General features: G+C 65.5%; 106 protein-coding genes and 1 tRNA gene (2 of these 107 only partly in view). 40 read left to right on the top strand and 67 right to left on the bottom strand.

What is annotated here, in order from left to right; translation table 11 throughout:
* The 5 genes from AC1D14_RS01810 to AC1D14_RS01790 all read left to right on the top strand — a co-directional run.
* A protein-coding gene (locus AC1D14_RS01810) for an ABC transporter substrate-binding protein (protein ID WP_230116858.1) crosses the window boundary here: on the top strand, positions 1-1,041 show its 3' portion. The gene continues 621 nt to the left of window position 1, outside the view; 1,041 of the gene's 1,662 nt are visible here — the last part of the coding sequence; its start codon lies off the left edge, out of view; it ends in the stop codon at positions 1,039-1,041.
* 79 nt (positions 1,042-1,120) lie between these two features.
* Entirely contained in the window at positions 1,121-2,626 is a 1,506-nt protein-coding gene (locus tag AC1D14_RS01805) for a malate:quinone oxidoreductase (RefSeq protein ID WP_476880827.1), read from the top strand.
* Positions 2,627-2,695: 69 nt separating this feature from the next.
* Positions 2,696-5,917, top strand: coding sequence for an efflux RND transporter permease subunit (locus tag AC1D14_RS01800; protein WP_476967975.1), 3,222 nt, complete (start codon positions 2,696-2,698; stop codon positions 5,915-5,917).
* Positions 5,918-6,103: 186 nt separating this feature from the next.
* On the top strand, positions 6,104-7,252 hold the full coding sequence (locus AC1D14_RS01795; RefSeq protein WP_230116861.1) for an LLM class flavin-dependent oxidoreductase: 1,149 nt from the start codon (positions 6,104-6,106) through the stop codon (positions 7,250-7,252).
* Complete coding sequence (locus AC1D14_RS01790) at positions 7,252-7,716, top strand: MarR family winged helix-turn-helix transcriptional regulator (RefSeq protein WP_230116862.1); 465 nt, start codon at positions 7,252-7,254, stop codon at positions 7,714-7,716. Before AC1D14_RS01795 ends, AC1D14_RS01790 begins: the two co-directional genes overlap by 1 nt.
* A gap of 63 nt (positions 7,717-7,779) precedes the next feature.
* On the opposite strand, the gene AC1D14_RS01785 is transcribed toward AC1D14_RS01790, so the two are convergent.
* Positions 7,780-8,586, bottom strand: coding sequence for a transglutaminase-like domain-containing protein (locus AC1D14_RS01785; protein ID WP_230116863.1), 807 nt, complete (start codon positions 8,584-8,586; stop codon positions 7,780-7,782).
* 74 nt (positions 8,587-8,660) lie between these two features.
* Positions 8,661-9,452, bottom strand: a complete 792-nt coding sequence (locus tag AC1D14_RS01780; protein ID WP_230116864.1) for a hypothetical protein — start codon at positions 9,450-9,452, stop codon at positions 8,661-8,663.
* A 107-nt stretch (positions 9,453-9,559) separates the two neighbouring features.
* Between AC1D14_RS01780 and AC1D14_RS01775 the strand changes: the two genes are divergently transcribed.
* The 3 genes from AC1D14_RS01775 to AC1D14_RS01765 are packed head-to-tail and all read left to right on the top strand — an operon-like array spanning position 9,560 to position 11,644.
* Entirely contained in the window at positions 9,560-10,222 is a 663-nt protein-coding gene (locus tag AC1D14_RS01775) for a DUF1684 domain-containing protein (protein ID WP_230116865.1), read from the top strand.
* An 18-nt stretch (positions 10,223-10,240) separates the two neighbouring features.
* A complete protein-coding gene (locus AC1D14_RS01770; RefSeq protein WP_476967974.1) occupies positions 10,241-11,098 on the top strand; it encodes a fumarylacetoacetate hydrolase family protein in 858 nt (285 codons plus the stop codon).
* Positions 11,099-11,134: 36 nt separating this feature from the next.
* Positions 11,135-11,644: a GtrA family protein gene (locus AC1D14_RS01765; protein WP_476967973.1), complete on the top strand. Its 510-nt coding sequence runs from the start codon at positions 11,135-11,137 to the stop codon at positions 11,642-11,644.
* Between the two features lie 23 nt (positions 11,645-11,667).
* Here AC1D14_RS01765 and AC1D14_RS01760 read toward each other — a convergent pair whose 3' ends face one another.
* The 6 genes from AC1D14_RS01760 to AC1D14_RS01735 all read right to left on the bottom strand — a co-directional run bounded on the left by AC1D14_RS01760 (position 11,668) and on the right by AC1D14_RS01735 (position 18,045).
* Positions 11,668-12,831 (bottom strand): cysteine desulfurase family protein, encoded by a 1,164-nt coding sequence (locus tag AC1D14_RS01760; RefSeq protein WP_476967972.1) that lies wholly within the window; start codon positions 12,829-12,831, stop codon positions 11,668-11,670.
* Between the two features lie 7 nt (positions 12,832-12,838).
* A complete protein-coding gene (gene nadC / locus AC1D14_RS01755) occupies positions 12,839-13,711 on the bottom strand; it encodes a carboxylating nicotinate-nucleotide diphosphorylase (protein ID WP_230116869.1) in 873 nt (290 codons plus the stop codon).
* Entirely contained in the window at positions 13,704-15,380 is a 1,677-nt protein-coding gene (gene nadB, locus AC1D14_RS01750) for an L-aspartate oxidase (protein ID WP_476967971.1), read from the bottom strand. Before nadB ends, nadC begins: the two co-directional genes overlap by 8 nt.
* Before the next feature lie 18 nt (positions 15,381-15,398).
* A complete protein-coding gene (gene nadA, locus AC1D14_RS01745) occupies positions 15,399-16,709 on the bottom strand; it encodes a quinolinate synthase NadA (protein WP_230116871.1) in 1,311 nt (436 codons plus the stop codon).
* Positions 16,706-17,416: an NUDIX hydrolase gene (locus AC1D14_RS01740; protein WP_476874727.1), complete on the bottom strand. Its 711-nt coding sequence runs from the start codon at positions 17,414-17,416 to the stop codon at positions 16,706-16,708. Before AC1D14_RS01740 ends, nadA begins: the two co-directional genes overlap by 4 nt.
* Before the next feature lie 143 nt (positions 17,417-17,559).
* Positions 17,560-18,045: an Lrp/AsnC family transcriptional regulator gene (locus tag AC1D14_RS01735; RefSeq protein ID WP_230116872.1), complete on the bottom strand. Its 486-nt coding sequence runs from the start codon at positions 18,043-18,045 to the stop codon at positions 17,560-17,562.
* Between the two features lie 175 nt (positions 18,046-18,220).
* Between AC1D14_RS01735 and AC1D14_RS01730 the strand changes: the two genes are divergently transcribed.
* The 6 genes from AC1D14_RS01730 to AC1D14_RS01705 all read left to right on the top strand — a co-directional run bounded on the left by AC1D14_RS01730 (position 18,221) and on the right by AC1D14_RS01705 (position 23,952).
* Positions 18,221-19,639, top strand: a complete 1,419-nt coding sequence (locus AC1D14_RS01730) for an amino acid permease (RefSeq protein ID WP_476967970.1) — start codon at positions 18,221-18,223, stop codon at positions 19,637-19,639.
* Positions 19,640-19,830: 191 nt separating this feature from the next.
* Entirely contained in the window at positions 19,831-20,868 is a 1,038-nt protein-coding gene (locus AC1D14_RS01725; protein WP_476967969.1) for a thiamine pyrophosphate-dependent enzyme, read from the top strand.
* Complete coding sequence (locus AC1D14_RS01720) at positions 20,861-21,910, top strand: alpha-ketoacid dehydrogenase subunit beta (RefSeq protein WP_476967968.1); 1,050 nt, start codon at positions 20,861-20,863, stop codon at positions 21,908-21,910. Before AC1D14_RS01725 ends, AC1D14_RS01720 begins: the two co-directional genes overlap by 8 nt.
* On the top strand, positions 21,903-22,232 hold the full coding sequence (locus tag AC1D14_RS01715; RefSeq protein ID WP_011692407.1) for a biotin/lipoyl-containing protein: 330 nt from the start codon (positions 21,903-21,905) through the stop codon (positions 22,230-22,232). Before AC1D14_RS01720 ends, AC1D14_RS01715 begins: the two co-directional genes overlap by 8 nt.
* Before the next feature lie 4 nt (positions 22,233-22,236).
* Positions 22,237-23,064, top strand: coding sequence for an alpha/beta fold hydrolase (locus AC1D14_RS01710; RefSeq protein WP_230117044.1), 828 nt, complete (start codon positions 22,237-22,239; stop codon positions 23,062-23,064).
* Positions 23,065-23,205: 141 nt separating this feature from the next.
* Positions 23,206-23,952, top strand: a complete 747-nt coding sequence (locus tag AC1D14_RS01705) for a phosphoribosyltransferase (RefSeq protein WP_476967967.1) — start codon at positions 23,206-23,208, stop codon at positions 23,950-23,952.
* 79 nt (positions 23,953-24,031) lie between these two features.
* Here AC1D14_RS01705 and AC1D14_RS01700 read toward each other — a convergent pair whose 3' ends face one another.
* The 3 genes from AC1D14_RS01700 to AC1D14_RS01690 form a co-directional block, all read right to left on the bottom strand.
* The gene (locus tag AC1D14_RS01700) at positions 24,032-25,363 is read right to left on the bottom strand and encodes an MFS transporter (protein WP_230116876.1); all 1,332 of its coding nucleotides are present in this window, start codon (positions 25,361-25,363) and stop codon (positions 24,032-24,034) included.
* Positions 25,364-25,544: 181 nt separating this feature from the next.
* Entirely contained in the window at positions 25,545-26,999 is a 1,455-nt protein-coding gene (gene hpaB, locus AC1D14_RS01695; RefSeq protein WP_230116877.1) for a 4-hydroxyphenylacetate 3-monooxygenase, oxygenase component, read from the bottom strand.
* A 53-nt stretch (positions 27,000-27,052) separates the two neighbouring features.
* Complete coding sequence (locus tag AC1D14_RS01690) at positions 27,053-27,583, bottom strand: flavin reductase family protein (RefSeq protein ID WP_230116878.1); 531 nt, start codon at positions 27,581-27,583, stop codon at positions 27,053-27,055.
* Positions 27,584-27,757: 174 nt separating this feature from the next.
* Here AC1D14_RS01690 and AC1D14_RS01685 point away from each other — a divergent pair, with 174 nt between their 5' ends.
* On the top strand, positions 27,758-28,492 hold the full coding sequence (locus AC1D14_RS01685; protein WP_230116879.1) for an IclR family transcriptional regulator: 735 nt from the start codon (positions 27,758-27,760) through the stop codon (positions 28,490-28,492).
* A gap of 32 nt (positions 28,493-28,524) precedes the next feature.
* On the opposite strand, the gene AC1D14_RS01680 is transcribed toward AC1D14_RS01685, so the two are convergent.
* From AC1D14_RS01680 to AC1D14_RS01665, 4 genes are all read right to left on the bottom strand, one after another.
* Positions 28,525-29,919 (bottom strand): MFS transporter, encoded by a 1,395-nt coding sequence (locus AC1D14_RS01680; RefSeq protein WP_476967966.1) that lies wholly within the window; start codon positions 29,917-29,919, stop codon positions 28,525-28,527.
* Between the two features lie 304 nt (positions 29,920-30,223).
* Complete coding sequence (locus tag AC1D14_RS01675) at positions 30,224-33,253, bottom strand: AAA family ATPase (RefSeq protein ID WP_476967965.1); 3,030 nt, start codon at positions 33,251-33,253, stop codon at positions 30,224-30,226.
* On the bottom strand, positions 33,250-34,446 hold the full coding sequence (locus tag AC1D14_RS01670) for an exonuclease SbcCD subunit D (RefSeq protein WP_476967964.1): 1,197 nt from the start codon (positions 34,444-34,446) through the stop codon (positions 33,250-33,252). Before AC1D14_RS01670 ends, AC1D14_RS01675 begins: the two co-directional genes overlap by 4 nt.
* A gap of 79 nt (positions 34,447-34,525) precedes the next feature.
* A complete protein-coding gene (locus AC1D14_RS01665; RefSeq protein WP_476880815.1) occupies positions 34,526-35,449 on the bottom strand; it encodes an aquaporin in 924 nt (307 codons plus the stop codon).
* A gap of 222 nt (positions 35,450-35,671) precedes the next feature.
* Between AC1D14_RS01665 and AC1D14_RS01660 the strand changes: the two genes are divergently transcribed.
* Complete coding sequence (locus AC1D14_RS01660) at positions 35,672-36,841, top strand: ADP-ribosylglycohydrolase family protein (protein ID WP_476880814.1); 1,170 nt, start codon at positions 35,672-35,674, stop codon at positions 36,839-36,841.
* Here AC1D14_RS01660 and AC1D14_RS01655 read toward each other — a convergent pair.
* A complete protein-coding gene (locus tag AC1D14_RS01655; protein ID WP_476880813.1) occupies positions 36,828-37,364 on the bottom strand; it encodes a DUF4395 domain-containing protein in 537 nt (178 codons plus the stop codon). The two genes, AC1D14_RS01660 and AC1D14_RS01655, sit on opposite strands and share 14 nt — an antisense overlap.
* A gap of 9 nt (positions 37,365-37,373) precedes the next feature.
* Positions 37,374-38,417, bottom strand: a complete 1,044-nt coding sequence (locus tag AC1D14_RS01650) for a 3'-5' exonuclease (RefSeq protein WP_230116886.1) — start codon at positions 38,415-38,417, stop codon at positions 37,374-37,376.
* Between the two features lie 68 nt (positions 38,418-38,485).
* On the opposite strand from AC1D14_RS01650, the gene AC1D14_RS01645 reads away from it, so the two are divergent.
* Positions 38,486-39,253: a DedA family protein gene (locus AC1D14_RS01645; RefSeq protein ID WP_476874783.1), complete on the top strand. Its 768-nt coding sequence runs from the start codon at positions 38,486-38,488 to the stop codon at positions 39,251-39,253.
* A 94-nt stretch (positions 39,254-39,347) separates the two neighbouring features.
* Here the strand turns inward: AC1D14_RS01645 and rdgB are convergent, their stop codons facing one another.
* The 6 genes from rdgB to clpS form a co-directional block, all read right to left on the bottom strand.
* Positions 39,348-39,986 carry an RdgB/HAM1 family non-canonical purine NTP pyrophosphatase gene (gene rdgB / locus AC1D14_RS01640; protein WP_230117046.1) on the bottom strand — a complete coding sequence of 213 codons (639 nt, stop codon included), beginning with the start codon at positions 39,984-39,986 and terminating at the stop codon, positions 39,348-39,350.
* A 74-nt stretch (positions 39,987-40,060) separates the two neighbouring features.
* Entirely contained in the window at positions 40,061-40,819 is a 759-nt protein-coding gene (gene rph, locus AC1D14_RS01635; RefSeq protein WP_476874710.1) for a ribonuclease PH, read from the bottom strand.
* 84 nt (positions 40,820-40,903) lie between these two features.
* Entirely contained in the window at positions 40,904-41,701 is a 798-nt protein-coding gene (locus AC1D14_RS01630; protein WP_230116887.1) for an MBL fold metallo-hydrolase, read from the bottom strand.
* On the bottom strand, positions 41,698-42,723 hold the full coding sequence (gene murI / locus AC1D14_RS01625) for a glutamate racemase (RefSeq protein ID WP_476874708.1): 1,026 nt from the start codon (positions 42,721-42,723) through the stop codon (positions 41,698-41,700). Before murI ends, AC1D14_RS01630 begins: the two co-directional genes overlap by 4 nt.
* A gap of 130 nt (positions 42,724-42,853) precedes the next feature.
* Positions 42,854-43,420: a DUF2017 domain-containing protein gene (locus tag AC1D14_RS01620; RefSeq protein WP_230116888.1), complete on the bottom strand. Its 567-nt coding sequence runs from the start codon at positions 43,418-43,420 to the stop codon at positions 42,854-42,856.
* Entirely contained in the window at positions 43,413-43,793 is a 381-nt protein-coding gene (gene clpS / locus AC1D14_RS01615) for an ATP-dependent Clp protease adapter ClpS (RefSeq protein ID WP_230116889.1), read from the bottom strand. The genes AC1D14_RS01620 and clpS overlap by 8 nt, the downstream gene beginning before the upstream one ends.
* Before the next feature lie 37 nt (positions 43,794-43,830).
* On the opposite strand from clpS, the gene AC1D14_RS01610 reads away from it, so the two are divergent.
* Complete coding sequence (locus AC1D14_RS01610; protein WP_230116890.1) at positions 43,831-45,159, top strand: nicotinate phosphoribosyltransferase; 1,329 nt, start codon at positions 43,831-43,833, stop codon at positions 45,157-45,159.
* Complete coding sequence (locus AC1D14_RS01605) at positions 45,159-45,794, top strand: isochorismatase family protein (protein WP_230116891.1); 636 nt, start codon at positions 45,159-45,161, stop codon at positions 45,792-45,794. The genes AC1D14_RS01610 and AC1D14_RS01605 overlap by 1 nt, the downstream gene beginning before the upstream one ends.
* Positions 45,795-45,851: 57 nt before the next feature.
* Here the strand turns inward: AC1D14_RS01605 and AC1D14_RS01600 are convergent, their stop codons facing one another.
* The 8 genes from AC1D14_RS01600 to AC1D14_RS01565 form a co-directional block, all read right to left on the bottom strand.
* Positions 45,852-47,630, bottom strand: a complete 1,779-nt coding sequence (locus AC1D14_RS01600; protein WP_476880812.1) for a DEAD/DEAH box helicase — start codon at positions 47,628-47,630, stop codon at positions 45,852-45,854.
* Positions 47,630-47,962: a DUF3039 domain-containing protein gene (locus AC1D14_RS01595; RefSeq protein ID WP_476874705.1), complete on the bottom strand. Its 333-nt coding sequence runs from the start codon at positions 47,960-47,962 to the stop codon at positions 47,630-47,632. The genes AC1D14_RS01600 and AC1D14_RS01595 overlap by 1 nt, the downstream gene beginning before the upstream one ends.
* An 86-nt stretch (positions 47,963-48,048) precedes the next feature.
* On the bottom strand, positions 48,049-48,831 hold the full coding sequence (gene nagB, locus AC1D14_RS01590; protein ID WP_230116894.1) for a glucosamine-6-phosphate deaminase: 783 nt from the start codon (positions 48,829-48,831) through the stop codon (positions 48,049-48,051).
* Positions 48,832-48,947: 116 nt separating this feature from the next.
* Entirely contained in the window at positions 48,948-50,519 is a 1,572-nt protein-coding gene (locus AC1D14_RS01585; RefSeq protein WP_476967963.1) for a transporter, read from the bottom strand.
* Positions 50,501-51,265, bottom strand: coding sequence for an ABC transporter ATP-binding protein (locus tag AC1D14_RS01580; RefSeq protein ID WP_230116896.1), 765 nt, complete (start codon positions 51,263-51,265; stop codon positions 50,501-50,503). The genes AC1D14_RS01585 and AC1D14_RS01580 overlap by 19 nt, the downstream gene beginning before the upstream one ends.
* Before the next feature lie 161 nt (positions 51,266-51,426).
* Positions 51,427-52,527, bottom strand: coding sequence for an NADH:flavin oxidoreductase/NADH oxidase (locus AC1D14_RS01575; protein WP_230117049.1), 1,101 nt, complete (start codon positions 52,525-52,527; stop codon positions 51,427-51,429).
* Between the two features lie 2 nt (positions 52,528-52,529).
* Positions 52,530-53,546 (bottom strand): tetratricopeptide repeat protein, encoded by a 1,017-nt coding sequence (locus AC1D14_RS01570; protein WP_230116897.1) that lies wholly within the window; start codon positions 53,544-53,546, stop codon positions 52,530-52,532.
* A gap of 59 nt (positions 53,547-53,605) precedes the next feature.
* Positions 53,606-55,345, bottom strand: coding sequence for a hypothetical protein (locus AC1D14_RS01565; RefSeq protein WP_230116898.1), 1,740 nt, complete (start codon positions 55,343-55,345; stop codon positions 53,606-53,608).
* 190 nt (positions 55,346-55,535) lie between these two features.
* On the opposite strand from AC1D14_RS01565, the gene AC1D14_RS01560 reads away from it, so the two are divergent.
* The gene (locus AC1D14_RS01560; protein ID WP_230116899.1) at positions 55,536-56,852 is read left to right on the top strand and encodes an AI-2E family transporter; all 1,317 of its coding nucleotides are present in this window, start codon (positions 55,536-55,538) and stop codon (positions 56,850-56,852) included.
* 37 nt (positions 56,853-56,889) lie between these two features.
* Here the strand turns inward: AC1D14_RS01560 and AC1D14_RS01555 are convergent, their stop codons facing one another.
* Both AC1D14_RS01555 and AC1D14_RS01550 read right to left on the bottom strand, forming a co-directional pair.
* Positions 56,890-57,690: an alpha/beta hydrolase gene (locus tag AC1D14_RS01555; RefSeq protein ID WP_230116900.1), complete on the bottom strand. Its 801-nt coding sequence runs from the start codon at positions 57,688-57,690 to the stop codon at positions 56,890-56,892.
* A gap of 90 nt (positions 57,691-57,780) precedes the next feature.
* Positions 57,781-58,137 carry an ATP/GTP-binding protein gene (locus AC1D14_RS01550; protein WP_230116901.1) on the bottom strand — a complete coding sequence of 119 codons (357 nt, stop codon included), beginning with the start codon at positions 58,135-58,137 and terminating at the stop codon, positions 57,781-57,783.
* A 94-nt stretch (positions 58,138-58,231) separates the two neighbouring features.
* Here AC1D14_RS01550 and nucS point away from each other — a divergent pair, with 94 nt between their 5' ends.
* Both nucS and AC1D14_RS01540 read left to right on the top strand, forming a co-directional pair.
* On the top strand, positions 58,232-58,927 hold the full coding sequence (gene nucS / locus AC1D14_RS01545) for an endonuclease NucS (RefSeq protein ID WP_230116902.1): 696 nt from the start codon (positions 58,232-58,234) through the stop codon (positions 58,925-58,927).
* 288 nt (positions 58,928-59,215) lie between these two features.
* The gene (locus tag AC1D14_RS01540; RefSeq protein ID WP_011692441.1) at positions 59,216-59,419 is read left to right on the top strand and encodes a cold-shock protein; all 204 of its coding nucleotides are present in this window, start codon (positions 59,216-59,218) and stop codon (positions 59,417-59,419) included.
* Between the two features lie 119 nt (positions 59,420-59,538).
* Here AC1D14_RS01540 and AC1D14_RS01535 read toward each other — a convergent pair whose 3' ends face one another.
* From AC1D14_RS01535 to AC1D14_RS01480, 12 genes are all read right to left on the bottom strand, one after another.
* Entirely contained in the window at positions 59,539-59,970 is a 432-nt protein-coding gene (locus tag AC1D14_RS01535) for a DUF2550 domain-containing protein (protein ID WP_230117050.1), read from the bottom strand.
* A 10-nt stretch (positions 59,971-59,980) separates the two neighbouring features.
* Complete coding sequence (locus tag AC1D14_RS01530) at positions 59,981-60,265, bottom strand: F0F1 ATP synthase subunit epsilon (protein WP_205653639.1); 285 nt, start codon at positions 60,263-60,265, stop codon at positions 59,981-59,983.
* Position 60,266: 1 nt separating this feature from the next.
* Complete coding sequence (gene atpD, locus AC1D14_RS01525; RefSeq protein ID WP_209743680.1) at positions 60,267-61,721, bottom strand: F0F1 ATP synthase subunit beta; 1,455 nt, start codon at positions 61,719-61,721, stop codon at positions 60,267-60,269.
* Between the two features lie 81 nt (positions 61,722-61,802).
* On the bottom strand, positions 61,803-62,696 hold the full coding sequence (locus AC1D14_RS01520; RefSeq protein WP_230116903.1) for a F0F1 ATP synthase subunit gamma: 894 nt from the start codon (positions 62,694-62,696) through the stop codon (positions 61,803-61,805).
* Positions 62,697-62,772: 76 nt separating this feature from the next.
* Complete coding sequence (gene atpA, locus AC1D14_RS01515; protein ID WP_230117051.1) at positions 62,773-64,410, bottom strand: F0F1 ATP synthase subunit alpha; 1,638 nt, start codon at positions 64,408-64,410, stop codon at positions 62,773-62,775.
* An 83-nt stretch (positions 64,411-64,493) separates the two neighbouring features.
* Positions 64,494-65,321 carry a F0F1 ATP synthase subunit delta gene (locus AC1D14_RS01510; protein WP_230116904.1) on the bottom strand — a complete coding sequence of 276 codons (828 nt, stop codon included), beginning with the start codon at positions 65,319-65,321 and terminating at the stop codon, positions 64,494-64,496.
* Positions 65,321-65,872 carry a F0F1 ATP synthase subunit B gene (locus AC1D14_RS01505; RefSeq protein WP_230116905.1) on the bottom strand — a complete coding sequence of 184 codons (552 nt, stop codon included), beginning with the start codon at positions 65,870-65,872 and terminating at the stop codon, positions 65,321-65,323. Before AC1D14_RS01505 ends, AC1D14_RS01510 begins: the two co-directional genes overlap by 1 nt.
* Before the next feature lie 53 nt (positions 65,873-65,925).
* The gene (gene atpE, locus AC1D14_RS01500; RefSeq protein ID WP_003804776.1) at positions 65,926-66,144 is read right to left on the bottom strand and encodes an ATP synthase F0 subunit C; all 219 of its coding nucleotides are present in this window, start codon (positions 66,142-66,144) and stop codon (positions 65,926-65,928) included.
* 79 nt (positions 66,145-66,223) lie between these two features.
* A complete protein-coding gene (atpB, locus tag AC1D14_RS01495) occupies positions 66,224-67,024 on the bottom strand; it encodes a F0F1 ATP synthase subunit A (RefSeq protein ID WP_230116906.1) in 801 nt (266 codons plus the stop codon).
* A gap of 81 nt (positions 67,025-67,105) precedes the next feature.
* Positions 67,106-67,444, bottom strand: a complete 339-nt coding sequence (locus tag AC1D14_RS01490) for an AtpZ/AtpI family protein (protein WP_230116907.1) — start codon at positions 67,442-67,444, stop codon at positions 67,106-67,108.
* The gene (locus tag AC1D14_RS01485; protein ID WP_230116908.1) at positions 67,437-67,922 is read right to left on the bottom strand and encodes a Cg1360 family ATP-synthase-associated protein; all 486 of its coding nucleotides are present in this window, start codon (positions 67,920-67,922) and stop codon (positions 67,437-67,439) included. Before AC1D14_RS01485 ends, AC1D14_RS01490 begins: the two co-directional genes overlap by 8 nt.
* Positions 67,923-68,018: 96 nt before the next feature.
* A complete protein-coding gene (locus tag AC1D14_RS01480) occupies positions 68,019-69,131 on the bottom strand; it encodes an MraY family glycosyltransferase (RefSeq protein WP_230116909.1) in 1,113 nt (370 codons plus the stop codon).
* Positions 69,132-69,460: 329 nt separating this feature from the next.
* On the opposite strand from AC1D14_RS01480, the gene AC1D14_RS01475 reads away from it, so the two are divergent.
* The gene (locus AC1D14_RS01475; protein ID WP_230116910.1) at positions 69,461-70,357 is read left to right on the top strand and encodes a glycosyltransferase; all 897 of its coding nucleotides are present in this window, start codon (positions 69,461-69,463) and stop codon (positions 70,355-70,357) included.
* A 13-nt stretch (positions 70,358-70,370) separates the two neighbouring features.
* Here the strand turns inward: AC1D14_RS01475 and AC1D14_RS01470 are convergent, their stop codons facing one another.
* From AC1D14_RS01470 to argS, 10 genes are all read right to left on the bottom strand, one after another.
* Positions 70,371-71,141, bottom strand: a complete 771-nt coding sequence (locus tag AC1D14_RS01470) for a WecB/TagA/CpsF family glycosyltransferase (RefSeq protein WP_230116911.1) — start codon at positions 71,139-71,141, stop codon at positions 70,371-70,373.
* A complete protein-coding gene (locus tag AC1D14_RS01465; protein WP_230116912.1) occupies positions 71,138-71,983 on the bottom strand; it encodes an L-threonylcarbamoyladenylate synthase in 846 nt (281 codons plus the stop codon). Before AC1D14_RS01465 ends, AC1D14_RS01470 begins: the two co-directional genes overlap by 4 nt.
* Before the next feature lie 34 nt (positions 71,984-72,017).
* Complete coding sequence (prmC, locus tag AC1D14_RS01460) at positions 72,018-72,917, bottom strand: peptide chain release factor N(5)-glutamine methyltransferase (protein ID WP_230116913.1); 900 nt, start codon at positions 72,915-72,917, stop codon at positions 72,018-72,020.
* Positions 72,918-72,935: 18 nt separating this feature from the next.
* Positions 72,936-74,009 (bottom strand): peptide chain release factor 1, encoded by a 1,074-nt coding sequence (gene prfA, locus AC1D14_RS01455; protein WP_230116914.1) that lies wholly within the window; start codon positions 74,007-74,009, stop codon positions 72,936-72,938.
* 193 nt (positions 74,010-74,202) lie between these two features.
* A complete protein-coding gene (gene rho / locus AC1D14_RS01450) occupies positions 74,203-76,422 on the bottom strand; it encodes a transcription termination factor Rho (protein ID WP_230116915.1) in 2,220 nt (739 codons plus the stop codon).
* Positions 76,423-76,828: 406 nt separating this feature from the next.
* Positions 76,829-77,794 carry a homoserine kinase gene (gene thrB / locus AC1D14_RS01445; RefSeq protein ID WP_230116916.1) on the bottom strand — a complete coding sequence of 322 codons (966 nt, stop codon included), beginning with the start codon at positions 77,792-77,794 and terminating at the stop codon, positions 76,829-76,831.
* Between the two features lie 11 nt (positions 77,795-77,805).
* Positions 77,806-78,912, bottom strand: coding sequence for a threonine synthase (gene thrC, locus AC1D14_RS01440; protein WP_476967962.1), 1,107 nt, complete (start codon positions 78,910-78,912; stop codon positions 77,806-77,808).
* Positions 78,913-80,229 (bottom strand): homoserine dehydrogenase, encoded by a 1,317-nt coding sequence (locus AC1D14_RS01435; protein WP_230116918.1) that lies wholly within the window; start codon positions 80,227-80,229, stop codon positions 78,913-78,915.
* Entirely contained in the window at positions 80,230-81,705 is a 1,476-nt protein-coding gene (gene lysA / locus AC1D14_RS01430; protein WP_230116919.1) for a diaminopimelate decarboxylase, read from the bottom strand. It lies immediately after the preceding gene.
* A 5-nt stretch (positions 81,706-81,710) separates the two neighbouring features.
* Entirely contained in the window at positions 81,711-83,360 is a 1,650-nt protein-coding gene (gene argS, locus AC1D14_RS01425; RefSeq protein ID WP_230116920.1) for an arginine--tRNA ligase, read from the bottom strand.
* Between the two features lie 160 nt (positions 83,361-83,520).
* On the opposite strand from argS, the gene AC1D14_RS01420 reads away from it, so the two are divergent.
* The 6 genes from AC1D14_RS01420 (at position 83,521) to AC1D14_RS01395 (ending at position 88,215) form a co-directional block, all read left to right on the top strand.
* A complete protein-coding gene (locus tag AC1D14_RS01420) occupies positions 83,521-83,994 on the top strand; it encodes an FMN-binding protein (RefSeq protein WP_230116921.1) in 474 nt (157 codons plus the stop codon).
* A gap of 51 nt (positions 83,995-84,045) precedes the next feature.
* The gene (locus AC1D14_RS01415) at positions 84,046-84,918 is read left to right on the top strand and encodes an FAD:protein FMN transferase (RefSeq protein ID WP_230116922.1); all 873 of its coding nucleotides are present in this window, start codon (positions 84,046-84,048) and stop codon (positions 84,916-84,918) included.
* Positions 84,915-86,528, top strand: coding sequence for a ferredoxin--NADP reductase (locus AC1D14_RS01410; protein WP_476967961.1), 1,614 nt, complete (start codon positions 84,915-84,917; stop codon positions 86,526-86,528). The genes AC1D14_RS01415 and AC1D14_RS01410 overlap by 4 nt, the downstream gene beginning before the upstream one ends.
* A 93-nt stretch (positions 86,529-86,621) precedes the next feature.
* A tRNA-Arg gene (locus tag AC1D14_RS01405) sits at positions 86,622-86,694 on the top strand.
* A 96-nt stretch (positions 86,695-86,790) separates the two neighbouring features.
* Positions 86,791-87,837 (top strand): M4 family metallopeptidase, encoded by a 1,047-nt coding sequence (locus AC1D14_RS01400; protein WP_230116924.1) that lies wholly within the window; start codon positions 86,791-86,793, stop codon positions 87,835-87,837.
* A 63-nt stretch (positions 87,838-87,900) separates the two neighbouring features.
* Entirely contained in the window at positions 87,901-88,215 is a 315-nt protein-coding gene (locus tag AC1D14_RS01395) for a protealysin inhibitor emfourin (RefSeq protein ID WP_230116925.1), read from the top strand.
* On the opposite strand, the gene AC1D14_RS01390 is transcribed toward AC1D14_RS01395, so the two are convergent.
* Complete coding sequence (locus AC1D14_RS01390; RefSeq protein ID WP_230116926.1) at positions 88,212-89,180, bottom strand: GlxA family transcriptional regulator; 969 nt, start codon at positions 89,178-89,180, stop codon at positions 88,212-88,214. The genes AC1D14_RS01395 and AC1D14_RS01390 overlap by 4 nt on opposite strands.
* Positions 89,181-89,261: 81 nt before the next feature.
* On the opposite strand from AC1D14_RS01390, the gene AC1D14_RS01385 reads away from it, so the two are divergent.
* Both AC1D14_RS01385 and hrpA read left to right on the top strand, forming a co-directional pair.
* Positions 89,262-89,429, top strand: a complete 168-nt coding sequence (locus AC1D14_RS01385) for a hypothetical protein (protein ID WP_230116927.1) — start codon at positions 89,262-89,264, stop codon at positions 89,427-89,429.
* A 180-nt stretch (positions 89,430-89,609) separates the two neighbouring features.
* Positions 89,610-93,611: an ATP-dependent RNA helicase HrpA gene (gene hrpA, locus AC1D14_RS01380; RefSeq protein WP_476880806.1), complete on the top strand. Its 4,002-nt coding sequence runs from the start codon at positions 89,610-89,612 to the stop codon at positions 93,609-93,611.
* A 3-nt stretch (positions 93,612-93,614) separates the two neighbouring features.
* On the opposite strand, the gene AC1D14_RS01375 is transcribed toward hrpA, so the two are convergent.
* The 3 genes from AC1D14_RS01375 to AC1D14_RS01365 form a co-directional block, all read right to left on the bottom strand.
* On the bottom strand, positions 93,615-94,043 hold the full coding sequence (locus AC1D14_RS01375) for an HIT family protein (RefSeq protein WP_230116929.1): 429 nt from the start codon (positions 94,041-94,043) through the stop codon (positions 93,615-93,617).
* Positions 94,040-95,200: an NAD(P)-dependent alcohol dehydrogenase gene (locus AC1D14_RS01370; RefSeq protein ID WP_230116930.1), complete on the bottom strand. Its 1,161-nt coding sequence runs from the start codon at positions 95,198-95,200 to the stop codon at positions 94,040-94,042. The genes AC1D14_RS01375 and AC1D14_RS01370 overlap by 4 nt, the downstream gene beginning before the upstream one ends.
* A 131-nt stretch (positions 95,201-95,331) precedes the next feature.
* Entirely contained in the window at positions 95,332-96,186 is an 855-nt protein-coding gene (locus tag AC1D14_RS01365; RefSeq protein WP_230116931.1) for a sulfurtransferase, read from the bottom strand.
* 127 nt (positions 96,187-96,313) lie between these two features.
* On the opposite strand from AC1D14_RS01365, the gene AC1D14_RS01360 reads away from it, so the two are divergent.
* Positions 96,314-97,396 (top strand): PLP-dependent cysteine synthase family protein, encoded by a 1,083-nt coding sequence (locus AC1D14_RS01360; protein ID WP_230116932.1) that lies wholly within the window; start codon positions 96,314-96,316, stop codon positions 97,394-97,396.
* A 40-nt stretch (positions 97,397-97,436) separates the two neighbouring features.
* Here AC1D14_RS01360 and AC1D14_RS01355 read toward each other — a convergent pair whose 3' ends face one another.
* Complete coding sequence (locus AC1D14_RS01355) at positions 97,437-98,093, bottom strand: MBL fold metallo-hydrolase (RefSeq protein ID WP_230116933.1); 657 nt, start codon at positions 98,091-98,093, stop codon at positions 97,437-97,439.
* A 96-nt stretch (positions 98,094-98,189) separates the two neighbouring features.
* On the opposite strand from AC1D14_RS01355, the gene AC1D14_RS01350 reads away from it, so the two are divergent.
* Positions 98,190-98,654, top strand: coding sequence for a Fur family transcriptional regulator (locus AC1D14_RS01350; RefSeq protein WP_290369697.1), 465 nt, complete (start codon positions 98,190-98,192; stop codon positions 98,652-98,654).
* Positions 98,655-98,711: 57 nt separating this feature from the next.
* Here AC1D14_RS01350 and AC1D14_RS01345 read toward each other — a convergent pair whose 3' ends face one another.
* From AC1D14_RS01345 to AC1D14_RS01325, 5 genes are all read right to left on the bottom strand, one after another.
* The gene (locus AC1D14_RS01345) at positions 98,712-99,602 is read right to left on the bottom strand and encodes a metal ABC transporter permease (RefSeq protein WP_230116934.1); all 891 of its coding nucleotides are present in this window, start codon (positions 99,600-99,602) and stop codon (positions 98,712-98,714) included.
* Positions 99,602-100,417 (bottom strand): metal ABC transporter ATP-binding protein, encoded by an 816-nt coding sequence (locus AC1D14_RS01340; protein ID WP_476967960.1) that lies wholly within the window; start codon positions 100,415-100,417, stop codon positions 99,602-99,604. The genes AC1D14_RS01345 and AC1D14_RS01340 overlap by 1 nt, the downstream gene beginning before the upstream one ends.
* Positions 100,414-101,382, bottom strand: coding sequence for a metal ABC transporter solute-binding protein, Zn/Mn family (locus AC1D14_RS01335; protein WP_230116936.1), 969 nt, complete (start codon positions 101,380-101,382; stop codon positions 100,414-100,416). The genes AC1D14_RS01340 and AC1D14_RS01335 overlap by 4 nt, the downstream gene beginning before the upstream one ends.
* 158 nt (positions 101,383-101,540) lie before the next feature.
* On the bottom strand, positions 101,541-102,611 hold the full coding sequence (locus AC1D14_RS01330; RefSeq protein ID WP_230116937.1) for a hemolysin family protein: 1,071 nt from the start codon (positions 102,609-102,611) through the stop codon (positions 101,541-101,543).
* On the bottom strand, positions 102,608-104,017 hold the full coding sequence (locus tag AC1D14_RS01325; protein WP_230116938.1) for a hemolysin family protein: 1,410 nt from the start codon (positions 104,015-104,017) through the stop codon (positions 102,608-102,610). The genes AC1D14_RS01330 and AC1D14_RS01325 overlap by 4 nt, the downstream gene beginning before the upstream one ends.
* Before the next feature lie 549 nt (positions 104,018-104,566).
* On the opposite strand from AC1D14_RS01325, the gene AC1D14_RS01320 reads away from it, so the two are divergent.
* The 5 genes from AC1D14_RS01320 (at position 104,567) to AC1D14_RS01300 (ending at position 110,870) form a co-directional block, all read left to right on the top strand.
* Positions 104,567-108,382 (top strand): multifunctional oxoglutarate decarboxylase/oxoglutarate dehydrogenase thiamine pyrophosphate-binding subunit/dihydrolipoyllysine-residue succinyltransferase subunit, encoded by a 3,816-nt coding sequence (locus AC1D14_RS01320; RefSeq protein WP_230116939.1) that lies wholly within the window; start codon positions 104,567-104,569, stop codon positions 108,380-108,382.
* Between the two features lie 173 nt (positions 108,383-108,555).
* Positions 108,556-109,155: a GDSL-type esterase/lipase family protein gene (locus tag AC1D14_RS01315; RefSeq protein WP_230116940.1), complete on the top strand. Its 600-nt coding sequence runs from the start codon at positions 108,556-108,558 to the stop codon at positions 109,153-109,155.
* Between the two features lie 88 nt (positions 109,156-109,243).
* A complete protein-coding gene (locus tag AC1D14_RS01310) occupies positions 109,244-110,071 on the top strand; it encodes a DUF4097 family beta strand repeat-containing protein (RefSeq protein WP_476967959.1) in 828 nt (275 codons plus the stop codon).
* Positions 110,071-110,685 carry a PadR family transcriptional regulator gene (locus tag AC1D14_RS01305; RefSeq protein WP_230116942.1) on the top strand — a complete coding sequence of 205 codons (615 nt, stop codon included), beginning with the start codon at positions 110,071-110,073 and terminating at the stop codon, positions 110,683-110,685. Before AC1D14_RS01310 ends, AC1D14_RS01305 begins: the two co-directional genes overlap by 1 nt.
* A 110-nt stretch (positions 110,686-110,795) precedes the next feature.
* Positions 110,796-110,870 (top strand): 50S ribosomal protein bL37, encoded by a 75-nt coding sequence (locus tag AC1D14_RS01300; RefSeq protein WP_369299106.1) that lies wholly within the window; start codon positions 110,796-110,798, stop codon positions 110,868-110,870.
* Between the two features lie 78 nt (positions 110,871-110,948).
* On the opposite strand, the gene rsrA is transcribed toward AC1D14_RS01300, so the two are convergent.
* Both rsrA and AC1D14_RS01290 read right to left on the bottom strand, forming a co-directional pair.
* Positions 110,949-111,209: a mycothiol system anti-sigma-R factor gene (gene rsrA, locus AC1D14_RS01295; RefSeq protein ID WP_230116943.1), complete on the bottom strand. Its 261-nt coding sequence runs from the start codon at positions 111,207-111,209 to the stop codon at positions 110,949-110,951.
* Entirely contained in the window at positions 111,206-112,093 is an 888-nt protein-coding gene (locus AC1D14_RS01290) for a sigma-70 family RNA polymerase sigma factor (protein WP_476874661.1), read from the bottom strand. Before AC1D14_RS01290 ends, rsrA begins: the two co-directional genes overlap by 4 nt.
* Before the next feature lie 317 nt (positions 112,094-112,410).
* On the opposite strand from AC1D14_RS01290, the gene AC1D14_RS01285 reads away from it, so the two are divergent.
* The gene (locus AC1D14_RS01285; protein WP_230116945.1) at positions 112,411-112,959 is read left to right on the top strand and encodes a DoxX family protein; all 549 of its coding nucleotides are present in this window, start codon (positions 112,411-112,413) and stop codon (positions 112,957-112,959) included.
* Between the two features lie 6 nt (positions 112,960-112,965).
* Positions 112,966-113,051, top strand: the 5' portion of a protein-coding gene (aroA, locus tag AC1D14_RS01280) for a 3-phosphoshikimate 1-carboxyvinyltransferase (protein WP_476967958.1). Its footprint extends 1,309 nt past the window's final position; only the first 86 of its 1,395 coding nucleotides appear in the window; its start codon is at positions 112,966-112,968; the stop codon falls past the right edge of the window.

The raw sequence follows: 113,051 nt of genomic DNA, 5'->3' as shown, positions 1-113,051 counted from the left end.
GGACGGGCCGACGTCCTCAGCCAGAAGCGCGGCAGCCAGGCAATATCGGCCTACGCCACCCGTCCGGTGGGCACGGGACCATACCGTTTCTCCGCCTGGGACAGCACGAGTGTCACGCTCGTGAGCAACAAGCACTACTGGGGCGACCGCGGGCAGATCGCCACCATTCATTTCATCACCTACGACCATCCGCAGACGCGGCTCCAGGCACTGCTCGACGGCAAGATCGACGGCTACGATGCCGTGACGGTTGGAAACTTCGACCAGCTCGTCAAACGCGGAAAGCAAATCATCCAGCGTGACCCCTTCTCGGTGATGTACCTCGGCATGAACCAGGAAGTGGCCGTGCTTCAGGACCTCAAAGTCCGGCAGGCCATTGAACTGGCAATCGACAAGGACACCCTCATCCGGCGGTTCTTCATCGACAACACGGCGCAGGCTTCCCAGTTCGTCCCGCCGAAGCTCAGCGGCTTCAACAACAACGCGCCGGCCCTCGGCCATGACCCGGCTAAGGCCAAAGAGCTGCTGGCCGAGGCAGGTTATAAGGGCCAGCCGCTCAAGTTCTATTACCCCATGAACGTCACCCGGCCCTACCTTCCCACTCCGGAGAAGATCTATGCCGAGATCAGCCGTCAGCTCACGGAAGTGGGCCTCAACGTCCGGCCGGTTCCCGTTGACTGGACTGACGGATACCTTCAGAAGGTCCAGTCCCCGGGAGACCACGCCCTCCACCTGCTCGGCTGGAACGGCTCCTACTCCGATGCGGACAACTTCCTGGGCCCGCTGTTCGGCGAGAAGAACGGCGAGTTCGGATACCAGGACCCGCAGGTCTTCTCCAAGATCAACCGCGCCCGCGGCCTGCCTGACGGCAAGGAGCGGACGGAGCAGTACCAGACGATCAACGCCCAGATCGCCGAGACCGTGCCTGCAGTCCCGATCGCGTTCCCCATTTCGGCGCTGGCGCTCTCGGACCGCGTCATCAGCTACCCCGCGTCGCCGGTATTAAATGAAGTTTTCACCAAGGTCCAACTGAGGCCTTGACGGAAGGGGCCAATTTCAGTTAGTGGGCGGTGCGGGGATATTCTGTGACAGCCAGAGCCGCTGCTATCGGAGACTGATTGTGACCTTCATTTCCAAGACCCAACATGCCGACGTCGTCCTGATTGGCGGCGGCGTCATGAGCGCCACGCTGGGTGCCTTCATCAAGCAGCTAGAACCCAACTGGACCATTTCCCTGTTCGAGCGCCTCGACGAAGCCGGCCTCGAAAGCTCGGGACCCTGGAACAACGCCGGCACCGGACATGCCGCCCTGTGTGAGCTTAATTACTCGCCCGCAGCCAAAGACGGCTCGGTCGACCCCTCCAAGGCGCTGCACATCAACGAGCAGTTCCAGCTGTCCCGCCAGTTCTGGTCCCACCTTGTGACGAACTCGCTGATCGGATCCCCCAAGGGGTTCATCAACACGGTCCCGCACATGAGCTTCGTGATCGGCGAGGACAACTCCAGCTTCCTCAAGGCCCGCTACGACGCGCTCAAGCAGCACCCGCTGTTCCGCAGCATGGAGTACTCCGAGGACTTCGCCCAGATCGGCAAATGGGCTCCGCTCATCGTCGAGGGCAGGGATCCCCAGCAGCGCATTGCGGCGACGCGCGCCGCGGAGGGCACCGACGTCGACTTCGGTGCGCTGACCCGGGAGCTGACCACCTACCTGGGCAACAACGGCGTTGAGATCAATTACGGCCACGATGTCTCCGACATCAAAAAAGCGGCCGACGGCGGTTGGGACCTTTCGCTCAAGCACCCCGCGTCCGGGGAGCGCGGCAACATCCACGCCAAGTTCGTGTTTGTCGGGGCGGGCGGCGGGGCGCTCCACCTGCTGCAGGCCTCCGGCATCCCGGAAAGCAAGGGCTACGGCGGGTTCCCCGTGTCCGGCCAGTTCTTCCGCTGCACTGACGAGTCCCTCGCCTCCCAGCACAACGCGAAGGTGTACGGCCAGGCATCCGTCGGAGCCCCGCCCATGTCCGTTCCGCACCTTGACACCCGCTATGTCGGCGGCAAACGCTCACTCCTGTTCGGCCCGTACGCCGGCTTCTCCACGAACTTCCTGAAGAACAGCACCTGGCTTGACCTCCCGCTGTCCATCCGCCCCGGCAACATCATCCCGATGCTCGCCGTGGCCAAGGACAACATGGACCTCACGGCCTACCTGGTGAAGGAAGTGGCCAAGCGCCATGGGGCCAAGGTTGAGGCCCTCCGCGAGTACTACCCCGAAGCCAAGGACGGCGACTGGGAACTTATTACCGCCGGCCAGCGTGTGCAGATCATCAAGAAGGATCCGAAGAAGGGCGGCGTCCTCCAGTTCGGCACCGAGGTGATTGCTGCCCGTGACGGTTCCATCGGCGCTCTGCTCGGCGCATCGCCGGGCGCCTCCACCGCCGTGCCGATCATGATTGAGCTCCTGCAGAAGTCCTTCCCCAAGAACTTCAAGGGTTGGCAGTCCAAGCTGAAGGAAATGATGCCGGGCTACGGCGTCAAGCTCAACGACAACCCGGAGCTGGCAGCGGAGCTCGAAAAGGCCACGGCCAAGGCCCTCCAGTTGGAAGCGACACCCGCAGTCAATCGCTAAGACCCTGGCCGGGTTGCGGCAGGCTCCACCACAGGCAACAGTCCGTCAACCCCTTCAGGAGACCAAGCAATGTTCCGGCTGGCCAGTCTTTCCCTCGGGAACCGCGCGCTGATTGCGCTGATCACCATTTTCGCGGCGGTGTTCGGCGTGATCACCATGTCCTCGCTGAAGCAGGAACTCATTCCGTCCATCGAGTTCCCGCGGATCACGGTGATCACGTCGATGCCCGGAGCCTCGCCGGAGGTTGTGGACAAGCAGGTCAGCCGTCCGCTCGAAACGGCGCTGAACAGCGTCGAGGGCCTGGAATCGACGTCGTCGACTTCACGGAACGGCGTTTCGCAGATCAGCATGGTGTTCACCTACGGATCCAACCTGGACCGCGCCCGGAACCAGATCGACCGTGCCATTTCCAATGCCAAGCGCACGCTTCCAGAGGACGTCCAGCCGCAGGCCATCGCGGGCAGCCTGAGCGACTTCCCTATTGTTTTCCTGGCCGTCTCCTCCAACAAGCCCCTGAGTGAGCTGAATACCGATCTCCAGCGGCTGACCGTCCCGCGACTGCAAAAGCTCGACGGCGTCCGCGGCGCCGATGTGACCGGCGGAGCAAGCCAGCACATCCTGATCCTGCCGAGGACGGCCAGCATGGCATCCAGCGGCGCGACGGTCCAGTCGATCCGCAACGCACTGACCAACAACGGGGACCTCGTCCCGGCCGGAACGATCGAGGACAAGGGCCAGAGCCTGTCGCTGCAGATCGGCAGCCCGGTGGACTCCGTCGCCGCCGTCAAGGCGCTGCCGCTCAGCGGCGCGAAGGACGGTGCCACGATCGGTACCGTGGCGGACGTCAGCATCAAGGATGACGTCCGGACCTCCATCACCCGGACCAACGGCAAGGAAACTCTCGCCGTCTCCGTCACGAAGAAGCCCGAGGGCGACACCGTGGCGATCTCCCACGCAGTCAAGGACGCCCTGCCCCAACTGGAGGCCGAGCTCGGCTCGAACGCCAAGTTCACGCCGGTGTTCGACCAGGCGCCGTTCATCGAGAAGTCCATCAAGGACCTCACCACGGAGGGCCTGCTGGGACTGGGCTTCGCCGTGGCAGTCATCCTTGGGTTCCTCATGTCGGTCCGGTCCACGCTCGTCACGGCCGTGTCCATCCCGCTGTCGCTCCTGATCACTTTCATCGGACTCTCGGGCACCGGCTATTCGCTGAACATCCTCACCCTCGGCGCGCTCACCATCGCCATCGGCCGGGTGGTGGATGACTCGATTGTGGTGATCGAAAACATCAAACGCCACCTCAGCTACGGCGAACCCAAGCTCACGGCCATTCTGACGTCCATCCGCGAGGTGGCGGGGGCGATCACCGCATCGACGCTCACCACGGTGGCCGTCTTCCTGCCCATCGCTTTTGTGGGTGACCTTGCCGGCGAGCTGTTCCGTCCCTTCGCGCTGACGGTCACCATTGCCCTCCTGTCCTCGCTGCTGGTTTCGCTGACGATCGTTCCGGTCCTCGCATACTGGTTCCTTAGGTCGCCGGCGGACGCTCGGACCGCCGGGGCAGCACCGCAGTCCGCCCGCGACATTGAGGCCCGGGCCCACGAGGCGGAACAGCGCAGCCTCCTGCAGCGCGGGTACCTGCCCATCCTGACCACAACGCAGAGACACCCGGTGCTGACGCTGATCGCCGCCGTCCTGGTACTGGGCGGAACCGCGGCCATGACTCCCCTGCTGGCCACGGACCTGCTGGGACGCTCCGGCGAGAACAGCATGACGGTGAAGCAGGAGCTTCCCGCCGGCACCAGCCTCCAGGACACCAGCACGGCGGCGCAGAAACTGGAGGACGTACTGCTCGGCATCGACGGCATTAAGGACGTCCAGGTGACGTCCGGCAATGCGCAGGCCGGCTTTACCGCACTGACTTCGTCGGGAGCCTCCAACTCCACGTTTACCGTCGTCACGGCAGAGAAGGCCAACCAGGCACAGCTTCAGGAGACGGTCCGCACCGAACTGGCAAAGGTCAGCGGATCCGGCAAGATCTCCGTGGGCTCCCAGCAGGGCGGCTTCGGTACGTCGTCCACCGTGGACATCACCCTTCGGGCCGCCACCTCGGCGGACCTCAAAAAAGCCAGCGACTCCTTGGTCCGGGCAATGGACGGTGTCCCCGGCAGTAACGAGGTCACCACCAACCTGGCCGCCAGCCAGCCCGTGGTCCAGGTCAAAGTGGACCGGGCCAAGGCGGTGGCTGCGGGCCTGAACGAAGAGCAGGTGGCCGGCGTCCTGGCGTCGACCATCAGCCCCGTCCCGGCGGGCACCGTGCGCATCGAAGCCGACGACTTCCCGGTCCGCATCGGCGAAGGCACACGTTTTACCAGCATCGCTGCCATCCGTGCCATCCCGCTTCCGACCGCCCGAGGGCCCGTGCCGCTGAGCAGCATTGCCGCCGTCAACGCGGTGGACGTGCCGGTCTCCATCACCTCAAGCAACGGCCAGCGGACAGCGCAAGTCTCGGTCACGCCGTCGGGCGCCAACCTTGGTGCGGTGAGCGCCGAAGTCCAGAACCGGCTCAAGTCCGTGGGCCTTCCGGCCGGCGTCACCGCCGAAATCGGCGGCGCCACCACCCAGCAGGCCGACTCCTTCCGCCAGCTCGGGCTCGCCCTGCTCGCAGCCGTCGCCATTGTCTACGTGATCATGGTGGCCGCGTTCAAGTCCCTCATCCAGCCGCTGATTCTCCTCGTCTCCGTTCCGTTTGCGGCCACGGGCGCCGTTGCCCTGCTCCTCATCTCCAAGGTTCCGCTGGGGCTGCCGTCGCTGATCGGCATGCTGATGCTGGTGGGGATTGTGGTGACCAACGCGATTGTGCTGATCGACCTGATCAACCAGTACCGGAAACCACAGGCGGGCAACCCGGGCATGAACGTCGCCGATGCCATCACCCACGGTGCCCGGCGGCGTCTCCGCCCCATCCTCATGACTGCGCTGGCCACCGTGTTTGCGCTGACCCCCATGGCCCTCGGCATCACGGGCGGCGGCGGGTTCATCTCGCAGCCGCTGGCCATCGTGGTGATCGGCGGCCTGGTCTCCTCGACGGCGCTGACCCTGGTGCTGGTCCCGGTGCTGTACCGGCTGGTGGAGGGGCGCCGGGAGAAGAAGGCGCTCCTGCGCGAGCTGAAGCAGCGCCCCGGCTTCGTCGCGGCGGACGACGTCGACGCCGAGTTTGCCGACTGGACGACGGGCATGATCCCGAAGGTCAGCGGACGGCGGGCAGCACCCGGAGCCCTGGAAGAGTAAGAACCGGCCCGTCCAAACCGTAAACCGTGAAGCCGTCCTGAGCGATCAGGGCGGCTTCACTGTTGCCCGGGACCTGCCGGGAATAACTTGCCGTGCTGAACGTTACATCAAGCGATAGATGCAAATGCATGTAAATCGGTTACAGTTGAAGTAAGCCAGGACAGTTCGGACAACGGAAGGCACATCATGCAGATCGGCGTATTCAGCGTCAGCGACATCACCCAGGACCCCACCACGGGCCGTACCCCCACCGAGAATGAGCGCATCAAGGCGTCGGTGGCGATCGCCCGGAAGGTCGAAGAAATCGGTATGGACGTCTACGCCATCGGCGAGCACCACAACCGGCCGTTTTTCTCCTCCTCACCCACCACCACGCTGGCGTACATCGCCGCGCAGACCGAGCGCATCACGCTCTCCACGGCCACGACGCTGATCACCACGAACGATCCGGTCAAGATCGCCGAGGACTTCGCGATGCTGCAGCACCTCGCCGACGGCCGCGTGGACCTGGTGCTGGGACGGGGCAACACCGCGCCTGTCTACCCCTGGTTCGGCAAGAACATCCAGGACGGCGTCGAACTCGCGATCGAGAACTACAGCCTGCTGCGCCGGCTCTGGGACGAGGACACCGTCAACTGGTCAGGCAAGTTCCGCACGCCGCTGCAGAACTTCACCTCGACGCCGCGCCCGCTCGACGGCGTAGCCCCCTTTGTGTGGCACGGCTCCATCCGCACGCCCCAGATCGCGGAGGTGGCGGCCTACTACGGAGACGGCTTCTTCGCTAACAACATCTTCTGGCCCAAGGAGCACTACCAGCAACTGATCGGCCTGTACCGCGAACGCTACGAGCACTACGGGCACGGCAAGGCGGACCAGGCGATCGTAGGCCTCGGCGGCCAGTTCTTCATGCGGAAGAACTCGCAGGACGCCGTCAAGGAGTTCCGGCCGTACTTCGACAACGCCCCGGTCTACGGCCACGGCCCGTCCCTTGAGGACTTCACCTCGCAGACCCCGCTGACCGTGGGCAGCCCGCAGGAAGTCATCGAGAAGACCCTCACCTTCCGTGAGTTCTTCGGCGACTACCAGCGCCAGCTGTTCCTGATCGACCACGCCGGCCTGCCGCTCAAGACGGTCCTCGAGCAGCTCGACCTGTTCGGCGAAGAAGTCCTGCCCGTGCTGCGCAAGGAGTACGCCGCCCTGACGCCGGCCCATGTTCCGGATCCGCCCACGCATGCCGGACGGGTCGCTGCACGGATGGCAGCCCAGGACGCGGCCTCGCACTCCGAAGCCGGCCAGGCTGCAGCTTCCTCCGCGTCCTCCGCGCTGGAGGCGTGATGCCCGCCCGGACTGCCCCGGCCGCCTCGCCGGTCAGGCTGGCTGCCGAGACCTGGGAATCCCTGTTCCGTGCCCAGGTTGCCGTGATGCGCCGGCTGCAGTCCGGGCCTGCGTTCAAGGACTTGGCCGTGAATGAATACGACGTCCTGTTCACGCTGTCGCGGTGCCCCTCCGGGTGGCTTCGCCTGAACGAGCTCAACGACAACGTGCTGCTGAGCCAGTCGAGCCTCAGCCGGCTGGTTGAGCGGCTGGAAAAGCGCGGCCTGGTGGAGCGGATGCCGGCTCCCAGCGACGGCCGCGGTGTCCTGGTGAAACTCACGGACCAGGGGGCGCAGTTGCAAAAGCAGATCGGCCGCGAGCACGTCCGGGAAATCGCTGAGCTGGTCTCGCCGGCGCTGACGGCTGCGGAGCAGCGGGAACTGCTGAGGCTGACCGAGAAGCTGCGCACCTCGTTGCCGCGCTAGGGCCGCCGCCGGCAGGTGCCAGCGGGCCGCGGGCGCTGTACTTCCCGGTGGGCCGTACAGTCCCTAGCGGATGACGGCGAGCTTGTCCGGGTCGTCGACCGGCAGTTCGCCGTTCACCACAGCGGTGACCCGCATCTCCCGCAGCGCCAGGCTGCCGCCCACGGTGGAGAGGAAGGCCGTGTCTGAGGAATCTCGGCCGGCGGTGATGCGCAGCATCGCTTCCCTGGGCGCAAGGCCGGTGGGATCGATCACCTGCCAGGCGCCGTTGATGTGCGCCTCCGCCACGGCGTGGAAATCCATCGGGGAAAGACCCGGGGCGTACACCGCGGCAAGCCGCGCGGGAACATTCTTGGCGCGGAGCAGCGAGATGGCCAGATGGGCATAGTCCCTGCACACTCCGCGGCGGTTCAGGAGGGTTTCCACGGCACCGTCGGTTCCGCGGGACGAGCCGCTGACGTACCGGAGTTCACTGAATACCCAGTTGCGCACGGCGTGGAGGAGTTCTTCTCCCTGAAGACCGCCGAACTCGGCATAGGACGTGGGGAGGAGCCGGTCCGATTCCGCGTAGCGGCTGGGGCGGACGTAGCGGATGAGCTCCATGAGGGAGGCCTCTTCCGGCTCGGCGAACCCCACGACCGTGGCCGAGTATTCCACGGTTACTTCCGTGGGATCGGCAAACTCCATGTAGTGGAACCTGCCGCCGTGGTGGTCCGACAGCTCCGTCAGGGGAACGGGCCCGTCCCCGGCTGTCACCGAAAGAGTCTCGTCGAGGGAGCTGTAGCCCGGATTCCTGGCCACGGAAATGGCCAGCGCCACTTTGGTATCGGCCACGGTCTTGAAGACCAGTCGGGCAGCCACAGTGCGTTCCATGTTTCTCCGGGGGTGTGAGGACAGCGGACGTCAGTCGCGGCTGCGAACCCGGTGGGTGTGCCGGAGGCAGCGGACTAGTTCTTGATCTCCAGAGACATTAGCATCCGCTGGACATTGGCGAATTCCGAGCCCCCGTTCACGTAGTCGGCAGCCTGGTCCAGGGTGTCGAAGGCCTTGGCCGGCGCCACCGTCTCGTCCGGTGCGAACGACTTCAGCGAGCCCACATCGCTGAAGGAGTAGTTGCCCTTGCCTTCCAGTCCGCGGACCACGTTCTGCAGCTGGCAGGTCTTGGAGTCGGCTCCACCCACCAGGTTGGTGATCCCGTACGAGCCGAAGAACCGGTAGCCCTGAAGCACCCTGAACACCACATGCGGGGAAATCGTGCCCTCTCCCCCGCTGTGGGGCAGCTCCACCGGGACGCTGCTGACAACAACGTAGGACTTCCGGGCGGCCGGGGCGCACGTGGCCGGAGCGGCATCCGGCAGTCCGGTCCGGAGCGTGGCGAGATAGGTCCCCGCCGCGTCCTTGACCTCAACCTTCACCGCGCCGGGCAGCGTTCCCTTGTCCGCCTCCACCGACTGGGCGATCCATTCTTGGGGAAGTTCGAAGCTGATCTTCTTGGCGGGGTCGGTGAAGACCTTCCACGCCGACGCCGTCGCCCCGGGTTTCGCTGACGGGCCGCCCGAAGCGGTGGCAGAGGAAGTGGCTGTTCCCGGCGTTGCTCCGGGAGCCGCGCTGCCGCCGCCGGGCTCCACGGTCCAGACCGGTGCGCCTTTGCCTGCGGAGCTGCAACCTGCCAGCAGCGCCGCAGCAAGCACCGCGACGGCGGCCACGCGGTTCCCGCGGGAGACTGTCATCCCTGTCATGCCTCCAGCCTAGCCGCGGCAGGGCTCCGCCCGGGGTCTTCGATCCCCGTGTTTCGCAGGCTGACCCCGGGCTTTCCGGGTCCGTAAAGAGGACTAGGCTGGGGGGCATGGCGGAACACGAGCTGGACGCGGCAGAGAAGACCCTGGCGGGCATGTCCGCCGTCGACATCGCTGACTGGCGGCTGCGCACGTTTGCCTTATACGACACTGTCCGCAGAATCGCGTCGGACAACCCTGCGGAAGCGCATGCGTACTGGCGGCAGGAGCGGGACCGGATGTTCGGCACGCACCCCGCGTCCGCCCTCACAGCGGAGGCCAAGGCGAGTTTCGGCGGCCTCAAGACAGCCGACTACGATCCCATCTACCGTTTCCACGTGCCCCTGACCAAGGAGGGCGCCGGCCGGGAAATGAACGTCGAGACCGGCACCGACGGTCTGGTTAGATTCGTCAGGCTGGGAACGTTCGACCTCCCGGAGATGGGACAGCTGGCGGTCTGGAAGCTCATTGGCTACGGCGGGGGCATATTCGTTCCCTTCCGCGATGCCACGGCAGGCCAGCCCGGCGGCAGCTACGGCGCAGGCAGGTACCTTCTGGACACGATCAAGGGCGCCTTCCACGGCGTGCGCGGTTCAGGCCCTGATGCGCCCTTCGTGCTGGACTTCAACTTCGCCTACAACCCGTCGTGCGCCTACAACGAGGCCTGGGCCTGCCCGCTCGCCGGCCCCTCGAACCGCCTGGCGGTCGACATCCCGGTGGGCGAACTGTACTAGGTTCACTACGATGGCTGGATGACTCCAGCTCCCACGCGGCGGATTGCACGCGTCCGCCCGCTCTCCACTGCGACCGACAGCCCGGCCCACTCCGCCGGCGAGCAGTTCTTCGTTGCCAACTCTGCCGCCGACTTCGCCAGCGACGCCGGCAGGCAGTGGACGGTCATCGATACCCCCTTCACGGGCTCGCCCGCCAACGCGAGCAGCACTCCGCGGACGGGCTGGGAGCCGGGGGCCACCGTGCCGCAGGAGGAGTTCGAGTTCCTGGCCCCCAGCGTGCCGGCCAACGTGCTGGGCATGGCCCACAACACCGGCAGGGCCGGCCGGGACCTGCCCGCCCAGGCTTTCCACAAGGCCGCCACCAGCGTCATCGGCCCCGGCGACGCAATTGAGCTGACCGCCGGCGTCGGGCTGGTGGAGCCGGAAGCGGAACTGACGGTCGTCGTCGGCCGCACGGCCAAAGGCCTGACGCTCGAAAACGCCCGGACCGCCATCCTGGGATTCACGATCGGCAACGATGTCACTGCCCGGGACCTGCAGAAGTCTGACGACCTCTGGCTGAGCGCGAAGAGCCAGGACACCTTCACGCCGGCCGGCCCCTGGATCGTGACAGGGCTCGATGACGCGGACCTGCCCATCGGCATTGTCCACAACGGCGCGGAACTGACACCGGCAAGCACCGCGGACCTCGGCTGGAAGGTGGACGAAATTCTGGTCTACCTGAGTTCATTCATGACCCTGCATCCCGGCGACCTGGTCCTCACCGGTTTCCCGGCAGCTACCGCCCGCCTGGAGCCGGGCGACGCCGTCACGTGCAGGGTCGGCGGCATCGGCGAACTTACCAACCCGGTCAGAGCGGCGCATTCGCCCGCCTGATGTGGCAGGCTCGAGCTGATGTGGCAGGCTGGAGCGATGGAATCGTCCGCTCCGCCCGTTGCCGAGCCGCAGACGCGACCGACCCGGCGGACGGAATCGGCACGGCAGTTCCCGGCCACCAGGCACTACCGGGGAATTCTGCGGTACCCCGTCATCCGCCAGCTCATCCGTTTCACGGGCGTGGGCATCGTATGCACTGCGACGTCCCTTGCCCTGTACGCGCTGCTCCGGCCGTGGATCGGTCCGCAGCCCGCCAACGCCGCCGCGCTGATCATCACGTCAGTCATGAACACGGCGCTCAACCGCAGGCTGACGTTCAAAATCACGGACCAGCGCAGGAAGGCCCACGACCACCTCAACGGCCTGGTCCTGATCGTCGTGGCCCTGGTTATCACCGGTGGCAGCCTCGGCGTTCTCCACTGGCTCCGGCCTGACGCCACGGTGGCCGATGAATTGTGGACCACCACGCTTTCCGGTTTCCTGGCCACCGCCGTCAGGTTCACCATGCTCAGGCACTGGATCTTCCGCCGCGCCCGCCACCGCTAGCCATGCACGGCGTCAGCTGTTACTTACTGGGGAACGCGGCCCAGGGTGCGGACGCTTCCGACGGCGGTCCGCACCGCGACGGCGGCAGCCTCAAGATCCGCTTGGGTCACGGAGGACGCAAAGCTGAACCGGACCGCAGTCTGGGCAACCTCGGCTCCGACGCCGAGGGCGAGCAACACGGGAGACGGTGCGTCGGATCCCGCAGCGCAGGCCGAGCCGCTGGAGCACAGCACACCCTGGCGCTCCAGCTCCAGGAGCACGGATTCGCCGCTGGTTCCCGGGAAGCAAAAGGATGCCACAGACGGCAACCTCTCCACAGGATGACCTGTCAGCACAGCGCCGGGAACACCGTCCAGCACCGCAGCGATGAACGCGTCCCGGAGCAGGGCCACCCGTTCCGCGAGCGCCCCCTGTTCGGCGTGGGCCAGGGTGAGCGCGGTGGCCAGGCCAACAGCCCCGGCCACGTTTTCCGTGCCGGATCGCCGTCCGCGTTCCTGGCCGCCACCGTGGACCAGGGGCTCGGTCCGGGTCCGGCCCCGCACGAAAAGGACCCCGCAGCCTTTCGGTGCACCGAGTTTGTGCCCCGAAATGGTCAGGGCGTCCACGCCGAGGGTCTTCACGTCCACGGGCAGCCACCCTGCAGCCTGTACCGCGTCCGTGTGGAACGGAATCCCGCGCTCCCGGGCCAACGCCGCGAGGGCGGCCACGGGCTGAACCGTGCCCACCTCGTTGTTGGCGTACATGACGCTGATAAGGGCAGTTTCGGGCCGAAGGACGGCAGCCAGCGCTTCAGGACTCACCGTTCCATAACGGTCCACGGGCACCACGTCGACGCTGAAGCCGTGGAAGCGCTCCAGGTACCGTGCGGATTCCTCAACGGCAGGATGCTCGACGGCGCTGATCACCACCCGGTTCAGGGCCGGGTCCGCGGCCTGCCGGGCCAGGGCTATCCCCTTGACCGCCAGGTTGTCCGCCTCCGTGCCGCCAGAGGTGAAAGTCACTTCCCCGGGCCGGCAGCCCAGCACCGTCGCCACTGCCTTGCGGGCCTCGTCGAGGGCCCGCGTGGCGGCGTCACCCAGCGAATGGTGGCTCGACGGATTGCCGAACTCGCCGGTTAGGAAAGGCCACATGGCGTCCAGCGCTTCGCGCCGGACGGGCGTGGTGGCTGCTGCGTCGAGGAAGATCATGGCCGGATCAGCTGACTGTCAGCTCAACGTCCAGGCCGAGATCCAGCGCAGTGACGCTGTGGGTCAGGGCACCAACGGAGATGACGTCCACCCCGGCCGCCGCAATATCGGCGACGGTTCCAAGGTTGACGTTGCCGCTTGCTTCCACCACGGCGCGGCCCCCTACCTGCTGCACGCCGGCCCGCAGGTCCTCAAGGGAAAAGTTGTCCAGCATGATGGTGTCCACGCCCGCGGCCAGGACAGATTCGATCTGTTCTGCGCTGTCCACCTCCACCTCGAAATGCGTGGTGTGGCCCAGCTGGGCTTTGGCGGCCGCCAGGAGGCTGGTGAGCTTTTCCGGATCGCCGCCGGTCATCACGGCCAGATGGTTGTCCTTGGCAAGGACGGCGTCTGAGAGGCTGTAGCGGTGGTTCGCCCCGCCGCCGCACCGCACCGCGTAACGTTCGAGGACCCGCAGGCCCGGGGTGGTCTTGCGGGTATCGGTGATCCGCGCCTTCGTGCCGTCCACCAGCCTGACGAACTCGGCCGTCCGGGTAGCGATGGCACTCATCCGCTGGGCGAGGTTCAGCCCCACTCGCTCCGCAAGCAGCACGCTGCGCGCAAGTCCGCTGACCCGTGCAAGGTGGGTCCCGGCGTCGAACGCCTGGCCGTCCGCTACGAGCAGTTCCACCTCAGTGTCGGGGTCGATGAGCAGCATCGCGTCGCGGAACACGGTTCCGCCGCTGAAGACGCCCGGAACGCGGGCATTCAGCACGGCGGTTGCGCGGGCTTCCGCCGGAATCAGCAGCTGCGAGGTGATATCGCCGTTGGGTGCGTCTTCCGAGAAGGCCCGCGCCAGGATCTCCCGGACAGGTGTTGCTGGGAGGGTCAGGCTAGTCATGGACGAGGCTCGCTTTCGGGGTCATTCTGTATCGGTTGTCAATATCTTCCGCCGGGGCTTCATCAGGCATGCTGTCATCGCGGTAGTGCGCCCCCAGCGAGGTGCGCCGTTCCCGCGCGGCAAGGACCAGTAACTGGGCGGCAAGCAGCAGGTTGGCGTCCTCATGCTCGCGGGGATCCTCCGCTTCGGTCACCTTTTCAGGACGCACGACGGCGGCCCACGCCGCAAGGGCGGCACCCGCCTCCCGCAGCTGCCCACCGGTGCGCAACACCCCGGCGTTCGCCGTCATCAGCCGCCGCAGGGCACCACGCGAGAACGGCCCCGGGTCCGGCGTAGCTTCGAACTCCCACGCGTGCGACTCAGGGGAAGAGTTGGTGGGCCGGCCTGGGTCCGATTCGACGTCGCCGCCCAGGAACGCTTCGACAGCCCGCCGTCCGAAGACCAGCCCTTCGAGGAGCGAGTTGCTGGCCAGCCTGTTGGCGCCCTGGACCCCGGTGCATGCAACTTCGCCGGCCGCGTAGAGTCCCGGGACGGTGGTCCGGCCGTGCAGGTCGGTGGACACGCCGCCCATCCAGTAGTGCGCGGCGGGCGCCACGGGGACCAGTTCCCGCGTCCAGTCAATGCCCGCTTCCCGCGTGCGCTTCGAGATCGTCGGGAAGCGCTTCTCCAGGAAGCCTGCTCCCCGGGCGTCCTCGATCACGCGGGCGTCGAGGTACACGTGGCCGTTCGGGTCCTCGAGCGCTGCAAGGTGCAGGGCGACACTGCGGGAGACGACGTCCCGGGGAGCCAGCTCTGCATCGACGTGGTACGCCGGCATGAAGCGGCTGCCGTCGGCGTCCACGAGGATGGCGCCCTCGCCCCTGACAGCCTCGGAGATCAGCAGCGGGTCCTGGTTGCCTTCCGACTCCGCCGCCTGGGCGGTGCGGACCATGCAGGTGGGATGGAACTGGAAGAACTCGAGATCGGCCACGGCGGCTCCGGCGCGCCACGCCAGGGCCAGTCCGTCCGCGGTGGCAACGGAGGGGTTGGTGGTCTGGGCGAAGAGCTGTCCGGCGCCGCCGGTTGCGAGCAGCACGGCGTCGCCCCTGACGGTCTTCAGTTGCCCGTCGTGCAGGTACTCCACGCCCGTCACCCGCCGGCCGGACTGGACCAGGGCAGTGGTGCGGGCATGGCCCAGCAGGCGGATCCTTCCGGTGGCCTGGGCCGCCAGCACAGCGCAGATCAGTGCGTTGGCTATCCCGGCACCTGTGGCGTCACCGCCCGCATGCAGGATGCGCGGCGCAGAGTGGGCGGCTTCGAGGCCCAAGGCGGGATCGCCGTCGTCGTCCATGTCAAAGCGCACGCCGAAGCGTTCCAGGCCGGCGATATCCCTGCGCGCCTCGGTGCAGAGCACCCGCACAGCGTTCGGGTTGCAGTGGCCGGCGCCAGCCTTCAGCGTGTCGGCGATGTGTGCCGCCACGGTGTCCCCCGGTGACGGTTCATCGAGAACGGCCGAAATGCCGCCCTGGGCGTAGTACGTGTTGCTGTCCGCGAGCGCGCCCTTGGTCAGCAGCACGACGTCGACTCCCGCGTCTGCCGCAAGCAGCGAGGCGTAGAGGCCGGCGATGCCGCTGCCGACGACGATCAGCCGGTGGCGGCCCGATGCCGCTGTTGCGCTGGGCTTAGTCATGCTTGGCTCACCTCGGTGTCATTGGGGTTTGGCGGCCAGCATGCGCTCGAGGGCGATTCTGGCATTTTCCTGCACCGCGTCATCCACGGTGATGCGGTTGACCACTCGGCCTTCGACGAGCTCCTCCAGCACCCAGGCCAGGTAGCCCGGGTGGATGCGGTACATGGTGGAGCAAGGGCAGATCACCGGGTCGAGGCAGAAGATCGTGTGCTGCGGGTACTGGGCCGCCAGGCGGTTCACCATATTGATCTCGGTGCCGATGGCGAACACCGTGGGCTCCTCCGCTGCGGCGATGGCCTTCTGGATGAAGTCCGTGGAGCCGGCCGAGTCGGCGGCGTCCACCACTTCCATGGGGCATTCCGGGTGCACGATCACCTGAACGCCGGGGAAGTCAACGCGGGCCTTTTCGATCTGGGCCACGTTGAAACGCTTGTGCACCGAGCAGAACCCGTGCCAGAGGATCACACGGGAGTCCAGCAGGGCCTGTTCGTCGTTGCCGCCGAGCTCTTTGCGCGGATTCCACATGGGCATCTGTTCCACCGGCACTCCGAGGGCCTTGGCGGTGTTGCGGCCCAAGTGCTGGTCCGGAAAGAACAGGACCCGCTGGCCGCGCTCGAAGGCCCATTCGAGGACCGTTTTGGCGTTGGATGAGGTGCAGACGATGCCGCCGTGCTTGCCGCAGAAGGCTTTGAGCGCGGCGGACGAGTTCATGTAGGTGACGGGGATGACCGGAACCCGGCCCGCGGCGTCGGGCTCGGTGCCGAAGATCTCCTCCAGCTGCTCCCAGCACTCCTCCACGGAATCGGCGTCCGCCATGTCCGCCATGGAACAGCCGGCGGCGAGGTTGGGCAGGATGACCGCCTGTTCAGGCTTCGACAGCGTGTCGGCAGTCTCGGCCATAAAGTGCACACCGCAGAAAACGATGGCCTCGGCGTCGGGCCTCGTGAGAGCGGCGTTGGCCAGCTGGAAGGAATCGCCAACGAAATCGGCGTACTGCACCACTTCGTCTCGCTGGTAGAAATGCCCCAGGATCACGGCGCGGTCGCCGAGGGTGGCCTTGGCTGCGCGGATGCGGGCGTCGAGTTCGGCATCGCCCGCGAGCTTGTATTCCTCTGGGAGCTGGCCCTGCCGGGGGGTGGACGGTGGGGCGACATCGGCGCTGGAGGCTCCGGGACCGTAGGCGGGGGTTCCGGCCAGGGCTTCCGCGAGGTCATAGTCCCAGGGGCCCTTGGCAAGTGCCGGGCTGCAGGTGCTGCCGGCGGCCGCTGCGGCGCCTTTCTCGGCCTGTTGACGCGTGATCAGCTGGACGGCTGTGTTGACGCTGCTCATGGGGTACTCCTGTTATCTGGGTCAAGGCCTGGACGGCCGGTAAATCGGTAGAGGCGTGGCGGGCGGTGTTTGCCGCCCTGGAGATATTCACCGGTTTCTTCGATTTCCGGCGTCGCTTTGATCTGGCGGCGGAAGTTGGCCGGGTCCAGCCGGGTGTCCAGGACGGCTTCGTAGACCTCCCGGACCTGGGCGAGGGTGAAGTACCCGCCAAGGAAGTGGTAGGCGATCGAGCCGTAGGCCAGCTTGTTCCGCAGCCGCCAGAGCGCGTAATCGACAATCGCGTTGTGGTCGAAGGCGAGGTCCCCCAGCTTGTCTGCCCGGAACCACCTGACATTTTCGGATTCGTCGGCCAGCGCGGCCTCGGTGGGCTGGACGAGGGCCCAGTAGACAATCGACACCACGCGCTGGGTCGGCGAGCGGTGGAGACCGCCGAAGGCGTAGAGCTGCTCGAGGTAGCTGGGCGTCAGGCCGGTGGTTTCGCGGAGATTCCGTGAGGCTGCGTCCTGCAGGGAATCGGCGTGCGTGAGCGGGCCGCCTGGAAGTGCCCAGAGGCCCTTGAACGGTTCGCGGATGCGCCGCACCAGCGGGAGCCAAAGGGTGGGACGTCCGGAGGCCTCGCTGGGGCGGAGTGCGAAGATCACCGTGGAAATGGCCAGCGACGGCGGAGCGGTCTGGCGCTCGGCCACATTGGCTGCGGTGGTGTACACGGTATTCTTCACCCGCTTCGCTGCGTTCCCGGGGGTCCTGCTGACCGTCCCGGTTAGTTATAGTCACAATGACTAAAACTGATTCTACGGCCCGCCCGACTCCAGACAAAATGTTTCGGCCGGCGCCGGTGGCTGTTCGGCCGTCAGCTATTTCCGCTTCCGGAGGCGACGGCCTCCAGCAATGGAAGCGTCCTGCCCTGGAAATGCGTGTTGAGGACAATCACCGAGGAGGACCGGAGCACGGTCTTTGTGGCGATCATGGCATCGATCACGCGCTGCAGGTCCGGGTTCGAGCGCGCGGCAATGCGGGCCATCAGGTCAGAACTGCCGGAGACGGTATGGATTTCGATCAGCTCCGGGATCCCGGCGAGCGCCTCCACCACGGCATCGTGGCCCAGGTCCTGGTTGATGGTCAGCGAGCAGAAGGCAACCACGGGAAACCCGAAATGGGAAGGGTCCGGGTGCGGAACCCACGATCCGATCACACCATTTGCCGCCATCCGGTCCAGTCTCGACTGGACAGTGGCCCGGGCGATCCTGAGCATCCGCGACGCCTCCAGCACGGAAGCCCGGGGCGCATCGGTGAAGAATCGCACAATTTTGGCGTCCAGTGCATCCACGTTCGCCATGTCGTCTCCGTTCGGGGCATCCGACAGCGCAAAGCGCCGCATTTGATTCAACTCACTGCACAAACTGCACCCATGGTCTCACGCGCCAAGACTGCGAGGCCTCCCGTGAGGCGGTAAATTCAAAAGGTCCCACGAGGACCCCTTTATCCAAACGACCCCAAGAAGGTACGCAGGCATGACGATGAAGTCCACGGCAGAGCGTCCGGCAGTACACCTCGGCCACAGCATGAAACCCCGGCAGCTGACCATGATGGGCCTGGGCAGCGCCATCGGCGCCGGGCTCTTCCTTGGCTCAGGGGCCGGCATCAAGGCCGCCGGCCCGGCCGTCCTGATCTCCTATCTCGTGGCGGGCACCCTGATCATCCTGGTCATGTGGGCGCTCGGCGAAATGGCTGCTGCCAACCCGAACAGCGGGGCCTTCTCCGTCTACGCGGAGAAAGCCCTGGGCAAGACCGCCGGGGCCACGGTGGGCTGGCTCTGGTGGCTGCAGTTGGTGGTGGTCATTGCCGCGGAAGCACTCGGGGCCGCCGGGCTGCTGTTCTCCGTCTGGCCCGTCATTCCGGTCTGGGCCCTGGCGCTCGCGTTCATGGTGGCGTTTACGGCCATCAACCTGGCGGGGGTCAAGAACTTCGGCGAGTTCGAGTTCTGGTTCGCCATCCTCAAGGTCGCGGCCATTGTGCTGTTCCTGGCCATCGGGGGCGCGCTGCTCTCCGGAATCCTGCCCGATGTAGCCTCCCCCGGCCTGGTCAACATCACCTCCGACTTCGCTCCGGCCGGCCTCGGCGGCATCGCGACGGCCCTGTTCGTGGTGATTTTCGCCTTTGGCGGAACGGAAATCGTCAGCGTTGCCGCGGCCGAGACAGAGAATCCGGAGCGCAGCGTCACCACGGCCATCAGGACCGTGGTGTGGCGCATCCTCGTCTTCTACATCGGCTCCGTGTTCGTTATTGCAGCAGTACTTCCGGCCACCTCTGAAGCACTCGCATCGCCGTTTGCCGGCGTTCTGGACGCTGCCCGCATCCCCGGCGCCGGGACAGCGATAACCCTGGTGGCCGTCGTCGCCCTTCTTTCAGCACTCAACGCCAACCTGTACGGCGCCTCCCGCATGGTGTACTCGCTATCCCTGCGCGGCGAGGCACCCCGCTTCCTGTCGGGGCTTAGCGGCGCCAAGGTGCCGATGGTTGCCGTGGGCGTCTCGGTGGCGTTCGGCTTCATTGCCACCGTGCTTGAGCTGCTGTTCCCGGAACGGATCCTGCCGGCACTGTTCCAGCTGGTGGGGTCCACGTGCCTCGTCGTGTGGGGCACGGCCCTGGTGTCCCAGCTGATCCTGCGCCGGCGGGCCGACCGCGACGGCACGCCTCTGCCCCTGCGGATGAAGGGCTTTCCGGGCCTGACGATATTCGGACTCGTGCTCCTGGGCCTGATCTTCGCCGTGGGCTTCAGCGCCGAGAGCAGCCGGATCCAGCTGATCAGCACGATTCTCCTGATCGGCGCCATCGCTGCCGCCTGCCGGTTGGGAGCGCGGTTCGCTGCGAAGCCTGAAACGGAGTCGGACCCCTCCCGCGACGCGTCGACCGCCAATCTCCCCAAGTAAGCAGCAACACGCACCGTTCCGAGCGGGGCCGCCACGTGGATACCGGGCCGGTGGATGCCGGGCCTATAGATGCCGGCCTGGCTGCACAGTTTGTGCAGCCAGGCCGGCATCCTGCTGTGCAGTATTGACACTCTGGTCAGCGCCTGGCGCGCTGATTGCCGGGCCAGTCCGGGGTGACTAGGGTCACAGCTATGGACACCCTGCCTCTGCCGGATGACAGCACCGCCGCTGCCCCGCCCACTCCCGACCAGCTGCGCGAGCTGTACTCGCTCATGACCGCAGTCCGCCACCTCGATATCTCGGCTGTCGCATGGCAGCGGCAGGGCATCATCCCCGGCTATGCGCCCGAACTCGGCCAGGAAGCCGCCCAGGTGGGCAGCGGGTACGCCGTGGACACCTCCCGGGACTTTGTTTTCCCCACCTACCGCGAGATGGGGGTCGCCCGCGCCATGGGCGTCAACATGGTGGAGTACATGTCCACCCACAAGGCAACTTGGCACGGCGGGCTCTACGATCCGATGAAATCCCGCCTTGCCCCCATCCAGGCCGTGGTGGCCGGCTCCGTGCTTCATGCTGTTGGCTGGGCCCACGGCCAGACACTGGACGGCAGCGACGGCGTCGCAATGACGTACTTCGGTGACGGCGCCTCGTCGCAGGGTGACGTCCATGAGGCGATGAACTTTGCGGCCGTGATGAAGGCCCCCGTGGTGTTCTTCATCCAAAACAACGGCTGGGCCATTTCCGTGCCCACTGAACGCCAGGTTGCGGGCGGCTCCGTTGCCGGCCGGGCCGCCGGTTACGGCATGCCGGCCCTTCAGGTGGACGGAAACGACGTCGTTGCCGTCCTTGACGCTACCCGGCGGGCGTTTGCACACTGCCGCGCCTTCAACGGCCCGGTGGTCATCGAGGCCATGACCTACCGCCGCGGCCCGCACTCCACGTCGGACGATCCCGGACGCTACCGCTCGCTCGACGAGGAGCGCGACGGCGCCGGCGAGGACCCGCTGCGCCGCTTCCGGGCGCGGCTGCTTTCCGAAGGCCTGGCGGACGAACCGTTCTTCGCCCAGGCGCAGGCCTCCGCGGCCGCCCAAGCTGAAGACATCCGCGCAGGCCTCGAAGCGCTCGGTCCGCGGCCGGGGAGTGAAATGTTTGACCTGGTCTTCCAGGAAACCACCCCCGTACTGCAGTCCCAGGCCGCCAGCTGGCGCGAGGAGTCAGAACATGTCTAACTCGATTCTCGAAGGCGAAACCGCCGGATTCCGGCAGACTGAATCAGCTACCGGCAACGTAACAGTCGTGATGTCCATGCAGCAGGCGCTGAACCGCGCCCTCGACGAGGTCCTCGCCGAGAACCCCAAGGCGGTAATTTTCGGCGAGGACTGCGGCCGGCTGGGCGGGGTCTTCCGCATCACGGACGGGCTGCAGTCAAAGCATGGTGAAAACCGGGTTTTCGACACCCCGCTGGCCGAATCAGGCATCCTGGGTATGTCAGTGGGTCTCGCGATGGCCGGCTTCCACCCCATCCCCGAGGTCCAGTTCGACGGCTTCGCCTACCCTGCCATCAACCAGATCGTCTGCCAAATCGCGCGGATGAACTACCGCAGCCGGGGCACCCTGCCGATGCCCATCACGCTGAGGGTCCCGAGTTTCGGTGGCATTCGCGCCCCGGAACACCACGGCGAAAGCCTCGAGGCGCTCTTCGCGCACGTCCCGGGCCTCAAGGTGGTCTCGCCGTCGAACCCGCACGAGGCGTACCACCTGCTCAAGTACGCCGCCACGCGGCCGGATCCGGTGATCTTCATGGAACCCAAATCCCGCTATTGGCAGAAGGGCGACGTCGATACAGCCGACGGCGGCTCCCCCACAGGTGCCAAGGTTCAGCGGGAAGGCCGTCACCTGACTCTCGTGGCCTGGGGTGCCATGGTGGCCCGCTGCCTGCAGGTCGCCGAGCTCGCTGCCGAGGACGGGATCGACATTGAGGTCCTGGACCTGCGCTGGCTCAAACCGATCGACGCCGACGCCCTGGTGGCATCCGTGCGGAAGACGCGGCGCGCCGTCGTCGTCCATGAAGCGCCGCTGACCTCCGGCCTGGGGGCCGAAGTGGCCCAACTGATCACCCAGGGTTGCTTCGACACCCTCAAGGCCCCCGTGGAGCGGGTCACCGGATTCGACGTTCCGTACCCATCCGGGGACCTCGAAGACGAATACATTCCCAACATTGACCGGATTCTTTTCGGCATCCAGCGAGTATTGGAGTACCGACGTGGCTGAAATTTCCTTCCCGCTGCCGGATCTGGGCGAAGGCCTGATCGAAGCAACCGTCCTGGAATGGCTGGTCTCCCCCGGCGACCAGGTGGAGCGCAACCAGCCGCTCGTCGAGGTGGAAACCACCAAATCAGCAGTTGAATTGCCCAGTCCGCAGGCAGGTAAAGTGGTGCGTATCCACGGCGGGCCCGGCGACAGGATCAATGTCGGCGAGCCCCTGATTGTGTTTGAGGTGCCGGACAACACCGCCGGCATCGTGGGCACGGTCCCGAAGGAAGAGGCACCGAAGCGCCGGGTCCGCCTGAGCGCCGTACTTGATGAGGACTGACATGATGAGCGGCAGACACACCGGCGAACAGCACTCCCACACCGTGGAGGGCACCGATCCCCAGTTGTATGTCGCTGTGCATGAGCCCAAGACCGACGCCGGCCTCCGCCCCATCCTGCTGATCCACGGCTTCTCGTCCTCCAGCAAGCTGAACTGGGAGGACAGCGGCTGGCTCGCCGCCCTCCTGGACGCCGGCCGGCGTGTCATCACGGTGGACCTGCCCGGTCACGGCCGCAGCGGCGCCCCGGAAGACATGGACTCCTACTCGCCGAGCCGGATCCGCGCGGATCTCCTGCAGATTGCGTTCGACGCCGGTGTTCGGCCTGTGCAGGCAGGTGACCCTGCCAGCGGCCTCGACCTGATCGGCTACTCGCTCGGTTCCCGGCTCGCCTGGGAATTCGGCGCCACGCAGCCGGAGATCGTGCACCGGCTGGTCCTTGGCGGACCTAATATGGCTGACCCGCTGGCGGAATTCGACCTCGTTGCAGCCCAGCATTACCTGGCGGACGGTACACCCATCGGCGACGGGTCCACGGCCGGGCTCCTCAAAATGGCCCAGGCACTGCCGAGCAACAACATCTTCGCGCTGCTGTCTTTGGTGGAGGCCATCAAGGGTGAACCCTATGACCCCGCTGAGGCCGTGCCGCACATGCCCATGCTGCTGGTGGCCGGCGAAAATGACGACCGCGCCGCTTCCATGCCGCAGCTTGCGGAACTGGCCGCCAAAGTGGGTTCCATGGCCGAGCAGCTCGTGCTGCCGGGCCGGAACCATACCAATGCCGTGACCAGCAGAGTCTTCAAACAGGCAGCCATCGGATTCCTCGGCAGCTAGCTGTGCCGGCTGGCTGTCCCGGAACGGACGGCCGGCGTGCGGCAGCTTTATGTCTCCTAACCTCCCCTCTTTTTGACCTCCTTGGGCCGTCAACCGGGCGGTAGGCTGGAATCGAGGGCGGAGACACCGTAAGAGGAATCCATGGGCATGGTTTTTGAAGACCGGGAGGAAGCTGGCGAGCGGCTGGCCGCCGCACTCCCGCAGTTCCGCGGGCAACCGGACACCGTGCTGCTCGGGCTCGCGCGCGGCGGCATTCCCGTGGCCGCCGCAGCAGCCAAAGTCCTCCGCCTTCCGTACGGCGCTGTCCTGGTCCGCAAGCTCGGCATCCCCGGCCACGAGGAGACTGCCTTCGGCGCCCTGGCGTTCACGGCCGCCGTCGCGGCCGGCGGCGGTGCCGATTCCGGGCCGTTGGAACCAGGGGCTGGAGCGGCCGGCAGCGGAGCTGACGCCGGAGCGGCCGAAGCTGCCAGGATTGTCCGGCTTCTCAACAGGCCCCTCGTGGAGCGTGTCCTGGAGAACGGCGTCCGGCAGGAATGGCTGGACAGGGTTGAGAGCCGTGAACGCGATGAGTTGCTCCGCCGCGTCGACGCCTACCCCGGTGCCAAGCTGGAACTCCGCGGCAAGACGGTCCTGCTGGTCGATGACGGCCTCGCCACCGGAGCCACCATGCGGGCGGCGGTCGAGGCAGTCCGCGCGGCCGGCGCCTCTCGTGTGGTCGCGGCCGCGCCGGTGGGTTCAATCGAGGCCGAAAAGTCCCTGTCGCGGGTCTGCGACGTCCTGTGCCTCCACCTCCCGGGAAAGTTCCGGGCAGTGGGAAGTTTCTACCGGCATTTTGAACAGTTGACCGACGACGACGCCATTAGCCTGCTGCAGGGCGCGAACGCCTGAGCGGACAACCGAATCAAGTGCAGGCCCGGACCGCCGGCCCGGGCCCGCATATGCGAACTGACTGTTTAGGAAAAGCCCGTCAGTGCCGGCTGACGCCCAGCGGACGGCCCTTGGTTTCCTTGGCCAGCAGCACACCCGCTGCGGAAATCACGCAGAGGACCATGATGTAGATGCCAATGGACCCCGTCCATTTGGTGCTTTGAAGCAGCGACTCTGCAATCGTCGCGGCGAACGCGCCGCCGAGGATGGCCCCAAACGCGTAGCCGATGGAGATCCCCGAGTAGCGGACATTGGCCGGGAACATCTCCGCGTACATGGCGGACATGGGGCCGTAGGACAGGCCGAGCCCGACCGTCAGGACGAAGAGGGCCACACCGTAGAGCAGGATGTCCTTGGTGTCGATAAGCGCGAACATCGGGATCATCCAGGCGAAGACAATGCCGTAGCCGATGAGGAAGGTCTTCACTCGGCCGATCCTGTCGGAGAGCCAGCCGCCAACGAGCGTAAAGATCAGCCAGCCAAAGGAAGCCAGCGTGGTGGCCAGCAGGATCTGCGGAACCGGCATCTTCAGCGACTTGGTGGCGTAGGAGATGAAGAAGGCGATCAGCAGGTAGCCGGCCGCGTTGTTGCCGATGAAGATCATGGTGGAGTAGAGCACCGACTTCTTATGGTGCCGGATAAGCTGCCCCAGCGGCGCCTTGCTTTCCGCCTTGCGGGCGGCCATTTCCTTGAAGACCGGGCTCTCCCCGACGGCTCGCCGGATCAAGTAACCCACAACGATCAGCACGATGGACAACAAGAAGGGCACTCGCCAGCCCCACGAGCCGAAGTCTTCCTTGGACATGCCGGTGTTGAGGAAGTACAGCAGGCCGGTAGCGAGGATCATGCCGACCGGGACGCCGATCTGCGGGTAGGCGCCGAAGAGCCCGCGCTTGCTCATCGGCGCGTGCTCCACGGCCATCAGGGCAGCGCCGCCCCATTCACCGCCGGCCGAGAAGCCCTGGATGACACGGAGGGTGATCAGCAGGATGGGGGCCCAGACGCCGATGTCGTTGTAGGTGGGCAGCATGCCGATCAGGGCCGTAGCGGCACCCATCATCACCAAGGTGAACACAAGCATGGCTTTGCGGCCCAGCCTGTCGCCGAGGTGGCCTGCGACGACCGCGCCCAGCGGCCGGAACAGGAAGCTGATGCCGATCAGGGCGAAGGAGAGAATCTGTGCGAGGCCCGGATTGGAGGCCTGGAGCGGGGTGAGGAACAGCGGGGACAGCAACGTCGCTGTCAGCTGCGCGAAGATGAAGAAGTCGTACCACTCGATGGTGGTTCCGACCAGCGTCCCGGCGAGGACTTTGCGTTCCTCGCGTTTGCTGCTGGGACCCGCCTCTGAATCGACGGTGGAAGCTGCAGTCATTGAAACTCCGTGGCTGGGGGCAGGGATACTGCCGGGGATGGATGCCGGGCGATTTACCGATCGAACGGTCAGTTAGTAGGAAGAATACTATGGATGTGTGGCAAAACACACCTAAAACTTTCGATCGCACTTTCGCCGCCCGATGGAACGGCGAAAGCGGGGCTGCCGATCCACCGGCGGATCAGTCGGTGCGGTTCAGGAATTCGCGGAGCCTGGCCCTGACAGGCTCGCGGTCGTAGGTGTTGACGAGGGCGCCGGCCATCCGGACCGGATCCCCGAAGAAGAAGTACTCGTAGAGGGACTGGCGCCCCGAGAAACCGGAGATCGAGGCGTCAAAGGCCAGCTTGAACAGGCGGACGCGCTCGGGGCCGGTGAGTGTCTTCCCCTGCAGGTACAGGTCGATGTCTGCCCTCGCCTCGCTGTTCACGTCCGCTTCCCCAGGCAGCGCCATGAGCCCGGAGGCCGAAAACTTCCGGATGATCTGCGGGAAGCGCTGGGCGATCTTCGGGTACCAGTTCCGCGCGGCGTTGAGCGTGCTCCACTTCGGCAGCATGACGCCGGCGCCGTTAAGCTCCGCGTCCGCTTCGGAGGCGCGCACCAGGGCCTTGCCGATTTCGACGTCGATGATCAGTTCGGCGATGTCCTCCTGGATGTGCTGGAAGCCGTCGATGCCGATGGAATCGGCCAGCTCGGACGCGAGGCCAAGGAAGAACTCGCTCTTGGCGATGGTTCGCGTCACGACCTGGTGGGTCATGAGGGCGCCTGCCCCGGTCTCGGTGTAGAACGCGTTGCAGAGCTGGGGGTTTCCGAGCATGAAGATGCGTTCGCTCGGGACGAAGACGTCGTCGAAAATGGCCACGGCATCCATCTCCTCGTAGCGGGACGCGAGCGGCTCGTCGTGAGTGCTGCCGCCGTTGTAAAGCGAGGTGCGGCACAGGTACCGCAGACCGGGGGCGTCGTTGGGAATGGCGAAGGCATAGGAGTAGGGCGCGTCCTCCGGGGTGCCGCGCAGCACCGTGGAGGGAAAGACGAGCAGCTCGTCGGCGATGGGCGCGATGGTGGCCAGCATGCGGGCACCCCTGATCACGATACCGTCCTCGCGCTCCTCCACAATGTGCGCGGAAAGCTGGCCGCCGAGCTGTTCGGAGCCGGACACGGAACGGTTGACCTGCGGCGGGATCAGCGTATGAGTCGCGAGGACGTCATTCTCGCGCGCCCACTCGTAGTAGTTGCGGATGTTCTCGGCAAACCTGGGGTCAGCCTGGGAGAACCATTTCCCGGCCGTGGCCAATGCCGTGAGGGCGGAGTTCATGTAGTCCCCGGTCCGCCCCAGGAAACCGTTCGACGCTTCCGCCCAGGTGGAGATCGCCCGCCGCCGGCGCCTCAGGTCCTCGGCGGTTCTCGGAACCAGGAAGGAGGCGTTCACGAGGTCACCCGTGGTGGGCGACGTGTAGGTGAGCGCTTCCTGGTACTGCTGGCCGTGCTGCATGTCGAACAGCTTCGCGTAGGACCTCGCCACATTGCGGAAGGCAGGATGCTCCGCAACCTTCTCGCTGACCACTTCGCCGTCAATGACGATGTGCGGTGTCATCGCGCTGAGTCTCTCCAGGTACTGCTGGCCGGTTCGGATTCCCATTGTTCTGTCTCCAGTCGTCGTCGAACTGCAGGTGGTCGGGTGAATGATGCGCGTCAGAGAAGGTCTTCCATGCCCAGCTGGCTTTCCGGGATGGTGGTGAATGCGCTGTTGGCGAAGGCCAGGGCGTCACCGTTTCGATAGTTGAAGTCCACTACCTCGCCGAGATAGAGGGTGTGGTCGCCGCCGTCGTAAGCCGCCCAGGGTTTGCACTCAAAGTAAGCGAGCACATTGGACAGGCGCGGTGCCGTTTCGCTCTCCACCCACAGCGGCTCAGGGCCTGGGCGTCCGGCGAAGTGCATGGCCAGTTGGCGCTGTTCCGCGCCCAGGATGTTGACGGTGAACGGCCGGCCGGCGAGCTCGTCGTGCGCCTTGGTGGTGCGGGCAATGCTGACCAGCACCAGCGGCGGCTCCATGGACACCGAGGTGAAGGAGTTCACGGTGATGCCGTGGCGCTTGGTCACGCCGTCGAACGTGACGATGGCAACGCCGGTGGCAAACCTTCCGAGACTGCCGCGAAAACGATGGGCCCGCGGAACGGACGTCCGGCCGGGGACTTCCGGCGCCGCTTCCGGCTTGGCAATCATCGTCGATTCCTTAGGTCACGGAGACTTGTGTTCGAGCACCGGCGCTACTGGTACACCAGCGCCGGGTATTCTATAGTTGAACGCATAATTCCTATATGGAACGCTAGCCGAACGTGACGTGCAGCACAAGGCTGCGGAACAAGCCGCACCGGCCTCCCGCCTAGGATGGACAGCATGAATCCAATCGCCAGTGCCGGTGCACAGGTTGCGCCTGCCCAGGTTTCCCCATCGCAGACGCTCTCACGGGGCATCCGGGCCCTGGAAATCCTGGCCGAAGCCGAGAACCCCCTCACGATCGCCGAGCTTGCGGACGCCATGGGCGTCCACCGTTCGGTCGCGTACCGGATCCTCCGGACGCTCGAGGACCACTCGCTGCTGGTGCGCGACGACGCCGGCCGGGTGCAGCCGGGGCCAGGCCTGGCCGTGCTGGCAAGGGGCGTTTCCCGCAACCTCCAGACGGCCGCCCTCCCCGAGCTGACCCAGCTTGCCAATGCCCTGAACATGACGGCGTTCATTGCCGTCTGGGACCATCAGGAGTGCGTCACCCTGGTCACGGTGGAGCCCCGGCATTCGGCCGCCACGGTGGTCCAGCACCCGGGATCCCGCCACCCCATCAGCAGCGGCGCCCCCGGTATCGCCATCCAGTCGGCGCTGACGGAGCATGACTGGGTTCAGCTGGCGCCAACCGTTCCGTACCGCGCCGAGGCCGCCGAGGCGCGGAAACGGGGCTACGCCGCAAGCCATGACGAGGTCATTGCGGGGGTTTCCTCGCTGGCCGCCCCCATCCGGGTGCCGGGCGGACGGCCCGCGGCGGTCGCCGTCGTCTATATCCGCTCGTCGCAGGACCCGTCCGACGTCGCCGCGGCGCTGACCGCCGGCGCCGCACGGATTGAAGCGCAGCTCGCCTGACACGCCCGCCGCTGTCGGACACAGCGGTGGGGTCAGCGAACAGGCGTCGCGGCAGCCTTGCGCTGGTTCCGCTGGTTTTGGCGGACGACGACGGCGGCAGCCGCGCCGAGCACGAACAGCGCCGCTGCGGCGGCAATCGGAACGAGGAAAGCCGCAGCGTAACCCGGGCCCTGCGCCAGCTGACCTGCAATCGTTGATCCCACGGCCGTGCCGGCCACGATGCCGCTGGCCAGCGCCGTCATCACCGTTCCGAGCCGTCCGGCGGGCGCAGCGATCCCGCCGATCGCAAAAACGGTCACCATGACCGGCCCCACCGGAAGGCCGAGGGCCAGCAGCACGAGGACCATGGCCCAGCCGCTATCCGGCAGGAGCAGCAGCGTCGACAGTCCGGCCATGAGGGCAGCGGAGGCCAGCCAGCGGGCCGTTACCGTGAACCGGACCGGCCAGTAAGCCACGGAAATCGCGGCCGCGGCCGAGCTCAGTCCCATCACCGAGTACAGCAACCCGGCAACCTCGGATGTTGCGAATGACGCCGAGAAGGAAGTGAGGGCGGTCTGCGTGGAGCCAAAAAAGGTGCCCATGCAGACCATCGCCAGCACAGGGAGCGCGACGGCGGCCACGCGGGCCAACCGTCCGCGGCGCGGGGTGCCTGCCACGTTGGACGCGGGTTGAACGGCCTTGCCGGGGCGGCCGTTGCGGGGAACGGACAGGTGCGTCCGGTGCACGGCGAATGCCGGCACGAGCGTGATGGTGAGGACCGCTGCAAGAGCCAGCGGTAGCCAGGGCGCCACCAGGCTCGCCAGCACGCCCACAAGTGCAGGGCCAAGGACAAACGTGAGTTCATCGGCTGTGCTTTCGTAGGACAGTGCCGTGTCCAGATCCGTGCCGCTGTCCTTCCGGCTTCCGCCGGACGTCAGGGCCATCCACCTCACGCGGGCGAGCGGACCTACCTGGGGACAGCTGACGCCAGCGATGAAGGCCGCCGCGAAGACCGGCCAGGCAAAGCCGAAAGAGTCGGCACTGACTCTGTCTGCACCGGGGAGGGCATAAGCCAGTGCAACCAGAGTGAGCACGGCGGCGGCGTTCAGAATGGCAGACACCAGCAGCACCGGACGTTGTCCACGGCGGTCCGCGAGGGCGCCCAGGACAGGGGCGCCGAGGGCAGACCCGATGCCGACAGCCCCGGCCGACGTTCCGCCGATTGCGTAGGATCCGCTGACGGAGGTGACCAGCGTCAGTGTTCCGACGGTCAGCATGGCGAGCGGGAGCCGCGCAAACAGCCCGAGGGGAATAAACCCCTTGCCGGCCAGTCGTGGGAGCCGGGCGAACCGGCCGCCGGAGCGGGGAGGCCGCGAATCGGCAGGCGTGGCCGCAGCGGCAGATGGGAGTTCAGTGGCCGGACGCCGAGGCGCCGTGGAAGTTGTCATGTATCCGGGCTCGTTCAGTACTGCGCATCGTCCCTCCTCCCGATGCGCGCAACCCGGTAACTATCCGAGTGTACTGGACACTGGGGTCCGGCACACTCAGGCGCCCGGCACACTCAGGCGCCCGGCACACTCAGGCGACCGGCACACTCAGGCGACCGGCACACTCAGGCGACCGGCACACTCAGGCGACCGGCACACTCAGGCGACCGGCACACTCAGGCCCGGCTCACTCAGGCCCGGCTCACTCAGGCCCGGCTCACTCAGGCCCGGCGTTGCGGGGCGGCACTGAATGCCGTCCGGTGGATCAGCCTGCCAGCGCGGCCTCAGAAATGTGCAGGGTGGAGCCGTTGCGCCCCTTCACCACCTGGAGTTGAGTGCCTATCCGCTGCTTCATCTCCGCCACGTGGCTGACAAGTCCCACTACGCGGCCGCCGTCGCGCAGGCCTTCGAGGGCGTCCATCACCTGCTCCAGGGCCTGCTCATCGAGGCTTCCGAAGCCCTCGTCCACGAACAATGTCTCAATGTCCACGCCCCCGGCCTCCTGCTGCACAACATCCGCTAGGCCCAGGGCGAGCGACAGCGAAGCCATGAAGGACTCGCCGCCCGAGAGGGTGGACGTGTCGCGTCGCAGGCCGGTCCACTCGTCCACGACTTCGAGGCCAAGCCCCGACTTCGCGCCCCTCGCGGCTTTGGCATCCGTGTGCTGCAGCGTGTACCGGCCATCGCTCATGGCGACGAGCCTCTCCGAGGCGGCGATGGCCACCTGTTCAAGCCGTGCCGCCAGGACATAGCTGTTGAGGCTCATGCGGTAGCTGTTGTCTCCGGCACCCCTGGCCGCGTCAGACAGGGCCGACAGCATTTCCGCCCGTTCCCGCGGTTTCCGGCCAGACTCCGCCACCTCCTTGTATTCGAGGCGGAGGCGTCCCAGGGCGGTGGACTTCTGCCATGCCAGGCCGGCAGCGAGCGCCACGTCCCGCGACTTCTGCGCGGCCCTTTCGGCTTCGGCCCTCAGACGGTCCACTTCGCCTGCATCCGCAGTGACGCCGGCGGCTTGCTCCTTTTCCGCCAGGACGAGCTCCTCACCGGCGAACAGCTCTTCCAGCCGGGCTTGTTCGTCCTGCCCCGCCCGCACCGCCGACTCCAGGCGCGCGGCATCCCCCGCGGCAAGCAATGCGGTGTGCGCTTCGGCGGCGGAGTCGAAGCCTGCGTCCGGCAGCGCGAGGTCCAGCTGGCTCCGCGCCTCGTCCAGACGGGCCGATGCCAGGTCGAGGGCTGTGCGGGCGGAGGCCGCCCCCTCCAGCACCTCAATGGTCTTCCTGACGCCGCTGCAACGCTGGCCGAGGCTGGGGTAACCCGCCCGCAACGCGGCAAGCGCAGATTCCAGGGCAGTTGTCTGTTGTTCCAGTTCGGTCAGCGTGGATTCGGTCTGGGCGATGCGCGACAGACATTCGGTCCGCCCCTGCTCAGTGGCAGCGATGCGGTCTTCCAATTGCTCCTGCCGTGCCCGGCTTTCGGCCAGCTGCTCTTCGGCGGCCTCGGCCTCGTCGGCTGCTTCGCTGGCAACCCTCGCCGCTTCCTGGGCCTCGGCCGGATCAGTGTCTCCGCCCTGGCCTGCCAGCACAGCGAGCTGTTGCCGGGCAGCAGACAGCTCCGCGTCCAGCGCTGCGAGAGCCTCCTCTGCGGCATCGCAGATGTCCCTGGCCTGTTCTTCTTCCTCGGCAAGGCCAAGTGCCGACCCGGCGGTGGGCACGGGCGCCGGATGCTCCGTACCGCCACAGACCGGGCAAGGTTCTCCGGCTTCCAGCCGCGCCGCCAGTTCCGCCGCCGCGTTGGCCAGGCGCTGTTCCCGGAGGTCAAGCCACCGTTGCCGAGACTCCTGGTAGGCGTCCCTGCCCTTGAGGTGCCGTTCAGCTGCCCCTGCACATTGCAAGGCAGCTGTCCCATAGCGCCGGACGACGTCAACAAGCTCTTGGGCCGCCACGGATTCCTTGGTGCGGAGCACGGCCTCGCCCGCCAACTGTTCCAACGGCTGAAGTCCCGCGCGGAGCCGGGTCATTTCCGAGCGGAGTGAAAGCAGGGCCTCAGAGTGGTCCTTGCTGGTGTCCAGCAGTTTCTGACGCCCGACGACCAGGCCCGCGCTTCTTGCCGCAAGCCCGGAAAGCTTGTCCTCGTCCGCGAGCCGTTCGTTCACCACGGCCAGCAGTGCGCGCAGCCGGTCCAGCTCGGCGGTCACGTCAACGGAGGCCGAGCCGGTGTGCGCCAGCTCGGCATCCGTCAGAACCGCGGCCCGAAGGTTTGCTGCGGCACGTGCCATTGAATCGGCTGCCCGGGCCAGTGCGGGCTCTGCAGCGGTCACCGCCTGGAGCTGTCCGCCAAGGTTCTCGGCCTTGCGGTGCAGTGCCAGCCGGGCAGCATCACGTTCGAGCACGGGGACCGCCGCATTGGCTTCTGTTCTTCGGCGCAGCGCGGCGGCGAGCTTCAGCTGGCGGCGTTCGCGGGCTATTTCCGCGTCCAGCCGTACAGCATGCTCGCTGCAGACAGCCTCGCAGGACTTGGCTTCCGCGGCCAGCTCCGAGGCCTTGAGCGAAGCGGCGTCTTCGAGCCAGCCGAGGAGTTCACGGTGACTACCGGGCTCGGGTGCCCCGGTCAGGTCCAGCCCCAGCGTCTGGGCCTCGGCCTGGGCCCTCGTCACCAACAGAGCCAGTTTGCTGTTGTGTCCGGCGACCTCTGTGGCGGCTTCGGCTGCCCTGCCGGCCAGTTCGCGCTCGACGGCTTCGAACCGTTCGGTTCCGAAGAGTTTCTGGAGAAGGTCCAGCCGGTCTGAGGCTTTGGAACGCAGGAAGGCCGCGAAGTCGCCCTGCGGGAGCATGACTACCCGGGTGAACTGCTCCCGGTCCATTCCCAGAATGGCGGTAATCTCGGCTCCGGCTTCGTCGTTCCGGCCGGACTTCTCGATCCACTCCCCGCCGACGCGCTCCCGCAGGAGTGTCTTGGCCTGCTGTACGGTGAAGCCGTTTCGGCCCCGGGCGCTCGGCTTGTCCCAGGCCGGTGTGCGGGACACTTCAAAGCGCCTGCCGCGGGCGCTGAATTCACACCTCACCCGGGGTTCTATCGCAGCGTCGGCGTGGTCACTGCGCAGCCTTTTGCCGTCCTGCCGTGCGCCGGGGACGGAACCGTACAGGGCGTAGCAGATGGCGTCCAGCACGCTCGTCTTGCCGGCGCCCGTGGCCCCGTTGAGGAGAAAAAGCCCATGCGCGCTGAGCCGGTCAAAGTCGATTTCTTCGGTGCCGGCGAAGGGCCCGAAGGCGCAGATTTCCAGGCGGTGGATCCTCACAGCGACACTCCTTGCAGGCGCACGGTCTCCAAAGCGTCGGCCAGGACGCTCCGCTCGGTTTCGTCAGGTTCACGGCCGCGGACGTGCTCCAGAAATCCGCAGCAAATCGAAAGGTCATCCTCAGCCTCGGCAAGCCTGCTGCTGTAGCTGATCTTGGCGGACGCCGGTGCCCCTTCCGGATCAAAGCCCAGCACGAGGGTGTCCGGGTACCTCGCCCGCAGCCGCTCCATAGCCTGGGCCGGACGCTGGGCATCCGTGAGGGTCACCTGGCAGTAGGCGTCCTCCGCCCAGGCATGGTAGGCGGACTCGAGGAGCTCGGTGATGGTTCCCCGGAGGACGGCGAGTTTCCTCGGCGCGTCCCAGTTGATCTCCTGGACCGCCGTGACGCCGGACTCATCGATGTCGATGAGCCAGCCGCCCTTTTGATGTGTTGCCTCTGAAAAGGAATAGGCCAGCGGTGAACCCGAGTAGCACACTTCCGGCGACAGCTTCTGCCGGCGATGGAGATGGCCCAGGGCCGTGAAACTGAAACCGTCGAAAAGGTCCAGCGGTACAGCGCCGACTCCCCCGATGCTGAGGTCACGCTCACTGTCCGAGCTGAGCCCGCCGCTCGCAAACGTGTGGGCCAGCACCACCGAGTGGACGGTCCGCGACTGGCTGCGCCGAGCCAGGTCCGCCCGGACTCGCTCCGTGGCGGCACGCGTGATATCGAAGTGAGTGGCCGTTTCCACGCCGAGCTGGTCGGCCACGAGGCGCGGCTCCAGCCACGGGATGCCATAGATTGCCAGCGCGGGGCTGACCTCGTCCTCCGAACCGTCCCCGGGAGGCCCATCCTCCAGGGGCACCATCAGCGGCGTGTCGAGGTCCGCGAGCCGGGTGCGCAGATGCACCCCGCCGCGCTCCAGCAGCCGGGAGGCAAACCCCAGCCGGATGGCGGAGTCATGGTTGCCGCTGGTCAGCACCACCCGGGAACCGGCCGCGGTGAGCCGCACCAGGGCGTCGTCAAGCAGCCCGACGACATCCACTCCAGGCAGTGCGCGGTCGTAGACGTCGCCGGCGATGAGGACAACGTTGACGGACAATTCCTCGACCCTGGCGACCAGCTGGTCGATGAAGTCGCGCTGGGCGTCCAGCATGCCAACGCCGTGGAAAGACCGGCCCAAATGCCAGTCAGAAGTGTGCAATAACCGCATGTTCATAAGCTATCCGTAGGCACTGACAGTATTGCTGACCGTCCGCTTGGGCGCGTCCGGAGACGTACCAAGAGGACGGTTACTTGTCGCGAGTGCCGTCGAAGAAGTCGCGCGCCTCGCCGTCGGCCGGGGTTCCGGGCAGGTCATCGCTGTCCAGGACCTCCTCGTCGACGTCGTCGTCACCGGTTCCTGCCGCGGCAACGAGGCTGCCGGTACCGTTGCCGGCCGAACGCCTGCTGGCAGCGTTGTCCGATAAGCCGCGGAATACAAGGCCTGCGATTGCCGCGCCCACCAGCGGTGCCACCCAGAACAGCCACAGCTGCCCCAACGACCAGCTGTTGGAGAACAGGGCAGACGCGGTGGCACGGGCGGGGTTGAATGGTGCGTTGCCCACAGCCTGTCCGAGCTGCAGCAGCACGGCCAGGGACAGGCCGACGGCGAACGGTGCAGCCGCCGCGTGGATGTTGCGGCGGGCGGTGGTGCCGAGGAAGACTGCGACCAGGAGGGCTGCGCCCACTACTTCGGCCAGCAGGACTCCCGCCATGGGTGTCTGGATGACGGAGTGCTCGCCGAATCCGGCGGTGACGGTATCGAACGCGGCCCTGGTGTCCTGGATGGTGGGGACAGTCCGCAGGATGCCGAAGAGGGTGAGCGCACCGAGGGCTGCCCCCACCAGCTGAGCGCCGATGTAGGCGGCTGCGTGGACCATCCGGATTCTGCCGGCCACCAGGTTGCCCAGGGTGATGGCAGGGTTGAAGTGTCCCCCCGAAATGTACGCGAATGCCAGCATCGCCGCCGTCACGGCCAGGCCGGCTGCGAGCGCGGCCGGCAACGGGCTGGACTGCGGGATGGTGAAAAGCGGCACGCCCAGGCCGGCGATGACGAGGAACAGGGTTCCGAACGCTTCGGCAGCAAGCCGGGAAACCAGTCCGGGCCGGTAGCCGGCGTCACCGGCGGGGTGCAACTCGGCGTCGGTGGTGGATACGGACACAGGGGTGGTCATGTTCGGAGAATCCTTTGTTTCGGTGAGCCGGAGACACCGGCATCAGCCGGGTCAGCCTCTGCAGTCTGCCAACAGAGTCTGGACGGTTGCTGAATTCGAGCTTAGCGCCCATTAGACGGGCATACTTCCTCCACAGGCGCCTTGTGACGGGGCCGACATTGCGAGAGGCTGCGACGCAGCGCACGGGGAAAAAGACAGGTTCAGGCAGGTAAATTTACCTGCATGAGCAATAATCCCGGCACCGCGGCCCTGCCGTCCCCGAAATCCCGTATCCACGGCTGCCTTTTGGGCGGCGCACTCGGAGATTCCCTCGGCTACGCAATTGAATTTGATTCGATTACAGCCATCCGCAGCCGTTTTGGCGCGGACGGCCTGCGGGACTTCGCAGCGCTCGACGGCGGGAGTCACTTTTCGGACGACACGCAGATGACGCTTTACACAGTGGACGGGCTCGTCGAGGCACTGGAATGGGCGAATTCGGGTGTGGGCGCCGATGCCAACGCCTGCGTGTGGCTCGCCTACCTGCGCTGGCTCAACACGCAGGGCGTTTCCGCCCCGGAAGCGGCTCCGCGCCCGCAGCCGCGCTGGATTGACGGGCAGCCGGTGCTCCAGCACCGCCGGGCTCCCGGCAATGCTTGCCTGAGTGGTCTTGCTACAGGCGAGATGGGGACGGTGTACCGTCCGGTCAACCCGGACTCGAAGGGCTGCGGCACCGTGATGCGGTCAGCCCCATTCGGACTGATCCCGCACATCCCGGCCGACTCGGTCTACAAACTGAGCGCGAACGCCGCTTCCCTCACGCACGGGCATCCCTCAGCACGCCAGAGCGCCGGGGTTTTCAGCCTCCTGATCCACTCGCTGCTCCAGGGCCAGGATCTGCTGGAAGCCGCCCAGGCGGCCGCGGATCATGTCCGCTCTGATGCGGAAGCTGCGCCGGAGCTCCTTGAGCGCATCAGCACCGCACTTCGCATAGCCAGCGGGGCAGCCGCCTCGGGTACGGGCCCCGGTGAGCCAGCGGGACCTCCTTCGGGACCTGCTTCGGGACCTGCTTCGGGACCCGGCACGGAAACGGGCGCATTGCTGGGCCCCGAGGACCTGGTCCGAGAACTGGGTGAGGGCTGGGTGGCGGAGGAGGCGCTCGCCGTCGGGCTTTACGCGGTGCTCGCCACGGCGCCGGGACACCGGGACCGGCCCGCGGAGCACTTCAAGGCCGCCATCGCACTTGCCATCAATCACAGCGGGGACAGCGATTCCACGGGCTCTATCGCCGGCAATATCCTGGGCGCGTACTACGGCGAGCAGTGCCTGCCGGAAGACTGGCTGGCAGCGCTGGAAGGGCCAGAGGTGATCCGCGGCATGGCCGAGCAGCTGGTGGCAGTTACAACTGCCTGAGGGAGATGTTGTTGCAGGCCTCGCAGACGTCATCAGGGATCATGCCGCGACGCTGCAGGAAGCCGAAAATCGTGCAGCCAAGGCAATATCCGGCGAAGGCCTCCAAAGACGCAGCGACGATCAGCACGGCAAGCAGAACCCAGGCCGCCGGCGCCACGTCAGCGAGGAACAGTACAGCCGCAGCAGTGGATACGGCCGCGCCGATCCCCTGCGCGAAGCGCTTGGGAGGTCCCGGGACCAGCTTGGCCCGTCCTAAACGCGGCGCGAGCACCTTGACCGAGAGCAGGGCCAGCGGCGAGATCCTGGGGCCGAACAGCACGCGGAGCCAGAACCCCGCAGCGATGAAGGCGAGGCCCCACCCCATGCCGGTGAGGAGCGTGGCCGCGGACAGCAGCACCACGAGGCTGGCCGTGATGCGGGCAGCGTATTCGTTCACCGGGTTGGGGAAAGCAAACACCGCGCGCCAGTCCACGCCGGCGGGTGCGGTAGCTGCGGACGAAGATGTGTCGCCTTGTCTGCTCATGCAGCAAGGCTAGGAGGACAGGGTCGCTGCGGGGAAGCTTTGTTGCGCCAGATGAATATGTGCGCCGGGAGCCCCGCCGACCATCTGCAGGAACTCGCCCTCCGAGAGGACCTCGATCGGCTGCCCGCGGTCGTGCAGCTCAAGCACCCGCTTGGCCTTTCCGGTCAGCCGGCCGGACCGAAGGTCGCGGGCATCGAAGCCGTCTCCGACCACCAGGACGCTGGTCCTGGCGGTGACCCTGCTTTCCGGTCGCGCGCCCATCTCGGCGGACCGGGTCTTGGCCTCCGGCCGCGGAATGCCCAGCTGGCCGGTGAACACCACCGTCTGGCCGTACAGCGGGTTTCCGGGCTCTGCGTCCGGATTCGGCGCCGGGTTCTCTCCTTCGTCTGGCCAGCCGCTCCGGAAGGGTCGGCCCTGAGCGGTTCCGTTGAGGGCAGCAAGCGCCGTGAGGGTTGCCTTGGAGAGGGCGTCCCGGGTCGGATCAAAGGCCTGCTGCTGGGGTATCGACAGGCCGAGTGACAGATAAAGCTCTGCAACGCTGTTTGCCCGGTTGCGCGCAGCAATATCGATGAGGATTCCGGCGCAGGCCCTGGCATCCTCGGCCGCGTCGTGGTGGTTGACCAGGGGCACGCCTGCCTCTTCGGCAGCGAACGGCAGGGAATTGGAAACGAGCGAATAGCAGCGCCGGGACAGCATGACGGTGCAGACATAGTCGTACGCGGGACCGGGAAGGCCCGAGACCTCCAGACCTGAGCGGATCACCCCCAGATCGAACGCGGCATTGTGAGCGGCCAGGACGTCGTCGCCGATGAAGGCGCCGATCTCCGGGAAGAGCTCCCCAAAGCGGGGCTGGTGTGCCACCTGCTCGGGCCTGATGCCGTGGATCCGCACGTTGTGGTAATCGAACGCGTCATGGTTTTCCGGCGGCCGCATGAGCCACGAGGCCTCCTCAACGATGACACCGCCCCGGACCTTGCTGAGGCCAACGGCGCACGGCGAACCGCGGAAGCCGTTGGCAGTCTCGAAGTCGATCGCCGTAAAGTCCAAACCCACGGGGACCACTTTAGCGCCGCCGGACCCACGGGGCTGTCAAGTACCCTTGGAAGGTGAACTTTAATGCGATCAGCAACTTTGCCGTATCCACATTGGGAGGTGCCGGTCCGGTCCAGCCGCACCTCTCCTCGCTCCTGCCCGACTGGCTCAATCCCCAGGTATTCCTCGCCGACCCGGCCCTTGCGCCATGGGTGGTGCTCCTGGTTTGCGGCATCATCTTCGCCGAAACCGGCCTGCTGATCGGATTCTTCCTGCCGGGTGATTCCATGCTGTTCACGGCCGGTTTGCTCGTGGCCACGGACACCATCAAGTTCAACATCTGGCTCTTCGCCGCGCTGATCATCGTGTCCGCCATCGTGGGCAACCAGGCCGGCTACCTCATCGGCTCAAAGGCGGGCCCGGCCCTCTTCAACCGGCCTGATTCACGGCTCTTCAAGCGGGAAAACGTTGAAAGCGCCCACAATTTCTTCGAAAAGCACGGCGGCAAGGCACTGATCCTCGCCCGCTTCGTTCCGATCATCCGGACGTTTGTTCCCGTGATTGTCGGCGTGGCACAGATGGATAAGCGCAAGTTCTTCCTCTATAACGTCATCGGCGCGGCCCTCTGGGGCGGCGGCGTGACGCTCCTCGGCTACCTTCTCGGCGACAAAGTGCCGTGGGTGCGCGACAACCTGGACATCATTTTTGTTGTGATTGTCCTGGTCTCGGTGGTTCCGATCGGCATCGAGGTGCTCCGCGGAATTGTGGCCAAGCGACAGGCCGCCAAGTACGGCACGGACCCGGTGGAGGAGTTCATCGAGGAGCACGAGCCCGAAGAGGAACGCAAGACGCCGTAGCTCGCCGTTCCCTCAACGGACAACCACACACAACAGAAGGCGCCCCACCATGTGGGGCGCCTTCTGTGATTGAACAGCCTGCCGGCCCGGCAGGTTACCCGTCGGCCAGGGCCTTGACGATCGCCGGCAGCAGGGCACGGAATGCCTGCCCCCGGTGGCTGATGGCGTTCTTTTCGTCCGGGCTCAGCTCGGCGCAGCTTCGGTCGAAGCCCAGGGGCTGGAGCACGGGGTCGTAACCAAAGCCGCCTTCACCACGCGGCTCCCGCAGCAGGGTCCCCGCCAACTGGCCGTATTCCACCACCTCGCGCCCTCCGTCAGCGGATGCCGACGCCGGCACGGCGAGGGCCGCCGCGCACACGAAGGCAGCACCACGGTGGGCGTCCGGGACGTCCGCGAGCTGCGCCAGCAGCAGCCGAAGGTTGGCGGCATCGTCCCCGTGCCGGCCGGCCCAGCGAGCGGAGAATATTCCGGGGGCGCCGCCCAGCACGTCGACAGCGAGTCCGGAGTCGTCGGCGATCGCAATGAGTCCGGTCGCCTCGGCCACCGCGCGCGCCTTGAGCAGCGAGTTTTCCGTAAAGGTCACCCCGGTCTCCGCGACGTCGGGGCCTCCGACGGCGGACGCGTCCACCACCTGCGTGTCGACGTCGAGTCCGGGAACCTGCCCACGCAGCAGCTCACGCAGTTCCCGCAGCTTTCCCTTGTTGTGGGTGGCCAGCACGAGCCGGGGCGTCACCGGTCCGGGGGCTCCCCCGTTCCCCGGGCTGCTTTCCTCTCCGGCACTGTGTCCACTCACGGAGCCGGGTTCAGTCACGGAGCTTCAGCCAGGGTCTCGCGCTGGATGGCGGCGAGCTGCTCCGTCCCCAGGAGCGCCAGGTCCAGCAGCTTGTTAAGTTCATCACGGTCGAACGGGGCGCCCTCGGCCGTACCCTGAACCTCAACGAACTTGCCGGATCCGGTCACCACGACGTTCATGTCGGTCTCGGCCCGGACATCCTCGATGTAGGGAAGGTCCAGCATGGGGACGCCGTCAATGATGCCCACCGACACGGCGGCGATGGTGTCGATCAGCGGCTGGGCATTTCGTGCGATCATTTTGTTTTCGCGGGCAAAGCGGATCGCTTCGGCCAGTGCCACGTAGGCGCCGGTGATAGCGGCAGTCCGCGTCCCGCCGTCGGCCTGCAGGACATCGCAGTCCAGCACGATCGTGTTTTCACCGAGGGCCTTGGTATCGATGATCGAGCGCAGAGACCGGCCGATGAGGCGTGAGATTTCGTGGGTCCGGCCGCCGATCTTGCCCTTGACCGACTCACGGTCGGAACGGGTGTTCGTGGCGCGGGGAAGCATGGCGTACTCGGCGGTCACCCAGCCACGGCCTTCGCCCTTGAGCCAGCGCGGCACGCCCTCGGTCAGGGAGGCTGTGCACAGTACCCGGGTGTTGCCAAACTCGATCAGGGCGGATCCCTCTGCCTGCTTGGACCAGCCGCGGGTGATGCTGATGGGCCGGAGCTGGTCCGGGGTGCGGCCGTCGGCACGGATGACGGGGATGGTGGTTGCTTCGGAAGTCATGCCAATAGCTTATCGATTTATCCACCGCCGGCTGGCGCGCCCGGACAGCCTCCACCGCGATGCCCGGCCGAGGTGGCCGCCGCGTCAGACGGTGTAGTGCACGCCGGCCACCGCGACGGCGACGTCTCCGGCAAAGACCGGACGTGCCTCAGCCATGACCTTCGTCTGCGACGTCCACACCGGAATGTGGGTCAGCAGGAGGCGGCGGGCGCCCGCCACCGTGGCAGCCTCGCCTGCGCGTTTTCCGGTCAGGTGGACGTCCTTGATGCCGTCGTCGCGGCCTTCCTCGAAGGCGGCCTCGCACAGGAACAGGTCGGCGTCCTTGGCCGCTTCTTCCAGCCCGCGGCATGAATCCGTATCGCCGGAGTAGGTCAGCACCCGGGTCACGGCGGTCCCGCTCTTGTCCGTCTCTGCCACCTCCACGCGCAGCGCGTAGGCTTCCTCAACCGGGTGGTTCACCGCGAACGGCGTCACCGTGAAAGGCCCCACGGTGACCGACTGGCGCTCGATCCAGTTGGTGAAGTCGAATTCCTCGTGCATGCCCGGATCCAGTTCCAGGCCGTAGGCCGTAGCCATCCTGTCGGCCGTCGCGGCTGGGCCCCACACCGGGATCCTTCCGCGGTCCCAGCCGCCGGGCTTCCAGCGCACGGCCACGTGGAGGCCGCACAAGTCCATGCAATGGTCCGGATGCAGGTGCGTCAGGAAGATGGCGTCGATGTCCTCGAGATCCGTATAGCGCTGGATGGCACCCAGCGCCCCGCTGCCAAGGTCCATGACGACCTTCCACGTGCGTTCGCCGTCATTCGCGGTCAAAAGGTAGCAGGACGCGGGCGAACCGGGGCCCGGAAAAGATCCGGTGCAGCCGACGATGGTGAGCTTCACAGGGCGGGACCTCCGGCGGGGGCGCTGCCGCCGGCACCCTGCCCGACGAAATTGGAGATGCGCGGACGCGACGCGGCGCTCTGGGCCGCCGCGATCATTTCCGGCGTGATCCGGGCGAGGCTTCCGGTCGGGTACTGCGCCGCGACGTGGTCGACGTGCCGGACGCTGAGCACCTCGGGCCCGAGGAACCTGCGGGCGAGGGCCTCGAACTGGCGGGCGTCGCCTGTGGCGATGAAGTTGTGCTCGGGCGGGGCAGCGGCGGTGCGCTCCAGTCCACGGCTCGCGAGCGCACGGTAGACATCCTTGGCTGTTTCCTCGGCACTTGAAACGAGGGTGACATCCTCGCCCATGACGTAGGAGATGACTCCGGTCAGCAGCGGATAGTGCGTGCAGCCCAGCACCACCGTGTCCACTCCCGCAGCTTTCAGCGGCGCAAGGTACTCCCCCGCCACGGCCAGCAGGTCAGGGCCGGTGGTGATGCCCGCCTCCACGTAGCTGACGAAGGCGGGGCAAGCCACCGAGGTGATCACGAGGTCCGGCGCGGCGGCGAACGTGTCCTCATAGGCCCGCGAGCCTACCGTGGCGGAGGTGCCGATCACCCCGACGCGGCCGGTGCGGGTGGCCGCCACCGCGCGTCGGACGGCGGGCTGGATCACTTCGATCACCGGGATCCCGTAGCGGGCGGTATAGCGTTCGCGGGCGTCCCGCAGGACGGCGGCCGACGCCGAGTTGCAGGCGATGGTCAGCAGCTTGACCCCGGAATCCACCAGCTCGTCCATGACGCCCAGGGCGTTGGCGCGCACCTCGGCAATGGGAAGCGGACCGTACGGCCCGTGGGCGGTGTCCCCAACGTAAAGGATCGATTCGTTGGGCAGCTGGTCGATGATGGACCGCGCCACCGTCAGTCCGCCGACGCCGGAATCAAAGACTCCGATCGGCAGCGATCCCAGGTTGGCGCCGATGGTCGTTGCGGAGTCCGCCGCAGCTCCTGCTGCCGGATCCGTGCTCGATGCTGAAGTCATGATTATTCGAGGATAGGTCTTCCCGGTGGGTGCGGCCATCACTTGTGGTGTCCGCCTCATGTCAAATTTGTCACATCCGCGCAGCGCGGGCGCACCCCTGCCCGCGTGGCCGGCGGACGGGACGGGCAGGCTAGGGCCGGGGCTCCATGGACTGCAGCATGGCCTGGACCAGGGACTCCTGCAGCCACGTGGTGAAGTTGTAGACGAGGGCAAGGTAGCTTTCCACGTCCTCCGCCTGGGACCAGTCCTGCATCTGGTGGACGTGGTCGGCGTCGGCCTCGTCCTGAATGTCCAGGCGTTCGGCGAGCACCAACCGGATGTCGTTCAGTGCCATGGACCAGTGCCTCGCGTCGGTGTCGGTCAGCAGCAGTTCGTCCTTGTCCAGGTCCAGCGCGGCGGCGCGCAGCGCGCCGATCTTGCTTTCGCGCAGGGAGCGTTCGGTGAGCTGGCGGAACTCCAGGGACGCGGCGCCGTCGTTCTTCATCACGTTTGGCAGGAGCCGCCGGAGTGCGCGGTCAGACGGTTCGCGGGCGTCCATGTCGAGCCCGATCATGGCGGTAAGCGGGTCCTGCTTGCCGCGGTCTTCGGGCTGGAGCATCGAGATGACGTCCTCGAAAAGGCTGCGCAGCAGTTCCCGCTCGGCCGGCTCCAGGAATCCGGTGATGCCCTTAAGTCCGTATTTGAAAGCCTTAGCCACGTTTTCCCTTGCCCTTGCCCGGGCCGCTGTTCTTGCCGCCCCCGCTGTTTCCGCCGGTGGCCTTCTCAACCGTTGCCCACAGGCCGTAGCCGTGCATGGCGACTGCGTGCTGTTCCACCTGTTCCTTGCTGCCGTGGGCAACAATGGACCGGCCCTTCCTGTGAACCTCCATCATGAGCTTGTTGGCTTTGGTCTCCGAATAGCCGAAATAGCTCTGGAAAACATAGCTGACGTAGCTCATGAGATTGACGGGATCATTCCAGATCACGAGGTTCCAGGGGATGTCCGGGGCGGTCAGCGCGTCGGTGGACACGGCTGTTCCGGTCTGGGTGCTCTCCTGGGTGTCAGGGCCGAGCGCAACGCTTAGGGTCATCTGTCCATTCTATGGGGATGCGCACTAGAGTGATTTTGTGAGTACCTACGCCGGCTGGAACCAGCCACGCACGTCCCTGTTCACTGATCACTACGAGCTGACTATGCTGCAGGCCGCGCTCCATTCCGGCGCCGCACACCGCAAATCAGTCTTCGAAGCCTTCGCGCGCAGGCTCCCGGACGGCCGGCGGTACGGGATCGTGGGCGGCACGGGCCGGTTGCTGGAGGGCATCGCGGCCTTCCGCTTTGGCGAATCCGAACTGGACTTCCTGGGCCGCACCGGCGTGGTCAACAAGGAGACCCTGGACTACCTCGCCGATTTCCGGTTCACCGGGGACATCTGGGGCTACGCGGAAGGCGAGGCGTACTTCCCGAACTCCCCCATCCTGATCGTCGAATCGACGTTCGCGGAAGCCTGCATCCTGGAGACCTACATCCTGTCCGTGCTGAACCACGACAGCGCCATCGCCTCCGCGGCATCCAGGATGATCACCGCTGCCGGGAACCGACCATGCATCGAGATGGGCTCCCGGCGGACCCAGGAGGAATCAGCCTCTGCCGCCGCCCGCGCCGCTGTCATCGCCGGGTTCGACAGCACCTCCAACCTTGAAGCGGGTTTGCGCTACGGCATCAAGACCGTGGGGACCGCCGCGCATTCGTTCACCCTCCTTCACGACACCGAACGCGAGGCGTTTGAGGCGCAGGTGGCCTCGCTGGGCGCCGGCACCTCGCTGCTCGTGGACACATACGACGTCGAAACGGCCGTCCGTACGGCGGTGGACATCGCCGGGGACAAGTTGGGCGCCGTCAGGCTGGACTCGGGTGACCTGGTGGAGCAGGCGCAGTGGGTCCGCCTCTTGCTGGATGAACTGGGCAACGAGAACACCCGCATCATGGTCACGTCCGACCTCGACGAGTTCGCCATTGCCGCGCTCCAGTCCGCGCCGGTGGACGCGTACGGCGTGGGCACGTCCCTGGTCACCGGTTCCGGGGCGCCCACCGCCAGCATGGTCTACAAGCTCGTCAGCCGCACGGACAGCACGGGCGAGTTCATTCCCGTGGCCAAGGCGGCCAAGAACAAAACGAGCAAGGGCGGGCGCAAATACGCCCTCCGCAAGCTCAACGATCACGGTACCGCCACCCAGGAAATCGTCGGAGTGGGCCACCGCCCGGTTGACGACGGCAACGACCGCCCCCTCCTGCAGCAGTTCATCAAGAACGGGGAACTGCTGCCGGGCTGGACCGGCCACGAAGGCGTCCTTCGCGCCCGTCAGCGCCACGCCGATTCAATGGCCGAGCTGCCGGCGGTCGTCCACCGCCTGCAGCGCGGTGAACCGGCCATCCCCACCATCTATGAGGAGAACTGATGTCACGTGCACTGATCATTGTCGACGTCCAGAACGACTTCTGCGAGGGCGGCGCGCTGCCGGTCCAGGGCGGTGCCGCGGTGGCGGGGGCGATCAGCGAGTACGTCGAAACGCATCACGGGCAGTTCGACCACGTCGTAGCGACGCAGGACTGGCACATCGATCCAGGCGCCCACTTCTCGGACGCTCCGGATTTCAAGGACAGCTGGCCACCCCACTGTGTCGCGGGTTCCCAGGGCGCCGAACTGCATCCCGATCTCGACACCGAACACATTCAGGCCTACTTCCACAAAGGCCTGCACACGGCCGCCTACTCCGGATTTGAAGGCCTGCTCGCCCCCGAGGACGCCGTGCCCACCGGGGACAGGAAGCCCGGTGCCATGCCGTCGCCCGGAGATTCGGACTACGCCGCCGAGGAAGACTCGATCGGCCTGGACGACTGGCTCCAGAGCCACGACGTGGAGGACGTTGTGGTGGTGGGGCTCGCCACCGACCACTGCGTCATGGCGACATCCCTGGACGCGGTGCAGGCCGGCTATTCAGTTACCGTGATCAAGCGGCTCACGGCGGGCATTGCCGGGGACCTGGACGACACCTACGCCGAGATGGAACTGGGAGGCGTGGACCTCGAATAGCAGAAAGGCGGCGCCCGCTGGTGCGGACCCCGCTTTCTTGGCTCTTTGCGCTACCGGCTACTTGCGGCCGACGAACCAGTCCTGAAGCTTCTTGAGCCTGGACTGGAGCTGTTCTTCATTCGCCTGCGCCACAGGCGGGCCGCCGCAGACCGTCCTCAGCTTCGTGTGGACCACACCATGGGGCGTTCCCGTCCGCGCGGACCACGCCGCCACGTTTTTGGCGAGCTCGTTCCGGAGATCCATCAGCATCCGGTGGTCCGGCACCAGCGGCGCCGCCGGAGCAGCGGAGGGGGCCTGCCGTTTCTTCCTGCTCTGCTGCTCGTGCTGACGCTGGCGCAGCAGCGTGCCCACCTGTTCAGCATCCAGCAGGCCCGGGATACCGAGGAAGTCCAGCTCGTCTTCGGAGCCGATGTCACCGCCGGTACCGAACTCGCCGCCGTCGAACAGCACACGGTCGAAGGATGCTTGGGAATCCAGGGCCTCGAATTTACCCTTGGTCAGGCTGTCCGAGGCTTTGTCCTCGCGGTTGGCCTCGTCCATCAGGGAATCTTCCGGATTGAACAGGCCGTCGCCGTCCTCTTTCTCCGGCCGGTCCAGCGCGTGGTCCCGTTCGGCCTCCATGCTGTTGGCCAGCGCCATCAGCTGCGGCACGGATGGCAGGAAGACGGAGGCAGTCTCGCCCCTCTTCCGGGCACGCACAAAACGGCCCACGGCCTGGGCGAAGAACAGCGGCGTGGAAGTCGACGTGGCATACACACCCACGGAAAGGCGCGGAACGTCCACGCCTTCGGACACCATGCGGACGGCCACCATCCAGCGTTTGTCGCTCTCCGTGAATTCTTCGATCTTGCTGGACGCCTTGGCATCATCCGAAAGGATCACCGTGGGCGATTCGCCGGTGATCTTCTTGAGCTGGCCTGCGTACGCCCTGGCATCCTCGTGGTCCGTTGCGATCACCAGGCCGCCCGCATCCGGGACGGACCGGCGGACCTCGCTGAGGCGTTTGTCGGCGCCGGCCAGCACTGCGGGAATCCACTCCCCTGCCGGGTTCAGGGCAGTCCGCCAGGCCTGCGATGTGATGTCTTTGGTGACAGCCGACTCGCCGAGGGAGGCGGCCATCTCCTCGCCTCCACTGGTGCGCCACCGCATCTGACCCGAATAAGCCATGAACATGACGGGCCGCACCACGTGGTCACGCAGCGCATTGCCGTAGCCGTAGGTGTAGTCCGCCTTGGAACGCCGGATGCCGTCCCGGTCCTCCGCGTACTCCACGAACGGGATGGGCGATGTGTCGGAGCGGAACGGCGTACCTGTCAGGGACAGGCGCCGGACGGCGGGGTCGAATGCCTCGCGGAGGCCGTCACCCCAGGACAGGGCCTCCCCGCCGTGGTGGATCTCGTCCAGGATCACCAGCGTGCGGGCGGCCTCGGTCTTGGCACGGTGCAGCAAGGGCTTGCTGGCAACCTGCGCGTAGGTGACAGCGACCCCGACGAAGCCGCGGCCGTGCTGGCCGTCGGAATTCTTGAAGTTCGGATCGATGGCGATGCCCACCCGTGCCGCGGCGTCAGCCCACTGCCTCTTGAGGTGGTCAGTCGGGGCAACGATGGTGACCCGGTTGACGGCACCGGATTCGATGAGCATGGACGCCACACGGAGCGCAAAAGTGGTCTTGCCTGCGCCGGGCGTCGCGACGGCCAGGAAGTCCCGCGGACCCGTGCTGAAATAGCGGTCCAGGGCTTCCTGCTGCCAGGCACGGAGCTTCTGGGCGGTTCCCCAGGCTGCACGTTCCGGATAAGCCGGAGGCAGCGTGGGGCCGCCGAAGAGTGTCTCCGTCACTACTTGTTGTTGCCTGAGTCCCCGCCGGACCCCTTGCCGCCGTCGTTTTCAGGCCGCAGGCCGTCGTAGACCTCTTTGCACATCGGGCACACAGGGAACTTCTGGGGATCGCGGCCCGGGGTCCAGACCTTGCCGCACAGGGCGATGACAGGCTCGCCGGTCAGCGCGGATTCCATGATCTTTTCCTTGCGCACGTAGTGCGAAAAGCGCTCACGGTCGCCGGGCTCCACTTCCTGGCGCAGTTCCTCGCGCTCGATGGTGGCCGTGGACGATCCGGCTCCGGAAAGCTCACGCATGGGGTCGTTTTCGAAAGGATCCGTCATGCTAGTCATGGCATCCATCTTAGCCGCTCCCGGCGGCCGGCGAAGGACGCAGCGGCGGCCTGCCGGGGCCCGCCAGGGGCCGGCGGCAACCCGCGCTACAGGCCCTGCCAAGTCGGTTTGTGGTCGTAGGAGTGGCGGTAGTAGTCGGCGAGTTTCAGCGACGACGCCGCGGCCTCGTCCACGAGAATGGAAGCGTGGGGGTGCAACTGAAGCGCAGAAGCAGGACAGATCGCGGCCAGCGGCCCTTCCACGAGGTCATGGACCGCCTGCGCTTTTTGCGCGCCCGTGGCCACCAGCACCGCGTGGCGCGAGTCCAGGATGGTCCCCAGCCCCTGGGTCACCACGTGATGGGGAACCTCGGCGAGGCTGGGGAAGAAGCGGGCGTTGTCCCGGCGTGTCTGCTCGATGAGCGTCTTGATGCGCGTCCGGGAAGCGAGCGATGAGCCTGGCTCGTTGAAGCCAATATGCCCGTCGGTCCCGATGCCCAGCAGCTGCAGGTCCACCCCGCCGCGGTCCCGGATGGCGGCCTCGTAGGCCTGGCAGGCCGCGGGGAGGTCCTTCGCGCTTCCGTCCGGGCCGTGGACGTTTTCGGGGGCGATGTTGACGCGTCCGGTGAAGTCCCGGCGGATGACCTCACGGTAGGACTCCGGATGGCCGGGTTCCAGCCCAACGTACTCGTCCAGCAGAAAACCGTGCGCCCTGCTGAAATCCAGCACGCCCCGCTCGTGGCGCAACGCCAACTCGTCATACACCGGAAGGGGTGACGATCCCGTGGCCAAGCCCAGCACTGCATCGGGCTTCCGATGCAGGAGGGCCTGAATGGCATCCGACACAAGGGAGGCGATTTGCCTGCTGCCCGGAAGGATCACGACCTCCATGCTGCTCCGCCGCCTTTCGCTGTGGTAACCGCCCCGTGCTGTCCTGCGTGGCCGACTATCTGCAAGCCATCTTTCTGCCTAGTCAACCACGGCCGGCGCCGCCCCGGCAGGGCCATTCACCGGTTGACCGTCAGCTGAGCCAGCAGTTCCGGGCCGCGGGCATCGAACCAGCGGCCGCCGATGCGCACCCCCGCCACAAACAGCGCAATCCCGAGCATCGGCCCGAGGGCTAAGTTGGCCCAGCCAAAGGCCGGATCACCGGTCACCATTTGGGCGATGACCAGGGCCGCTTCGGGCAGGGTCAGCACCAGCAGGACGCCCATGCCGCCGAATTGGACGGCCAGGGTCTGGGCGACATTACCGGGCGGTTTCTTGAACGGGCTGTCGCCGGGTAGGGGGACGGCGACCGTATAGCGCGCGGAAACCACGGAGGCGAGGCCAAGCCCGGTGAACAGGACGCCGAGCGACAGCCCCAGGATGGCCGGCAGCCATTCCCAGTCCCCGGTGAGGAAGAACGGCACAGTCGCGAGGACCATCACGGCTGGCAAGGCAAAGGCCAGGCAGGCCAATGCACGCCCGAGACGGTCCTGCACGCCGCGCACTCCGGCTGCGAGATGCAGCGCGAATGCCGTGTTGTCGTAGGACACGTCGGAGGAGATGGACCACGCCAGGAGGAAAGCGGTGAGCGGACCCGCGATCGTGATGACGCCAAAGTTGCCCGTCTGGCTCCCTTGGAACGCCAGAACCACGGGCAGGAGCGGAACGACCACCAGGGAACCGGAGTACCGCGGATCCCGGAACCAGTAAGTCAGCGAGCGGGCAGCGATGGCGCCCGTGGGCGTGGCGGGAAACAGCCCGAACAGTCCCAGCCGGCCACCCGTCCTTCGGGTGCTTCCGGCGTAGGGCGGGGTCACGAGGGCACGCTCGAGCAGGAACTTCCAGCACCAGGCAAGGCCGGCGAGCGTGGCCGCGGCGATCAGGAGCTTCAGCGCGGCCGCTCCGGGGTGTCCCGCCTCCAGCTCGCCGCCCAACGACCAGGCCGCGCCCAGCGGCGTCCAGGACAGGGTCCGCGCAAGGTCGGTCAGGAACGCGCCGGAACCTGCCGCTCCCTGCGCTATGCCCGCCACGATGGGACCCATCAGAACGAGCGGAACCATGAACGCCAATCCGCTGACATCCTTGAACCGCCGCGTGGCCGCCAGACTGGCTGTGGCCGTAGTGACCACCTTGGACAGCACAACGCAGGTCAGCACGCCGAGGACTGCACCAATAAGCGCTCCTACGGCCGGCAGGATGCCCCGCGACCAGGTGCCCACCGTGGCCAGTGCCGCCAGCGCTGTGGCGAGTCCGGGAATGCCAATCAGGCCGCCCAAGGCAAGCCCTGCCAGCAGCTGGGGCATCGGGATGGCGGAAGTTGTAAAACGGGCCGGATCGAGCGTCATGTCGGCCGCAGATGCAATCAACGGAATGATCGCCCAGCCGAGCAGGGCCGCCGCGCCGCCCAGCACCACGACGGTCTGTGCAAGGAGGGGATCTTCCTGGCGCAGGAAGAGCAGCGCTGCAACACACGTGCCCACGATTCCCAGGGCGTACAGTCCGCCGATTGCAAGGCCAACGAGCTGCCAGGGGCTCCGCCGCAGTCCGTTCCGCAGGAGCGCCAGCTTGAGCCTCAGAAGGTGCGCAACCACTCGAGCCCCTCTGTCTGCACTCTTCCGCCCACCAGCTGGACGAAGCGCTCTTCAAGGCTCACTCCGCCACGGACGTCCGCTACCGTCCCTGCGGCCAGTAGCCGGCCGCCGGCGACGACGGCAACGTGGTCGCACATCCGCTGGACGAGGTCCATGACATGGCTGGACACGATCACGGTGCCGCCGGTGGCAACATATCGGTCCAGGATGTCGCGGATGTTTGCGGCGGACACAGGGTCCACTGATTCGAACGGCTCATCCAGGACCAGCACTTTCGGTGCATGGATCAGGGCGGAAGCCAGGGCTATCTTCTTGGTCATGCCGGCTGAATAGTCCACCACCAGCGTTCCGGCGTCCCCGCTCAGGTCCAGCGCGGCCAGCAACTCCCCCACCCGGGCAGCAACAACATCCTTGTCCATGCCGCGGAGCAGTCCGGCGTAGGTGACGAGCTGTTCGCCGCTGAGCCTGTCGAAGAGCCGGACGCCGTCAGGCAGGACGCCCATCAGCCTCTTGGCCTCCAGCGGCCGCGCCCACACGTCGACGCCGTGGACCACAGCCGTGCCGAAATCGGGCCGGAGCAGGCCAGTGGCCATGGACAGCGTGGTGGTCTTGCCTGCACCGTTGGGGCCGACGATTCCGAAGAAGGAACCGGCGGGAACGTCCAGGCTGATGCCGTCCACGGCGATCTTGCTGCCGAAGCGCTTGGCCAGTCCCCTGATCGACAGGGCTGTAGGGGGAACACTCATGAATTCACCCTATCGGGGCGCGGTCCGCAGCGGGATCCCCCTCAGGTAGTAAGGCCATGCCCCGGCGGATCCTCCGCAAGGAGGAGGGCTGCCCGCCCATGACGTTCACCGGCCGATGAGGTTCACCGACTGATGAGGGTTCACCGTCGCCCAGCTCGCACTCAGAACGTGCGCCGCGGCACTGCGCGCTCGTACTGCGGCGCCCACCGCAGGTCATGGCCCAGTTCGAAGGCGGCGCGGAGCCACCAGTGCGGGTCCCGAAGCGCCGCCCTTGCAATGAACACACCGTCGGCCTGGCCGGTGGCAACTACGTGCTCAGCCTGCCCGGGTGAAGTCAACAGCCCCACCGTGCCCGTGGCGATGCCCGTTTCGCGGCGGATGCGCGCGGCGAAGCCGGTCTGGTACCCGGGCCCGGGCTGGATCTCCTGGTGCGCCACCGCGCCGCCGCTCGAGACGTCGATGAGGTCAACACCATGTTCGGCAGCCTGCGCCGCGAGCAGCACCGAGTCCTCAATGCCGATCCCGCCTTCGGCCCAGTCCGTGGCTGAGATCCTCAGCATCAGCGGCATGGACTCGGGGATCACCGCTCGCACAGCGTCGACGACGTCCAGCGTCAGCCTGTTCCTGCCGGCGGCATCCCCGCCCCAGGCGTCGGCGCGGTCGTTCACCAGCGGGCTCTGAAACTGGTGCAGCAGGTAGCCGTGGGCGCCATGGAGCTCGATGGTGTCGAAGCCTGCTTCGACGGCCCGGGTGGCGGCAGCCGCAAAGTCGGCGATGACGCCGCGGATGTCATCCTCCGTCATGGCCGCCGGCGCTGCGTAGCCGTCAAACGCGGCGGTGCCCGGCCCAACGGTGTCCCAGCCGCCGTCGGCCGCCGGAACGGAACCCTTCTCCCCTGAAAACGGCCAGTAGGTGGAGGCCTTCCTGCCAGCGTGGGCGAGTTGGGCGCCGATTTTGGTGTCAGCCACGCCGTGGCGGTGCACGAAGCTGACGATCCGCTCCCAGCCGGCCGCCTGGTCTTCGTTGTAGAGTCCGGCGTCGCGCGGGCTGATCCGCCCGGCAGGGTTGACGGCTGCTGCTTCGGTGAGGATCAAGGCCGCCCCTCCGGCCGCAAACGAACCAAGATGCATGAGGTGCCAGTCATTGGGAACACCCGGGGCAGCCTCGGGGTCGCAGCTGTACTGGCACATGGGCGAGACCCAGCCGCGGTGCTGCAGCTCGAGGGAGCGCAAGGACAGCGGCCTGAACAGCGCCGGAACCACCACTAGAACAGCACCCGGGCCAGCGCCTGGCGCGCCTTCGCCACGCGGCCGTCTGTTGTTCCGACGACGTCGAACAGCTCCAGCAGGCGGACGCGGGCGGTCTCGCGCTCGGGACCGAAATTCCTGCCGATGAAGCCCACGACACGGTTCAGGGCGTCCTCCACATGTCCGCCGGCAATGTCCAGGTCGGCAACCCCGAGCTGGGCCGCGAGGTTGTCCGGCTCGTCCGCCGCGACCTGCCGGAGGGCTTCGCCGTCCGGGCCGGAGAGCTGCTGCAGCCGGTCCATGAGCTCAACCTGCGCCAGACCGGCTTTGGCTTCTGCGTCGGCAGGCATCGCCGCGAGGGCCTGCCGGTAGGCGGTGGCGGCAGCGGCGTAGTCCCCTGCCTCGATGGCGTCGAAGGCCGCCTGGTGCAAAGGGGGCAGGGGGGCGGGTTCCTGATCCCCGGGGGCCGCTCCGCCCACGTTGCCCGAAACGCCGTTGGCGGCGGCAACCTTGAGCAATTCGTCCAGCACCGCGCGGATCTGCTGCTCGTCGGCCCCGCCCTGGAAAAGCGGTACGGGCTGTCCCTTGAGCACAGCCACCGCCGTGGGCACGGCCTGAACCTGGAAGGCCTGGGCCAGCTGGGGAAAGGCATCGATGTCTGCAGCGCCGAGCACGAGCCGGCCTGCGTAGCTCTCAACAATCCGTTCCAGATCCTCAAGCACCCCGGCTGATTCCGGCGAATACGCTGCCCAGAGGGCGAACACCACGGGCACCTGGGCCGACAGCTCAACGAGGTCCTGAAAGTTTCCTTCGGTGACCGTGACCCGGAGCGCGGGCGCCTCGGGGCCGGCGTCGGGGCCTGCAGCGACTCCGGCTGGTGGGGCGCCTGCCGGGCCGTTCCCGGCGGCAGGGCCTCCCGCCGGCGGGGCTGGCGGCACCTGGCGCTGCTTGAGGGCGGAAAGATCGACGGCGCCGCGTAGGTTGAGCTGGCTGGCGGCGGCTGGAGGGACAGGGCGGGATGCTGGCGAACTCATAGCTCCCACTCTAGCCACTCCGCCGCCGCGGGAGGCAACGTTGCCGCAGGCCAACGCGCCTACTTGAAGCTGGCTCCCACGAGCCCGCGCGTGGCGGCCACAAGCTTCATCGGGTCCTTCGAGCCTGTCGGCGGCACATAGACGGCCATGGATTCCGCAAAGTTCAGCACCATGCCGGTGGTGGTCTCTTTGCCGCCGGCGAGGACGGCCGCGTCATTGCCGATGGACAGCTTGTCGCCTTCGGCCTTGGGCGTGCCGTCGAAGTTGAACGTGAGGCGGCCGAGAACGAGTGCACCGCCGTCCGAGGTGCGGAACACCACGGTGCTGCCGGGAACGACCTTGTGGGTGAAGGCGAATTTGCCGTTCACGCCCGACTTCACGACATCCGCCTGATAGGACAGCGTGTCCCCGATGTACGGCGAAGACTCCCCTTCGACGAGCTTGTCCTTGAAGGTGGAATTCGACTTGGACAGGCGGTCAGCAAGGCCGGCCAGGGCCTCTTGGCCGCTGTAGAGCAGCCCCGACTTATCGCCCGGTGCCAGCGTCTCGGTGCCGTTGCGGGCAATCGAAGGGAAGGTCGTGCCGGGCTGGAGCGGGCTGGTGCCCACGAGTTTGTAGTTCTCGCGCGGGGACTTCTGCACCAGGGTCAGCAGCTGCGGCACCACATTGCCCTCGCCCTGGGTGACGGCGAGAACCGAACGAGGCCAGGCGCGCTTGCTCGTGACGACGGTGGTCAGGAGTTTCGTGGCGCGGACGGGCATACGCGCATCGTAGGACGCCACTCGGGAACGGATTTTGTAGTTCTTTGTCCGCACCTCGAGCTCGGTCCCGGACACCCGGGTGGCGAGTTTCTTGGCGTCCTTGGCGGCATCGCCGGCATCCGTGGCACTGGCCACCTGCTCCAGGATGCGGCGGAACTGGGCGTCGAGGAGCACCGGGGCGTCGCCGGCGGCGGTGTTCGCGGAGGCCGAAGCCGTGGAGGATGCCTCCGGGGTGGCGGCAGGCTCAGGCGTCTTGCTGGCCTGTGCGGCCGCGCCGGTACCGGCGATGAGTGCCGCGGTCGACGCTGCGACGACAATGCTGAGCCGCGCCGAGGAACCGGTTCCGGTCTTTGTCTCTGCCTTGGCCTTGGTGCGCCTGGGGAAGAGGCTGCCCACGCCGGCGGCGGAACCGCCCTGCCCCGGAGCCGTGCCCTTGGGCTTGAGCACCAGCAGCGCAACGCCGCCGAGCATGAGGAGTACCCCGATCACCATGAGCGGAACTGCCCACGGAGTGGAGGTGTCATTGGGAAAGGTCATCGAAATCGACGACGGCGCGGGCTTCGTGCCGTCGCTGGCCAGCAGAAGGGACCAGTCGCCGTCGGCCGGTGCCGACCAGGTGTAGTCCAGCTCGCCGCTCGCGTTTTCGGTCGAAACCCACAGATCCGATCCGGCAGGCGACGGCGCGGTAGCCTCACCGTCAGTGCGTTCCACCTGGAGCGACTTCTTGTCGTCGGACAGACCGGTGACCGTGTTGTGTGCCGTCTTGCCTACCCAGGCATCCACGTCATCGGGCCGGCCCGCGGCCAGGAGGAAATTGCCCTCGCCCTTGACCTTGATGGTCACCGTTCCCCCTTCGAGGGTTCGGAGCTTCTGGTCTATAACGGTCAGCGGCGCGGCTTTCGCATCCGAGGGAACGGTGGCCGTCACGGTCTCGGCGGGGGCCCACACCGTCTTCTGCCCGATTCCGGCCAGCAGTGTCAGGAGGCCGAGCAGCACGAGTGCGACTGCAGTCTTGAAACGCAAAGGAATACCTATCATCAGCGGGGGTTTACTTTCAATAGTAACCGTTTTGTTACCAATCAGTCAGTTCAGGCCTCCGAAGACGCCTCCTGCGATCCCATGCAACAGTGCCCATCCGGGTATTCGCAAGGCTGCTGATAGTGTTTGCGATGATCATCACACCCGGCCCGCAGCCGCGGCGCCACAGACGGAAAAGGCATTAAAAGCAGTGACTGAACACACGGATCCGTCCATGCGCGGCCCGGAAGACCTGCCCAACGCCGACTCCCCCCAGGGCGCTCCCGGCGCGCCGGCCGAGCCCCAGAAGGCACACCGGACAAGGGCCCGCCCGGCCGCTCTTGGAGCGGTGCTGAAACGGCTGCGCCAGCCCATTCCGGGCGCGCAGCCAAGACTCCGGTTCGAAATGCCTCCGGAGCACCTGGACAGCATCGAGGCTGAGACGCCCGGCACCGGGGACACCGCCCGATTCGGCGCTCCCGGTCCCCGGATCTCGGCACAGCACCCCCTGTACATGGGGTTCATGGGCACCGTGGGCGTCGGGCTTGCCCTCCTGGTGTACTGGATCGGTTCGAACACCACCCAGCTCCTGCTCTGGATCGTGGCAGCCCTCTTTATAGCATTAGGACTTGATCCGGTGGTGCGCTGGCTGGAGACGCACAAAATCCCCCGGCCCGCAGGCATCGTGCTGGCAGTCTCTGTCCTGGTTCTGGCGGTCGTAGGGTTCTTTGCCACCCTCATCCCCACCATCGTCGAGCAGGTGACAGAGCTCGTTAAGCAGGCGCCAGTCTGGGTCCGGGACTTCGTCGATTCCGACTTCTTCCGCACCGTCGACAACCAGTTCGGAGTGCGCGACCGCATCAACGAGGAGCTGGATAAGTTCGTCAAGAATCCTGAGGCCATGGGCGGCATTTTCGGCGGCGTTGTGGGTTTCGGCTCCACCGTGGCGAATGGCCTCTTCGGGACGCTGATCGTGCTGGTGCTTAGCCTGTACTTCCTCGCCGCCCTGCCTGCAATGAAGAAGTGGGGGTACCGGCTCGCTCCGCGGTCCCGTCGGGCCAGGGTTGAGGCCCTGTCGGAAGAGATCACCCGTTCCGTGGGTAACTACGTAATCGGCCAGGCCGTGGTTGCGCTCCTGAACGCCACGTTCGCCTTCATCGTGATGTCCATCATCGGCGTTCCATTCGCCGTGCTGCTCGCATTCGTGGTGGCGCTGCTGGCATTCATCCCGCTGGTGGGCGGAATGATCGCGGGCGTAGTGGTCACACTGATTACCCTCACCCTGGGCTGGCAGTCGGCGGTCGCGTACGCCATCTGCTACTTCGCCTACCTGCAGTTTGAGGCCTACTTCATATCGCCCCGCATCATGCAGAAAGCCGTCGCCGTGCCCGGTGCGGTGGCCGTGATCTCCGTGATTGCCGGCGGCAGCATCCTCGGCGTGCTGGGGGCGCTGATCGCCATCCCGACGGCGGCCGCCATCCTTCTCCTCCTCAAAGAGATCTACATCGTCCGCCAGGACAAGCACTAGCCGGATAAGCCTCAGGCTGTCAGCCCGGCGTCACCGCCTAAGCGGTGGCCGTCGCCACCGGTCCGTTCCATTCCTGGGGAAGTCCGGCGGCGCCGGAACCGTCGTGCGTCACGTCGTCAACGATCTCATTCAGCACCCGCGCGGCATGCTTCTCCCCCACCCAAAGGTGCTTGGCGCCGTCGACCCCCACTACCCGCGCCTGGGGCACAACGCCGAACCGCTCAGCGGCGGCGGCCGGCCGGAGGTAGTCGTCGTGCTCGGGCACGAGTACGGTGAGTGGCTTGCCCGAAGCCGCCCACTGCTTCAGGTGCACGTCGGTGGCCCGGTGCAGCGGGGGCGACAGGAGCACTGCACCTTCCACCTGCGAGGCCACCGGCTCAACGGCGCCGTACATGAGCGCAAGTTCGGTTCCGAACGACCAACCCACGAGCCAGCGGTTTGGGAGTCCCCTCTCGACGGCGAACCGTACCGCCGCCTCCACGTCATAGCGTTCCCCGATGCCTTCTTCGAACGCGCCCTCGCTGGTGCCCCGCAGCGACGACGTCCCCCGGGTGTTGAAGCGCAGCACTGCTACGCCGGCCAGCGCAGGCAGCCGGTACGAGGCCTTCCGGTAGACGTGGGAGTCCATGAAACCGCCATGCGTGGGCAAAGGATGCAGCGTGATCAGGGTCGCTGTGATCTCCCCCGACTCCGGCACCGCAAGCTCGCCCACGAGCGTCCGGCCGTCCTCGGTATGGATTTCGATGTTTTCGCGGCGGGCGGGCAGCACCGTTGAGGCGCGGATCGCCGCCGCTTCCGACGGCTGGCTGAAAACGTACGACGACGGGTCAAAAGTCATGCGTATCAGCTTAGCTTCCGCCGGGGGCCACTATGCCCCTGCCGGCTCCCCGGCCGCAGCCTGCTGCCGCTTCCGGCCGCTGCCGTCCGGTCAGCGGTAACGGAAGTTGCGCGACGTCCAGCAGTTGGTGTGCCAGTGACGGCGCTCGGACAGGCCCGCCTCGGCACCGAACAGGTGGTCGTCGGCCCACACCACCAGATGGGCCACCCCCGCCTGCACGGCGGTGGAGCAGCCCGGGCAGATGTAGGCTTTCTCGGCATTGCGGGCCGTCATCGTGCGGACGACCCACTCGCCGTCCGGGGCGCTTTCCCGCCGGGCAATGCCTGCCCTGGCCCGCTCGAGGTCAAGCTCGGGGACTGGCCCCGAACCGCGTTTGCCTCCCGCCGCGGGCTTTCCGGACGAGGAACGCCCTGCTGAGGTACGGCGGGGTCGGTTCGAACGCGGCATGCTTCTATTCTGCCCCAGGCGCCGCTACTCCCTTGCCCCGGAACCGCCCGCCCGCGGTGCCCGGTGGTCCTGCCAACGCGGTAGTGTGTACGGCGTGCGTCTTGTCATAGCCCGTTGTTCTGTTGATTATGTTGGCCGGCTCAAAGCCCATCTGCCCCTCGCCACGAGGCTCCTCCTGGTGAAGGCCGACGGCTCTGTGCTGGTCCATTCCGACGGCGGCTCCTACAAGCCGCTGAACTGGATGAGCCCTCCCGCCACGCTGCGCGTCTCGTCACCCGACGAAACAGACGTCGAGGTGGGGGTCGTTGAACAGTGGACCGTCCAGTCCGCCAAGACGGACGACAGGCTGATCATCAACATCCATGAACAGCTCCACGACACGTCCCATGAGCTGGGCCAGGACCCCGGGCTCATCAAGGACGGGGTCGAGGCAGACCTGCAGCGGCTGCTGGCCGAGCAGATCGAAACACTCGGCACGGGTTTCTCGCTCATCCGCCGGGAGTACTTCACGGCAATCGGTCCGGTGGACATCCTGGCACGGGACTCAGACGGTGGCACAGTGGCCATCGAGCTCAAGCGCCGCGGCGACATCGATGGCGTCGAGCAGCTGACCCGGTACCTTGAACTGCTGAACCGTGACCCGCTGCTGGCACCTGTCCGGGGGATTTTCGCCGCGCAGCAGATCAAGCCGCAGGCCCGGGTGCTAGCGAAGGACCGCGGCATCGACTGCATCACGCTGGATTACGACGCCATGCGCGGCGTGGATGACATCGAATCCCGGCTCTTCTGAGGTCCGCCGGACAGGTGTCGCCTCGGTGATCAGGCGTTTACTTGGGATTTGCCCAAATTTTGTCCGATTCTGCGTTTTTCCCGTTGACCAGACCGTACTGTCATGAAATTCTTAGATCAGTCTTTGTGTAGGTGTTTTTTCATGCTCGCAAGACATGTTGCGAGCGCGAAGCTCCTGCAACGCATTTCCGGTCTGACCGGGGCTGCTGCCAGGATTCTTCTCGCGGAGTGACCAAGACCAGTACGAAGTGTGCTGGCCTTAAATTAGTTCCACAATGAGGAGAAATAAATGGCACAGGGAACCGTCAAGTGGTTCAACGCTGAAAAGGGCTTCGGCTTCATCACCCCGGACGACTCCGATGGCGATGTCTTCGTTCACTACTCTGAGATCCAGACGGGTGGCTTCAAGACCCTCGACGAGAACCAGCGCGTTCAGTTCGAGATCGGTCAGGGCGCAAAGGGCCCCCAGGCTACCGGTGTAACACTGGTCTAATCGAGGTTTCTATTCCCTGCGGGGAATCGCCTTGAAAAGAATGATCCTCGGCATTCGTGCCGGGGATCATTTTTTGTGTCACAAATATTTCAGGATCTGAAAGATTCGGAGGGCAGCAGTCAGCGCCACGTTCCAACGCCAATGACCGGGCCGGCTTCAAGCCAGGAAGAAAGGCCGGTATAGGCGTCAAACTTCATGGCCAGGAAAACATCGTGCCCCTCGTACTTCAGCTCCACGATCACGACGTCGGGCGGCACCTTGACCAGCTCGGCCTCGGTGGGCTGGCGCCGCCCCAGCAGTTCCAGGGAACTGCGGGTGAAGCGGTGACGGGGACGGACGCTCAGCGAGAGCAGCTTGAACCACTCCAGCTCATTGTCCTGATAACGACAAACCCCCATCTGCCAGCTCTTTCCAGCCGTGCAAATGGAGGCGTCAACCGTGCCCAGGGCGCGCCGCAGGTTGAAGCGGCGCACCCCGAAAAGGCACAGCGTGAAAATCAGCAACGCAAAGGCGGTTGCTAAGGCGATGAACGGAAAACCAGTAACGTCCATCAAGGTCGTGCTAGCGGATCCCCGCAGTGGCCGCGTCACCCAGCTGGGCGTTGTCAGCAACAATAACCACGCGGTTGTTGTCGACGGAGAAGAATCCGCCGTCAACAACTACAGCGATGCGGTCACCGGAAACCGGCTCAATAGCCATTTCACCTTCGGCCAGAATCGCCAGCAGGGGCGAGTGGCCGGGCAGGATTCCGATTTCACCATCGCTGGTGCGGGCCTTGACCATCTTGGCCGCTCCGGACCACACGAAGTGGTCCGCTGCGACAATCTCAACCTCAAGCTCAGCCATATTACTTGGTCTGTTCCTGGATCTTGGCCCACTGGCGCTCAACGTCATCCAGGCCGCCGACGTTGAAGAACGCCTGCTCTGCGATGTGGTCGAGTTCGCCGTCGCAGATGGCGGTGAAGCCCTCAACGGTGTCCTTGATGGAAACGGTGGAACCTTCGACGCCGGTGAACTGCTTGGCGGTGTAGGTGTTCTGCGACAGGAACTGCTGGATGCGGCGTGCACGCGACACGACGATCTTGTCTTCCTCAGAGAGTTCGTCAACGCCGAGAATGGCGATGATGTCCTGGAGTTCCTTGTTCTTCTGCAGGATCTGCTTCACGCGGACAGCCGTGTTGTAGTGATCCTTGCCGATGTACTGGGGGTCCAGGATTCGGGAGGTCGACGTCAGCGGATCCACTGCCGGGTACAGACCACGGGAGGCGATTTCACGGGAAAGTTCCGTGGTCGCGTCGAGGTGTGCGAAGGTGGTGGCCGGCGCCGGGTCGGTGTAGTCATCTGCGGGAACGTAGATGGCCTGCATCGAGGTGATGGAGTGGCCCTTGGTGGACGTGATGCGCTCCTGGAGGAGACCCATCTCGTCGGCCAGGTTCGGCTGGTAACCCACAGCGGAAGGCATGCGGCCGAGGAGGGTGGAGACCTCAGAACCTGCTTGCGTGAAGCGGAAGATGTTGTCGATGAAGAGCAGCACGTCCTGGTTCTGCACATCGCGGAAGTACTCCGCCATGGTCAGTGCCGACAGCGCCACGCGAAGACGCGTTCCCGGCGGCTCGTCCATCTGGCCGAAGACAAGGGCGGTATCCTTCAGAACGCCGGCCTCTTCCATTTCAACCCAGAGGTCGTTACCTTCACGCGTACGCTCGCCGACGCCGGCGAAGACCGAGGTGCCACCGAAGTTGCGGGCAACACGGGTGATCATTTCCTGGATCAGCACGGTCTTGCCAACACCGGCGCCACCGAACAGGCCGATCTTTCCACCCTTGATGTACGGGGTGAGGAGGTCGATCACCTTGATGCCGGTTTCCAGCATTTCGGTGGAGCCTTCAAGGGTTGCAAAGGCCGGGGCCTTGCGGTGGATGGCCCAGTGGTCCGAAGCCTGGATCTCGGACTCGTCAACATCCAGCGGCTTGCCGAGGACGTTGAAGATGTGGCCCTTCACGCCGTCGCCGACGGGCACGGTGATGGGCGAGCCGGTGTCCACTACGTTGGTGCCGCGGACGAGTCCGTCGGTAGCCTGCAGGGAGATGGCGCGAATGAGGTTGTCGCCCAGGTGCAGGGCGACCTCGAACGTGATGGTCTTGGTCTCACCGTTGAGAGTAATCTCCGTGGTGAGTGCGTTGTAAATCGAGGGGATTGCGTCAGCCGGGAATTCGACGTCGACAACCGGGCCAATAACACGGGCAATACGACCGGTGGCACCGGACGTTGCGGCTACGTGTTCGGTAGCGGTGGCAGTCATCTCTCTCACTTCACTCAGTAGATGGCGTGGGGGTTAAGTTTATCTTTGGTGCAGGTACAGCTGGATCCGGAACCGTGCTGGCTAAGACGCATTCAAGGCGTCGGCGCCAGCCACAATTTCGGAAAGCTCCTGCGTAATTTCGGCCTGGCGGGCGGTGTTGCGCAGACGCGTGTACTTCTTGATGAGGTCCGTGGCGTTGTCACCGGCAGACTTCATCGCCCGCTGACGGGCTGCGAGCTCGGAAGCTGCTGCCTGCAACATGGCCGCAAAAATCCGTGATTCGATGTACCTCGGCAGCAGAGCATTGAGGACCTGCTCCGACTCCGGCTCGAACTCATACAAGGGCAGCAGCTCCGATTCGGAGACAGGATGCTCTTCGACGACTTCGAGCGGAAGAAGACGAATGACCGTCGGCTCCTGGGTGACCATGGACTTGAACCGGGTGTAGACAACGTGGATCTCGTCCACGCCGCCCTCTTCGAAGTCGGTCGCGAAATCCTCCAGCAGCGCCGTACCGATTTCCCGGGCGGTCTCAAACTCTGGAGCATCAGTGCCACCGGTCCAGACCCGTCCATAGGGGCGGCCCCGGAAGTCGAAGTACGCCTGTGCCTTGCGGCCGACCAGGTAGGTCGTGACTTCCTTGCCGTCGGCGCGGAGCAGCTCGTTCAGGCCTTCGGCCTGCTTGAGTACGCTCGCCGAATACGAACCTGCCAGTCCACGGTCCGAAGTGATGACCAGGACTGCGGCCCGGCGGATGTTCTCCGGCTCGGTGGTCAGAGGGTGATCGATTTCGCTCTGGCTTGCAACGGCAGAAACGGCGCGGGTGATCGCGTTCGCGTAAGGCAGTGAAGCTGCTACGCGTGCGCGGGCCTTGCCGATGCGCGAGGTAGCGATCAGTTCCATCGCCTTGAAGATCTTGCGCATCGACGTCGTCGAGGCAATCTTCTGGCGGTAGACCCGAATCTGGGCTCCCATACTTATCCTTTCCTAAGATCCCGATGGCCGGGACTGCCGGAACCTTGAAGGGTTCCGGCAGTCCCTGCCAGCGAAACTAGCGCTTCTGCCTGACGATTTTTTCCTGGTCGACCTGGCCCTCGGAGATGGCTTCATGCTCCTCGTGGCCAGCGCCTACCAGATGGTTGTCGCCTTCGCCGAAGAAGCCCTTCTTGAAGTCGACGATCGCGTTCTTCAGCGCCGCGGCGGTGTCATCATCCAGAACGTTGGTCTGAGCCAGCGTGGTGAGGATGGAGGACTTGTGCTTCAGGTGCTCCAGGAACTCGGACTCGAAGCGGCTGATGTCCTCAACCGGAACGTCGTCCAGGTGGCCCTGGGTTCCCGCCCAGATGGACACGACCTGGTCCTCAACCGGGAACGGCGAGTACTGGCCCTGCTTGAGCAGTTCCATCAGGCGCGCACCGCGGGTCAGCTGCTGGCGGGATGCGGCGTCGAGGTCGGACGCAAACATCGCGAACGCCTGCATGTCGCGGTACTGGGCCAGGTCCAGCTTCAAAGTACCGGAGACCTTCTTCATGGACTTGACCTGTGCGGCACCGCCAACGCGTGACACCGAGACACCAACGTCAACAGCAGGACGCTGGTTGGCGTTGAAGAGGTCCGACTGCAGGAAGATCTGGCCATCGGTAATGGAGATCACGTTGGTCGGGATGTACGCCGAGACGTCGTTCGCTTTGGTTTCGATGAGCGGCAGGCCGGTCATCGAGCCGGCGCCGAGCTCGTCGGAGAGCTTGGCACAACGCTCCAGGAGGCGGGAGTGCAAGTAGAAAACGTCGCCCGGGTAGGCTTCGCGTCCCGGCGGGCGACGGAGCAGCAGCGATACTGCACGGTAGGCCTCAGCCTGCTTGGAGAGATCATCGAACACGATGAGGACGTGCTTGCCGCCGTACATCCAGTGCTGGCCGATGGCCGAACCGGCGTAGGGAGCCAGGTACTTGAAGCCGGCCGGGTCGGACGCCGGGGAGGCAACGATCGTGGTGTATTCCAGCGCGCCGTTGTCCTCGAGCGTCTGGCGGATGGCCGCGATGGTGGAAGCCTTCTGGCCGATTGCCACGTATACGCAGCGAACCTGCTTCTTCACGTCACCGGAAGCCCAGTTGGCCTTCTGGTTAATGATGGTGTCGATGGCAATGGCGGACTTGCCGGTCTGGCGGTCACCGATGATCAGCTGGCGCTGGCCACGGCCGATCGGGATCATGGCGTCGATGGCCTTCAGGCCGGTCTGCATCGGCTCGTGCACAGACTTGCGCTGGGTCACGCCGGGTGCCTGGAGTTCCAGGGCACGGGTAGTCTCGGCCTTGATCTCGCCGAGGTCGTCGATGGGAACGCCCAGCGGGTCGACAACGCGGCCAAGGAAGGCGTCGCCAACCGGCACGGACAGAACCTGTCCGGTGCGGTGGACTTCCTGGCCTTCTTCGATCCCGGTGAAGTCACCGAGGATAATGACGCCGATCTCGCGGACGTCGAGGTTCTGGGCGAGGCCCAGGGTGCCGTCTTCGAAGCGAAGCAGCTCGTTCGCCATGACCGAGGGAAGGCCCTCAACACGGGCGATGCCGTCACCTGCGGTTGTTACACGGCCGACCTCTACGCGCTCTGCGTTTCCGGGTTCGTAGGACGCCGCGAACTCGTTCAACGCATTACGGACGTCGTCGGCGTTGATGGTCAATTCGGCCATCTGCAGTCCCTGCTCTCCTGTTTTCGTGATCATCGTTGCTCACGATGACCGGGGTTTCTATCAGTTAAGTTGTGCTTGTCCGGCTAGCCGGCCAGTTGGCGGTGCAGCTCGCCCAGGCGGGTGAGAACAGAAGCGTCGAGCACTTCATCGCCCACCTGTACGCGGATCCCGCCGATCAGCGAAGGATCAACCTTCGTGTTGATCTGGAGCTCGCGCCCGTAAAGGGAGTTCAGCCCAGCATGCAGGCGGCTGGTCTGCGTCTCCGAAAGGGGACGCGAGACGCTGACCGTTGCAATCCAGCGCTGCTGGCGCTTGGCTGCAAGCTCGGCGAAACGGCCGACGAGCCTGGTTGCCTTGATGCCGCGGGGCTGCGACACTGCCTGGCCGATGAGGACCTTTGCTTCCTCGCTTGCGCCAGGAACCACTCTCTGGGCCAGTGCGATCTTTGCTGCGGCGCTGGCCTGCGGTTCAGACAGAGCACGTTGCACCTCGTGGCTGGAAGCCACGGCCTGGTTGAATGAGAAAAGGTCATTCTCAAGTTCTTCCAGCCCGGTGATGCCGGAGGCAGAAACGGCCGACTTGTTTTCTGCAACGGCGATGACCACCGTTGCGGCAAGCGTCTCGAGTGCATCGCCGATGTCTCGCGCCGATGCCCAGCGTGAGCTGGCCAGTCCGGCCGCGATCTCCACAGCTTCAGCGGAGACTTTGCCCCTGAACAGTTGCCTGATCAGCGCCGGCTTTTCCTCACCGCTGCGGGACGGGTCAGTCAGGGCGCGGCGCAAGCCAGCCGAGCTGTCCACCGTTCCCAGGATTCCGAAGAGTTCCTTTGCCAACTGCAGCGATGCAAACGGAAGCTTGGCTTCCAGTTCGGTCAGCGCCTTGGTCAGCGATTCGCTCGATACACCTGCCATTACTTTGCTACACCTGCGTTCTGGTTCTCCAGATCAGCCAGGAAGCGGTCAACGACACGTGCCGCGCGCTCGTCGTCGCTAAGGGACTCGCCAACGATGCGGCCAGCCAGCGTGGTGGCAAGGGTGCCCACCTCTGAGCGCAACGACACAACGGCCGCCTGACGCTCGGATTCGATCTGTACGTGTGCCTGCGCAGTGATACGCGCCGACTCAGCCGCAGCCTTCTCCTTCAGCTCCGCAAGGATCAGGGCGCCTTCGGCACGGGCTTCCTCGCGAATGCGGTTGGCCTCTGCACGTGCGTCGGTGAGCTGCTGCTTGTACTCTTCGAGTGCTGCGGAAGCCTCGGCCTGGGCCTTTTCAGCCTTGGCGATGCCGCCCTCGATGGCCTCGGCACGCTCTGCGAACGTCTTCTCGAACATCGGGACAACAAACTTGACCACGATGAAAAAGAGGACAGCAAAGCCGGCGAGGACGACGCCCATTTCCCAGACATTGGGAACGAGCGGGTTAGCCGCCTCGGCGGTGGCGGCTGAGATGATCAGCTGATTCATTTTTCACCCGTCCTTATCTACTCGGTTCTGAATGTTCGCTTGGTTCTGAAGGTTTACTTGAGAACGAAAGCGAAGACCAGGCCCAGGATGGCGAGGGCTTCAGTCAGCGCAAGGCCGAGGAATGCGATCGGCTGCAGAACGCGCTGTGCTTCCGGCTGACGTGCCACACCGTTGATGTAAGCAGCGAACACGAGACCCACACCGATACCACCGCCGATGGCGGAGAGGCCGTAGCCGATGAGGTTGAGGGAGCCGTTGATGGAGCCTTCCATTTTTCTTCCTTTCAAGATGCCATCTCTGTGGCAGGTTGTTTGGGTTGCTTCATCCCCGTGAGGGGAAGTTTATGGGTGCCTAGTGGCTGTCGGCGTGGAGTGCGCCTTCAATGTAGATCGCCGTCAGCAAGGTGAAGACATAGGCCTGCAGCGCCATGATGAGCGCTTCGAGCATGTACATGGCGATCGCGCCGGCAAGGACGAGAACAGAGGTGCCCTTGAGCAGAACGTTCTCCTGCATGACGAGGTATTCGATTCCTGAACCGGCGATCATGACGATCAGGTGGCCGGCCAGCATGGTGGCAAACAGACGGAGGCTGTGCGTAACCGGACGGACCAGGAAGTTGGAGATGATCTCGATCGGGATAACGATCGGAAGGATGTACACCGGCACTCCGGACGGCACGGTGGCGAGCTTGAAGTACCTCAGGCCGTTCTTCTTGACACCGATGGCGATCCAGGTGATGTACACGATGACGGCCAGCACGTACGCGCCGCCAACATGGGAGAAGCTCGGGAGCTGGATCACGGGGATCGCGCCGTAGATGTTGTTCACCAGGATGAAGAAGAAGAGGCTGAACAGCAGCGGGACGTACTTCATGAAGTCTTTGCCGCCGATGATGTCCTTGGCGATGCTGTTGCGGACGAAGCCATAGGCCATCTCACCCGCGAACTGCAGCTTGCCAGGAACCAGCTGCTGCTTCCGCGCAGCTAGCAGAAAGAATGTAGCGATAATGACGACGGACAGGATTACCAGCAGCATCTGCTTGGAGAATCCGTCTGCCGCACCCCACGGCAGGATTGCCGGCAGGTGCATTTCTTCAATTCCGGGAGGAGTGAACTCTCCTGAATTTTGGGCCGGGAGCGCAAGCGCGATCAACGCGTTTCCTCTCTGCAGTGTCCATCGTTGGGCGTTGGTCGGGTTCCGGCGTGATTCATGTTCGCCCTCCCCCTCGTGAAATTATTTGGCATTACTGTTCCCATCCTCAGACGGGCCGCTGGCTGCACCGCTCCCACCAGCTGGATTTCTCGAACTGGTGAGGCCATGCATATGGGACAGATAGAACCCTCCCGCAGCTCCAAGCAGAGCGCCTACGAGCACAATCCAGCGGGTTCCCCACAGATAATCCAGACCCCACCCTATCAAACTCCAGACGATGATTCCGCCAACAATGTAGCTAAATACGGCGATTCCAGCGTTGTAACCACCGTCACCATTTTCGGCTGACACGCCAGGAGCTCCGGTCCTTTTGCGAGGGTCACCGGACGCATTTTTGTCGGTGTGGTTTCGCCTAGACATCAGGAGTGCCCCTATCGGGCTGGGGGTCGTTATAGATCTGCAGCCGGGCCCTGCTGAAACCATAGATTTCGGCGGCTTGCCACACGACCACGGCGACGACTGCCCCGATGAGGAACCAGCGTCCGTGAAGCCATTCGGGCGCGCCGAGAGCGAAAAGAACCACCGCAAAGCCAATGACTTTGACGAAATACGTCGCTACGAACAGGCCTATGGCACCTGAGGGGTTATTCCGGCCCACAAAGTGCCCGATCAGCAGGCTGATGGCAAAAAATGCCATCACCAGCAGACCGCCGAAGGAACTCGAAAATACGCCGACCCAGCCGTTGAAAATGAGGGCCACAGTGCCCGTCAGGATCAGCGATGCTCCGGCAGCGGCCGAGCTGAGTGCCAGCAGGCCGAGCCAGAGGGACCGTGTGGGGCCGGAGACACCAACGGTTCCGTTGCCGGACGGAGGTCCGGACTCGGCGTCGGAGGTCATTCGATCCCAATCGTCAGGCCCAAGGGGTGGATTCTGTGCAGGGAAGACCTGCCCCTGAATTCTACACGAGATAGAAATATTCGGAAAAGCAGCGGTCTACCCCTGGGCATTGGTGCCACGGCGGCTCAAATACGGCCATGCCGTGATGAGCCCCATGGCCAAGGTCGCTACCAGGTCCACGGCAAGGACAATCTGCCAGGGGTACACGGCGAAGGCAAGGCCGCCGAAGGACAGAACGGCGGTCCACATGTACATCAGCATCACCGCGGTGCGGTGCGAGTATCCGATATCCATCAATTTGTGGTGCAGGTGTCCGCGGTCGGCGGACCAGGGCGAGCGCCCCACGGCCGTGCGCCGCACCACGGCAAGGCAAAGATCCAGCAGGGGAAGGAAAAGCACTGCGAAAGGCAGCAGGATCGGGATGATTGTGGGAATACCGTTCACACGGTCATAAAGCCCGGACGTGATCTGGCCAGTGGAGACGACACCTGCCGAGGCCATGAGCAGGCCAATCAGCATGGCTCCCGAGTCACCCATGAAGATCTTCGACGGGAACCAGTTGTGTGGCAGGAAGCCTGCGCAACTGCCCACAAGGATCGCCGTCAGCAGAGTGGCGAGGTCGGAGAAGTCCGTCAGCGGAGCGTTGCGGTGGACCCAGTAGGCGGTGAGGAAGAAGGCAGCCCCGCCGATGATCGCCACGCCGGCGGCCAGGCCGTCCAGGCCGTCAATGAAGTTGAAGGCGTTCATCGTGGTAACGATGAGACCCGCTGTGAGGAGCACGTTGATGATGTCCGAGTCGAAGCGTATGGGTTCCGGGATAAACGGAATGATGGTCATCCGGACACCCCAGATGGCCACCACCAGGGCGGCTATGCTCTGCCCGATCAGCTTGATCCACCAGCGCAGGTCGAGGAGGTCGTCGGCCATGCCGACAAGCACGATGACGGCAGCACCGGCGAGGACACCCCACGGCGCCCCGTTGTGGCGAAAGATGTCCTTGACGAAGAACGACTGGCTGGCGACTACGAGTGCGACGAGCACTCCCGCGAAGATCCCCAGTCCGCCGAGCCGCGACACCGGGCTGGAATGCATGTCCCGGCTGCGGATGGGCGTGAACAGTTCAAGCCGGTTGCCGATGAGGCGGGCACCCCAGGTGGCTCCGTAAGAAACCATCGCCGCAGTCAGCATCATGAGCAGGTACATGATCATGGCGTGGCCCCCTCCCCGCGAACGCAGTGCGAAAAGCGTCGGGGTGACCAACCGGCGCCCGGGCAGTCACCGGCCCGCGCATCATGCCGGCGCAGATCGGGGGTTCGGTTCGGGGGACCATGGGGGTTCGTTAGCTGTGGATCTGACGTGCAATAAATGAAACTTCTCCGTCGCGCCATGCGCACAGACAGGCAGTGCATAGTGCCTGACAGGGCTGTATTACAGTGGACTCTAGTCAAGATACTAACGCCAACGGGTACATGGCTTCGCGTCACACGGCCTATCGCCGGCGGGGAACTTGCCGACGGCAGTGCTGAAAGGAACCCGCAATGTCAGTGTCGGTCGCAGTTGCCGCCGTGACGTTTGACCGTCCCCGCGAGCTGGCCGTCTTGTTGAAGGCCATCAACAGCCAGACGGCTGCCGTAGCCTCCATTTGCCTGGTTGACAGCGGTACTGTGCCGGCCCGGGATGTGGCTGAGCAGCACGGCAACGTGGACTATGTCCGTTCGGAAGCCAATCTTGGCGGGGCCGGCGGGTTCTCCCTGGCCGTCCTCAAGGCCGTGGCCAGCGGTGCGGACTGGGTCTGGATGATGGACGATGACGCCGAGCCGGCGGACGCCGAATGCCTCGCCACGCTGATCCGCGAGGCCGAGTCCCGGGAGCTTGACGCGGTGGTCCCGCTCGTGGTGGCGCCCGGCCACCCTGACCGGCTGTCCTTCTTCTTCCGGCTGGACGGCAAAGTTACCCACGACCGCGCCGCGTTGGAGAAAGTGGGGTTCCTGCCACAGGACGGGCACTTCTTCAATGGCGCCCTGATCCGCTCGGATGTTTTCTTCAAGGTGGGTCTGCCGGACATGCGCCTCTTCATCCGGGGCGACGAGGTGGACTTCACCATTCGGCTGCGCAAGGCCGGCATCCGTTTCGGCACCGTGACGACGGCGGCCATCACCCACCCCCACGCGTTCTCCGAAACCAAGCACGTTTTCGGCGCCCGGTGGCACGTGATTGTTCCGGACTCGGCGTTCAAGCGCTACTACTACTACCGCAACCGCGGCTATCTGATCCGTCGCTACTTCCGCATCAAGTCCCTGACTGCCGACGTTGGCGGATACCTGGGCTATTTCCTGCGCCGCGGTGACTTCCGTGGACTGGCCGACTGGTTCCGGGCGTTTTCGACGGGCCTGCGGGGCAAAGGGTTCGCCCCGCTCAAGGACCAGAAGTTCTAGCCGTGCTGACGGTTTAGCCGTCCTGGGCCGGCCGGCGTTGCAGGCGGCGCCGGACCAACAGCCCCAGCAGCACCCACGGCTCGCCGAAAACGCGGTAGGCGACACGCCGGGGGTGCAGCAGAAGACGCCACGCCCACTCCAGGCCAAGCCGGCCGAGCCAGCGCGGCGCCAGCTTCTGGATTCCTGCGATCTGCTCGATGGCACCGCCCACGGCGCAGTAGACCGCGGGCGGCAGCGAGCCGAGGCGGCGCCGCAGCACCCTTTCCTGGAGTGGCATGCCCAGGCCAATAAGCACGAGCTGCGGGCGCTGTTCCGCCAGCCAGGCTGAGGCAGTTTCCTCAACGTCGTCGTTCCAGCCTTCGCCGGGCATGCCGGAGACGCTTGCCCCGGGGACGATGCTTTGCAGCTTCGCCACCGCGCGGGCGTTGGCAACGGGGCCCGCCCCGATGACTGCGATGCGTTCCAGCCCGCTGACCTGTCCAAGGGCCGGAATCCAGTCAGTTGACCCGAGCCGGTAGTCCATGACGGGTCCGGAGGGTTTCCTGCCTCTCCCCCACAGCCACAGGACGGGAGCGCCGTCGATGAGAACGACGTCGCTGTTCTCATAAAACTTCCGGAATTCGGGTTCGGCATGGAACAGCGTCACGCTGTGAAGGTTATGCCCGACGACGGTCCGCGTGGTCCCGTCCGCCACGAACCTGTTGAGCACTCCGGTAAGTCCGGCGACGTCCAGCGGTGTGGCGTCCACCCCGAGAACTGGAATGGTCTGCCGTTGCAGGGTCATTCGGCGTCGGGCGCTTTTTCGCCCGCTGGCCCGCTGGGTGTCTTTTCGCCGGGCTCTTGTTCTCCGGATTCCGAAAGCTCATCCGCAGCCGCGTCAGGGACGCCAGCAGCCTCCGGCTCCGGAAGCTTCTCCGGCTCCGTGGTGGCCGCAGGTTCAGCAGATTCCTCCGGCTCCCCGGCGTTGCCGTCAATGTCCAGCAAGACGGGAACCACCTCCCGCAGCCGCTCCAGGCTCACCGCTCCCTCGCGGACCACGCGCAGCGGCAGCGACGTGGCGTCCACGATGGTGGACGGCATGGCGTCAGTTCCCTCGACGGGGCGGAAGCCGCCTTCCAGGTAGACCTCCACCGATTCAGCGAGCTGGGAACGGGCTTCGAAAGCGGTCTGTGCCGGCGCCTGCCCCGTCCTGTTGGCGGACGAGACGGCCAGCGGACCGGTCAAGGTCAGCAGTTCCTGTGCCACTTCATCGGCCGGGATCCGGAGGGCGACAGTTCCTTTTGTGTCCCCCAGGTCCCAGTCGAGCGAGGGCTGGGCGTGCAGGATCAGGGTCAGTCCCCCAGGCCAGAACGCCTCGGCAAGCTGCCGTGCCTCCGGAAAAACGTCCGTGGCCAAACCGTCCAGGGCATTCAGCCGCGGAATGAGCACAGGAGGAGGCATGCTCCGGCCGCGGCCCTTCGAAACCAGCAGCATGGTGACAGCCTGCGGCGAAAAAGCATCCGCGGCGATCCCGTAGACCGTGTCCGTAGGGAGGACCACGCATTTCTTCTCGAGGATGGCACGCCGTGCGTGTGCCAGTCCTGCGGTGCGCTCATCATCGGCCATGCAGTTATACGTAGTGGTCACTGCCCTATTCTTTCATTACTCGGAGTGGGGCTGTTTACTGTGCACGCGGCGCGGCAAGAAGGGCGCTGGTTGCCCGCTCCTTGCCGTTGAGGTCCAGATGCGTGGTGACGTCCGTCCACCTGCCCGCTCTGTTCAGCATCGCCACGATCCAGGCGGCCTGCACCTCGGCGTGTTCCATCACGAAGAAGCCCCCGGGGACCAGCAGCCGGGCAGCGGAAGCTGCTGCCGCCGTCGGAAGTTCCATGCCGTCCGCTCCTCCGCCGTAAAGGGCTTCGGGCGGGTCGTGCAGCGCCACCTCGGGTTCGTTGGGGATTGCCTCTGCGGGGATGTACGGCGGATTGGACACCACGACGTCGAACGTTCCGTTGAGTTCCGGCAGCGCGTCCCGCAGGTCGCCCCGAACGAGGCGGACACCAAGGGGCTGGAGGTTCTTCTGCGCCCAGGCATGCGCGAATTCGCTGTACTCGACCGCATGGACCTCGGCCTCCGGCACCTCATGCGCCACGGACCCCGCGATGGCCCCGGAGCCGGTGCCCAGATCCACCACTTTAGGGCGGAACACGCCTGCCCGTTCCAGCGCCCGGAGCCGGTCGATCACCAACTGGACCACGGACTCTGTTTCCGGGCGGGGAATGAAGACGCCGGGGCCCACCGCGAGTTGAAGGTAGCGGAAATGCGCCACACCGGTGATGTGCTGCAGCGGAATGCGGCGGGCCCGTTCGGCAACCAATTCCGCATAGCCCGCCGGCGCCGGGGCATCGCCCAGCATCATGGCCCGCAGCCGGCCCAGGCCGACGCCGAGCAGATGGTCCGCCAGCAGTTCGGCGTCGACCCGCGGGCTGGGCACTCCCGCATCGGCAAGCAGCGCCGTGGCCTCGCGGACGGCATCGGCAAGGGATTGGACCGTTTTGGCCGTCTGGTGCTCGGACGTCATGTGGTTCAGTGGTTCCGGCTAGTCGCCGATGGCGTCCAGGCGTGCCTGCTCGTCCATCTCGATGGCCGACTGGATGACCGGTTCGAGGTCGCCGTTCATGACCTGGTCCAGGTTGTACGCCTTGTAGCCGGTGCGGTGGTCCGCGATCCGGTTTTCCGGGTAGTTGTAGGTCCGGATCCGCTCGGAACGGTCCATGGTGCGGATCTGCGACTTCCGCTGGGCCGAGTTCTCGGCGTCGATCTGCTCCTGCTGGTGCGCGAGGATACGGGCGCGGAGTACGCGCATGCCGGCTTCGCGGTTCTGCAGCTGCGACTTCTCGTTCTGCATGGCCACCACGATTCCGGTGGGAAGGTGCGTGATGCGGACCGCGGAGTCGGTGGTGTTGACGGACTGGCCGCCGGGACCGGAGGACCGGTAGACGTCGATCTTGAGGTCATTCTGGTTGATTTCGAGCTCTTCCGGCTCGTCCACCTCGGGAAGCACCAGCACACCCGCGGCCGAAGTGTGGATACGGCCCTGCGACTCAGTCACGGGGACGCGCTGCACACGGTGCACGCCGCCCTCGAACTTCAGCCGCGCATAAACGCCTTCGGCGGGATCGTTCGAGCTGCCCTTGACGGCCATCTGGACGTCCTTGTAGCCGCCGAGGTCGGATTCCGTGGCAGAAATGAGTTCAGTCTTCCAGCCGCGCGATTCCGCGTAGCGGGTGTACATACGCAGGAGGTCACCGGCGAAGAGTGCGGCTTCGTCGCCGCCTTCACCGCCCTTGACCTCAAGGATCACGTTGCGGGCATCGTCCGGGTCGCGGGGAATGAGCAGCCGGCGAAGATTCGCGGCCGCCTTCTCCAGTCCGGCCTCCAGTTCGGGAACCTCAGCAGCAAACTCGGGATCCTCCGAAGCCATTTCCTTCGCAGCAGCGAGATCATCCTGAATCGCATGCCACTTGTGGTACGCCTCCACAATGCCGTTCAGCTGCGCAGACCGCCGCCCCAACTTGCGAGCCAGCCGCTGGTCAGCATAGACAGCAGGATCCCCCAGCTGCGCCTGGATAGCATCATGCTCATCAAGCAGGCCCTGTACGGACTCAAACATTTTCAAAACCTCTTTCGACTCTTACAAGTCTAGTAACTGCAAGGCGGGGTCACTTACCGCCCGTTTCAACGGCCTTATTGGGCTCGATGTGACCCCGCGTTGCTTTTGAAGCGGAGGAACCGGTTAACGCAACAACCGCCCGGGAAATTGGCGGCCCGGGAAGGGCCGCCAATTTTCGGGCGGTTACGCGCAGCTACTTGTCGTTATCCGACTTTGCACCAAGGGTCGTCTTCTGAACCTGCATGAGGAACTCGACGTTGCTCTGGGTCTCCCGGATCTTGTTGGTCAGCAGCTCAAGGCTCTGCTGCGTTTCGAGTCCGGAAAGGACGCGGCGCAGCTTCCACATGATCTTGACTTCCTCGGGAGAAAGGAGGTTCTCTTCGCGGCGGGTACCGGACGCGTTGACGTCCACGGCCGGGAAGATGCGCTTGTCCGCCAGTTGGCGGGACAGGCGCAGTTCCATGTTGCCGGTGCCCTTGAACTCTTCGAAGATGACCTCGTCCATCTTGGAGCCGGTCTCGACGAGCGCGGTAGCCAGGATGGTCAGCGAGCCGCCGTTTTCGATGTTGCGGGCTGCACCGAAGAAACGCTTCGGCGGGTACAGCGCTGCGGAGTCGACACCACCGGACAGGATACGGCCCGAAGCCGGTGCTGCCAGGTTGTAGGCGCGGCCCAGACGGGTCATGGAGTCGAGGAGCACCACAACGTCCATGCCCATTTCCACGAGGCGCTTGGCGCGTTCGATGGAAAGCTCGGCAACAGTCGTGTGGTCATCCGCGGGGCGGTCGAAGGTGGAGGCGATGACCTCACCCTTGACGGTGCGCTGCATGTCCGTGACTTCTTCGGGACGTTCGTCAACGAGCACCATCATGAGGTGGACCTCAGGATTGTTGGTGGTGATGGCGTTGGCGATGGACTGCAGGATGAGCGTCTTGCCGGCCTTCGGCGGCGAGACGATCAGGCCGCGCTGGCCCTTGCCGATCGGGGCAACCAGGTCGATGACGCGGGGCCCGATCTTCTTGGGGTCCGTCTCGAGGCGCAGTCGCTCGGAGGGGTACAGCGGAACCAGCTTGGCGAACTCGACGCGGTCCTTGAGTTCCTCGGAAGTCTTGCCGTTGACCGACGTGACGCGGACCAGGGCGTTGAACTTCTGGCGGGCGGACTGCTGGCTGCGGTCCTCACCATCGCGGGGTGCACGGATGGCACCGACGACGGCGTCGCCCTTGCGCAGGTTGTACTTCTTGACCTGTGCGAGGGATACGTAGACATCGTTCGGGCCCGGCAGGTAACCGGAGGTGCGGATGAAGGCGTAGTTCTCGAGGACATCCAGGATGCCGGCTACCGGCAGCAGGACATCGTCGTCGGTGACCTCGACGTCGTCGACGTCCGGACCCTGGGCGCGTCCTCGACGGCGGTCGTTGCGGTCGCGGAAGCGGTCGTTACGGGAGTTGCTGTCCCTGCTGTCGCGGCTGTCTGACCGTTCGGTGCGGTCATTGCGGTCGCGGCGGTTACGGCGGTTGCGCCGGCTGCCACCATCGGCGTCATCACCATCGCGGCTGTCGTCACGGCGGTTGTCGTCGCGGCGGGTATCGCGGGCGCCAGCAGTTTCCGCTGAGTCGCGGCCACCGCGGGTGCGGCCTTCCCGGCGGTCAGTGCGCTGCCCACCATCGGCGGTCTCGCTTCCCTGCTCACGGGCCTCGGCACCGCGCGCTTCACCGCCACGGGTTTCAGCAGCACGGGTTTCGGCGACGCGGGTTTCACCGCCACGCGTTTCAGCAGCACGGGTTTCGGCGACGCGGGCCTCAGCACCACGGGCTTCAGGCGCAGCGGCCTCGGACGGTGCCTCGGCGGTGTCGGCTTGCGGCGTCCCCGCGGCTGCCTCGCCGCGGCGGCGGTTGCGGGTACGCGGCTGGCGGCGTTCGCCGACGCCTTCACCGGCGGCCGGCTCGGACGTTTCGGCAACTGCCTGGGCGGCAGGGACCTCGACGGCGGCCGCGGGCTCGGCGGCTGGCTCTGCTGCAGGGGTGGATACCACTCCGTCGCTCACGGCGCGGCGGCTGCGGCCACGGCCGCGGGCACGGGTTCCTTCCTGTGCCGGGGCTTCGGCCGCTTCTGCCGGGGCAGCGGGAGCCGAAGCGCCTGCAACAGCCGCGCTGTTGTCGGTGGCCTTCTCCGCAGCCCGGGCCGGAGCCTTGCTGGCTGAAGAACCCGCACGATGCGCGGAAATGGCCGAGACCAGGTCTCCCTTGCGCATGCGGGAACCGCCTGAAATTCCAAGCTGGCTGGCAAGCGCCTGCAGCTGGGCGAGCTTGAGGCCGGCGAGGCCACTGCTCTTGGCGGGTGCTTCCGTCAACGATCCGGAAGCAGAAGATGTTGTGTCCACAGCTGGCGACAGCTCAGTGGTTTCGGTCACGAAGGATCCTTCCCCCTCGACGGCGTCCAGACTGGGAGCTGGACGCGATGATTTGATCTGGGCTGCAGTTCAGATCTGCAGCCGCGATTTCGGCCTTGCCGGATGGATTTCGGCCAGCAGGGCCGGATACTGATCGCCTTCAACGCTCCGAAATTAGGCGGGGCGACGGACTGACAGTTCAGGTACAGAAATGATTCTGTAAAGTCCTGGGTCAGGCCAAGGAGACGGCACCGGAAAATACTGCGCATTACGAGATCAGAGCAGCAGCAGATCTGAGCAGGTCCGGACCACGAAAGGCAACTGGGCCAAAATCGGGGTCTTTAGTCTGCACGGTCTATTGGCTGCAGGGCCTCTCGACTACAGAGTCGCTGTCTGACTGCAAAAACTGCGGTGACTGAATGCGGGTTTACCGCCGGTGCACTCCCACTTTAGCACCTTCGACGTCCACTGCCAGCTTCATCACACGCCAGTTGATGTCCGGAGTGTTTGCCGAGGTGAAAGCCCCGATAAAGTCCAGGACTGTTGCCGCCTCCGCTTCGCCGTTTGCCAGCACCAGAACGGTGGGCCCGGCGCCGGACACCACGGCGGCATGCCCCGCGGCGCGCAGCGCTTTGATCAGAGCAGCGCTGGGCCGCATGGCCTCGGCACGGTAGCTCTGGTGGAGGTAGTCCTCGGTGCCCGCAAGCAGGAACTCCGGCTTGTGGGTCAGCGCATGGATCAGGAGGGCGGCCCGGCCGGAGTTCATGGCAGCGGCATGGTGCCCCACCGATGCCGGCAGCAGCGCCCGCGCGGCCTCAGTGGACAGCTCGAAGTCCGGCACAGCCACAATCGGGATGACAGCCGCATCCACGGTGGCGCACGTACTGCTGTACTGGTCACTGTCCTGCCAGGACAGTGCCAGTCCGCCGAATATGGCCGGGGCGACGTTGTCCGGATGCCCTTCGATCTCGCTGGTCAGCTGCAGGATCCAGTCGCGGTCCTGCTGCTCCCCCGCCGGAAGCAAGGCGTTCGCAGCCGTGACTGCGGCCACCACGGCAGAGGCTGAAGAACCCAGGCCGCGGCCGTGGGGGTTCACGTTTTCGGCGACGATCCTGAGGCCGGTGTGCCGGTAGCCACGGCGGCCGAACGCGGCCTCCATGGCCCTGACCACCAAATGGCTGGCATCCCGCGGCAGGGAGTCTGCGCCTTCACCGCTGAGCTCGAAGACCAGTTCCCCGGTATCCAGGCTTTCAACGGTCAAGGTGTCGTGCAGAGTCAGTGCCAGTCCGAGGCTGTCATAGCCGGGCCCGAGGTTGGCGCTCGTGGCGGGCACCCGGACCGTGACCTGCTGCCCGGCCTGGATGGCCGGCAGCTGGGCCGTTTGCGGCAGCATGGTTTCCAAGGCTAGTTGTCTCCCAGTCCCAGTTCGGCGGCGACCGTCACGACGTCGTTGGAAACCTTGACGGGCTGCACGTCGCTGCCGTCTTCGGTCCGCAGGGCCCACTGGGGGTCTTTCAGGCCGTGGCCGGTGACCGTGATCACAATGGTCTTGCCGGAGGGAACCTCGCCGGCAGCGTGCTTCTTGATCAGGCCCGCTACGCCGGCGGCCGAGCCGGGCTCCACGAAGACTCCTTCGCGGGCGGACAGCCAGCGGTGCGCCGCGAGGATCTCTTCGTCGGTCACCGAGTCGATGAAACCGCCGGACTCGTCGCGGGCCGCGATGGCGCCGTCCCACGACGCCGGGTTCCCGATCCGGATGGCCGTGGCGATGGTGTCCGGCTCGGTGATGGGGTGCCCGGCCACGAAGGGCGCGGCACCGGCGGCCTGGAAGCCCCACATCTGCGGGGTCCTGGTGGAAACGGCGGGAAGAGTGCCGGCTGTCTCTGACTCGAACGGCGCGGAGTACTCCATGTAGCCCTTCCAGTACGCGGTGATGTTGCCGGCGTTGCCGACGGGCAGCACGTGGATGTCCGGGGCATCGCCGAGGGCGTCAACGATTTCGAAGGCACCCGTCTTCTGGCCCTGGATGCGGGCCGGGTTGACGGAGTTCACCAGGAAAACGGGGTAGGACTCACCCAGCTTGCGGGCAATGTCCAGGCAGTTGTCGAAGTTACCGTCGACCTGCAGCAGGGTGGCGCCGTGGGCGATTGCCTGGCTCAGCTTGCCCATGGAGATCTTGCCTTCGGGAACCAGCACGGCGCATTTCAGGCCGGCGGCCGTGGCGTACGCTGCGGCGGAGGCGGAGGTGTTTCCGGTCGAGGCGCAGACCACGGCTTTGGCACCTGACGCCACGGCGGCAGTCATGGCCATCGTCATGCCGCGGTCCTTGAAGGAACCGGTGGGGTTCATGCCTTCCACCTTGAGGTACACCTCCGAGCCGGTCAGTTCTGACAGCTTCTGGGCGTGGACCAGCGGCGTGCCGCCCTCACCGAGGGTGATGACCTTGGTGGATTCGGTGACGGGCAAACGATCAGCATATTCGCGGATGACACCGCGCCATTGGTGAGCCACTTAGACTCCTTCTACCCGCAGTACGGATGTAACGGAATTGATGACGTCCAGGCCCTTGACGGCCTGGACGGTCGCTGCCAGTGCAGCTTCGGTTGCGCGGTGCGTCACGATCCGCAGTTCCGCGGATTCGACGTTCGAGTCGGCATCGCGGTGAATGGTCTGGCGCATGATTTCGATGGAAACGCCGTGCTCGGCGAACAGCTGGGCAATCTTCGCCAGCACGCCGGGCTGGTCCGCAACGTCCAGGCCGATGTAGTAGCTGGTGTACACGGCGTCAATGGGCAGTGCCGGGACGTGCCCGGTGGTGGACTCGATGCGTCCGGGGCCCCCCAGGACGATGCGGCGCGCTGCCGAGACGAGGTCACCCAGCACGGCAGACGCCGTCGGGGTTCCGCCGGCGCCCTGGCCGTAGAACATCAGTTCTCCGGCATTCTCGGCCTCAATGAAGACGGCGTTGAAGGCTCCGCGGACAGCAGCCAGCGGGTGCTCCCGCGGAAGAAGGGTCGGGTGGACCCGAACGGACACGCCGTCGTTGCCGTCAGTGTCGGTCAGCTTCTCGGCGATGGCCAGCAGCTTGATGACGAATCCGGCCTCTTTGGCCGCGGCGATGTCAGCGGCGCTGACGCGCGTGATTCCCTCGCAGTGGACGTTCGCCAGGTCAAAGCGCGTGTGGAAGGACAGGGACGCCAGGATCGCAGCCTTGGCCGCAGCATCCAGGCCTTCGACGTCGGCCGTCGGGTCCGCCTCGGCGTAACCGAGCCGCTGTGCCTCTGCCAGGGCGTCGGCGAACTGTGCGCCTGTGGAGTCCATCTGGTCGAGGATGAAGTTGGTGGTGCCGTTGACGATTCCCAGGACCCGGGTGATGCGGTCACCGGACAGGCTGTCGCGGATGGGACGCAGGATGGGGATGGCTCCCGCAACCGCCGCTTCGTAGGACAGCTCGACGCCGGCTTTGTCCGCTTCTTCGTAAAGAGTGGGGCCGTCCGCGGCCAGCAGGGCCTTGTTGCCCGTGACCACGCTCGCGCCATTTTGGATGGCCGTGAGGATCAGCGAGCGGGCGGGCTCGAGGCCGCCCATCAGCTCGATCACGAGGTCGGCGTCCTTGACCAGGGTTTCGGCATCCGTGGTGAACAGCTCACGCGGCAGTTCCACATCGCGTTCGGCGTCGAGGTTGCGCACGGCAATGCCGGCCAGCTCCAGGTGTGCACCCGTCCGCGGGGCCAGGGCGCCGGCGTCGTCAATAAGAATCCGCGCGACCTGGGCCCCTACGTTGCCACAGCCCAGCAGGGCCACTTTCAGGGTTCGCAATTCGGTCATTCAGACTCCCATGTCGCGGTTGAGCAGATCTTCTTCGGTTTCCCCGCGGACAATCAGCCGGACAGATCCATCGCGCACAGCGACAACGCCCGGCCGGGCCAGATAGTTGTAGTTGCTTGACAGGGCCCAGCAGTAGGCGCCGGTACCCGGTACAGCGAGCAGATCACCGGCTGCCACGTCCTCGGGCAGATATACATCTCTAACAACTATGTCGCCGCTCTCGCAATGTTTGCCCACGACTCGGGACAGCTGCGCAGCCGCTGCGGAGGTCCGTGAGGCCAGAATCGCTGAATAATCCGCGTCGTAGAGCACCGGACGGGCGTTATCGCTCATGCCGCCGTCCACCGACACATAGCGCCGGGGGTGCGTAACGTCCTTCCCGGCAGATTCGGCGTCATTGGAGGCCGGAGCATCCACGCGGACTGTTTTCCGGGTGCCCACCTCATACAGCGTGAACGTGCTGCTGCCTACGATGGCCCGTCCGGGCTCGATCGAGATACGCGGGGCGGAAATGCCCAGTTCAGCGCACCTTGAACGGACGACGGCGGCCATCGCCTGCGCGATTTCGGCTGCCGGGCGGGGCGTGTCCACCGGCGTGTAGGCGATGCCGTAGCCACCGCCAAGATCGAGCTCGGGCAGCCGGATCGAGTACTTCTGCTGCATCTCGGCGAGGAAGCCCAGGAGTTTCTCCGCAGCAAGGGCAAAGCCGTCGGGTTCGAAGATCTGCGATCCGATGTGGCAATGCACACCGAGCAGTTCGATGCTGGGATAGCTCGTGGCAGCGGCCACAGCTTCCTCGGCCGCCGAGAGACCGGCCTGGTCTGTCGAGTCTCCGGCCATGGAGAGTCCGAACTTCTGGTCTTCATGGGCAGTGGCGATGAACTCGTGGGTGTGGGCGTGGACGCCCGGCGTCAGCCGCAGCATAACCTTGGCCGCCTCACCCCGCTCCGAAGCGATTTTTGCCACGCGCTCCAGCTCGTCCAGGCTGTCCACCACGATCCGGCCCAGTTTCATGTCCAGCGCGCGGTTGATCTCGGCGTCGGACTTGTTGTTCCCGTGCAGGCCAAGGTTGGCACCGTCGATGCCGGCGCGGGCGGCTACAGCGAGCTCGCCGCCGGAACAGGTGTCCAGCCGCAGGCCCTCTTCAGCCACCCAGCTGGCCACCGCAGTGCAGAGGAAGGCCTTGCCCGCGTAGTAGACATCCACTCCCCCGCAGATGTCGGCGAAGGCCTCCTCAAAGGCTTCCTTGAAGGCGCGGGCTCTCGCCCGGAAATCGGACTCGCTCATGACGAAAAGCGGCGTGCCGAACTGCTCCTTCAGCCTGCTGACGGGAATGCCGCCGACGGCGATTTCGCCGTCGGCGTTCCGTTCCACTCCGGCAGCCCACATGGACGGGTGCAGGGCGTTGAGGTCCGACGGCACCGCGAGCCAGTCCGGGGCGAGCGGCGAGGACTGGTTCAATGCATGGGCGGTCATTCAGTTCACATCCGTTCCGGCGCGGAAACGCCAAGCAGGTCAAGTCCGTTGGCCAGCACCTGGCTCGTGGCGTCGTTGAGCCACAGGCGCGTGCGGTTGAGATCGGTGACGGCTTCGTCCCCCAGCGGGGCTACGCGGCAGGCGTCGTACCACCGGTGGTAGGCCCCGGCGATGACCTCAAGGTGGCGGGCCACCCGGTGGGGTTCGCGCAGCTCAGCGGCCTTGGCCACGATGGACGGGTAGCTGCCGAGGTAGGACAGCAGCTCATTTTCCGTGGCGTGGTCCAGCAGCGAGGCATCGAAAGCGCTGCGGTCCACGCCGGCGGCCACGGCGTTGCGTGCGGTGCCGCGGGAGCGGGCGTGGGCGTACTGCACGTAGAAGACCGGGTTCTCGTTGCTGTGCTTCTTGAGCAGCTCCGGGTCCAGAGTCAGCGGGGAGTCTGCCGGGAAGCGGGCCAGGGAGTAGCGCACGGCGTCCTTACCGAGCCAGGAGATCAGGTCCTTGAGCTCGATGATGTTACCGGCGCGCTTGGAAAGCTTGGCGCCGTTTACCGAGACGAGCTGGCCGATCAGCACCTCGATGTTAACTTCGGGGTCATCCCCGGCAGCGGCCGCGATGGCCTTGAGCCGGTGGATGTAGCCGTGGTGGTCGGCACCCAGCAGGTAGATCTTTTCGGTGTAGCCCCGGTCCTTCTTGGACAGGTAGTACGCTGCGTCGGCGGCAAAGTACGTCGGCTCGCCGTTGGCGCGGATCATCACGCGGTCCTTGTCGTCGCCAAAGTCCGTGGTGCGCAGCCAGACGGCGCCGCCGTCGTCGAACACGTGGCCCTGCTCGCGAAGGCGGGCAACGGCACTTTCAATGGCCCCGGCGTCGTGGAGTTCCTGTTCGGAGAAGAAAACATCGAAGGAAACGCCGAACTCGGCCAGAGTGTCTTTGATGTCCTTAAGCTGTGCCCGGTACGCCGCCGCCCGGATCACCGGAAGGGCGGCCACATCGGTCAGCTCGCGGATGTCGGGGTGCCGGGTCAGGACCTCATGGCCGAGGTCGCGGATGTACTCGCCCGGATAGCCGCCCTCTGGCACATCCCTGCCGTGGAGGCGTGCCAGCACGGAGTTGGCGAACACGTTCATCTGCGAGCCGGCGTCGTTGATGTAGTACTCGGCGGTGACATCCGCCCCGGAGGCACGCAGCACGCGGGCGATGGAGTCTCCCAGGGCCGCCCAGCGGGTGTGGCCGATATGCAGTGGCCCGGTGGGGTTTGCCGAGACGAACTCCATGTTGACGGTGTGGCCTGCGAGCGCCGAGTTGGTCCCGTACTCAGGTCCGGCTTCGACGATGGCCTTGGCCAGCGCACCGGCGGCGGCCGCGTCGACGGTGATGTTCAGGAAGCCAGGGCCGGCAATCTCCACTGCGGACACGCCGTGGATCGCTTCCAGGCGGGCGCTGAGGATGGTGGCGAAGTCCCGCGGCCTGGTACCGGCCTGCTTGGCCAACTGCAGGGCAATATTCGTTGCCCAGTCGCCGTGCTCCCGGTTCTTCGGCCGTTCCACGAGGACGGCGTCGGGGACGGCCGCTTCGGAAAGTGCGACCTCACCGGCGGCAACGGCATCTTTCAGGCAGGCGGATATGGCGAGGGAGAGTTCTTCGGGAGTCACAACCCTAGCCTACCGGGGGGCCCGCCCTGCGGCGGAATTCCGGCGTCGCTGATGGCGCTGTCACGCACAGCAACCGCCTAGCAGATTCACAGATTGAACCCGTACCCTGATTTGAGCGTCGTTCACCCGGCAAGTGCCCGTACAAACGAAACGAGACACCGTGAAGCCTTCCGTCCGAAAAAGCGTCTTCGCCGGCATGGCTGGCCTTTCCCTGGCCGGAACGGTGGCTGGCTGCGCGCCTTCCGCCCAGCAGCCCGCCGCCCAGGAAACGCAGCCCGCCACGACGTCGGCGAGCGCAGCGCCCGGATCGTCGTCCAGCGCATTGGCGGAGTCCGGCGGAGGCTACAAAGACGGCACCTACAGCGCCGACGGAAGCTACAGGTCACCGAACGGCACGGAGACCGTGGGCGTCCAGCTGACGCTGGCCAACGGCACGGTGTCCGCTGTCGAGATCACCGAGCACCCCTCCAATCCGAACACCCGCAAGTTCCAGGGTCAGTTCGCCAGCGGAATCGCGGAGCAGGTGGTGGGCAAGAGCCTCGACGAGATCAAAGTGTCCAAGGTGGCGGGTTCGTCACTGACCAGCGGTGGCTTCAACCAGGCAGTCGAAGAGATCAAGGCCCAGGCCCTGTAGGCGGCTGCGCGGCTTGGACGCAGGACATGGACCGCACGTTGAGGAGAGCCCATGCCGCACCCGGGCTGGCAGAATTTCCGCTTTGAAGGAATAGGCACCAGCTGGGAGATTTCCACGCCCGCACCACTGGGCCCCGGGTTTCGCAGCCGCCTGCTCGCCGAGGTGGAGCGCTACGACTCCACGTGGTCCCGGTTCCGCGACGATTCCCAGGTAGCCCGAATGTCCGCCGGGCCGGGAAGCTACGCATTTCCGGCTGAAGCCACGGGCCTGGCGTCGCTGTACCGGATCCTCTATGCACTGAGCAACGGTGCCATGACGCCGCTCATCGGGGGCAGCTTGGAACAGTTGGGCTACGGCCCCGGCTATTCCCTCCGGCCACGCGGCGCCCCAACACCCCCGCCCGCCTGGGACGACGTACTGGAATGGCGCGGAACGTCAATGACCACCAAGGCGCCCGTCGTGCTGGACATCGGTGCGGCCGGAAAAGGCCAGCTGGTGGACCTCCTGGCTGAAGTGCTGCAAAGCCAGGGTGTCCGCGAGTTCTTCGTCGATGCGGGCGGCGACCTCCTGAACGGTGGAAACGCACCGGTGACAGTGGCACTGGAGCATCCGTACGACTCCAGCAAGGCGATCGGCACAGTTCCCCTCGCGAAGGGAGCTCTGTGCGCCTCGGCCTCAAACCGCAGGGCCTGGGGCGACGGCCTTCACCACGTACTGGACGGAACCACCGGAACCCCGGTTCGCACGGTCGTGGCCACGTGGGCCGTGGCACGAACCGCGATGGAGGCCGATGCCCTGGCCACCGCCCTGTTCTTTGTTCCCGGTGAGGTACTGGAGCGCCATTTCCGGGTTTCCTGGCTTAAGGTTTTTTCCAACGGCAGTGCGGAGTATTCCGCGGAATTCGAAGGAGCACTGTTCACATGAGCCAGACAACCTTCCGGCCGCGGATGTCGGCGGCCACCGCGCTGGACGCCATGCTGGGCCGCCTGACCATGTACCGGCTGGTGCTGCTGGTTCTCGCTGTGCTCGCCGCGTACAGCCTCCTCCTCGACGCCCTTGGCTGGCTGACATTCGGCATACCCCAACTGTTGGCCCACCTGGCGTTGTGTGTGGGGCTGACCTACGCGTCCAACCGGGCACTGGCTGCCCTGTTCCGCGTCCAGCCCCATTCGGAGTCTTCGCTGATCACCGGGCTGCTGCTCTATTTCCTGTTCTGGCCTGCGCAGTTCGGGCAGGCGTTCGCCGGCGTCGAACTGGCCGGCATCGAACTGGCCGGAGTGGCCCTGGCCTGCGTGCTGGCGTCCGCGTCAAAGTATGCGCTCGCCTGGCGCGGGCGCCATGTCTTCAACCCCGCGGCGGCCGGCGCCTTCATCACTGGCCTGACGGGGTTGAATATCGCCACGTGGTGGGCAGGTACCCCGGCAATGCTGTGGTTGCTGGTTCCCGCGGTCCTGCTGGTGCTCTACCGCACGCGGAAAATGCTCATGGCCGCGGTTTTCACCGTGGTCGCCACGTCCATTGTGGCGGCTGGGCTGTTGCAATCGGGGGTGGACCCGGGAGGGGCGCTGTGGCAACCACTGGCCCAAAGCCCCATCATCTTCTTTGTCGGGTTCATGCTGACGGAACCGCTGACCTTGCCTCCTCGGCGGTGGCAGCAGCTGGCGCTGGCCGCCGTCGTGGGTCTGCTGTTTGCAAGCCCTTTCAACCTCGGCTTCGTGGCGAACTCCCCTGAGCTGGCCCTCCTGGTCGGGAATTTGGTGGCTTTCCTGGCCGGTCAGCGCGGAAGCGTCAGGTTGTTGTTCAGGCACTCGCGCCGGCTCACCCCGACGACGACTGAATTTGTCTTCGAGCCGCGGCGCCGCCTCCGCCACGCCCCGGGCCAGTATCTGGAGCTCGACCTCCCGCATGCGAAGCCGGACGGAAAGGGCCGCCGCCGTGTCTTCAGCCTGACAAGTCACCCCGATTCGCGGCACGTCAAGATCGGCGTGGGCACGGCCGAACCCGTCTCAGCCGCCAAGCAGAAGCTCCTGGCGCTCAAGCCGGGGGATGAACTCACGGCCACCGCTGTGGGCGGGGACTTCGTTTTGCCGCGGAGATCCAAAAGCCCGGTCCTGCTGATTGCGGCGGGCATTGGCATCACGCCGTACCTGGCGCATCTCTCCGACGGCTCAGCCGGGCCGCGGGACACTGTCCTGCTCTACCTCGCCCGCAACGCCTCCGAACTGGCGTATTCCGACGAACTGAAGCAGTCGGGGGCCCGCGTCATTGCCCGGCTGGCCGACGGCTCGACTCCCCCGGACTTCATCGAGGATGCGGCCGCCGGAGTGGAGAACTCAGGCGCGGCAGGCATCGAAGCGGCAGCAGCGGCGCCGATGGCCAGGCTGGACGGACCTGCGCTGCTGCGTCTTGTTCCGGACATCGCCCGGCGCACGGTTTTCATCTCGGGCTCACCGGCCAGCGTCGGCTCCCTGCGGCGTGCAGCCAGGCAGGCCGGCGCCCGCCGGATCCGCGTGGATTCCTTCGCAGGTTACTGACGCGGGCTGCAGCCGAGGGAGAGGTTTTCCATTCGAGGCCACCTTCCTGCTAAGCTCTAGGACGTCCAGCCGGGAACGGCAGGATCCCTGACTGCCCTCGTAGCTCAGGGGATAGAGCGTCTGCCTCCGGAGCAGAAGGTCGTAGGTTCGAATCCTATCGAGGGCACAGAACAAACCCCGTTACTTCCCGTAAGTAGCGGGGTTTTCTGCATCTCCAGTGCGCCTCCATGGATTGTCGGTGGCCGCTCGTAGGCTGATTCGCATGATCTGTTCAATCATTCCGCCCTACATGCTGCGGCGCCTTGCCGCCCAGGACTCGCCGCGGTACACCGCCGTCGCAAGGGCAGCCAAAGAGGCCCTGCTGCACGTGAAGTCCGTGCAGGCAGCCCGCGCCGCTCCCTCTGCCCCGGTGACTGCCCCTGGCATGAGGCAGCTGCAGCCGGCCCCCGTCAACAGATCCGTCTTCGACGCCAAATCCGGCGAATCGCTCCCCGGCCAGCTCGTCAGGAAGGAAGGCGAAGCGGCCATCGGCGACCCCGCCGCCGATGAAGCCTACGACGGGCTGGGCAGCACCCACAGCCTTTACGCGGAAGTCTTCGGCCGGAATTCCATCGACGGCCGCGGAATGCCGCTCAACGCCACCGTCCACTTCAGCAAGCTCTACGACAACGCGTTTTGGGACGGGCAGCAGATGGTGTTCGGCGACGGCGACGGCGAAATTTTTGAACGGTTCACGCGCTCCCTGAGTGTCATCGGACACGAGCTGGCCCATGGGGTGACCCAGTATTCGGCGGGACTCGCCTACCGGAACCAGGCCGGCGCCATCAACGAATCGCTGTCAGACGTTTTTGGCGCCATGGTGGAGCAGTACTTCCGGAAACAGTCCACGGCCGACGCCAGCTGGCTGATCGGTGAAGGCCTCTTCATGCCGCAGGTTGAGGGTTCGGCGCTGCGCTCCATGAAGGCGCCCGGAACCGCGTATGACGACGACGTCCTGGGCAAGGACCCGCAGCCGGACTCGATGGACTCGTACGTTCGCACCAGCGCGGACAACGGCGGTGTGCACATCAATTCGGGCATCCCCAACCGTGCTTTCTGCCTCGTGGCGCAGGCGCTGGGCGGGAATGCCTGGGAGGCTCCGGGGCAGATCTGGTACGAGACACTGACGGGCGGTTCCCTCCCGCCGACTGCCACGTTCAGCGTCTTCGCCAAGGCAACTGCAGCATCTGCAAGGGAACTGTTCGGTGCGGAGTCAGCGGAGCATGACGCCGTGCGCCTGGCGTGGGAAACTGTGAAGGTAAAGCTCTAACCCAACGCCGGGAATGCGGCCGATCTGCGTTTCCGGCGGCCCCGGAATAACCAGGACCCCGCCATGAAAATCACAGTTGAGCGTAGCGGCGGGATTGCTGCGCTGACCCGCACCTGGACGGTGCAGGCCACCACCTCCAGCGACAAGAACCACTGGCAGCCCATCGTTGAGGCTTGCCCGTGGGATGCCGTGCCCGAATCCCGGCCAATCACCGAAGGGCAGCCTGACCGGTTCATGTATTCCATCCGCGCCGGCGAACACCGCGCCACCCTGCCGGAGAGGGCCGTCACCGGCCCTTGGCGGGTGCTGGTGGAGACAACCAGGGCTGCCGCGGAGGAACTGCGGACCGGCGGCGGCGGGGCCGGTTTCCGGTCCTAGCCCGCCGAAGCCAGCTGGCCGCGGAATGCCCTGCGGTAGGACTGCGGGCTGGTGTCCAGCACCTTGGCGAAGTGGTGCCGGAGCAGCACCGGATGGCCGAAGCCGGATTGCCTCGCCACCTCATCGATGTTCAGTTCAGTGGACTCAAGAAGCTCCTGCGCCCGCAGCACCCGCTGGGAATTCAGCCACGCCGCCGGAGTGGCGCCCGTCTCCGCCCGGAACCGGCGGGCAAAGGTCCGCGGGGACATGTGCACCCGGGCGGCAAGTTCTTGGACGGGGTGCTCCTCGTCCAGGTTCTGCACCATCCACCGCAGCAGTTCCTCCATGGGCTGAGAGCCGCACTCAGGCATGGGCCTGTCGATGAACTGGGCCTGGCCGCCGTCGCGGTGCGGAGGCACCACCATGTCACGGGCTATGGCCGCGGCCACCGCGGCGCCAAACTCAATACGGACCAGATGCAGACAGGCGTCGATGCCCGCCGCCGTTCCCGCACTGGAGATGATCCTGCCGTCCTGGACGTAGAGAACGTTTTCGTCAACGAGGACCTTCGGAAACTGCGCGGCAAGCTCGCCGGAGTAGTGCCAGTGCGTGGTGCACCGGCGCCCGTCCAGCAGCCCTGCCCTTGCCAGGGCAAAGGCCCCTGAGCAGATGGACATGACCCAGGCCCCGCGGTCGTGGGCAGCCCGCAGGGCTTCCAGCACTTCCTCGGAAACATCCTCCTCCCGGCCGTACGGCGTCATGATCACCAGGTCCGCGTCCGCGGCCGCCTCCAGGCCAAGACTGACGTTCATGGTCAGGCCGGTCTTGAGTGGGATGTGGCCGGGCACTGGCGTGCAGACCCGGAAATCAAACTCGGGCACACCGGCTCCGCGGCCGGACCGGTCAATGCCGAACACTTCAAACGCGGTGCCGAACTCAAAGATCGAGAAGTTGGGAACCACGATCACAGCTACTGATTTAAGCATGAATCCAGTATGGCAGAAATTTGCACTTTTTAGGCATTTCTGCCACTTTTTTCCGAGGTCGGCTAAGAGAACCATGGAGGTATGGAAATCGTCGCAATAGCCCTCGTAGTCCTGGTCCTCATCTCAATCGCCGCCACGTTCACCGCCGTCGTGCGGGACGGCCGCGGACACACCCCACCCGAATATTCAATCCGGGACTGGTCCGCGCTGGACCTGCCCAGCAGCAATTACACGATGCGCATCTTCTGATCGCGCACCTGGCTCCCCGCCCATATTCCGCCTCCAACAGAAAGGACCCGGCTCACAGCGAGCCGGGTCCTTTCACGCTATGGGGCCCGTGGGCGCCGGGATTGCCGCTGCACCGCCCTGCTCCGGCGCTTCCGACGGATCGCCGAGCCCCTCCCGGGCCGCAGTAGACTGATACCAGCCATGACTTTTCATATCTCCTACCCCGCCGAGTTGCCGGTCTCCGAGCGCCGCGAGGACCTGATGGCGGCCATTGCCGCCAATCAGGTGACCATCATTGCCGGCGAGACCGGCTCGGGAAAAACCACCCAGATCCCCAAGATGTGCCTGGAACTGGGCCTCGGAGACAACGGGCTGATCGGGCATACGCAGCCGCGGCGGCTCGCTGCCCGCACGGTGGCTGAACGCATTGCCTCCGAACTCGGCGTGGAGATCGGCCAGGAAGTGGGATTCCAGGTCCGGTTTACGGGCGAGGTCAGCCGGTCCACCAAGGTCAAACTCATGACCGACGGCATCCTGCTGGCCGAAATCCAGCGCGACAAACTGCTGCGCAAATACAACGCCATCATCATCGACGAGGCCCATGAGCGCAGCCTCAACATCGACTTCATCCTCGGCTACCTCAAGCGGATCCTGCCGCAGCGCCCGGACCTGAAGGTGATCATCACCTCCGCCACCATCGATCCCGAGCGCTTCGCGAAGCACTTCGGATCAGAGGAGGCACAGGCGCCCATCGTCGAGGTCTCTGGGCGCACGTTTCCCGTGGAGATCCGCTACCGGCCGCTGTCCCAGCCGGCCGGGGGCGGCGCAGACGACGAGAACGCATCCGACGACGAGCTCGAGGAAGACCGGGACCCTCTCGATGCGGTGTGTGACGCCGTGGATGAGCTCGCCCTGGAGGCACCCGGCGACATCCTCATCTTCTTCTCCGGCGAGCGCGAAATCCGGGATGCCGCGGAAGCCCTGAACGCCAGAATCCAGTCCAACCGGCGCCTCGCCGGCACCGAAGTGCTTCCGCTCTTTGCGCGGCTGAGCCTGGAGGAACAGCACCGCGTGTTCAACCCCGGCAGCAAGCGGCGGATCGTGCTCGCAACGAACGTCGCCGAGACCTCCCTGACAGTGCCGGGCATCAAGTACGTCATCGACACCGGCACCGCCCGCATCTCACGATATTCACACCGCACCAAGGTCCAGCGGCTGCCGATTGAACGCGTTTCGCAGGCTTCGGCCAACCAGCGGTCAGGCCGCTGCGGGCGCGTGTCCGACGGCATCGCCATCCGCCTCTACTCTGAGGAGGACTTCGAATCCAGGCCGCTCTACACGGACCCGGAGATCCTGCGCACCAACCTGGCCGCCGTAATCCTCCAGATGACAGCCATGGGAGTGGCCCGCGGGCCCAAGGACATCGAAAAATTCCCGTTCGTGGAGCCGCCGGACTCCCGCGCAATCAACGACGGCGTCACGCTCCTCCGGGAGCTTGGCGCCTTGAGCACTCCCCAAGCTGCCGATGCCGCAACCTCCGCCGGACGGGGCGGCGGTTCCGGCCGCAACGGCGGCGGGCTTACCGCCGTCGGTCAGCAGCTTGCGCAGCTGCCGGTGGATCCGCGCCTGGGCCGCATGATCGTCGAAGCAGGAAAACGCGGCTGCGTCCGCGAAGTCATGGTCCTGGCGGCCGCGCTGACCATCCAGGACCCGCGCGAGCGCCCCCAGGGGGACGGCTCAGGCAAGCAGCAGCTCGCCGCGGAAAAGCACGCCCGCTTCCGTGATGAGAATTCCGACTTCACCGGCTTCCTGAACCTATGGAACTACATCCAGGAAAAGCAGCAGGAACTGTCCTCCACTCAGTTCCGCCGCCTGTGCCGGAACGAGTTCATCAACTACCTCCGGGTCCGTGAGTGGCAGGATCTGTTCGCCCAGCTCCGGCAGCTTGCCCGCCCCCTGGGCATCAGCCTGGATAACAAGCGGCTGGCAGATCCGGTGGGAAACAACGAGGGCATCCACATCAGTCTCCTCTCCGGCCTGCTCAGCCACATAGGCATCCTGGACGAGCGCAAGCGGGAGTATGCCGGTGCACGCGGCAGCCGCTTCGCGATCTTCCCCGGCTCCGCCCTGTTCAAAAAGTCCCCCACCTTTGTCATGGCCGCGGAGCTCGTGGAAACCAGCAGGCTCTGGGCCAGGGTGGCCGCCAAGTTTGAGCCGTCGTGGGCCGAGCAGGTGGCTCCGGACCTCGTCAAGCGCACCTACAGTGAACCGCACTGGTCCACGAAAATGGGCGCCGTCATGGCCTACGAGAAGGTCACCCTTTATGGCGTGCCCATCATCGCCCAGCGGCGTATCAACTACGGCAAGGTCGATCCCGTCCTCGCCCGCGAGCTGTTCATCCGGCACGCGCTGGTCGAGGGTGACTGGAAGACGCACCACAAGTTCTTCCACCGCAACCGCGCGCTCCTTCAGGAAGTGGAGGAACTCGAAGCGAGGATGCGCCGCCGCGACCTGCTGGTGGACGACGAAACACTCTTCGAGTTCTACGACGCCAGGGTGGGCAAGGACGTTGTCTCGGAGCGGCACTTCGACAAATGGTGGAAGGAGGCCCGGCAGCAGGACGCGGCGCTCCTGGACTTTGACCAGTCGCTGCTCCTCAGCGAGGATGCCGAGGCACTGGATGACTCTGCCTACCCCAAGACATTGCTGCACAAGGGATTCGAGCTGCCCCTGAGCTACGAGTTCCACCCGGTGGCGCCAGGATCGCCGCCCAATCCCTCCGACGGCGTTACCGCGGAAGTTCCGGTCCTTTTCCTGAACCAGCTCGACGACGCCGCCTTCCGCTGGCTGATCCCGGGCCAGCGCGTGGAACTGGTCACTGCACTCATCAAATCGCTGCCCAAGCAGATCCGCAAAAACTTCGTTCCGGCTCCGGACGTTGCCAGGCAGGCAGTTGCTGCGCTGGAGGCCGAATTTGATCCCGCCGGGGACGAACTCGAGTCATCGCTGGAGCTGGTGCTGCGGCGGATCCGCGGGCACATCATTCCGCCCGGGTCCTGGAACTGGGACGCCGTTCCCCAGCACCTTCGCGTGAGCTTCAAGGTGGTGGACAGCCGCGGCAAGGTGCTGGATGAAGGCAAGGATCTTGAAGCACTGCAGGAGCGGCTTGCGCCTGCCACCCGGCGGGCCATCGCGGAATCGCTGGGCGCCACACCGGCCACTGCCGCGCCGCGCGCCGCCAAGAAGGGAGCACCCACTGCCGCCGTGCCGACACATGGAGACCGGCAGCAGGTACACCGGGGATTCGCTGACCAAAATTCGGCTGGCCAGGGCTTCACGGAACAGGCCGGCCTGACCGAGTGGTCCTTCGGCACAATTCAGCGCGAAATCAGCGTTACCGTCAAGGGTCATACTGTGACTGGCTACCCGGGGCTCGTGGATGAAGGGAAGTCCGTGGCGCTGCGCGTCTTCCAGTCGGCCTCGGAGCAGCAGGAGGCCATGCGCGGCGGAGTGATCCGGCTCCTGGCGTTGCGGGTTCCCGCGCCCGACCGTTATGTCCTGGAGCACCTGAACAACACGGAGAAACTGACCTTCAGCCAGAATCCGCACGGGTCTGTCGCGGCCCTGATTGCCGATTGTGCCCTCGCGGCCATAGACAAGCTCACTCCGGCGGGGCTGCCTTGGGACAGGGCCTCATTCGACGTCCTGTTCGAACAGGTCCGCGCGGAATTGATCGACACCGTCTTTAGCGTGACTGCCGTTGTGGAGCGCATTCTTGCCAGCACCCGGCGGATCGAAAAACAGCTCAAAGGCACCACCAGCCTGGCGCTCATCAGCGCGCTCAACGACATCAAGAGCCAGCTGGAGCAGCTGGTTTTCCCCGGGTTCGTCGCCCGGACGGGCTACGCCCAGCTGAGCCAGCTGCCGCGCTACCTCGCTGCCATCGAAAAGCGCGTCGAAAAGCTACCGGGTAACGTGCAGCGCGATGCGCTTAATATGGCCGCTGTGCAGCGGCTGGAGGATGAGTATGACGACGCCGTGTCAGCCCTGTTGCCCGGCCGCCGGGCGGGAGCCGAGCTGACGCAGGTGCGCTGGATGATCGAGGAGCTGAGGGTGAGCCTGTTCGCCGTCGAACTTGGAACCGCCTACTCCGTCTCGGAGAAGCGGATACGGGCAGTGCTCAACAAGGCCCTGGCGGCCTAGTTCTCAGGCGTCGGGAACGAACTCCCCATGGCCGGCGTCGCGGAGCCCGGCGCGGAGCTTTTCCGCGTTGGCGTCCAGCGTGGCAGGGTCCGGGTTATGGTCCGCGGAGGCGAAATCGAAGTCGGCCATGCTGTTGGACGGCCAGACATGGACGTGCAGGTGGTTGATCTCGTAGCCGGCCACGATGAGGCCTGCGCGGGCTGCACCGAAGGTCTCGACCTGGACCGCGCCGATGCGGCGGGCCACCTCCATGACCCTGGCCAGCGTCTCAGGCGAAGCGTCCGTCCAGCGGTCCACTTCCTCGGTGGGAACCACCAGTGTGTGGCCGTCCGCCAGCGGGCCCATGGTCAGGAACGCGGCGACGTCCGGTTCGCGCCAGACAAACCGGCCCGGGATCTCCCCGTTGAGAATTTTGGTGAACAGCGTGCTCATGCGTCTGCCCTTTCCGCCGGTGCCTGCAGGGTGGTTGTGTCCAGAACGAAACGGTACTTGACGTCGCCCGCCACCATCCGGTCGTAGGCGTCGTTCAGCTGGTCCGCCCCGACGATCTCAACGTCGGAAACCACGCCGTGTTCGGCGCAGAAGTCCAGCATCTCCTGGGTTTCCGCGATGCCCCCGATCAGGGATCCGGCGTAGGCGATCCGGCGCCTGATCAGTGCGCCCGGGTTCACGGGCGGCATGGCGTCGGAAGGAAGCCCCAGCTGGAACAGGGCCCCGTCCCGGTGCAGTGTGCGGAAGAACGGGTTCAGGTCGTGCGGTGCTGCCACAGTGTCAATGATGAGGTCGATGCTCCGGTTCGCGGCGGCCATCGCGTCCTCGTCGCGGGAGAGGATGACGGCGTCGGCGCCGAGTTCCAGGGCCGCCGAGACCTTCGATTCGGACGTGGTGAAGACCCTAACCTCTGCACCCATGGCCTTGGCCAGCTTGACCGCCATGTGTCCCAGGCCGCCGAGGCCCACGACGCCCACAACGTCGCCTTCCTCGACGCCGAAGTGGCTCAGCGGCGAGAACGTGGTGATGCCTGCGCACAGGAGCGGCGCCACGGCGGCGGGGTCCAGGTTTTCCGGTACACGCAAGACGTAGCGGCGGTCGACCACCACGGACGACGCGTAGCCGCCCTGGGTGATGGAATCGCCGTTCCGGGCGTCCTTGGCACCGTAGGTTCCGGTCATGCCCCGTTCGCAGTACTGCTCCAGTCCCTCACGGCAGCTTTCACATTCGCGGCAGGAATCCACAATGCAGCCCACGCCGACGAGGTCCCCTGGGGCGAAATCGTCCACGTCCGAACCCACGCGGCTGACCCGGCCCACAATCTCGTGCCCGGGCACCAGCGGATAGTTCTGCGTGCCCCATTCGCCGCGCGTGGCATGCACATCCGAGTGGCACAGCCCGCAAAACTCAATGGCGATTTCGACGTCGTCGGCCTTCGGAGCCCGCCGGGCGACGGTCAACGGAACCAGTCCACCGGTGCTGGACACGGCGCCGCGTGCGGCAGCAAGGCGCCCCTCAAGGGGCGATGCCGTTCCAGCGTCTTCGGCGAGCGGGATCTGCAGGGCAAGCGGCGGTGGTACGGGGCGTCCAGGAGTCATACTGCGACGCTACCCTCCGCGGCCAGAACAATGCCAGCCGACGCACGCCCACCGGACTGTGCCGGACGGAACGTGCCGCCGGATCGTTCCGGTCGGATCGTTCCGGTCGCCAGGCCGGGCACGCAAACTCCTCAGCCTTGCCTGGCATCTCCGGGCTCTGCACCGGTTGCCACGGGCCGTGAGGCATCGTTGGACCATTGGGAGAAGGAGCCGGGGAAAAGCGCCGCGGGAATGCCGGCGATCTCAAGTGCCGCGATCTCATGGGCGGCGGTGACGCCCGAGCCGCAGTAGACCGCAGTCTGCGTTGCTTCGTCCACTCCCAGCCGCGAGAAGCGGAGCCGGAGGTCCTGCGCCGGCAGGAAGCGGCCGTCGTCGCCCAGGTTCCCGGTGGTAGGCGCGCTGACAGCCCCGGGAATGTGGCCGGCGCGCGGGTCCACGGGTTCGATCTCGCCGCGGTACCGCTCCCCGGCACGGGCATCAAGCAGCACGCCGCGCGTTGCCCATTCCGCCGCCTGAGCAGCGTCGATAACGCGCATGCCGCCGTCGGTAAGCGTCACGTCGCCGGAAGCGGTCTCCTCCGGCCCGCCACGAAGCGGCAACCCTGCCCGGCGCCAGGCGGCCAGGCCGCCGTCGAGCAGGTAGACGCTGCCGAAGCCGGCGTTGCGGAGCATCCACCAGAGCCGGGCCGCCGAGGTGTTGCCGGCATCGTCGTAGGCGACCACCACATCGCCCGTGCTGATCCCCCAGCGCCGGGCGGCGTCCTGGAGCTTGTGCAGCGGCGGCAGCGGATGGCGCCCACGGGCGGGCTCCGCAGGCTCCGCCAATTCGGTGGGAAGGTCCACGTAGACGGCACCGGGGATGTGCTCCTTGAGGTAGTGCCCGTGGCCGTGGGGATCACCCAGCGCCCAGCGGATATCCAGCAGCACGGTGCGCTGCCCGGAGGTCATCCTGCTGTTCAGCGCGGACACGTCTATCAGGGTATCCATCGAATCTCCTGTGGCTTGGATGAATTTGGCTTGGATGAACTGCACCCGGACGAACAGTGGCTGGCGGCACCGGGGCCGGCAGCACAACTCTAGCGGTGCCCGCCCGCTTCACCGGTAGGCTGAATCGGTGAGCAGAGCACGCAGCGCGGACCGGGCATGGGCAGACGAGGCCATCCGCAAGATCAACGCGGAAAACAACAGGTCGGCGGACACACACCTGTATTCCGTGCCGCTGCCCGAGCACTGGGGCGTACAGCTCTACCTCAAGGACGAGTCCACGCACCGCTCCGGAAGCTTGAAGCACCGGCTGGCCCGCTCCCTGTTCCTGTTCGGTTTGGTGAACGGCTGGATTAAGGAGGGCACCACCATAGTAGAGGCGTCCAGCGGCAGCACGGCGGTCTCCGAAGCGTACTTTGCGCAGCTGTTGGGGCTGCCGTTCATTGCCGTCATGACCCGCACTACGAGTCCTGAGAAGATCGCCCTGATCGAGCAGTTCGGCGGCGCCTGCCTGCTCGTGGACCACGCTTCGGAGGTCTACGCGGCAGCCGCCGAGGTGGCGGACACCAGCAACGGCCATTACATGGACCAGTTCACCTATGCGGAACGCGCCACAGACTGGCGCGGCAACAACAACATCGCAGAGTCCATCTTCCAGCAGCTCGCCCTGGAGGAGCACTCTGTCCCCCGGTGGATCGTAGTGGGTGCGGGCACGGGCGGGACCAGCGCCACGATCGGCCGGTACCTCCGCTATCACCGGCATGAGACGGAACTGGCTGTGGTTGATCCGGAAAATTCGGCCTTTTATCCGGGCTGGCGCAGCGGTGCCGCTGACTTCAGCACGGGCCTTCCCTCACGGATCGAGGGCATCGGCCGGCCCCGGATGGAGCCAAGCTTCGTCCCTGCCGTCATCGACCGCATGATCCAGGTTCCGGATGCCGCCTCGGTCGCCGCCATGCGGCACCTCCATACCCTGGCGGGACTGCACGCCGGGCCCTCCACCGGCACCAACCTTTGGGGCGTGTGGCAGCTCGTGGCGGAGATGGTCGCCGAGGGGCAGCGGGGCAGCATCGTTTCGCTGATGTGCGACGGCGGTGACCGCTATGCGGGCAACTACTACAACGCTGCGTGGCTGGCAGCGCAGGGACTCGATCCCGAGCCGCATGAGGGCACGCTCAGGGCATTTTTCGATTCCGGCGTCTGGAAGCCGTAGCCGCCCGGCGGCCCTTCGACGGACCCAAACGGCAACGAAGTCAGACGTCGACGGATTCGCCGCTGGACAGGTGGGTGTACTCCGTGCCGTACCTGGCGCCCAGCCTCTTAACGTGGCCCTCCACCAGCTCCATTCCGGTGCCGTTGAGGAGTGCGTCATGGATGGGAAACGCCCGCGGCGCGCGCACGCCAATCACGAAATCCACCACCTCGCTGACCTTGTTCCACGGCGCGTGAACCGGCACCAGGAGCGTCTGCACGCTGATGCCATCCGGAATGATGAACGAGTCGCCGGGGTGGTAGACGTTTTCATCCACGAGATAGCCGATGTTGGCCACCATGGGAACGTGCGGGTGGATCAGCGCATGCTGCCCTCCGAAGCTCCGAATCCCGAATCCGGCAGCATCAAAACTTGTTCCGGGGTCCACGGCATGGACGCGGGACGCCGCGCCAGGTGCTTCGCTGCGGAGGTCTTCCGCCACCCCTGCCGGTGCGAAGAGCTGCAGGTCCCCATTGGCCGTGAGGGCAGATTTCACGGCTGCCACATCAATGTGGTCCTTGTGTTCGTGCGTGATGAGGACGGCGTGCGCGCCGTCCAGCGCTTTGGCGGCCTCGGAGAAGGTCCCCGGATCGAGCACCAGCACCTGCCCGTCTTTTTCGAGGCGCACGCACGCGTGGGTGTACTTTGTCAGCTTCATCTGGCCAGCCTAGGGAACCGGCCCCGTCAGTGTCCACGGACGTCCGGCTGGTAATCTAGGACCTTGCCAGTATCCCTTAGCGAAGCGAGTCCATTCATGCCACACGGCGCCAGCGCTGACGGCAGTCCGCTGACCCCTTTGGCGGCAGCCGGCGGAAAAGAGCAGCGCGTCACCAAGCAACGGCTGGCCGTAAGTGCCGCGCTGGACGAGCTTGATGACTTCGTGAGCACACAGGAGCTGTACCGTATCCTCCAGAACCAGGGGGTCTCGGTCTCGCTGGCCACGGCCTACCGAATTTTGCAGTCCCTTGCGGACGACGGACTCGTGGACGTGCTGCGGAACGCCGACGGCGAGGCTGTCTACCGCCGGTGTGCAGTGACCGGGCACCATCACCACCTCCTGTGCCGGAGCTGCGGCAAGGCCGTGGAAGTCGAAGCCCCCGCGGTGGAAACCTGGGCCGCCCGGACGGCCCAGGAGCACGGGTACTCAGAGGTGGCACATACGGTGGAGATCTTTGGGCTCTGCCCCGACTGCACCGCCCGAAAGGCCGGCGCTAAATAGCCTGCACTGGCGGCGCCGCCCAGACGGCATTATGCCGTCCGAACCTTGCCACCGGCGCTACGCAGGCCGGCGCTGCACCGTCCGCATGACGCGTCCGTTGAGGCCGCGCTTGGCCCGGACGCTTCCGATCACCCTGCAGACCACGTAGATCAGGAACGACAGTGTGGTCACGTAGGGGCTGATCGGGATGCGGCCGCCGAGGGCCAGGAGGATGCCGCCCACCGTCGCGGCGACGGCAAACAGCACGCTCAGGAGCACCACCAGGCGCGGAGACGACGTGATCCTCAGCGCGGCCGCGGCCGGGGTGATCAGCAGGGCGAGCACCAGCAGCGCACCCACGATCTGGATGGACAGGGCCACGCTCACGCCCAGCAGCACCATGAAGGCCAGTGCCAGCGTACGCACGGGAACACCGCGGGCTTCGGCGAGTTCGGGATCGACGCTCGCGAAGCTCAACGGACGCCAAATGGCGCACAGTGCAGCCATGACCACCACCGCGGTTCCGGCCAGTACCTGCAGCTGCACGGTGTCCACAGAGACGATCTGTCCGGTCAGGAGCCCGAACTTGTTGGCCGCCCGCCCTTCATAGAGCGACAGGAACAGGATGCCCAGCCCGAGGCCGAACGGCATGATGACGCCGATAATGGAGTTCTTGTCCCGTGCCCGCACTCCCATGAGTCCCAGCAGGAGGGCGGCCGTCACCGAGCCGATCAGTGACCCTAACACAACGTCCGCGCCTATGAGCAGCGCAAAGGCTGCGCCGGCGAACGAGAGTTCGGAGATGCCGTGCACGGCGAAGGCCAGATCGCGCTTCATGACGAAGGTGCCCACGAGGCCGCCCAGGAGGCCGAGGACGGCTCCGGCCCAGAGGGAGTTCTGCACCAGGACCAGCAGCTCACCGTAATTTTCGAAGTTGAAAATCGACTGCAGGATGCCTTCCGGATCCATCAGGCACCCTCCCCCGCCGTTGCGTGCGCATCGTCGTGATGGTGGGTGGTGGCGTCCGGGAGTCCGACGACGACGATTCTTCCGTTCGCGTGGATCACTTCCACGTGGCTGTCGTACAGCTCCGAGAGGACGTCCGTGGTCATGACCTCGTGCGGCGTCCCCACACTGAAGCGCCCGCCGGCTAGGTACAGGATCCGGTCGACATAGTCGATGATCGGATTGATTTCGTGGGTCACAAAGACCACTGCGCTTTCCTGCTCATGGCATTGCTTGTTGATGAGTGCGCTGACTGCCTGCTGGTGGTGCAGGTCGAGTGACAGCAGCGGCTCGTCGCAGAGCAGCACCTTGGGGTCGGCGGCGAGCGCCTGAGCCACGCGCAGCCTTTGCTGTTCGCCGCCCGAGAGCTGCCCCACCGGTACCTTGGCGTAGTCGCTGGCCCCCACCAGATCCAGCAGTTCGTCAATCCTGCGGTTGGCCTTGGCGTTTCCCAGCCGGATGCCCCAGCGGTGGCCGTCAACGCCGAGCCCCACGAGATCACGGGCCCGCATGGGCGTGTCCGGAGGGAACGGCTTTTGCTGCGGGATGTATCCGATCAGCCGGCTCCCGCGTTCAACAGGATGGCCGCCAAGACTGGCCTTGCCCGAATGCAGTTCCTGCAACCCCAGCAGCACCTTAAGGAAGCTGGTCTTTCCGCTGCCGTTGGGGCCGAGGACCGCAAAGAACTCCCCTGGTTTGATATCGAGGTCAAGGTCTTCCCAGAGCGCCCGCTTGCCAAACTTCAGGGATGCCTTGCGCAGGCTAATGACGGGGTTCAACTTTTTCGCTCCAGGGAGTTGCTGATGTTCCCCACATTGTCCGCCATCCACTGCAGGTAGGTCTTGCCCTCGGGCAGTGTCTCGCTGAAGTTCAGCACCGGCTTACCGGCCGCGTTGGCCGCGTTCTTCAGCGCCTCGGTCTGGGGACCCTCCGTCTGCTCGTTGTAGGCGAGGAAACGGATGTCGGACGAGGCAGCGAGTGCGGTGGCGGCCCTCAGGACGGCGGGAGGCACGTCCGTGCCTTCTTCAATCGCGGCCGTGTACTCAGCAGGGGTGCGGTTGACGAGCCCTGCCGATTCCAGGAGGTAGAGGGGTACGGGTTCGGTCACGGCCACCTGCGACCCGCCGTGGGCGGCCTTGACCGTGGCAAGCCTGGTTTCGATTTTGGTGAGCCCTGCCTTGAAGGAAGCGGCGTTTGCACTGAACTCTGCTGCGGACCCGGAGTCGATCGATTCCAGTTTGGCTGCCACTGAGTCCGCGAGGCGGGACATGGCCCGGAGGCTGTACCAGACGTGTTCGTTGAATTCACCGTGGCTATGGGCGTGGCCGCTCTCGGCGTGCGCCGATGCCGTGCTCTCCGCTGCAGGGGCCAGCCCCGATACTTCCACGGCGTTGATGATGTTCTCGTGAGGGATGCCGCTGTCGTCGGCCATGGTGTGGATGAAGTCGTCGTAGCCGCCGCCGTTTTCCAGCACCAGCTTCGCCTTGGAAATCGCCAGCCGGTCCTGGGCGCTGGCCTCGTAGGAGTGCGGGTCCTGGCTGGGACGGGAAATGATGGCCGTGACTTTGACTTTGTCCCCGCCGATCGCCCGGACGATATCCCCGTACACATTGGTCGAGGCGACCACGGCGATGCCGTTGCCGTCCGCCTTGGCGGGGACACCCGCCGTCGGACCGCACGCCGTGAGCAGCAGCCCGAGGCCCGCCACGGCGGCGGTCAGGGACGATCGGACGATTCTGCGCACGGAAAGACCTCGGTTCTGGAAGCGGCATTTTGCGGGATCTGCAACCCTACAAAGTGTAGTCCTAAATGGGAATGATTCCTATTTAGGACTGATCGGGCCGGGATTGGCAAGGGCCGCGGGGTTCGTTTCCCGCGGCCCTTGCTCCACATGCAGTTCTGTTATTCCCCGTCCGGCTGGCCCAGCCGGCGGATCCCCTTTGCCTGGGTCGCATCGCGGATTTCGCCCACGAGCTGCTCGATCACGTCCTCCAGGAACAGCACCCCCTCCGTTCGGCCGTCCGGCCCGATCACGCGTGCCAGGTGCGAGCCAGTGCGCTGCATGACGGACATCGCGTTTTCAATCTCGTCGTCCCGTGAGAGGTTCGCCAGCGATCTGATGCGGCTTTCGGCAATAGGGTGCTGGTACCCGGATTCGGGGATGGAGAGCACATCCTTGATGTGGAGATAACCGGACAGCATGCCGTCGTCGTCGAGCATCGGGAAGCGTGAGAACCCGGTGCGGCTGACGGCTTTTTCGAATTCCAAGGGCGTGGTGGCGGCCTTCATCATGACCAGCTTGTCCAGCGGAACCATGACGTGGGCTGCCGCATGTTCGGAGAATTCGAGGGCGCCCGTGATGAGCCCGGCGTCGTCGTCCACGAGGCCGTGCCGGGTGGATTCCTGCACGATGGACTGGACTTCCTCCAGCGTAAACGACGAGTTGACCTCGTCCTTGGGCTCGATCCGCATCAGCCTCAAAATGTGGTTCGCGGACCAGTTCAGCGCGACGATGGCAGGGTTAACGATCCGTGCGATGAACATGAGCGGCGGAGCCAGCAGCAGGGCCGCCTTGTCCGCAACGGAGACGGAGATGTTCTTCGGCACCATCTCGCCGAACGTCACGTGCAGGAATGTCACCACCATCAGTGCCACGCCGAAGGCCGCGACGTCGGCAATTTCCACCGGCACGCCGAATGCTTCCAGCGGCACAGCCAGCAGGTGGTGGATTGCCGGTTCCGCGACCTGCAAGATGAGCAAGGAGCAGACGGTGATGCCCAGCTGCGCGCAGGCGAGCATCAGGGAGACGTTCTCCATGGCGCGCAGTGTGGTCTGGGCGCGCATGGAACCTGCGTCCGCCAGCGGCTCGATCTGGCTGCGGCGCGCCGACATGACCGCGAACTCGGCCGCCACAAAGAACGCGTTGCCGATGAGGAGCACTACCAGCCAGAGAATTCCGGCCCAGTCACTCATGCCGCACCGCCGTTTCCGGACGTGGCGTTCTGTGAATTCACGTTCTCTGACTTCGCGTTCTCTGACTTCGCATTCTGCGACGTTGTGTTCCCCGAGTTCTCGTCGTGATGCTCGTGGTCGGGCTTGAAACAGATCCGGTCTATGCGGCGACCGTCCATCCGGGTGACGCTCAGTGTTCCGCCGCCGACCTTTACGGTGTCCCCCACCAGGGCTATGCGCCCAAGTTCGCTCATGACGTAGCCGCCTACCGTTTCATAGGCAGCTTCGTCTGGAACGCTGAGCCCGGGAATCTGTTCGGACAGTTCATCCGGCCGCAGCAGGCCGGGGAAATACCAGTCACCCGAGGCGCTTTGCAGCAGGCCCGGCCGCACCTTGTCGTGTTCATCGGCTACTTCGCCCACGATTTCCTCAACGAGGTCCTCCAGCGTGGCGATGCCTGCGGTTCCGCCGTACTCGTCCAGCACCACAGCTAGCTGCAGGTTGCCTTCCCGGAGTTCCGCCAGCAGGGCATCGAGGTGGATGGTCTCCGGTACCCGGAGAACCTCCGTCATGATTGCTCCTGCTTCCAGGTTGGGCCTCCTGTCCGCCGGAACCGCAATCGCCTTCTTGACGTGGACCAGCCCGCGGATATCGTCAGCGGAATCGCCGATCACGGGAAAGCGCGAATATCCGGTGCGGCGGGCGGCGTCAAGAATGTCGGAGACCGGCTGGTCGGCGTCGATGGTTTCCACGCGGATGCGTGGCGTCATGACGTCTGCGGCGGTACGGCCCGAGAAATTCAGGGTCCGAGCGATGAAGTTCGCGGTGCCCGCGTCAAGGGTCCCCATGGCGGCAGACCTGCGCACCAGGGACGCCAGTTCCGCAGGCGTACGCGCCCCGGAGATCTCCTCTTTCGCTTCCAGCCCGAAAGCATTGAGGACCTTGTTCGAGAAGCCGTTAAGCAGAACGATGGCGGGCTTGAAGATTGCCGTGAACATCAGCTGGGGCCGCGCCACCGCCCGTCCGATGCGGAAGGACAGCGCAATCGCCATGTTCTTTGGGACCAGTTCGCCCAGCAGCATCGAGAGAAGGGTAGCCACCGCCATGGCGATCACAAGGGAGACGGATCCGGCAACTGCTTCGGGGGTTCCGAAGGCGGTAAGCGGCCCCTCGACCAGCGCCCCGACCGATGGTTCCATGACGTAGCCGGTGAGCAGGGTCGTCATGGTGATGCCCAGCTGGCAACTGGACAGCTGTGTGGACAGCGACTTAAGGCATCTAAGCAGCGGAATTGCCGCCGTGTCGCCGTTGTCCACCGCGCGCTGCACGGTGGGCTGGTCAAGCGCTATGAGGGAAAATTCGACGGCGACGAAGAAGCCGGTGCCGAGAATAAGCAGAAACCCGGCTGCGAGGAGAAGCCACTCCATCTAGCAGCCTGCCTGGATACGCAGAGCGAAGCTGTCCCTGCAAGCGGGGCAGCTACCAAGCAATGGAGAAGGGCCAGGCGGAGGATGGTCGGCCGAGGCCTGCGCTGCTTCCTGGGAGATTCCAGCAAAGTGGAGCGACGGACGTTGACGGGATCGTGAACGGGGTTTGCCGGCTCTGCGGGTGGGCTGCGCGGCGGTGCTGATTCTGCTCCGCTGACAGCCCCCAGGCCGGCACCTAGATTTACTGTCCATAAGAGTTGCAGTCTACAGGAGCGGGGACGGGACAGACGGTGCGTGCGCCGCAGCTCGAACTCTCCCGGAGGGGGCTCAGGCGTGCGGCCGAAGCACGCTTCCACCCGGTTTTCAGCCAGGCCCGCGCCACAATTCGGCGGCGACATGATTTGAGTCACCCTTATTGGCAGTTAAGCCGGGATCGTAACTAGACTGGCAGAGGTCTGGGTTCATAGGACACAGAAACTGGTTCGATTGTTGTGCCGTGGCACCGTGGCGACCAGAGGAATTCAAACTCATGGAAGAGGCGTATTTCAAGTGCCAGAGCAGCCTAGCCACCGTCTACCAGAGGAATTTGGCGGAAACGAGTGGCTCGTTGACGAACTGTACGAGCGTTATCAGCAGGACAAGAATACGGTCGACGCTAAATGGTGGCCCTTGTTCGAATCTTTTGATAGCGGCAACGGCCCATCTTCCAACGGCGCCCCGGGCGCGGCGTCCGCGCCGGCCCATCCGGCTACCCGCGAAATGCCCGTGGTAGCGCCTCCGGCTCCGGCCAAGGCCCCCGCCGCCGCGGCTCCCGCGCCACAGCCCCCCGCAGCCCCGCCGGCATCGTCGCCGGCACAGGCCGCACCCGTAAAGAAGGCTCCGGCAACAGTCGCCCGCGACGGCGCAAAGAAGACTGAGGCGGGCACCGGCGCCCAGCCCATTCCGGCCCAGCTCCCCAAAAACGTGAAGGCACCCACCGCGCCCGAGGAAGACGTCGTCTCCGTTCTTCGCGGTCCTGCCAAGGCCATCGCCTCCAACATGGTCACAAGCCTCGAAGTGCCCACGGCCACCTCCGTCCGGGCAATTCCGGCCAAGCTTCTGATCGACAACCGCGTTGTCATCAACTCCAACCTTGCCCGAGCACGCGGCGGCAAAGTCTCCTTCACCCACCTGATCGGCTACGCGGTCATCCGGGCGCTCTCGCAGTTCCCCTCCATGAACGTGTACTACGACGAAGTCGACGGCAAGCCCGTCGCCGTCCAGCCGGCCCACGTGAACTTCGGCATCGCCATCGACATGCCGAAGCCTGACGGCACACGCCTGCTCATGGTTCCGAACATCAAGAAGGCTGAGACCCTCAACTTCTCGGAGTTCTGGCACACGTACGAGGACCTCATCAAGAGGGCCCGTTCCGGCAAGCTGACGGCCGACGACCACGCCGGCACCACGGTGTCGCTGACCAACCCCGGCGGCATCGGCACCGTCCACTCCGTGCCCCGCCTCTCCAAGGGCCAGGCTGCCATCATCGGCGTCGGCGCCCTGGATTACCCTGCTGAATTCCAGGGTGCCAGCGAGAAGATCATTGCGCACAACGCCATCAGCAAGGTCCTCACGCTGACGTCCACCTATGATCACCGCGTCATCCAGGGTGCAGGCAGCGGCGAGTTCCTCAAGCTCGTTCACCAGCTCCTGCTCGGCGCCCAGGACTTCTACGACGAAATCTTCGAATCCCTGCGCATCCCCTACGAGCCGGTGCGCTGGAGCCCGGACCTTCAGGTGGATCCCTCCGACCAGATCAACAAGGTCGCCAGGATCCAGCAGCTGATCCACTCCTACCGTGTCCGCGGACACCTCATGGCGGACACCGATCCGCTGGAGTACGTCCAGCGCAAGCACCCCGACCTCGACGTCCTTACCTACGGCCTGACGCTGTGGGACCTGGACCGTGAATGGCCGACTGGCGGCTTCGGCGGCAAACCCATGCTGGCCTTCCGCGACATCCTCGGCGTGCTTCGTGACGCGTACTGCCGCACCACCGGCATCGAGTACATGCACATCCAGGAGCCCGCCGAGCGCAAGTGGTTCCAGGACCAGCTGGAACACCCGTATTCCAAGCCGAGCCGCGAAGAGCAGCTGCGTATCGTCTCCAAGCTCAACGCCGCAGAGGCCTTCGAGACCTTCCTGCAGACCAAGTTCGTCGGCCAGAAGCGCTTCTCCCTTGAGGGTGGCGAGTCCCTGATTCCGCTGCTTGACGCCATCATCTCCGATGCCGCCGACGACGGACTGGACGAAGTGGCCATTGGCATGGCCCACCGCGGACGGCTCAATGTGCTCACCAACATCGCCGGCAAGACCTACGCCCAGGTTTTCCGCGAGTTCGAGGGCACCCAGGATCCCCGCTCCGTGCAGGGCTCCGGCGACGTCAAGTACCACCTGGGCACCGAGGGCACGTTCACATCGGACAGCGGCAACGAGACCAAGGTCTACCTGGCCGCCAACCCCTCGCACCTCGAGGCTGTTGACTCCGTGCTTGAGGGCATCGTCCGCGCCAAGCAGGACCGCCTGGACCAGGGCGAGGCCTTCCCCGTGCTGCCCATCATGGTCCACGGTGACGCAGCCTTCGCCGGCCAGGGTGTGGTTGCTGAGACCCTCAACCTCTCCCAGCTGCGCGGCTACCGCACCGGAGGCACCATCCACGTCGTGGTCAACAACCAGGTCGGCTTCACCACCGCACCGTCCTCTTCGCGTTCCTCCACCTACTCCACGGATGTCGCCAAGATGATCCAGGCACCGGTGTTCCACGTGAACGGCGACGATCCGGAGGCAGTGGTCCGCATCGGCCAGCTCGCCTACGAATTCCGCCAGAAGTTCCACAAGGACGTTGTCATCGACATGGTCTGCTACCGGCGCCGCGGCCACAACGAGGGCGACGACCCCTCGATGACCCAGCCGCTCATGTACAACCTCATCGAGGCCAAGCGCTCGGTCCGCAAGCTCTACACCGAATCACTGATCGGCCGCGGCGACATCACCGAGGACGAAGCCGAGCAGCTGCTGCGCGACTACCAGGAACGCCTTGAGCGCGTGTTCGCCGAAACCCACGCGGCGCAGACCTCGCCGATCCCGATCATCACTGCGGACTCCGCGGCGGTCTCGGACATCGAGCGGCCCCAGGCTCAGCAGTCGGACTTCGGTACCAACGCCCCGGCATCCACCGCAGTCTCGGCAGATACGCTGGCCCGGATCGGCAAGGCCCACGTGGAGATTCCCGAGGGCTTCACCGTCCATGCGAAGCTCAAGCAGCTGCTTGAGAAGCGTGAGCAGATGTCCCGCGAAGGCGGCATCGACTGGGGCTTCGGCGAGATCGCGGCCTTCGGTTCGCTCATCATGGAGGGCGTACCCGTGCGCCTCGCCGGCCAGGACTCCCGCCGCGGCACGTTCGTGCAGCGCCACGCAGTTTTCCACGACCGCGCCAACGGCAACGAGTGGCTGCCCCTGGGCAATCTCTCGGACAACCAGGCCAAGCTGTGGATCTACGACTCCCTGCTGTCCGAATACGCGGCCATGGGCTTCGAATACGGCTACTCGGTGGAGCGTCCGGATGCCCTGGTGCTCTGGGAAGCGCAGTTCGGCGACTTCGTCAACGGTGCGCAGACCATCATCGATGAATTCATCTCCTCCGCCGAACAGAAGTGGGGCCAGCGCTCGTCGCTCGTGCTGATGCTTCCGCACGGCTACGAGGGCCAGGGCCCGGACCACTCCTCCGCCCGCATCGAGCGGTTCCTGCTGATGTGTGCCGAGGAAAACATGATCGTGGCCAATCCCACGACGGCGGCCTCGCACTTCCACCTGCTGCGCCGCCAGGCGTACAGCCGCCCGCGCAAGCCGCTCATCATCTTCACGCCGAAGCAGCTGCTGCGCCTCAAGGCTGCGGCTTCTGCCGTGGAAGACTTCACCACAGGCGGCTTCCGGCCGGTCATTGGTGAGCATGAGCAGCTGCAGGCGGACGCCGTCGAACGCGTTCTCCTCGTCTCCGGCCGCCTCTACTACGATCTGCTGTCCACCCGGCAGAAGACGGGCGACACCTCGACGGCGATCGTCCGTGTGGAGCAGCTCTACCCGCTGCCGCAGGCGGAAATCGAAGCTGAACTGGCCAAGTACCCCAACGCCGAAGTGGTCTGGGCGCAGGACGAACCCGCGAACCAGGGCCCTTGGCCGTTCATGGGCCTGAACCTGCCGCAGGCACTGGACCGCCAGGTTCGCCTGATCTCGCGGCCGGCCTCGGCGTCCACGGCGGCGGGTTCCATGAAGCGCCACGCCGCAGAGCAGGATTCCCTCCTCAAGCAGGCATTCGCCCGTAAGTAGCAGAGCAGCTGCCCGGCCGGACGGTGACATACCGATTCCAGCCGGGCAGTTCTGTTTAATCGGCGTGAGTTAATGGACACAGCCAGTAACGCCGGCACAGTCTCCGGATTGGGCCGCCGTGCAGTACAGTCCAGCACTCAGGGCACGCCCTCAAAATAAGTGAAGAGGTAGTAGTGGAAGACAGGAAGCTGCGTATTGCGGCGGTTGGAGATGAACTGCTGGCCGGGCTCGGAGACCCTCGGGCGCTGGGCTGGCTGGGCCGTGTCCTGGCCCGCACTCCGCAGGACGGCATGACGCTTGAAAGCTACGCCCTTCCCTGCCCCCAAGAGGGCACCGAAGGCCTTGCCGCCCGCTGGCTCGAGGAAGCCGGCCGTCGGTTCAGTGACGGGCACGATAACCGGCTCGTGATCGGCCTCTCGGGTCGTGACGTTGAATTCGGGCTGTCGACCGCCCGGAGCAGGCTCAACCTCGCCAACATTCTTGACTCAGCCACTCAGAAGAGGCTTGAGGTATTTGTCGTGGGACCGCCCCCCACGCTCGACCCGGCGCAGAACGGCCGTCTCGGTGAGCTGAACACCGCGTTTGCCGATGTCACCACGCGTCGCAAGCACCTCTATGTGGACACGTTTTCACCCTTGCTCAACCACGAGCAGTGGCGCCAGGACCTCGCAGCCAATGGGGGCACTCCGGGCCAGGCCGGCTACGGACTGATGGCCTGGCTAGTTCTCCACCGCGGCTGGTTCCAGTGGCTGGGAATGGACGCTCCCGAGTAACCGAAACCACTCGCGATATATCTTGATCTTCCGGCAGTTGCGATATATCGTGATTTTACAGTCACGATATATCGCAACCGGAGGAATCATGACAGAGAAATCGTGGACCGTCACCGGTCCGCAGACCATCGACGTCGACGGCGTCTCATCGCTAAGGCTCGGCATTGTCCGCGGTCGGTTCGACATCGTGACCCACGACGAGGACGTGGCCAGGATCGAGGTCTCGGAGGTCCACGGCGACCCGCTGGCTGTCACGGTGGTAGGCGGACGGCTGGAGGTCAGGCACCAGCTGCACGGCCCCCAGGGCTGGTTCAAGAACCTCATGGGTTCGGTCAACAACAGCAGCAACAACTCGGCGGTGATCAGCATTGCCGTACCGGCCGGCGTCGACGTTGAAGCGGGAACCGTCAGCGGCGACGGACTCGTCTCAGGAATCACCGGGCACACCAGGCTCAACACCGTATCCGGCTCCGTCATGTCGGACAGGACGTCGGGTGATCTCCATGTAAATACCGTCAGCGGCGAGGTCATCGCCAGGAACCACAGTGGCGTACTGACGGCAAAAAGTGTCTCTGGCGAGGTCACGGCGTCGGGCAAATTCAGCAACATCCGCGCCAACACCGTCAGCGGCGACCTGAGCTTTGACCTTCAGGGCTTCACCCACGACTTCGGAGCCAACTCGGTTTCCGGCGACGTGACCATCAGGCTCCCCCACGACGTGGGCGTGGACATAGTAGCCAATACTGCCAGCGGCGCTGTGGTGATCGATGACCAGAGATACGCCCAGCCCGGCGGCAGGGTGCAAACCATTGCAGGCCCGGACGCCAAGCTGATGCTGGTCCGGACCAATTCACTGTCGGGCAAGACGTCCATCTTCCACAGCCAGGCCCCCGCGGACGTCGGAACGGGCCTCTGATGCCTCCGGTCTTCGCCCACGGCGCGCTCCGCCTCTACCTGCTGGCGCTCCTCGAGTCTGGCCCCAAACACGGCTACGAACTGATCAAGGCGTTGAGCGAACGGTTCGGCGGCACGTACTCCCCCAGCGCCGGCACCATCTATCCGCGGCTTGGCAAACTGGAAGAAGAGGGTCTGGTGGCCACCGAATCGGAGGGCCGGCGCACCAATTACCGCATCACCGACGCCGGCCTGGCCGAGCTGAACGGCCGCAGGGATGAGCTCGCCGGCGTGGAGAACGACATTTCGGCTTCCGTGCGCCGGCTGGCTGACGACCTCCGCGCGGACATCCGGAGCAACATGCGGGGACTCCGGGCCGACCTCGCGGCCACGGCGGAAGCCGCACGGTTTGCTGCCACGTCAGGCGACTATCGCGGCTCCTCGTCCCGGTCCTCCCCTGACGCGCAACGCATGCTCAAGGAAGCCGAGATGCTGCTCCAGGCTTTCCGGGACGATCTGCGGGTGGAGCTCCGCACCCGGGCGGGCGCACATCCCATCACCCCCGTCACAGTGGAGACTGTAAGGACAGTCCTTGAGCAGGCGCGCATTTCGATCAGGAATTCACTAAAGGCCTAAGCCGTGAAGACTCCCCAATGTGCCGCCAATGGCGCCGGTTCGCGGCCTGTCCCGTGATGTGGGAGACTTGAGGGCAGCTCTTTTGAGTACCGATATTAAGGAGGCCAGCTATGAGCAAACGTGCACGTAAACGTCGTGACCGTAAGCGTGGCGGCGCTAACCACGGGAAGCGCCCCAACACCTAAGCCACGGCTTGAACCGAAGCTTAAACGAAGTGCCCCGGAACCTGTCGGTTCCGGGGCACTTCGCTTTGGTGGCCGGCGTCAGGCGTCCACTGGCCGGATGCTGTGGATTCTGTCCAGGATTGCGTTCTTGAGGTTTTCCGGAGCGGCTTCCGTGCAGGACCGCTTGACCATGTTGCGGATGACGCACTCGAGGTCATACTGCTGCGTGCATTCCGGGCACTCGTCCAGGTGATGTTTGATCTCCGCAATATCACTGCGGGTCAGGGCACCATCCAGATACTCGTAGATACGTTGCATCCGGGCGTCGTCGCAATCGCCCAATCCCTGGCAGTCGCTCATTTCCTGTTCTCCTGTTTGTTGCTTTCCGCTGCTGCGTTGGGTTCAGCAGCCTTGAATCCCCGTTCAGCGGCGTAATCCGCGAGCATGTCCCGCAGCATCTTTCGGCCGCGGTGAAGCCGGGACATGACGGTGCCGATGGGGGTGTTCATGATGTCTGAAATTTCTTTGTATGCGAAGCCTTCGACGTCGGCGAAGTAGACAGCCAGCCGGAATTCCTCCGGAATCGCCTGCAGCGCGCGCTTGACGTCCGAATCCGGCAGGTGGTCGAGGGCCTCTGCCTCCGCCGAACGGAGCCCGCTGGACGTATGCGACTCAGCCCTGGCGAGCTGCCAGTCCTCGATGGTGTCCGAGTTGGACTGCAGCGGCTCACGCTGCCGCTTCCGATAGAGATTGATGTAGGTGTTCGTCAGGATCCGGTACAGCCAGGCCTTCAGGTTGGTCCCTGGCTTGTACTGATGGAATGCCGAAAACGCCTTGGTGTAGGCCTCCTGGACGAGATCCTCCGCGTCCGACGGGTTCCGGGCCATGCGCATTGCGGCCGAGTACAACTGGTCCACGTACTGCATGGCGTCGCGCTCAAACCGGGCCCGCCGCGCCTCCGGACTTTCAGTGGCGACGTCGATTTCCTCCGCCAGCTCCGCGGCCTGCGGCGCGCTGATCTCCGGCGCGCTGATGTCGTCGGCGGCGTTCCCTGCGTCCTCTTGCGTGGCCTCTAGGGCCGGATCCACGGTGCTCATTGCCTTCAAGTCTACTGTCACCCGCGGAACTGCCCTTGGGCCAGGGTTGGCGCCATAGGGAAGTTCGGCGGACTCCTCCAGCGGCACGTCAAATGCCGACACGTCAATAGGTCCCCGCAGCTCTACAGCGTCTTTCACCAAAGTCAAAGCTCCATCTCCACTCCACTTTCCCGCATGTCGGGCACTCGACACCCCGGGTGCTCCGTGCGCCCCAGGCCGCCAAAGCCCTGTCCGGCGGCACGTCTCCCGCGGACCGGTCCCTTGCGCAGGCTTCTGCGGCAAAAGGCCGTCCGGGACGCCGCCCAACCATGTTTCGATGCCGGCAACGGTCCAGGATTGCTGTCCCGGGGTGTTCCGGATCTGCAGTGCACAACGACGCCAAGCGGGCAAATATTCCGCAAAAGTGCAAGACTAGAACCGACTCCGCCGCAGTCACCGCGGCTCGTCCATCCAGGAGGAAATTCATGTCCTTTGTCCGTTTTCTCGCCCGGCCGATGCTGGCTTCAAGTTTCGTCCTCGCCGGCGTGGACAAGCTCAGGAATGCGGACGACACTGTGGAACAGTTGTCCCCCCTCCTGCGCCGCGCCGCGGAAACACTTCCGTTCCAGACCAACGAGAAGGTCCTGGCCCGGGTGATCGGCGGAACCCAGGTGGGCGCCGGCGTCCTGTTCGCCGTCGGCAAGTTCGCGCGGTTGTCCGCTACCCTCCTGGCCATCATCTCAGCGCTGAACGCGTTCGTTGAATGGCGCAGTGCGGACATCAGCAGCAAGGAAGGCCGGGACGCCCGCCGCAACCAGCTGCTCAAGAACGTCACCCTTACCGGTGGCGTGCTGCTGGCCTCCGTTGATACCGCGGGCAAGCCTAGCCTTGCCTGGCGCGCGGAGCACCTCGCAGCTGACGCCCGGAAAACGGCAAGCCACCTCGCCGCGGACGCCCGCAAGACCACCGGAAAGAAGCTGCACAAGGCCGACAAGGCAGTCCGCAAGGCCGTAGACCACGCGGTAGGGGCATAGGCTCGAATGACAGGATCCATCACGGACGCGCCCGCTGACCACACCGGCGCCGCTCCGCACTGGCCCGCGCCGTTTGCGGAGCAGCCGGTGGA

The organism is Arthrobacter sp. P1_B11, from assembly GCF_056406715.1.
Note: the sequence above shows the minus strand (reverse complement) of the source record. Positions and strands in the feature narration are given on the sequence as shown.

Excerpts from the sequence above, each read along its gene's own strand:
- AC1D14_RS01800 (WP_476967975.1), top strand. The coding sequence starts at position 2,696 with ATGTTCCGGCTGGCCAGTCTTTCCCTCGGGAACCGCGCGCTGATTGCG.
- AC1D14_RS01795 (WP_230116861.1), top strand. The coding sequence starts at position 6,104 with ATGCAGATCGGCGTATTCAGCGTCAGCGACATCACCCAGGACCCCACC.
- AC1D14_RS01790 (WP_230116862.1), top strand. The coding sequence starts at position 7,252 with ATGCCCGCCCGGACTGCCCCGGCCGCCTCGCCGGTCAGGCTGGCTGCC.
- AC1D14_RS01785 (WP_230116863.1), bottom strand. The coding sequence starts at position 8,586 with ATGGAACGCACTGTGGCTGCCCGACTGGTCTTCAAGACCGTGGCCGAT.
- AC1D14_RS01780 (WP_230116864.1), bottom strand. The coding sequence starts at position 9,452 with ATGACAGGGATGACAGTCTCCCGCGGGAACCGCGTGGCCGCCGTCGCG.
- AC1D14_RS01775 (WP_230116865.1), top strand. The coding sequence starts at position 9,560 with ATGGCGGAACACGAGCTGGACGCGGCAGAGAAGACCCTGGCGGGCATG.
- AC1D14_RS01770 (WP_476967974.1), top strand. The coding sequence starts at position 10,241 with ATGACTCCAGCTCCCACGCGGCGGATTGCACGCGTCCGCCCGCTCTCC.
- AC1D14_RS01765 (WP_476967973.1), top strand. The coding sequence starts at position 11,135 with ATGGAATCGTCCGCTCCGCCCGTTGCCGAGCCGCAGACGCGACCGACC.
- AC1D14_RS01760 (WP_476967972.1), bottom strand. The coding sequence starts at position 12,831 with ATGATCTTCCTCGACGCAGCAGCCACCACGCCCGTCCGGCGCGAAGCG.
- nadC (WP_230116869.1), bottom strand. The coding sequence starts at position 13,711 with ATGACTAGCCTGACCCTCCCAGCAACACCTGTCCGGGAGATCCTGGCG.
- nadB (WP_476967971.1), bottom strand. The coding sequence starts at position 15,380 with ATGACTAAGCCCAGCGCAACAGCGGCATCGGGCCGCCACCGGCTGATC.
- nadA (WP_230116871.1), bottom strand. The coding sequence starts at position 16,709 with ATGAGCAGCGTCAACACAGCCGTCCAGCTGATCACGCGTCAACAGGCC.
- AC1D14_RS01735 (WP_230116872.1), bottom strand. The coding sequence starts at position 18,045 with ATGGCGAACGTGGATGCACTGGACGCCAAAATTGTGCGATTCTTCACC.
- AC1D14_RS01730 (WP_476967970.1), top strand. The coding sequence starts at position 18,221 with ATGACGATGAAGTCCACGGCAGAGCGTCCGGCAGTACACCTCGGCCAC.
- AC1D14_RS01725 (WP_476967969.1), top strand. The coding sequence starts at position 19,831 with ATGGACACCCTGCCTCTGCCGGATGACAGCACCGCCGCTGCCCCGCCC.
- AC1D14_RS01720 (WP_476967968.1), top strand. The coding sequence starts at position 20,861 with ATGTCTAACTCGATTCTCGAAGGCGAAACCGCCGGATTCCGGCAGACT.
- AC1D14_RS01710 (WP_230117044.1), top strand. The coding sequence starts at position 22,237 with ATGAGCGGCAGACACACCGGCGAACAGCACTCCCACACCGTGGAGGGC.
- AC1D14_RS01705 (WP_476967967.1), top strand. The coding sequence starts at position 23,206 with ATGGGCATGGTTTTTGAAGACCGGGAGGAAGCTGGCGAGCGGCTGGCC.
- AC1D14_RS01700 (WP_230116876.1), bottom strand. The coding sequence starts at position 25,363 with ATGACTGCAGCTTCCACCGTCGATTCAGAGGCGGGTCCCAGCAGCAAA.
- hpaB (WP_230116877.1), bottom strand. The coding sequence starts at position 26,999 with ATGGGAATCCGAACCGGCCAGCAGTACCTGGAGAGACTCAGCGCGATG.
- AC1D14_RS01690 (WP_230116878.1), bottom strand. The coding sequence starts at position 27,583 with ATGATTGCCAAGCCGGAAGCGGCGCCGGAAGTCCCCGGCCGGACGTCC.
- AC1D14_RS01685 (WP_230116879.1), top strand. The coding sequence starts at position 27,758 with ATGAATCCAATCGCCAGTGCCGGTGCACAGGTTGCGCCTGCCCAGGTT.
- AC1D14_RS01680 (WP_476967966.1), bottom strand. The coding sequence starts at position 29,919 with ATGACAACTTCCACGGCGCCTCGGCGTCCGGCCACTGAACTCCCATCT.
- AC1D14_RS01670 (WP_476967964.1), bottom strand. The coding sequence starts at position 34,446 with ATGCGGTTATTGCACACTTCTGACTGGCATTTGGGCCGGTCTTTCCAC.
- AC1D14_RS01665 (WP_476880815.1), bottom strand. The coding sequence starts at position 35,449 with ATGACCACCCCTGTGTCCGTATCCACCACCGACGCCGAGTTGCACCCC.
- AC1D14_RS01660 (WP_476880814.1), top strand. The coding sequence starts at position 35,672 with ATGAGCAATAATCCCGGCACCGCGGCCCTGCCGTCCCCGAAATCCCGT.
- AC1D14_RS01655 (WP_476880813.1), bottom strand. The coding sequence starts at position 37,364 with ATGAGCAGACAAGGCGACACATCTTCGTCCGCAGCTACCGCACCCGCC.
- rph (WP_476874710.1), bottom strand. The coding sequence starts at position 40,819 with ATGACTTCCGAAGCAACCACCATCCCCGTCATCCGTGCCGACGGCCGC.
- murI (WP_476874708.1), bottom strand. The coding sequence starts at position 42,723 with ATGACTTCAGCATCGAGCACGGATCCGGCAGCAGGAGCTGCGGCGGAC.
- clpS (WP_230116889.1), bottom strand. The coding sequence starts at position 43,793 with ATGACCCTAAGCGTTGCGCTCGGCCCTGACACCCAGGAGAGCACCCAG.
- AC1D14_RS01605 (WP_230116891.1), top strand. The coding sequence starts at position 45,159 with ATGTCACGTGCACTGATCATTGTCGACGTCCAGAACGACTTCTGCGAG.
- AC1D14_RS01595 (WP_476874705.1), bottom strand. The coding sequence starts at position 47,962 with ATGACTAGCATGACGGATCCTTTCGAAAACGACCCCATGCGTGAGCTT.
- nagB (WP_230116894.1), bottom strand. The coding sequence starts at position 48,831 with ATGGAGGTCGTGATCCTTCCGGGCAGCAGGCAAATCGCCTCCCTTGTG.
- AC1D14_RS01580 (WP_230116896.1), bottom strand. The coding sequence starts at position 51,265 with ATGAGTGTTCCCCCTACAGCCCTGTCGATCAGGGGACTGGCCAAGCGC.
- AC1D14_RS01570 (WP_230116897.1), bottom strand. The coding sequence starts at position 53,546 with ATGAGTTCGCCAGCATCCCGCCCTGTCCCTCCAGCCGCCGCCAGCCAG.
- AC1D14_RS01565 (WP_230116898.1), bottom strand. The coding sequence starts at position 55,345 with ATGATAGGTATTCCTTTGCGTTTCAAGACTGCAGTCGCACTCGTGCTG.
- AC1D14_RS01555 (WP_230116900.1), bottom strand. The coding sequence starts at position 57,690 with ATGACTTTTGACCCGTCGTCGTACGTTTTCAGCCAGCCGTCGGAAGCG.
- AC1D14_RS01550 (WP_230116901.1), bottom strand. The coding sequence starts at position 58,137 with ATGCCGCGTTCGAACCGACCCCGCCGTACCTCAGCAGGGCGTTCCTCG.
- AC1D14_RS01540 (WP_011692441.1), top strand. The coding sequence starts at position 59,216 with ATGGCACAGGGAACCGTCAAGTGGTTCAACGCTGAAAAGGGCTTCGGC.
- AC1D14_RS01535 (WP_230117050.1), bottom strand. The coding sequence starts at position 59,970 with ATGGACGTTACTGGTTTTCCGTTCATCGCCTTAGCAACCGCCTTTGCG.
- AC1D14_RS01530 (WP_205653639.1), bottom strand. The coding sequence starts at position 60,265 with ATGGCTGAGCTTGAGGTTGAGATTGTCGCAGCGGACCACTTCGTGTGG.
- atpD (WP_209743680.1), bottom strand. The coding sequence starts at position 61,721 with ATGACTGCCACCGCTACCGAACACGTAGCCGCAACGTCCGGTGCCACC.
- AC1D14_RS01520 (WP_230116903.1), bottom strand. The coding sequence starts at position 62,696 with ATGGGAGCCCAGATTCGGGTCTACCGCCAGAAGATTGCCTCGACGACG.
- atpA (WP_230117051.1), bottom strand. The coding sequence starts at position 64,410 with ATGGCCGAATTGACCATCAACGCCGACGACGTCCGTAATGCGTTGAAC.
- AC1D14_RS01510 (WP_230116904.1), bottom strand. The coding sequence starts at position 65,321 with ATGGCAGGTGTATCGAGCGAATCGCTGACCAAGGCGCTGACCGAACTG.
- AC1D14_RS01505 (WP_230116905.1), bottom strand. The coding sequence starts at position 65,872 with ATGAATCAGCTGATCATCTCAGCCGCCACCGCCGAGGCGGCTAACCCG.
- atpE (WP_003804776.1), bottom strand. The coding sequence starts at position 66,144 with ATGGAAGGCTCCATCAACGGCTCCCTCAACCTCATCGGCTACGGCCTC.
- AC1D14_RS01490 (WP_230116907.1), bottom strand. The coding sequence starts at position 67,444 with ATGTCTAGGCGAAACCACACCGACAAAAATGCGTCCGGTGACCCTCGC.
- AC1D14_RS01485 (WP_230116908.1), bottom strand. The coding sequence starts at position 67,922 with ATGACCTCCGACGCCGAGTCCGGACCTCCGTCCGGCAACGGAACCGTT.
- AC1D14_RS01480 (WP_230116909.1), bottom strand. The coding sequence starts at position 69,131 with ATGATCATGTACCTGCTCATGATGCTGACTGCGGCGATGGTTTCTTAC.
- AC1D14_RS01475 (WP_230116910.1), top strand. The coding sequence starts at position 69,461 with ATGTCAGTGTCGGTCGCAGTTGCCGCCGTGACGTTTGACCGTCCCCGC.
- AC1D14_RS01470 (WP_230116911.1), bottom strand. The coding sequence starts at position 71,141 with ATGACCCTGCAACGGCAGACCATTCCAGTTCTCGGGGTGGACGCCACA.
- prmC (WP_230116913.1), bottom strand. The coding sequence starts at position 72,917 with ATGACGTCCGAGCACCAGACGGCCAAAACGGTCCAATCCCTTGCCGAT.
- prfA (WP_230116914.1), bottom strand. The coding sequence starts at position 74,009 with ATGTTTGAGTCCGTACAGGGCCTGCTTGATGAGCATGATGCTATCCAG.
- thrB (WP_230116916.1), bottom strand. The coding sequence starts at position 77,794 with ATGCTGCCGCAAACGGCCCAGCTGCCGGCCATCCAGGCCGGGCAGCAG.
- AC1D14_RS01435 (WP_230116918.1), bottom strand. The coding sequence starts at position 80,229 with ATGACCGAATTGCGAACCCTGAAAGTGGCCCTGCTGGGCTGTGGCAAC.
- lysA (WP_230116919.1), bottom strand. The coding sequence starts at position 81,705 with ATGACCGCCCATGCATTGAACCAGTCCTCGCCGCTCGCCCCGGACTGG.
- AC1D14_RS01415 (WP_230116922.1), top strand. The coding sequence starts at position 84,046 with ATGCCGCACCCGGGCTGGCAGAATTTCCGCTTTGAAGGAATAGGCACC.
- AC1D14_RS01410 (WP_476967961.1), top strand. The coding sequence starts at position 84,915 with ATGAGCCAGACAACCTTCCGGCCGCGGATGTCGGCGGCCACCGCGCTG.
- AC1D14_RS01400 (WP_230116924.1), top strand. The coding sequence starts at position 86,791 with ATGATCTGTTCAATCATTCCGCCCTACATGCTGCGGCGCCTTGCCGCC.
- AC1D14_RS01395 (WP_230116925.1), top strand. The coding sequence starts at position 87,901 with ATGAAAATCACAGTTGAGCGTAGCGGCGGGATTGCTGCGCTGACCCGC.
- AC1D14_RS01390 (WP_230116926.1), bottom strand. The coding sequence starts at position 89,180 with ATGCTTAAATCAGTAGCTGTGATCGTGGTTCCCAACTTCTCGATCTTT.
- AC1D14_RS01385 (WP_230116927.1), top strand. The coding sequence starts at position 89,262 with ATGGAAATCGTCGCAATAGCCCTCGTAGTCCTGGTCCTCATCTCAATC.
- hrpA (WP_476880806.1), top strand. The coding sequence starts at position 89,610 with ATGACTTTTCATATCTCCTACCCCGCCGAGTTGCCGGTCTCCGAGCGC.
- AC1D14_RS01375 (WP_230116929.1), bottom strand. The coding sequence starts at position 94,043 with ATGAGCACGCTGTTCACCAAAATTCTCAACGGGGAGATCCCGGGCCGG.
- AC1D14_RS01370 (WP_230116930.1), bottom strand. The coding sequence starts at position 95,200 with ATGACTCCTGGACGCCCCGTACCACCGCCGCTTGCCCTGCAGATCCCG.
- AC1D14_RS01365 (WP_230116931.1), bottom strand. The coding sequence starts at position 96,186 with ATGGATACCCTGATAGACGTGTCCGCGCTGAACAGCAGGATGACCTCC.
- AC1D14_RS01355 (WP_230116933.1), bottom strand. The coding sequence starts at position 98,093 with ATGAAGCTGACAAAGTACACCCACGCGTGCGTGCGCCTCGAAAAAGAC.
- AC1D14_RS01350 (WP_290369697.1), top strand. The coding sequence starts at position 98,190 with ATGCCACACGGCGCCAGCGCTGACGGCAGTCCGCTGACCCCTTTGGCG.
- AC1D14_RS01345 (WP_230116934.1), bottom strand. The coding sequence starts at position 99,602 with ATGGATCCGGAAGGCATCCTGCAGTCGATTTTCAACTTCGAAAATTAC.
- AC1D14_RS01330 (WP_230116937.1), bottom strand. The coding sequence starts at position 102,611 with ATGAGTGACTGGGCCGGAATTCTCTGGCTGGTAGTGCTCCTCATCGGC.
- AC1D14_RS01325 (WP_230116938.1), bottom strand. The coding sequence starts at position 104,017 with ATGGAGTGGCTTCTCCTCGCAGCCGGGTTTCTGCTTATTCTCGGCACC.
- AC1D14_RS01310 (WP_476967959.1), top strand. The coding sequence starts at position 109,244 with ATGACAGAGAAATCGTGGACCGTCACCGGTCCGCAGACCATCGACGTC.
- AC1D14_RS01305 (WP_230116942.1), top strand. The coding sequence starts at position 110,071 with ATGCCTCCGGTCTTCGCCCACGGCGCGCTCCGCCTCTACCTGCTGGCG.
- rsrA (WP_230116943.1), bottom strand. The coding sequence starts at position 111,209 with ATGAGCGACTGCCAGGGATTGGGCGATTGCGACGACGCCCGGATGCAA.
- AC1D14_RS01285 (WP_230116945.1), top strand. The coding sequence starts at position 112,411 with ATGTCCTTTGTCCGTTTTCTCGCCCGGCCGATGCTGGCTTCAAGTTTC.